Genomic DNA, 115343 nt, shown 5'->3' with positions numbered 1-115343 from the left:
GTAGAGCAAGACGATGCGGGCCAGTGGCGTTTGCTGGCTAACCGCCTGCACCATGGTAACGTGCGTGTGAGCGTGTTTGATAAAGCCTTCTTGCGTGGTTCCGACTACCTGACACTCAGCCGTGCTGGTCAAACCTTCTTGGGTCTGATTGGTAAAGGTGCGATGGTCATGCGTGGTGAAGGCGACCGTCGTAAAGAGTCGGCCATTGACGACTTCCGTGATGCTATGCACTGGCTGCGTTCCGAAGCAGAACGTGGTGTGTCAAAACAGCGCTATAAAGGTCTGGGTGAGATGAACCCCGAGCAGCTGTGGGAAACCACCATGGACCCATCTGCCCGTCGTCTGCTGCAAGTACGTATCGAAGACGCTATTGCAGCGGATCAAGTATTCACTACCTTGATGGGTGATGAAGTTGAGCCACGTCGTGCGTTTATCGAAACTCACGCCTTGCAGGCAGGCAACATTGACGTGTAATGGCATGTGGATTTCCACACCAGTGTGATCAATGAGGTTTGAAAAAACGGACTACTTTTACGTGGTCCGTTTTTTTATGTGGCTGGTATTTTTACTGGTACATAACGCTTTTATGCCGGGCCCTACTTTCCAAAACAACGGCCCCTAGTTTTACATCAAATCTGTTGTAAATGTAAATTACATCATTTATGATGTTTTCTGTTTTTACGCCTTATTTGATGTATTTGAAGAACACATCATTTATGCTGTACTTGTTTAAGTTAGCTGTGAGACATGATGATGAAATCGGTATTGTTATTAAAAGTGGAGCAGCTCTCACCGCTTATTCGCTCGCTACGAGAAGAAAAGGGGTGGAGCCAAGCGGAACTGGCTCGTAGGCTGAACACGACTCAGCAAGCGGTTTCTCGTATGGAGAAGGATGCCTCAGGGCTTGCTTTTGCGCGGGTGTATGAAGTGCTATCCGTGCTTGATACACAGCTAGCTGCTGAGCCTAGGCGGCCCTTCAAGGATTCTATTGAGGGCTGGTAATGCGTGTTCTTGATATTTGGATGAACGGCCTTTTGGTGGGGCAGTGGCATCAGCAAGGCAGGACTGCTTCTCGACTTGTGTATGCCCCATCGTGGGTGGAGCATCCACAAGGTAGGCCACTGTCTCTCTCATTGCCAATGACTGGCACAGGGGATGGACTGCGCGGTGCGGTAGTCGACAATTATTTTGATAATCTTCTGCCGGATAACGAGGCAATACGTCGTCGTATAGGTGCACGATTCAAGGCTACATCCTTGGATGCTTTTACTTTGCTACAGAGTATTGGCCGTGATTCTGCCGGAGCGGTGCAGCTACTTCCTGAGGGTACAGCGCCACAGGATGTGAAGTCCATCAAGGGTAGGGCCTTAACGGAAGCGAAGGTTGCAGAGCACCTTAGAGGCGCGATTTTGTCTACTGGGGATAGCTCAAGTGACGACTTCCGTTTTTCATTAGCGGGTGCACAAGAGAAAACGGCGCTGCTGTGGCATAAAGGCTCTTGGCATATCCCAGAGGGGGCAACGCCAACCACCCATATTCTTAAGCTACCGCTAGGCTTAGCAGGAAACGCACGTTATGACTTGCAGCACTCCATAGAGAATGAGTGGCTTTCAATGGAGCTATTGAGGGCAATGGGGTTGCCCATTGCAAAAACGCAGATAGCTCAATTCGAGGACCAGCGCGTACTCATTGTGGAGCGATTTGACCGGCACGTTCATCCAGATGGTTGGATTGTTCGTATCCCGCATGAGGATCTGCTGCAGGCGCAAGGGTTACCATCGCATCTCAAGTATGAATCGGATGGTGGGCCTGGCGTGTCAGATATCATGGGGCTTCTGCGTGGTTCTGCTAATGTTACAGACGATAGGCAGACCTTCTTCAAGGCGCTACTGTACTTTTGGTTGCTTGCTGCCGTTGATGGCCATGCTAAAAATTTCAGCATAGCGATTGCGCCGGGCGGAACCTTCAAACTTGCTCCGCTCTATGATGTACTTTCCGCTTGGCCTTGGGTGGGAAGCGGTGCCAATCACGTTCACCTTAGAAACGTCAAAATGGCGATGGCGGTGCGCACTAAAAACCCACACTATCGTATGAATGACATTTATAGAAGGCATTGGCTTACTGTGGGTGAACAGTATATTGGTGTAGAGCCTACAATGGCTATTCTTGGTGAGTTACCCAGCATCGTAGATGGCGCCATTAATGCTGTGCAAGAGCTTGTTCCCGAAGGGTTTCCAGCGCATATAGCAGATACAATCTTTGAGGGTATTAGAAGTAATCTGGCTCGCCTTGCTTTGTAGTGCAGACATGTTGCCATGTCGATCGACGTTTGTAGAGTTGCCATTGGCCAAGTCTTTCATAAACGCTGGTCTACTACTGTAAAAATCTATAGTTTCTTTGCCCTGTAGTGAGTTCATTTCGTTGTTAAGATGAACGCAGTTAAAAACAGAAAATTAGTTAACAACGCTTTGTTTGGAAATAGAATGCGCCTAGACAAGTTTCTTGGTGAGAGCACCGATCTCAGCCGCTCTGATGCACGTAAGGTGCTTAAAAGTGAGGAAATCACGGTTAACGGCGAGGTGGTCACTAAAGGCACCTACGTGGTGCAGGAAGGCGACGTCGTTAAGTGGGAAGATGACGTGCTTGAGCTGATTGGTTTGCGTTACCTGATGCTCAATAAGCCGGCGGGTTACGAGTGCAGTCTGAAAAATAGCGCTTACCCTTCAATCATGACGCTGTTGGATATAGAAAAGCGTGACCGTTTGCACACCGTAGGTAGGCTGGATGTGGATACCACCGGGCTGATTTTGATTACGGATGACGGCCAATGGACGCACCGTATTATTTCACCGCGTCACCAGTGCGATAAGGTCTATGTAGCGACCTTGGCAGAGCCGTTGCCTGATAATGCTGAAGCGCTCTTTCAAGCCGGTATTTTGTTGAACGGTGAAGACAAGCCTACGCTTCCTGCTGTGCTAGAACGCATTGATGAGCGCACGGCACGACTCACTATTCAGGAAGGCAAATACCATCAGGTTAAACGCATGTTTGCCTCGTTGGGGAACTTGGTTCTGACCTTGCATCGTGAGCGTATTGGTTCTTTAGCGTTGGATGACACGTTGGAACTCGGCGAGTCTCGCTACTTAACCCCTGCCGAAGTGCAGCAGTTTGTAGAAGAAGGCTAACGTGGTTTTCCTACTCCTACGCCACTATTTGCGTAGAGATTGGGTAAAATGACTTAGCAATCAACGGGGCCTGCGGCTCATCACGTTGAAACCACTATTTTTATCTTTTGATGGCCCATTACTAGCATGAAAAAAGTTGTCCGCGCCAAGCTGCACGGTATCACCATTACCGGAGCGGATCTGAACTACCATGGTTCCATTACCTTGGATCCGGAAGTCTGCGAACAAGCAGGTATTTTTCCGATGGAGTTCGTGGAAATCTGGAATAAGCAAAGCGGTGCGCGGATTTCTACTTACGTGATTTATGGTGAGCCAGGCTCACGCTGCTGCATTTTGAACGGTGCTGCTGCACGTACGTGCCAGAAAGGCGATCAGGTCATTATTTGCGCATCCGAGTATGTGCAAACCGCTGAGCTGTACGATCTGCGCCCTACCGTGCTGACTTTCACACCTGATAATCAGATTGATGAAGTCATGCACTACGAAGTGCGTAAAACGCCTGAGCGCGATTTTGATTTCCGCATCGTGCGTGACGACCGCCCTACTTCTGATCAGCGTACGTTGGTGGATGTAGATGTGGCTGCCCTGACTGCTGATCTTAAAGCGCGTGGGTTAAGTGATCATGCGATTGCGGATGTGCTGTCTTGCCATCTGTCGCAGTTTGCGCGTTAAGGTGTTTTAGCGGTGTCTATACTGCGGTAGAGAAACGTGTTGCGGTATAAGTTGAATAAGCCCCTGTAGAGATGCAGGGGTTTGTTTTTTGGGCTGTACAAGGTTGCTTACGATAATAGTTTGTAAGGCTGTGACGCTCTATTCATCGCACGCGCTGGGAACTGCAGGAATACTTTTTGTGATTTGTACACCAAATCAAAAAAGTTTCCTCTCCGTCCCCCGGCTGTTCTGAATGTGGAGAGGTTTACAGCCCTTTCTTGTGTGCCGTTGGCCTGTTTTTAATGAGCCAATTGAATGGCGTAATCCTCATACAAAAGCGGGACATAGAACACTGGCATGTCTATATTTGTGCTTAAGACATAGTATCTATACATGTACTACAGGCACTTTTTATAGCTTCTGATTTCTGACTGTGGATAAAGTTTGACCCTCTTGATTGCGTGTTGTTATGTAGCGTGAGCTGGCTAGAGCAAAGCCTAAGGCTACAGCCGCTAATAGAGGGAGGGCTTATCGCACACCACGCGATACATTCTCCGTTACGGTGCTTGAATGCAGCTAGGCCTCCCCTCCTTTCCCAAGAGTGGTGGCTTGTTAAAGGCGCAGTCAGAATGTGCTTTTATTTGTTGCAGAAGGACCCACTATTCTCATCAGCAACTACTCTAAAAACCGTGGCAAGCCATGAAGGGAAGGCGGAGGGAAGTATTTTTTTATTTGGTGTACAAATTAAAAAATACTTTCGCAGCCTAAGGCTACGGCAGCCCAGTGCTGGCACGTAGCAATGATGACTAGCTACCACAGATACTTAAGTACTGCCCCCGCCACCATAAAAAAAGCCCGACGCAAGCATCGGGCCTTTTCTACAGCTTGGTGAAAAACTTACACCAAACGTACCAACCAACCGTGTGGATCTGGAGCGCGACCGTACTGCAGATCGGTCAATGCTTGACGCAGTTCCATGGTGATTTTGCCTGCTGGTGCATCTGGGTTGCCAATTGCGAAGTCATGGCCTTTCAGTTGGCCAATAGGGGTCACCACAGCAGCTGTACCACACGCAAAGGCTTCTACGATATCGCCGGAAGCAACGCCTTCGCGCCATTCTTCAACGGTGATACGACGCTCCTCAACCTCGTGGCCGCGATCGCGTGCGAGTTGGATGATGCTAGCGCGGGTAATACCTTCCAAGATGCTGCCGGACAGTGCTGGGGTCAGTAGGCTGCCGTCTTTGCGTACCAAGAACAGGTTCATACCACCCAGTTCTTCCAAGTATTTGCCTTCTACGGAATCCAAGAACAGTACTTGTGAACAGCCGTTGTCGCTGGCTTCTTGTTGTGGCACTAAGGATGCCGCATAGTTACCACCACATTTGGCTGCACCGGTACCGCCACGGCCTGCGCGGTTCAGCTCTGTAGACAACCAGATAGATACGGGTGCTACGCCTTTGGCGAAGTAGGCACCGGCTGGGCTGGCAATCACGTAGTAAGCGGCGCGTTGTGCAGCGCGTACGCCTAGGAAGCTTTCGTTGGCAATGGTAAATGGGCGCAGGTACAAGCTGGTTTCTGCTGCAGAAGGCACCCAGTCAGCGTCGGTTTTGACCAGTTGTTTGATGGATTCTACGAACAAGTCTGTAGGCAACTGAGGCAAGGCCAAGCGGCTGGCAGAACGCTGCAAACGAGCGGCGTTGGCGTCGGGACGGAATGTCCAGATAGAGCCATCAGCGTGACGGTAGGCTTTTAGGCCTTCAAAGATTTCCTGACCGTAATGCAGCACCGATGACGCAGGATCCAGTTGCAGTGGGCCGTAAGGCTGAATGCGGGCATCGTGCCAACCTTGCTCGACGCTCCAATCAATGGCAGCCATGTGATCGGTGAAGTACTGACCAAAACCCGGTTTAGCCAGAATGGTGGCGCGATCTTCCGCGGAACGTGGATGAGTAGAACGGTTGATACTAAAGGCCAGCGATGGCTGAGCGGATTCGGTATTCATGTCAAAGCTCTGCTAAGAGGAAATAAACAATCCTTTAGTGTATTCCAAACTGGGCAGAATGGTGACGCCCTTGCTGGTTCTCCACGATTTTTAGGCAGGATTATGTGGTTGGTCGTGAAAACGCAAGGTAAAACATGTGCCGTGGCCGTCTGCAACAGGGGAAGTCACTTCTAATTGCCACGATTGCATCTGGCAAACCCGTTTCGCAATGGCAAGGCCTAAGCCTGCTTGGTGTTCAAGCTCGCTGCCGGTGTTCGAGGATATCGTCGCTTGCGGGTCTACGAGTTGGTCTGTGTGCCTATGGCTGAAATAGCGCTCAAAGATAGAGACCAGTTCGTCTGCGGCAATACCTGGGCCATCATCCGTAAACTGTAGGCCGTTGTCGATTGAGGTGACGGTTAAGGTTGCAGGGGCTGCGTGGGCGATGGCGTTACGCAAAATATTGCGTATGACAGTCATTAGGGCATGGTGGTTGAGGCAGGGACGCTGAGCGGTGTCCACCCTGTTTTTAATCACTAATTTAGCGTTTTCGGCATCTTGTGCTTGCCCTTCTATGGCGTCTTGCATGCAATCATAAAGGGAGATTTCAGCACGGGTCTCGGTATCACCTGCATGGCAAAGGTTGTAGGTGCTTTCCAGTGATTGTTTGATGTCATGCACGGCGTGCACGATGCGCTGTAGACGTGGGCGTTCTGACTCGTTGACCATGTGGTGGCGCAACATTAACTCGGCATCACTGCGAATAATACTCAGTGGCGTACGAATTTCATGATGCAGGTTAGCAGTGAACTCACGTTGGTTGGCAATGGTGGCGTCTACCTGATCTTGCGCACGGCTAAAAATCTCCATCAGCCTAGCTTCTTCATCTGTGTGCGGGATAGCACTTTTATAGTCACTGGGTAACCAGCGCGTGAGCCGTTCTGTGAGCGTATTGATGGGGGTGACTAACCAGCGGGCGATGGCTTTACTAAAGAATAGGGCCAGCAAGGTACATAGCAGCACAATCCCTGCTAACGCCAGCGCAAAATGGCGTGATTGCTCTACCAGCACTACCGAGTCGTACATCACGTATAGACGGCCATCCATCACGTCGGCCACTTGTACGTGCCACGCAGTGTTGCCTTTATCTATATAGTGCAGACCTGGCGGTAAGTCGCGTAGTTCTTCAGGCATGCTGGGGGATAAAAACAGATCACTCTCCCCCCATGCATACATGGACGGCCCCATGTCACGCTCAAAGGCTTGTTGCCAGTGCTCACTAAAGCGGGATACCCGAACCGCAATGCGTTTGGATTCGGTTTGTACCAGGGTATCCAGCATGTTTTCTTCTAGTGCGTTGTAGATCGCATAGGTCACCACAGCCGACAAGCTGACCGCTAGAAAGATTAACAGAGTGAGTACTAAGGTGATGCGTCCTGATAACGAACGTCGTAGTTTCATGGGGTATCCAGCGTGAGTCGCCAACCTATGCCATGCACGGTTTCTATGCCTTCGTAATGGTGTTGTTGCAGCGTTTTGCGCAAGAGGTGCAATTGACTGCGTAGGGCCTCAGAGGAAGGAGGCTCGCCTTGCCACAAATACTCTTCCAATTTTTGCCTAGGTACGATGCGACCGGAGTAGCGCATCAGCATTTCTAGAATCATCAGGCATTTGCGTGGCAGCTTAATGATTTCGCCGTTAATGCTCAGGCTTTTGTCGGCGACCGCGTAGCACAGTGGGCCGTATTGCAGCGAAAAAGCGGTATCGCACAACTGCCGTGAACGACGTATCAGCGCTTGGGCACGCACGACGACTTCTTCTAGCGCAAAGGGCTTGGTGAGGTAGTCGTCAGCACCGCTGGCAAAGCCTTGCAGTTTGTCTTCCAGTGTTGCCCTCGCCGTCAGTAAAAGTACGGGCGTAGACAGACTAAGTTTACGGCGCATTTTTTGCAGCATGCTCAAACCATCCATGCCGGGCAGACCTATATCCAGCAGCACCAGATCGTAGTTGCCTTGCTCTAAGCGATATAACGCCGATGGTGCATCTCTAGAAATGTCAGCAGTAAAGCCTTCGGCTTCTAGGGTGAGCAGAATGTTTTCGGCAATCACTGTTTCGTCTTCGACGATCAGTACGGTGTAGGGGATAGGGTTTTGTTTTTCGGTCATGAGGATGGTCTGTGGACGGCATCCTGAAAGACGCTTCAGGCAGGCGTAGACATTTAGGGTAGCAGAGTCTGCGTGAAATTATCATTGAATTATAAATAAGATTGATTATTGTTTTGTTTTATTGTTTCTCGGCGTTTTATTGACGAAAACTTCACGAGTCACTCTCTATTCTGGAATAAGAACAAGTCTCATTTGTTTTGATCGGCGGCTTTTACTAGGGGCAACACCTCGGCTGTAAAGGTTGGCCCTTTTTTATTTCAGGAGAGAGGTACGTGTTAAGTAATTACGCGTCAGCGCAGCAGCAGGACAAAGCGCTGGAGGGGACAACTGTTTTGTCCATGGACAGTTTCAAGCCGGCATTTGGTTCGGTAATGTTGGCAGGCGCCATGGTCGCTATGTCACCAGTACAAGCAGAAGAAAACAGCGCTACAGCCGCCGAAGCTACTGTTCTTAAAGAAATTCGAGTCATGGGTGGAGTACCTAACGATACTTACCAAACCCCTAACTCGCTTTCTAGCCCTAAATTTACCGCCCCCTTATTAGACACCCCCCGCACGGTGAACATCATCACCGAGCAACAAATGAAAGACCGTGGTGCCACCTCGTTGCAAGACGTGCTGCGTACTACACCTGGGGTGACCTTGGGTTCGGGTGAAGGTGGTACCCCAGTGGGTGACCGTCCATTCATTCGCGGCTACGAAGCCAGTACCGACATTTTCATTGATGGGTTGCGTGACTACGCTCGTGGTTCGCACGAAACCTTCAACTTGGAAGCAGTAGAGATCATCAAAGGGCCAAGCTCTGCCTACACAGGCCGTGGTGGTACCGGTGGTAGCATCAACTTGACCACTAAAGCGCCACGCTTGGAGCCATTTGTAGAGTTGAGCGCAGGCTTTGGTAATGCCAGCCAGTGGCGCACCACGGCGGATGCCAACATGCCTATTGGCGATACCGTTGCTATCCGTTTGAACGTGATGAAAATGGGCGGTGATGTGCCCGGTCGAGATGGCCCAGAAATTGATCGTTGGGGCGTAGCGCCATCCATTGCCTTTGGTTTGGGGACCCCTACCCGCCTGACGCTGTCGTATTCCGAGTTGAAAAACAAAGATACGCCAGACTTGGGTATTCCATTTGCCAACAAAGCGAATGACCGCGACACCCCACCTAACGTGGATAGAGAGAACTTTTATGGTCGTATGAACGCGGACTTCCGCGAGAACACCATGAAAACCTCCACGATGCTGTTTGAACATGACTTCTCGGATCAAACACACTTCCGTAATATCACGCGTCATTCTGAGGCGTTGAACCATTATTTGATGAGCCGCCCCAGCTTCGATAATTGCACGGCGACTTCTGGCCCTCCATGCTCTACCGAAGGCCCTGATGCCCAATTCAGACGCGATGACCGCGCTCGCTGGCGCTACAACACTGCTATCCAGAACCAAACGGATGTGTATGGCACCTTCAACACGGGTTCGTGGAAACACTCATACAGTGCTGGGGTAGAGTTCACGTACGAAAAAGTGTTTAGTCGGGATATGCAGGGGTTGCCAGGACGTGAAAACGGCTCATTGTGGAACCCCAATCCTAATCAGCCTTACGACTTCAACATTACCTATGGGCCTAAAACCCAAGACGGTTACATCAAAACGCGCTCTATTTACTTCATGGACACCATCGCGCTCAGCGAACAGTTCTTGTTGAACTTGGGTCTGCGTCGTGAAAGTTTCACTGTGGATAACATGAAGCTTGAGCGTAAGGACGATTTCTGGAACTACCAATTAGGTGCTGTGTACAAACCCGCTGAAAACGGCAGTATCTACGTGTCGTACGCAACGTCTTCTAACCCCGCCGGTGAAAACTTAGGCCAAGGTGGTGGTGCGGATGGTGTGGGTGGTTCAGCTACCGTGCGCGACATGAAGCCCGAGAAGAGCTACAGCTGGGAAGTTGGTACTAAGTGGGATGTGTTCGACGAACGCTTGTCACTGACTGGTGCGTACTTTGAAACCCACAAAACCGATGCGCGTTCTACAGACCCATTAACCGGTGATGTCACGCTAAACGGTAGCAACCGTGTACGCGGTATCGAACTGGGTGTATCGGGTGCCATTACCCCACGTTGGAATGTGTGGGCGGGTTACACCTACTTAGCACCTAAGATCAAAAAATACCGCAGTGGTACTAGCGTGTATGACGGCAACCAAACCAAGTTTATCGCGCGTAACAGTGCCAGCTTGTGGACAACCTACAAGATCTTGCCCGAGCTGACGTTGGGTGGTGGCGTGACCTACTTGGGCAAACGCTACGTAGACGATGCCAACACACTGGAATTGCCTAGCTACCTGCGTTACGACGCTATGTTGCAGTACGACGTAAGTAAGAGTTTGTCCCTGCAGTTCAACGCCAATAACCTGTCTAACAATGCGCTGTATGACGCATCGCACGTAGGGATATTTGCAAACGTCGCTCCCGGACGTTCTTATATGTTCAGTGCTACCTATCGCTGGGAGTAAGCCATAGGACAGCAACAGAGTCCGTTCGCGACGGCTCTGTTGCTGGCACATTAGGAGAAACAGATGATTCTGGTGATTCCCGAAGTTTTCAGTGCAGAAGAGTGCCATGCCATACGTGAACGGCTGGCACAGGCATCTTGGCAAGATGGCCGTGCCACCGCAGGTTATATCGCGGTACAGCAAAAAAGTAATGAGCAGTTGAATGTGCAAGACCCTGTGGCGATAGAACTTGCTCAAGCGGTGTTGCAACGTTTGTCCTCGTTGCCTACGTTTGTGTCCTTTGCCCTGCCCCTGAAAATACTGCCGCCTATGTTTAACCGCTACCAAGGCGGGGGCGCTTACGGGTTTCATATTGATAACGCCATACGCGTGCACCCACAAACGGGTGAGCGTATACGTACAGACATTTCCACCACCGTATTTTTGAGCGACCCAGATAGCTACGAAGGTGGTGAGCTAGAAATTCAAGACAACTACGGTACACAGCGCATCAAACTACCCGCTGGTCATGCGGTGGTGTACCCCGGCACCAGCTTGCACCGCGTCTGTCCGGTCACGCAGGGCGAGCGCCTTGCGGCCTTCTTCTGGACACAAAGCATGGTGCGCGAAGACAGTGCGCGTCATTCCTTATACGAACTGGATAACGTGGTGCAGCAATTGGCGAGCCGTGGTGATTCGGTGGATGAGGCCACACGCTTATCTGGCGTGTATCACAACCTTATACGCCAGTGGGGAGAAACATGAGCCAAGCCGAGGCATCCCTACAAGGGCTAAGCTGTTTGGCCGACTACGCACAACGTGCCAGCGAGCGACTGCCGGCAGCGACGTGGGCGTATGTGAACGCGGGGGCGGCGGATGGCATCACCCAACGTCGTAATGCGGCAGCCTTTGAGCAGCGAATGCTATGGCCGCGTGTATTGCGCCATATTACCGAGGGCAACACCGAACTAGAGTTATTCGGCAAACGTTATGCACACCCTATTTTCATCGCCCCCACGGCTTTTCATGCCTTAGCGCATGCCGATGCAGAACGCGCGACCGCTATTGCCGCGGCAGCATTGCAAGCTGTGTACGTGGTCAGTACCCAAGCCAGTGTCAGCTTAGAGGACGTAGCCGCTGCTGCGCCCGGCCCACGCTGGTTTCAGTTGTATTGGCAGGCCGATAAAGAGGTCAATTTGGCCTTATTGCGTCGTGCTGAGGCGGCCGGTTACGAAGCCATCGTGATGACAGTAGATGCCCCCATACAAGGCAGCCGTAATGCCGAGCAACGATCTGGCTTTAGCCTGCCTGCGAGCATCAAGCCCGTGAACTTGCTGCCCTATGCAGACAAGTTGCAAACGCCCGGCGTCTTAGAAGCTGGGCAGTCTTTATTTCAGCATCCCCTCGTCACTCACATGGCGAGTTGGGATGACGTGGCATGGTTAGTCAAACACACCACCCTACCCGTACTAGTAAAAGGCATCCTGCACCCGGCTGATGCGCAGCTAGCTGTGCAAGCGGGGGCGGCGGGAGTGATCGTGTCTAACCACGGTGGGCGTGTACTAGACAGCGTGCCTGCCACTTTAGATGTATTACCGCTAGTGGTAGCCGCCGTTGGTGCCCACGTACCCGTGTTGGTGGATGGCGGCATACAACGTGGCACAGACGTACTAAAAGCCTTGGCCTTAGGCGCTAAGGCCGTATTAATTGGGCGGCCCGTATTGCACGGGTTGGCGGTCGCAGGCGCTACAGGGGTAGCGCACGTATTGCACCTACTGCGCACCGAACTAGAAAGCAGCATGGTGTTAAGCAGTGTAGGTTCCTTGGAAGACATAGATTCTTCCCTACTTTGGCAAGGGAGTAAAAAATGACGAATGTACTAATGGCCCACAGCGTGGGCGCAGGCTTGTTGCGTCAAGCAGGTATACGCATGACACTGGCGCGTTTGGCGGTACTGAATGTGCTGCACGAACAGAAAGAAGCCATGACCGTAGAAGAAATCTTCAACCAACTACAGCACCACAACACACCGCTTAGTCTGGGGACGGTGTATGGCACGCTGAAGCATCTGAATGATGCTGGCGTGATCTACGCACATATGGAGCAAGGTAGGAAGCTGCTGTATTCCATGCAGGATGAACAGCCTGTGGGGAGCATGAGTTGCGTCACCTGCGGCAAAAAACAATCCATGGACGACAAACGGATATTACACGCGGTGGAGCAAGCGTGTGCAGATCAGGGCGTGAAGCTGGAGATGTATAGGCTGAACGTGTCGGTGGTGTGCGAGGAGTGTGTGGAGCAGCCTAAGGTTAGGGTTGTGGGGGGGGGATTCCACGAATGTTTTATATAGATGGCTTAGATATGCAGGGTGGCTAGAAGAGGAAATCAGAAAGACTAGTCCCTATGCAACATAGAGGCTCTTTTAATAAAGAGAATATGATTGGGAAGGGTATTGTATGCGCGTTGTGAGTTCGTCTAGGGTATAAAACGATCATAGGCTTTACTCTTTTTCAAAAGAATAAAGCTGTATTGCATGTCACTCTACATGGTTTTTTCGGAAGAGTACTACTTGATTAGGTGGACCGGACAATGGCTCATTATTCACCCTTTAATAAGAAATCTATACAGGATATTGATGTTGACGACCTGAAGGATCTGAGACAATCGGTTGAGGGTTGGTACATAGAATATAAACGTGAGACACCAAATGCAGTAGCTATCGCTAAATCTATATCTGCATTTGCTAATACGTATGGTGGATGGCTTTTTATTGGGATAGCTGAAGAGTCCAAAGAACGGTCTGTAGCGGGAGATTTTCTTGGCGTTCCTCGCTGTGACGTGGATCCGTCGCTACAACGATTACGCAAAGCAGCAACTGATCTTTTAAATCCTACCCCTCATTTTGAAACGAAAGTTCTGTGGGGGCCTAGCACAGATATTGGGCTGTCTGCGGATAATGCTGTTATTTGCGTGTGGGTTCCACAGAGTATTTCGGCCCCACATGTGCATAAGACAGGGCAGATTTATCGTCGTGTTTCTGATGCCTCAGAGCCTAAGCCGGAAAGCGATCGTTTTGTTCTGGACCAGCTATGGCGTCGAGCAGATGAGATTAAACAATATCATCGAAACTGGTATGAGCAAGATCCTGAATTATCGGAGAATGAGGAGAATAGGCCTTATATCCGTCTAATGCTTATTGCTGAACCTTGGGGAGAGCGAGATGTCTGGATTAATGCTGATAACGAAGATATATGTACAGCGCTTAGCAAAACGACTGGAGTAAGCGCAATTCCGTTTGATAATTTTTATACTTTAGGTGATGAGCTCATCGGACGACAGCTAAATGGTAATGATCCGCATAACCTCACCCTGACATGGCGGCTGCGTAGGAGTCTAGTTAGCGATGTAATCATTCCTCTCCCTTTGCTCCTACCAAACAGTCTGGATGCCTTGGAGTTAGATCTTGCAGGTTATGTCAACACACAACGTTTTATTGATGTCCTAAAGAAATATCAAACTAGTACTATTCGTATAGTTGATATTAATTATCTCTTCAATATTCTTATCGGGGTTGCCGAGATTCAGGAGAGGCTTTGTGCACTTGCAAATTGGTCTGGAAATTATTTTTTGAAGGTAAAACTATTAAATTCATGGCGAACAGTACCGTTTGTTGATGTTGTTGAGATACTGGATAGGTTTGAAAAGTACGGTCCGCCAATGTGTTTGGATTCAACTATTGCTCTTCCACGTCAAACTGGCCCGGAGAAATATTTTGAGATCTCTAGGCAGAGCGACATTGAGCAACATGAAGCAAGAATGCTGCTTCAAGCACTTAATATGTTCACGCCGTTAGCTTTGTCATATGGCATTCCAGATTGGTTGCCTCATGATCAAGATGGGCTGGAGCAACCATATTATAGCTTGTTGCAAGCAGCTGGCCGTAGAGCGCTTGAATTGCAAAAACGGAGGTGAGGAATAACAAGAGTGATGAGTAATTTCCTCTATCAGCATGTAACCCGTAAGACGCTTACTTATTTATTGTTAAGATATTACTTACTAAAGGTGATCACCAACCGCATGACAAGCCACCTGCGTCCCCCCTTCATAACTCACCAACGCCGGAGCCTCACGCTTACAGCGCTCATTCGCCAGCGGGCAGCGTGGGTGGAAGGTACAGCCTGAGGGTGGGTTCAGCGGGTTAGGCACTTCGCCCGCCACCGGCGTACGCGCTTTGCCGCTGCCACTCATATCTGGAATCGCCCCCAGCAGCATACGTGTGTACGGGTGCTGTGGCTTGTTAAACAGCGCGTCGCGCTCGGCGATTTCGACTATACGCCCTAAGTACATCACACCTACGCGATCAGCCACGTGGTGCACGACAGCCAAGTTGTGTGAGATGAAGAGGTAGCTTAGCCCCAGCTCGCGCTGTAGGTCTTTCATCAGGTTCAGCACCTGCGCTTGTACGGATACGTCCAAAGCAGATGTAGGCTCGTCACAGACGATGAAGTCTGGTTTCAATGCCAAGGCACGCGCGATAGAAATACGCTGGCGTTGCCCCCCTGAAAACTGGTGTGGATAACGATGTTGGTCGGCGGCGCTTAGGCCTACTTGTTCCAACAACTCCCCTACGCGTTTTTGTTGTTCAGCTTTGCTGAGCTGGGTATGGGTTTTGAGTGGCTCGGCAATGATGCGGCCTACGCGCCAGCGTGGGTTGAGGCTGGCGTAGGGGTCTTGGAAGATCATTTGCAGACGTTTGCGCAACGCGTGTTGTTGCGCGGCGTTCATGCTGCTGAGTTCTGCCCCTTCAAAGCTAATTGATCCACGGGTAAGCGGGTATAAGCCTGCTAATAGCCGTGCGACGGTGGATTTTCCACAGCCGGACTCGCCTACCAAGGCCAAGGTTTCTCCACGGTTTAGGGTGAAGGATACGCCGTCTACGGCGCGCAGCATGACTCTGGGTTTGCGGTAGAGGGTACGTTCCAACCACGATGGGGAGACGTCAAACCAACGTGCGGCATCACGCACTTCTACTAGTGGCGCAGTACTCATGCTACTGGCTCCTCAATTGGGGCGTGATGCAGCCAACAGGCAACTTGGCCTTGTTCGTGCTGCTGTAATTCTGGGCGTTTCTGGGTACAGACTGGCATGGCCGCGCTACAGCGCGGGTGGAAGGCACAGCCGGTAGGGATGGCGTTTAAACGCGGCATGCTACCGGGGATTTGTTCTAGCCTTTCTGTTCCGCTGTCTAGCGTGGGAATGGAGCGCATCAACCCACGGGTATAGGGGTGTGATGGTTCGCGGATAATGTCGCGCACAGGGCCTATTTCTATGATGCGGCCAGCATACATCACCGCTACACGGTCGGCGGTTTCAGCGATGACACCCATGTCGTGGGTGATCAGCATGACCGCTGTGCCTTTGGATTTACACAGGTCTTTAAGCAGGTCGATGATCTGCGCCTGAATGGAGACGTCCAAGGCGGTGGTTGGCTCGTCGGCCACGATTAGTTCTGGGTCGGCCGCCAAGGCCAGCGCAATCACTACGCGTTGACGCATACCGCCAGAGAACTGGTGGGGGTAGTGGTTAATACGTTCACGTGCTGCTGGAATGCCGGTGGATTCTAATAAGCTGATGGCGCGCTCTTGGGCGTCGTGCTTAGACAGCGGTAGGTGGGTTTGTATGGTTTCTACCAGCTGTCTGCCCACGGTGTACAAGGGGTTCAGCGAGGTGAGCGGGTCTTGGAAGATAGCGCCAATGCGGCGGCCACGTATGTTGCGCAACTGCTTTTCTGGCAAGTTATCGATGCGCTCGTCGTGCAGGTAGATAGCACCATTACTTACGCGCCCTGGGGGTTCTAGCAAGCCTATGATGGCTGCACCCGTTAGGGATTTACCGGCACCGGATTCGCCTACTACGCCCAGAATTTCGCCTTTGCTGATGTGAAACGAGACGTCATCTAAGGCTTTGAGTACGCCGCGGCGGGTAGGAAACTCTACCGCCAGCTTATCCACAGTTAATAAAGCGCTCATTAGTTCAGCCTCGGGTTCAGTGCGTCGCGCAGCCAGTCACCTAATAGGTTGACGGACAGCACCAGCAATACCAGCATCACGCCGGGGAAAATGGTGATCCACCATTCGCCAGAAAACAGGAAGTCGTTACCCACCCGTATTAAGGTGCCCAATGAGGGCGAGGTGGGCGGAACTCCTACCCCTAAGAATGACAGGGTGGCTTCGGTAATAATGGCGGTGGCTAAATGCACCGTGGCTAACACCAATACCGGGCCCATGACGTTAGGCAGTACGTGGCTAAACATGATGCGACTGCGGGAAACGCCAATGACTTTTGCAGCCTGCACGTATTCGCGGTTTTTTTCTACCATGGTGGAGCCACGCACGGTACGGGCATATTGCGGCCAACCCGCCAAGGCGATTGCGCCTACTAAGACTGGGAAGGCAATGCTTTCTAGCATGTCGGCAGGCACAGCGGCGCGTGCTACGCCATCAATCAGTAGTGCAATCAGAATGGCGGGGAAGGACAATTGAATGTCCGCAATACGCATAATCAGCGCATCCACACGGCCACCGGCGTAACCGGCAATAAGGCCCAAAATAATGCCTACCACCATCGCTAAGGCGACTGAGGCAAAGCCAATCAGCAGCGAGATGCGTGTGCCGTACAGCAGCGCGGAAAACAGGTCACGCCCTTGGCTGTCTGTACCCAGTAAGTAGGTGCTTTGGCCATCAGCTTCCCAAGCGGGAGGAAGTAGGTAATCCAGTAGGTTGATGCTGGCCAGATCAAAGGGGTCGTGTGGGGCTATCCAGTTGGCGCCCAGTGAGCCTACTAGCAGCAAAAACAAAATGATGCTGGCCACAATGGCGACGGGGGAATGACGCCATGACCACGCCAGATCGCTATCCCAAAAACGTTTTAAGCTATCCATGATTAGTGTCCCCCTGCTTTACCAAGGCCGCTGCGTAATCGGGGGTCTACCGCGAAATACAGTAAGTCCACTACCAAGTTGATGACCACAAAGACCAAGGCAATTAAGCACAGGTAGGCGGCCATCACGGGTACGTCGGCAAACTGTACAGCTTGAATGAACAACAAGCCCATGCCGGGCCATTGGAAAACGGTTTCGGTGACGATGGCAAAGGCGATGATGCCACCCAGTTGTAAGCCGGTAATGGTAATCACAGGCACTAAGGTGTTTTTCAGTGCATGCCCGAAGTGTATGGCGCGTTGGCTTAAGCCACGGGCACGGGCAAATTTGATGTAATCACTGCGCAGTACTTCCAGCATTTCTGAACGCACCAAGCGCAGTATCAAGGTGAGCTGGAACAAACAGAGTGTGATAGCGGGCAGGATCAGGTGTTTGATGCCATCCCAAGTTAGTAACCCGCTGCTCCACCAGCCGAAATACACCACCTCGCCCCGCCCATAACTGGGCAGCCAGCCTAGCTGTACCGAGAACACCAGTATCAGCAAAATACCGATCAAGAAGGTGGGCAGTGAGATACCTAGCAGCGAAAAGGCCAGAATGCTTTGAGCAATAAAACCGTTGCGGCGTAGTGCGGCATAAATGCCCAGCGGCAAGCCTATGACTAATGCCAGTACGGCAGCGACCACAGACAGTTCTACCGTGGCGGGAAGTCGGTCTTTAAGCAGTTCAGCGACGCTTTGCCCTTGGCGCAAGGACAACCCAAATTCACCGTGTACAGCGTTGGACACAAAATGCCCAAACTGCACCAAGGCAGATTGATCCAGCCCTAGGCTGTGGCGTAATGCAATGCGGTCGGCGTCGGTGGCATCTTGGCCCAGCATGGCTGTGACGGGATCACCGATATAGCGGAATAAAACAAAGGCCAGCAAGCTGACCACTAACATGACCAACACTGCCTGGATGAGGCGGCGGATAATGAATACCAGCATAATAAGCGGGTTGCGCCCGACCCTTGGTAAGAGTCAGGCGCAGTTCCTGTGATAATGGTCAGAGACCAATTATTGGATGGTGACCCATTGCGGTGTCAAACGGTTGTCGGCACGGTGGATCACGTCCACATTTTTGCCCATGGCCCAAGGGATCACTTGGTCATGCAGAGGGATATGACCGAATTCTTGAGCGTGAATTTTCAGCACTTCTTGAATTTGCGCCGTACGTTTGGCGTCGTCGGTTTCAACCTTAATGTTATCAATCAGCGCATCCACTTCAGCGTTTTTGTAGCCACCAAAGTTAAAGGAGCCATCTGCGCCCTCGCCTTTGCTGTGAATCAGACTTTGCAGTGTGTACAGCGCGTCAAAGGTAGGTACGCCCCAGCCGAACATGTAGGCGCTGGTGTCGGCGTTTTGTATTTTGGGCATGTAGGTGGCACGCGGCATGGTGTTCAAGGAGGCTTTCACACCCGCTTTGGCCCACATACCAACAATGGCTTGGCAGATTGCTTCGTCATTGATGTAACGGTTGTTTGGGCAATCCAGCGTAAAGCTGAGTTCGTTTGGCCCATAACCGGCTTCTGTCAGCAAGGTTTTGGCGCGCTCTAGGTCGTAAGGTACGCGTTCAGCCAAGGAGGCATCGTAACCGTGCACTTGTGGTGCAATCATGGTGCCGGTAGGCAGCGATGAACCACGCATAACAGCACGTTTAATCGCGTCCATATCAATGGCGACGTACAGGGCTTCACGTACGCGAGCATCGGCAAAGGGGTTCTTGCCTTTAACAGAACTGTATTTGAGTTCTGGGCTGCTTTGATCCAAACCTAGGTAGATGGTGCGGTATTCGTTACCTTCTACAATCTTGGCTTGTTGACGCAAGCGCTGCAAATCTTGTGCGGGTGGGTCCAGTACAAAGTCCACTTCGCCAGACAGCAAGGCGGCGGTACGGGTAGCGTTTTGTTTGATAGGCGTGAAGACCACACGGGTGACGTTACCCGGTTTGGTGTCTTTGCCCCACCAGTTTTCGTTTTCTACGTAGGTAGTACGAATATCCACGTCACGGCTTTCTAGTTTGTAGGGGCCGGTACCGTTCGTGTTACGCGCCGAGAAAGTTTCTTGGTTGGCGTTAAAGTCTTGCGGCTGCTGCGCATTGTTTTTCTCAGCCCACGCTTTGTTCATGATGAACAGGTTGGTTAGCTGACGCAGCAAAATAGGGTTGGGGCCGTCGGTAATGATGTCTATGGTGTAGTCATCTACCTTTTTCACTTCTTTAATGCCGTTGACATAGGCTTTGTAGTTAGAGGTGGGGGCCATGGCGCGTTCTAGCGAGAACTTCGCATCATCGGCGGTAAAGGGGGCACCATCGTGAAAGGTCACGCCCTCACGCAATTTTAGACGCCATGTTTGGTCGTCTGGCTGCTCCCAGCTTACAGCTAGGCCGGGTACCAAGTTAAAATCTTTGTCGTAGTCCACCAAAGGTTCGTACACATAGCTGCTGGCAGCAATGGTCATACCTTCGTTTTGAGCGTGTGGATCTAACGTAAGAATGTCGCCTTGGCTTGCCCAGCGCAAGGTTTTAGCATTCAACGCAACGGGGGCCAACATCAGTGCGGCCAGTGCGGAAATCAGTATTTTTTGACGCATTTTTGGTGTGTCTCCTGACAGTTTGCTGACAGATGGAATGCGGCAATAGTGCCTTAGCCTATATATCAACGTCAACGTTTATTATGGCTTAACCAAATAACCAGTTATTTGATGTACCGTAAAAGATGAGTAGCCTAAAACGCATAGCCCACCTGGATATGGATGCATTTTATGCATCCGTAGAATTGTTGCGCTATCCGGATTTGCGTGGAGAGGCGGTGGTGATTGGCGGGCGTAGTGCCGATGCTCCTATCACTCTACCATCGGGTGAGCGACGGTATGCCCGACTAGGGGATTACACCGGTAGAGGGGTAGTCACCACGTCTACTTACGAAGCACGGGCGTTTGGGGTGTTTTCGGCGATGGGCTTGATGAAAGCGGCAGAACTAGCACCGCACGCCTATTTGCTGCCCTCGGACTTCGACGCCTACCGGCGTTATTCCGCTTTATTCAAAGCGGCTGTGGCGACGGTATCAGACCGTATAGAAAACCGGGGTATAGACGAGATCTACATAGATCTGAGCCATTTGCCTGAAGACAGTGCAACCTTGGCGCAGCGCCTTAAAGATAAGGTGTGGGAAGCCACCGGTCTTACCTGTTCTATAGGCATCACACCTAATAAGCTGCTGTCTAAAATTGCCTCAGAATTAAACAAGCCTAATGGCTACACCATTCTGAGCATGGACGATGTGCAAGGTCGTATTTGGCCTTTGGCCGTTAATAAGATCAACGGGGTAGGCCCCAAAGCACATATCAAGCTACAAGAGTTAGATATACATACTATAGGTGAGCTGGCGGCGACGCCCCCTGCTCTGTTACAGCAGCACTTTGGTTTAAGTTATGCACAGTGGTTAAGTCGAGTGGCGCAAGGTCAGGATGAACGCGAGCTAGACCTTAGCCCCGAGCCTAAGTCTATTAGCCGTGAAACTACCTTTGAGCGCAATTTGCACGTGCGCCAAGATAAGCAGACCTTATCGGCGGTATTTAAGCGCTTGTGCCAACAGCTAGAAGCCGATTTACGGCGCAAAAAAGTGCGGGCACAAACCATAGGCATCAAAGTACGTTTTCATGACTTTAGTACGGTCACACGCGATCGCAGCGTAGAGATGCCGGTGGTGGATGCGGCAGAGATTCACGCGGTGGCGGGTCAGTGTTTGCGACGGGTGCCGTTTGATAAACCGGCGTTGCGTTTATTTGGAGTGAAAGCTAGCAATTTAGTCCCCGAAGACGAAGCAAGGCGCTGGGATGAAGCACCGCAACAATTGTCGTTGTTAGGCTGGGAAGACGAGCAAACTTCGTTTTAATGACCGTGGTGTGGCGCATGCGTAGCGTCTGTGTGCCACATAGGCGGCAAACACGCAGTTTCTCTTGCATTTCTGCGCTGTAGCGGTAAATTATATGCATACTTGCATGGTGCTTTTACCGTGCGCGCTAATGCCTTTGTTTACGTGAAACTAAACAAGGGCTTTTGTCCATTGTGGGTGCACGATTTCACCCACTACGTTTTTACCTTATAGGGTTTGCCGTTATGCAATTTGATCGGTCCGGTGCCAAGGCGCTTATGGATATTACAGCTCGCCCGGAGCTGGTTTTTGTTCGAGGTCAGGGTTCCTGGCTGGAAGACCATAATGGCAAACGATACCTGGATATGATTCAGGGTTGGGCAGTGAACGCGTTGGGTCACAGCCCTAAAGTGATCGTAGATGCGATGCACGAGCAAGCGCAGAAATTGATGAACCCCTCCCCTGCGTTTTACAACGAGCCTTCCATGGCGTTGGCAAAACGTTTGACCGCCGCATCGTGCTTTGATCGCGTGTTCTTTGCGAACAGCGGTGGCGAAGCTAACGAAGGCGCGATCAAATTGGCCCGTAAATGGGGCAAAGTGAACCGTAACGGTTCCTACAAAATCATTACTTTTGACCATGGTTTCCACGGCCGTACCATTGCGACTATGTCTGCATCCGGTAAAGAGGGTTGGGACACCATGTTCGCGCCTCAGGTAGACGGTTTCCCTAAAGCGATCCTGAACGATATTGACTCGGTTAAAGCACTGATCGACGACAAAACCGTGGCCGTGATGTTGGAGCCAGTACAAGGTGAAGGCGGTGTGATTGCTGCCACCAAAGAGTTCATGCAGCAGCTGCGTGCTCTGACCCGCGAAAACAATATGCTGTTGATCGTGGACGAAGTGCAAACAGGTATGGGCCGTACAGGCAAAATGTTTGCCTACCAGCATTCTGAGATCGAGCCTGACATCATGACCTTGGCTAAAGGCATTGGTGGCGGTATTCCGCTGGCAGCATTGTGTGCTACCGAGTCTGCATCGTGCTTCGCACATGGCGAGCAAGGCGGTACGTATGGTGGTAACCCTGTGATGGCGGCGGCTGGCTTGGCGGTATTTGATACCTTGGCAGCGCCTGGTTTTATGGAATCCGTACAAGCGCGTAGTAAACAACTGTCTGACGGCTTGAATGCGCTGAGCAAAAAATGGGGCATGAATGGCGAGCGCGGTATGGGCTTGCTGCGTGCGCTGAAAATGGATCGTCCTGACGGTGCAGCGATTGTGTTGGCTGCGCGTAACCGCGAACCACAAGGCATGTTGTTGAACGCGCCACGTCCAGAATTGCTGCGCTTTATGCCTGCATTGAACGTGACCGAAGACGAGTTGGCATTGGCCTTGTCTGAGCTGGATGCGATCATTACTGAAGTACGCAGTCGCTAAGCGCTAGGCCCGTTTAGGGCCTAATCCTTACTTTTTGTAGGGATAAGTGAACGCTATATAGTCAACTACATATTGAGCAGTATCAAGCTTTGCTCATTCTCATGCGTAGGCTGGCTAAGCACCCCAAAACCCTTAATACCTGATGGCTTATAGGCTTGAAAGGATTAAGGGTTTTCTATATAGGTACTTTCATCTACTAAGGTAGTGTTTAGTATCTATAGTTGGCGTAGGGGCCACCACTTACTCTGACCATAACGCACAGAACCGCACTGATTTTTACAATAAATCAAAACGTTGCGGAACGTGTACGCAATGATGTCAGGAGAGTTCTATGAGCCCTAGTCCAGAAGCCAACACCGGTGCTACACCGCGCCAGAGCATAATCCGTTTTTTCTCGCGCAAAGCCCGGGCAGAATCCCTGCAACCGGCTACTCAAGCCACTAGTGTGTCCACTTCAGGCTGCAAAGGGGCTGCGCTTTCCTGCGCGAGCCAAGCGTCGCAACCCGATGCAGGTAGACGCGCATTCTTGCGCGGTATTCCCGTGGTGACAGCCGCCGCAGTTGCCTTGCCCGCACCGGCAATGGCAGACGAGCAAAACAAACACCGTTGGGCCATGTTAGTAGACGTACGCAAGTGCATCGGCTGTCAGGCCTGTACGGTGTCCTGTATTCAGGAAAACGCCGTGCCTGAAGGCAGCTTCCGTACGGTGGTGTCCACCTATAGCGTGGCGCTAGAAGGTGAAGACCAACCTGCCGGCACCTACGTGCTGCCCCGATTGTGCAACCACTGTGATAACCCACCCTGTGTGCCGGTATGTCCGGTGGGTGCGACCTTCAAACAAGAAGATGGTTTGGTACTGGTAGACAGCGACCGCTGTGTGGGCTGTGCGTACTGTGTACAAGCCTGTCCTTACGATGCGCGTTTCATCAATCACAGCACGGGAAAGGCCGATAAATGCACCTTCTGTGCGCACCGACTCGAAGCCGGCTTGTTACCCGCCTGTGTGGAAACCTGTGTGGGCGGCGCCCGTATTTTTGGTGATCTGAATGATCCCGATGGCGAATTGAACCACTTGCTACAGGCATCCAAAGATGAACTGAAAGTGTTGAAACCTGAGGCGGGCACAGACCCACAGGTGTTTTACATAGGGCTGGATGAGAAATTCCAGGGCAAGGTAGTGGGTGAAGCTGCCTTGTGGAAACCTCGCCATACGTCCATCTAAGTTCTGGAGCCTGCTATGTATACCCAAATTGTAGAAACCATCAACGTTTCCCGCGAAGTGGCTTGGTTGCCCTGGGCGGTACAGTACTTCTTTCTGATTGGCCTGTCGTACTGCGGGTTCCTGCTGTCTTTGCCAGGAGTTATGTTCAAACGTCCCTCATGGAACGGGATTTCTAACTTAGCGTTAGCGGTGGCCGTGATCTGCGGTATTAGTGCTCCGGTAGCCTTGCTGGCGGACTTGCACCAACCCGGCCGTTTTTTGAATTTCTATCTGCACTTCAATCCTAAATCGTGGATGGCATGGGGGGCGGTATTTATCCCTGTGTATGTGGGTGGTTTGTTGCTGTATGGCTGGTTGGCATGGCGTCCGCTGTTGGCTAAAACGGGTGCGCAACCTACACGCTACGCTCCTATCGCCAGATGGTTGTCCTTAGGTGGCCATGAAAGCCGCGCCGCGCTGAAAATTGCTGCGGTGATCACGACCATCGGTGCGATCTTGGTAGCGCTGTACACCGGTGCTGAAGTGATGGTGGTAGCGTCTCGCCCACTGTGGAACACACCGTTATTGCCCGTGCAGTTTGTAGTGACCGCCATGGCTGGTGCGCTGGGTATGGTGCTGATTTTCAATCGCATGATGTCCAGACCTTCCCCCCTGATTGTGCAGAAAGCATCGCGCTGGTTGGCGGTTAGCCAGTTGTGTGCACTGTTGGTAGGTGCAGTGTGGTTGGCGATCGCGTTGAGCGGCTTGTCTCCCGTACACAGTGCGGCGTTGGCGGAAGTTGCACCCGCCGAAAACTGGCGCTTGGCGGCAGCATGGGCGGTATTGGCAACAGTGATTACCTTCTTGTTGGCATGGAAACGTCCCGGTTCTGGTTTGTTGATTGGTTTGTTGGCCCTGCACTCTACATGGATGATGCGCTGGAGTATTTTCATCGGCGGCCAAGAAGTGCCTAAAACCGGTGCAGGCTACTACAGCTACCAGTTGCCCTTGGGGCCAGAAGGATTGCTAGGCATTGTGGGTACAGCAGGTTTGTGGGTGTTTTTGTTCATCGCCCTGACCTCATTGCTGCCCTTGAATCAGTTGGGTAACACCCGTCAAGCCTGAATTGTTGGAGTACGAATATGAAAATAGAACGACGTGAACTCATTGCAGCAGGTGGCTTGGTCGCTTTTGTAGCCGGTTTTTCCCAGACTCTGGGGCGCATGGCCGATAGCGTATTGGGTAAGCCTACTGGCGAAAAACGATTGCACGGCCACTCTGCTGAGCCTGAATACATTGTTGACCAAAAAACAGGCGAAGTACGCCTGAACCCTAACCAGCAAGTGAGCTACACCGGCTGTTTGGGCTGTACTACTTTGTGTGGTGTACGGGTACGTGTAGATAAGCGCACGGGCGATGTGATTCGTGTGACTGGTAACCCGTATAACCCCTTGTCTACCGAACCTCACTTGCCTATGGATGTGAGCTTTAAAGACAGTTTGGTAGGGTTGTCACGCTTCAAAGACAAAGGTTTGGCAGGCCGCTCTACCGCCTGTGGTCGTGGTAATGCGGCGCTGGATCAGATTAACTCGCCCTTCCGCGTGCTGACCCCCATGAAACGTGTGGGGCCACGTAATAGCGGCCAGTGGGAAGCGATTTCCTTCGAGCAGTTGGTGCAAGAAGTGGTAGAAGGCGGCGATTTGTTTGGTGAAGGCCATGTGGATGGCTTGCGAGCGCTGCGCGATCTGGAAACTCCTATTGATCCTAACAACCCCGCATTGGGCGCTAAAGTTAACCAAGTTGGTCACATCGTGAGTGTGAACGATGGCCGTGACTTTTTGGCGCGCCGCTTCTGGCAGAACGCTTACGGTACTTTGAACTATGTAGGCCACGGTTCGTACTGTGGTGGTTCATGGCGTTCAGGCTCGGGGGCGTTGTTTGGTGATCACCGTGGTATGCCACACGCTAAACCTGACTTGGCGCACGCCGAGTTTGTGATCTTCATTGGTACGGCGCCGGGTAACGCGGGTAACCCGTTTAAACGTACTGGCGGGATGTTGGCACAAGGCCGTGCTGCGGGCCGCTTGGAGTACGTGGTGGTAGACCCAGTACTGAACAACTCGGACAACCGTGCTGCTGGTGATCAAGGCCGTTGGGTGCCGATTCGCCCCGGTACCGATGGTGCCTTGATATTGGGCATGATGCTCTGGTTGATGGAAAACGATAGGGTCAACAAAGCCTACTTGTCTAACCCCAGTATTGAAGTGGCAAAAGCCCATGGTGAGCCATCTTTCACGACGTCTAGTTGGCTGGTGATTACCGAGCCTAACCACCCACGTTATGGTCGCTATTTACGCGGCTCTAACATCGGTATGGATATTGGCGAGGCAGAAGCCTTTGGTGACGATGATCCGTACTTAGTGATGAATGCTGCCGGTGAACTGGTGCCAGTCAAAAACATGCAAGAGTCTGCACAGTTGGAAGTGCAAACAACGGTAGAGGCGGCTGGAAAACCGCTGCAAGTAAGTACCGCGTATGAGTTGCTGAAATCCGAGGTGTTCGCGCAGAACCTAGACACCTACGCCGAAGACTGCGGAATTGATGCTGAAGTCATCGCTGGTTTGGCAGATGAGTTTTCCAGCCATGGCCGTAAAGCCTGTGCTACGGCCCACGGTGGCATGATGTCTGGTGCGGGTTTCTACAATGCGTTCTCGGTGACTACCTTGAATGCCTTGATTGGTAACTTGAACTGGAAAGGCGGCTACGTCATGAACGGCGGCGGCTACCGCGATATGTCGCCCGGCCCGCGTTATGACTTGGTGAATTTCGACGGGAAAATCCAGCCCAAAGGTATTCCTCTGGGCCGTAATATTCCGTATGAGCGCACCGCTGAGTTCAAACGGAAAAAAGAACAAGGGCAGGCCTACCCAGCGCAAGACGGTTGGTTCCCTAGCGCCCCTGGGTTGGCTACCGAATGGTTCGCCAGTACCTTCCACGGCTACCCTTACAGCCTGAAAGCCATGATTATGTGGATGGCTAACCCGCTGTACGGTGTACCCGGTTTGCGTGAGCGTTTTGGTGACGATTTAGCTGATCCTAAAAAACTGCCTTTGATTGTGTCCATTGACGGGCTGATCAACGAAAGTAACGCCTTTGCTGACTACATCGTGCCAGACTCTATGATGTACGAAAGCTGGGGGTGGACATCGGCGTGGAACGGTGTGCCTACTAAGATGATGACGGCACGTTGGCCGGTGATAGAGCCTAAACAGGGCAAAACCGCCGATGGTCAGCCTATCTGTATGGAAAGCTTTGTGATGGCCTTGGCTAAAGCCATGGACTTGCCGGGTTTTGGCCCTGAAGGCTTGCGCGATAAAGATGGTAATGCTGTGCCACTGGAGCGTGCAGAAGACTGGTTCTTACGCGGTGCGGCCAACATTGCGTACTTGGGTGGCAAGGCTGTGGGCGATGCAACCGACGACGACATTGCGATGTCGGGCGTAGACCGTTTGATGCCAGCAATGAAAGCCTCGTTGAAAGACGATGAAATCCGCAAAGTGGCTTTGCTGTATAGCCGTGGTGGTCGATATGAGCCGCCTAGTGCCGCACAAGACACCGATAACGATGAGTGGCAGCGTCACCGCTTTAGCGACCCGTTGTGGGTGTGGAGCGAGCACGTAGGGGGTGCACGTAACGCCATCACCGGTAAGCATTTCTCGGGTTGTGCAACGTGGAAAGCACCTGCCTTCTTGGACGACACCCCAATGCGTACGGTGTACAGCGAAAGCGAATGGCCGCTGCTGTTGGTGAGCTATAAATCGGCACTGCAGAACTCCTACAGTATCGCAACACGTATCACTGGCTTGCACCCGCATAACCCTGTGGTGGTACACCCAGATGATGCCGCAAAACTGGGGCTACAAACCGGCGATAGCGCACGTTTGGAAACCCCTGGTGGGGTGATGCCTTGCACGGTGTTGGTGCATGCAGGTGTGATGCGGGGTGTAGTAGGTGTAGAGCACGGTTACGGTCACCGCGAATTGGGTGCACGTAGTCATACCATTGGTGGTGCAGCACAGCCGGATCGTTCTGATTTAGCCGCAGGGGTGAACATTAACGATTTAGGTATTGTGGACCCTACCCGTGCTAGCCGATCGCCTTGGGTAGATTCGGTATCTGGTGCCGCTGTACGTAACGGTTTACCGGGCCGACTGCTCAATGCTTAACGTTTAGCAACATGAAACGGGGTTGCAAAGCAGCCCCGTTTTGTGCGACAGTAAATTACACATGGCATCCCGATACAGGTTTACACACTAGGTTACTTGTAACACCTACCAAGGCTTGTCATGATGGTTACTCACGGACATTGATGAGGAGGTTCACATGGCACAAACCCTGAAAGCATTCTTGGCAGCGGCTGCGATTGCATTTGGACTATTCAGCCCGTACGCCATGGCACAGGGCTCACCTGCTGCAACTGGTACAGCCATCCCGGTGGTACAGCCTTCTGACGCCCAATTGCAGCGTTACGCGGACATTTACAAAGTCGTGGTTAAGGAAGCTGAGCCTTATCAATCTCGCTTTTCTGCAGCCAAGACCGATGAGGAGCGACAAGCTATCGTCATAGAGGCTGACCAACGTTTGGTCGATGTGGTGAAAGGCAAAGGCATGGAACTGGATGAGTACAACGGCATTAGCCTAGCTATCCAGCAAGATCCGGCACTACGCACTCGTGTAGAGGCCATGGTTAAGTAACCTGCGGATCTTACGTTTGCGCCTTAGTCTTCAGCGGCCGAGGGCATAATCTGATCTAATAAATCTGGGTCGGTCAGTAGCATTAAGTGGGCAAGTTCCGCTGCACTACTGACCGATGCCTTATCCATAATACGTTGACGGTGCACATGCACCGTTTTTTCACTGATACCCAAGCTGCGCGCCACCAATTTATTGGGTTGGCCTAGCGCTAGCAGTCGGGCCACTTCATATTCACGTTGCGATAAATTCGAAAGCGCCTCTTGGGCGGCCGCACGGCGTTCAGACGTACGGCGCAGATGACAGCCTTGGCGCACGGCATTTTCTACTGCATCCAGCAAGGCTTGGTCGCGGAATGGCTTTTCCATGAAATCACAGGCGCCACTTTTCATGGCTTGCACGGCGAGCTCTACGTCGCCATGCCCGGTGATAAACACAATGGGAATAGACCAACCGCGCGCATGTAAGCGTTGCTGCAAGTGCAGGCCGCTCATGACGGGCATACGTATATCCAAAACCAAACAGCCCAGATCAGTGGGCACTTCATCGTGTTCTTCCATGAAGGTGACGGCACTGTTGAAGTCGCGCACGTTCCAACCTACGGACTCCAGCAGGAACACGAGCGAGCGTCTAAACGCATCGTCATCGTCGATGAGGTAGATAGTGGATTCTTTGATGGTGGATTCTTTATCAGTCATGTGCGGGTAATAGTAACGTAAAGATCATTCCAGGCCCTTGTTCGGGTTTGGTGGCAGTGAGTTGGCCGCCGTGTGCTTCGGCAATACCAACGCAGATAGCCAAACCTAGGCCTAGCCCATTCTCTTTGGTCGTATAGAACGCGTCAAAGACATGTTGAATTGTGTCGCTTTGCAAACCATGCCCCCAGTCACGCACGGCGATGGACACCAAGTTATCGTGCAGGGTGACTTTGACCTGTAAAACGCGTTGATCAGCGGGCAAGTCTTGCATGGCATCCAGACCATTTTTCAGCAGATTCAGTAGCACTTGCTGTATTTGTAAGGGGTCGGCCTGTATGCAGGTTTCAGGGGGCAATTGGGCATCTAATACGATGGATGGTGGGGTGGACAGCATATTGCTGAACAGATCCAACGAGTCTTGTATCAGGCTGATGATAGGACGGTGTTCGCGTACAGGTGGGCGCTTACGAGCAAAAGAGCGCACGCGCCCCAAGATGCCAGCCGCTGTTTCGGCTTGGGTGACGATCTCACTGGCAGCTTGATTTAATGCATCAGGGTCTAGCCTGCCATTGGCCTGCCTACGCAGCAAACTTTGCCCGTAGTTAATGATGCCAGCTAGCGGTTGATTCAGTTCATGTGCCAAGTTGGCTGATAGCTCGCCCAAAATCGACAAGCGTGACATATGGTCGGCTTTTTCTTGGCTGGCTTGCATGCGTTCACGCATGGCCTCGCCTTCGGTGAGGGCATTTTGCAGCAATAACGTGCGCTTTTGGATGAGGTATTCCACACGCACGGTGTACACCAGCCAACCCAGTAGCACTAACAGGGCAAAGGCCAGAATGGGCCAGTAGCGCTCGGCCAAATGCTGCAGTGTGGGTTCGCGCAAGTATTGGTAGGGGCCGATTTTTAATTCTTTGAACATGTCGTGTACAGACTGGTAATCAGCCGGTACTGCCCACGATAGGCCTTGTTCATCCGTAGGCATTTGCAGCAGGGCGACGGCTACTGCACGAGCCAGTTTGGGGTTGGTATAACGTAGCGAGGCCAATGGCCAGTTGGGGTACAGCCGTGACGATACTGCACAGCCCAAAGCGGTAGTAGGCAGCGGAGACACCACACGGAATCGTTCTTGCCAGTTGGGCAGTGTTTCCAGCAAACAGCCACGTATAGCGCCTACATCGGCCTTGCCGCTTTCCACCGCCTGCCAAACCTTATCCATGGGCAAACCCGTGAACAGCAACTCCACATCAGTGTCAGGCTTCATGCCCAAGGCCTCTAGCTCGCGCCAGAGTACTTGATAGCTGGTGAAACCTTCTGGGGAGGTCGCGGCGAGTTTTTGTTTTTTGAGATCGAACAGGGTGTTTAAGTCACTGCGATCGGCGCGAGCAATGACGGTAGTCCCCAAAGAGTTTTCGGCTGAGGGGCGGCCACCTTGTTCTAGGGTAGCGATACGGCTGGCCCCTAGCAGGGTTTCCAGCGTCACATAATGACCTGGGTTGGTCAGAATAAAATCTACATCACCATTTTCAATCGCATGTTGCAGCGACTGGTGATCGCCCTGCTTTAAGATGAAATGGTATTCAGGCAGCGCTTGGTTGAGGTGATCAATGGTGGATTCCCACGTGTCTTGGGTGGCGTCTGAATCCCGGTAGGCCAGTACACCAATGCGTACATCTTGTACTGGCACAGCAAGGCTGTCGGACGCATAACCCAGTAGCAGGGTTAGGGTCAGACATAAGCCCAAAAAGCGGGACAGCAAGACAGTCATAAGACAGGGAAGCCAGTGCGCATAGGGTTTCTATGTTAGCGCATCGTGGCACCCTGCAAAACTTACGACTAACCCGAATTACAGCCTTTGGCAGATGGCTTCGCCCATTTCCGTGGTGCTAGCTGAGCCGCCTAGATCCGCTGTGCGTGGACCATTTTCCAGAGTGTGTTCAATTGCAGACAGAATCGCATCGTGCGCGGCGCGATAGTTGTCTTTACCATCCCCCAAAAAGTCCAGCATCAGCGCGCCAGACCAAATCATGCCAATGGGGTTAGCAATGTTTTGGCCATAAATATCGGGTGCGGAACCATGCACGGGTTCAAACAAGGATGGGAATTTGCGCTCGGGGTTTAGGTTGGCGGACGGGGCTAAACCGATGGTGCCAGTACATGCTGGGCCCAGGTCGGACAAAATATCGCCAAACAAGTTAGAGGCAACCACGACATCGAACTGTTCAGGCTTCAGCACGAAGCGTGCCGCCATAATGTCGATGTGGTGCTTGTCCCAACGTACATCGGGGTAGTCGGCAGCACGAGCGGCCACGCGTTCGTCCCAGTACGGCATGCTGATCGCCAAACCGTTGGATTTGGTTGCGGCGCTCAGGTGTTTAGCGGGACGGCTGCTGGCCACTTTAAAGGCGTAGTCCAGCACACGGTCTACGCCCGTACGAGTGAAGATGGATTCTTGAATCACCACTTCACGATCGGTGCCTTCAAAAATACGGCCACCTAAATTGGTGTATTCACCTTCGGTGTTTTCGCGCACGACCAAAAAGTCTATATCGCCCGGTTTTTTGTTGGCCAGAGGGCAAGGTACGCCCGGCATCAAACGCACAGGGCGCAGGTTGATGTATTGGTCAAAGCCTCTACGGAACTGCAGTAAAGAACCCCACAATGAAACATGGTCTGGCACCACATCGGGCCAGCCTACAGCACCGAAATAAATTGCATCAAAGGGCGCTAAGTGTTCAAACCAGTTCTCTGGCAACATTGTGCCGTGCTCTTGGTAATACTCGGCGCTGGACCAGTCCAAATGCTCGAACTCCAGCTCAATCCCATGTTGTCGTGCGGCGGCTTCTACCACTCGCAGCCCTTCGGGCATAACTTCTTTACCTATACCGTCTCCGGCAATGACGGCAATTTTATGAATGCGCATAGTTTGTCTCTGTAAAGGCTTTACTTGTTAGAACTGAAAGCCAGTATAGCGCCGGAAACTACACGCGGTTGCGCTGTGAACAGCGTGTCTGCTAGATGGGCAGCAAACTTGGGGAGGGCTGAGGGTATAATCGCAAATTGGGTCTTGATGTTGCGACCCTCATGGCTTTAGTGATCCTTTAAGAAGAACCTCCTGACGTGCACTATCCTGTTCCTCCTCTCACGCAACTAGACTCCTGGCAACACTTTGCAGATGCTGCTTTGCAAGCTTCTGTGCAATTGGATTCCGTACGCTGTATACGCGCGGCGGGTCTGCATGCTGACTTTAGCGGTCAAGTGCATTCGGCAGAACTAGAGGCTGCCGCCAAAGCTTTGTTGGCGGATAGACAGTTTGAGCAACAACGCGAGATTTTACTGAGTGGCGGTGTCAGTAATGTGACAGAGGATAGGGCGGCATGGCATACCGCACTGCGCGCACCTGCGGCCCCTAAAGAAGAGATCACTACCGAGCGCGAACGGCTAAATGCGTTTATTCGTACGGCAGATATTAGTCGTAAGTGGCGCAATATCGTGCACATTGGTATTGGCGGTAGCGATTGGGGTGTGCGTTTAAGCGTTAGCGCCTTTGGTTACTGTAATCAGTGGCGTACGGTACGTTTTGTGGCCAATATTGATGGTCATGCGATTGCCGGTGCGCTGTCTGACTTGAATCCTATGGATACGCTGATTGTGGTGGCGAGTAAGTCGTTTACCACGGTAGAAACCTTAGAGAACGCTTCTCGCGCATTAGAGTGGCTCAAAGCCGCCGATGTGCCTGATCCCTACAGTAATGTGGTGGCCATTACGGCCCGTCCAGACCGTGCGCATGAGTGGGGCATTCCTGAAAGTAATATTTTCAGTTTCTGGGATTGGGTAGGCGGTAGATTTTCGCTTTGGTCTGCCGTGAACTTAACCACGGCGATGGCGGTTAGCAGCGACGTGGTCGCCGGCATGCTGGCCGGTGCAGCCGCGATGGATAAGCACTTTGCTGAAGCGCCTATAGAGCAAAATATCCCCGTACAGATGGCGTTGTCAGGCGTGGTAAACCGCAGTGTGTTGGGCTATGGCTCATTGAACGTGGCACCCTACGATTTCCGCCTCGGGCACTTGGTGTCTTATATACAGCAGCTGGAAATGGAGTCGCTGGGCAAGTCGGTAGACTTGAATGGCGAACTGGTCACCGTGCCTACCGGCCCTGCTGTATGGGGTATGCCGGGTACAGATGCGCAACATACGTTCTTCCAGTGGTTACACCAAGGCAGTGATGGTGCGCCGGTAGACTTTATTGTGTGTCAGCATGCCGATCACAGTTGGCCTACCCACCATCAAACCTTATTGGCTCACTGTTTGGCACAGCGCGAGGCGATGCTGCGCGGCAAAAGTTATACACAGGCATTGCAAGAATGCGTGTCTAACGGCATGGAGGCCGAAGAAGCGGCATGGCTAGCTAAGCACCGCGTACATAAAGGCGGTAGGCCTAATACCTTGATTGTGTTGCCACATTTGACCCCGTATAGCTTGGGGGCGTTGTTAGCAGCCTACGAACACAAGGTGTTTGTGCAGGGCTTGATCTGGGGTATCAACCCCTTCGATCAGTGGGGTGTGGAGTACGGCAAGCAATTGGCCGCAGGCATCTTGGGTGAGCTGCGTCGCCCTAGTGTAGAGGCTACCCACCACGATGCTTCTACCACCTATTGGGTGCAGCAATTTAGACAGTCTGACGACCAAGATTAATCAAAATAGATAGACAGTGTGTACTGAAGGTATGTGCTCTTAGGGTTTATGCCGCTATGCGGCCTTGGTATAGTTAGGCTACCATTAAATGGTCTTACCACTTTACCAAATGTGCAGTGCCTGACATGGTGATGCGCGTCTCACTCTGATGCGCGCTCTGTTGGGCTACACATCTGATCCATTTGTACATGGATTGCGACAGGGGCCTTATGTCTGACCTTCATGAACACAATCTTTATGCGGAATATCAGTTTGACCCTGTGGACAGGGATGCACTGATCGCCGCTTTGCAAAAGGCTACATCCGTTGAAGCCGTTTTGCACACACCAGAACAACTTAAACCCTACGAATGCGACGGCTTCACGCTGATTCGCAACTTGCCGTTGTTGGTGGTGATGCCCGCTAACGAAGAGCAAGTGGTGCAAGCCATTAAAGTTTGTGCCGCCATGGGCGTACCTATTGTGGCGCGTGGTGCGGGGACGGGCTTGTCGGGTGGCGCGATGCCGCACCCACAAGGCGTACTGCTGTCTCTGGCAAAGCTGAACAAAATCCTGAAAATCGACCCCTATGCGCGCACAGCCATTGTGCAGCCGGGCGTGCGTAACCTGAAAATTTCTCAGGATGCCGCGCAGTACGGGTTGTATTACGCACCCGATCCATCCTCCCAGATTGCCTGTAGTATCGGCGGTAACGTGGCCGAAAACGCGGGGGGTGTGCACTGCTTGAAATATGGTCTGACTATCCACAACTTGTTGAAGTTGCGTGTGGTGACTATTGATGGCGATATTCTAGAAATTGGTAGCCATGCGCTGGATGTACCGGGCTTTGATCTGCTGTCGTTGATGACAGGTTCCGAAGGTATGTTGGCCGTGGTGACAGAAGTGACTGTGAAGCTCACGCCTACACCGCAATTGGCGCAGTGTATTTTGGCCAGTTTTGATGACGTTTCCAAAGCCTGTGATGCTGTCGCCAACGTGATTGCGGCCGGTATTATTCCTGCTGGCTTAGAAATGATGGACCAGCCCGCCACGGTTGCCGTGGAAGCCTTCGTGAAAGCGGGTTACCCACTGGATGCCGCCGCGATTTTACTGTGCGAATCCGACGGTACGCCTGAGGAAGTAGCTGCCGAAGTGGCGCGCATGAAAGCCGTGTTGACGGAAAGTGGCGCAACCGAAATCCGTGTGTCGCAATCTGAAGAAGAACGCGCCCTATTCTGGGCGGGTCGTAAGTCGGCCTTCCCGGCAGCGGGTCGTATCTCGCCTGACTACATTTGTATGGATGGCACCATCCCGCGCAAACGTTTGTCCGAGATGCTGGTGACCATGAAAGACCTAGAGGTTAAACACAATCTGCGTTGCCTAAACGTGTTTCACGCAGGCGATGGCAACTTGCACCCTCTGATTTTGTTTGATGGCAGTATCCCCGAAGAAAAAGACCGTGCTATGGCTTTTGGTGGTGATATTTTGGAGCTTTCCGTGAAGCTGGGTGGTTCTATCACCGGCGAACACGGTGTGGGCGTAGAAAAAATCGACCAAATGTGTGTGCAGTTTAGCGATCAAGAACGTACGCGTTTCTTTGACGTGAAAGCGGCTTTTGATCCGAATGGATTGTTGAATCCAGGTAAGCATATTCCTACCTTGAACCGCTGTGCTGAAATGGGTTTCATGCACGTGCATCATGGTGAAGTGCCTTTCCCTGATATTCCACGCTTCTAATTTGCCATCCGGAGTGATACGTAACGATGACTACAACGACATCTCTTATTCAGGACTGGCAGGAGCAACTTGCACAGGCCACAGCAAACCACACGCCTTTGCAGCTGTGTGGTTCAGGTAGTAAAAATTTCTATGGTCCACAGGCCCAAGGTCAGGTGTTAGACCTGCGTGGTAACCAAGGCGTGGTGGACTACGAACCGTCTGAGCTGGTGATGGTGGTAAAAGGCGGTACACGTTTAAGCGAAGTGGAAGCGCTGCTGGCCGAACGTAATCAGTGTTTGGCATTTGAGCCACCACACTTTGGCCCAGAGGCCACGATTGCAGGCTGTATTGCGGCCGGTTTGTCTGGCCCTCGCCGTGCGAACGCTGGTGGTCTAAAAGACTTCGTCTTGGGCGTAAAGATTATTGATGGCTTGGGTCAGCACCTAAGCTTTGGTGGTCAGGTCATGAAAAACGTGGCGGGCTACGATGTGTCGCGTGTGATCGCTGGCAGTTTCGGTAGCTTGGGCGTGATTGACGAATTGTCTATCAAAGTGCTGCCTATTCCAGAGCGCACACTCACCCTGCAATTAGCATTGCCACAAGACAAAGCCTTGGACTTGTTCAACACCTTGGGTGGTGAGCCCGTCGCGATCTCTGCGACTGCATGGATCAACGGTAAGGCATACATTCGCTTGAGTGGCGCGCCTGAAGCACTGATGGCGGGTAAAAACCGCATTGGTGGCGATGAATTGGCGGAGTCAGATGCCGCCCAGTTGTGGGCCCAGATTCGCGAACAACAGCACGAGTGGTTTCAGCGCAAAGACGCCGGTCATTTGTGGCGCTTGTCCGTGCCAAGCACAACGCCTGTTATAGACAACAATGCCGATGTGTTCGTGGAGTGGGGTGGTGCATTGCGTTGGCAGTTCAGTACCTCTAGCGAAGACGAGATGCGTGCACAAGTGAGTAAAGTGGGTGGTACGGCGAACGTGTTCCGTGCACACGGTGCAGTGACCTCGGCATTCCATCCCTTACCTGCTCCAATGCTGCGTTTGCAGCAACGCCTGAAAAAAGCGTTTGACCCAGCTGGGGTATTGAATCCTGGTCGTCTTTATACGGGAGTTCTGTAATGCAAACCGTATTGGCAGAAGAGTTTATTGGTACCCCTGAAGGGGAAAAAGCCAAAGAGGTTATCGCTAAGTGCGTACACTGCGGCTTTTGTAATGCGACTTGCCCTACTTACCAGTTGCTTGGTAACGAGCTAGATGGGCCGCGTGGGCGCATTTACATGATGAAAGAGATGTTCGAAGGTAGAACCGTTACCGGTATTACCATGGAGCACTTGGATCACTGCCTGACTTGCCGCGCCTGTGAAACCACCTGTCCATCGGGTGTGCGTTACAGCGAATTGGTAGAAGTGGGCCGACGCGTTTTGGAAACCAAAGTTGAGCGTCCAATCAAAGAAAAAGTAGTGCGTTGGGGGCTAAAAGAGCTGGCGTCTAACCCTGCCGTATTCTCTAAAGTGGCCGCAGTAGGCTACAAAGTACGCCCGCTGTTGACTGAGAGCCTGCAAGAGCTGTTGCCAGAGCGTAAAGCCGAATCGTTGCCGCTGCCTACACGCGTGCATCAGCGCAAAATGCTGCTGTTGGATGGCTGTGTACAACCTACGCTGACACCGCAAACCAATACCGCGGCTATACGCGTGTTAGATGCCATGGGCATTACGTTGGTGCGTATAGAAAAAGCAGGCTGCTGTGGCGCGATCAAGCATCACATGAACGATCTAGAAGGCGCTCAAGAGCAAGCACGACGCAATATTGATGCATGGTGGCCCATGATCGCGGGTCAGCAGGCTGATGCCATCATCAGTACAGCCAGTGGTTGTGGTGTGCAGTTAGAGCATTACGGCGATTTATTGGCCGGCGACGCTCAATATGCTGAAAAAGCCCGTACCGTATCCGGTATGGCACGCGACATTAGTCGTGTGGTGCAAGACGAGTTGGCCTTGTTGGATACCGAAGATTTGCCGCAAGCCAAGCAAGCCTTGAAGATTGCCGTGCAAGAACCATGTAGCTTCCAGCATGCCTTGCAAAACAAAGGTTCTATTTCATCCTTGTTGAAAGCCTTTGGGTTCAACCCAGTCGCCGTACGTGATGGCCACTTGTGTTGCGGCTCTGCAGGCACGTACTCGGTGCTGCAACCTGAGTTGTCCGAGCAATTGCGTACCAACAAGTTGGAATCCTTGCAGATCAACTCACCTGACATGATCGTGACGGCCAACGTGGGTTGTTATGGTCACTTGGCCGCCAAGTCGCCTATTCCTATTCAGCACTGGATAGAACTGGTAGACGAAGTGATCCGCGTGTCTGGTCGTCAGTCGTTGGTGGCAGAGGCAGTATCTGCCTGAGGGCTGTCTACCGTGGGTATATACCCAATACGCAGGCCTAAACGCAGAGTGATGTCACGCAGTATGGTGATAATCTGCTCTGCGTTGGGGCGGCGTAAACCGTCGATACGGGCAATATGCGGCACGTTAATGGCGGCATGGATTTTGCCTGCCACTCCGAATACAGGCATGGCGATATTCGTTACGCCCTGAATCTGAATACTGGGCATAGTGGCGTAGCCTTGTTGGCGTACGGTGCGCAGTATGTCTGCTAGCGCCTCGGGTTCATGCGCGATCTCACCATCAATCTTAATGTGATGATTCAACATGCGTGCGCGAGCCGTATCATCGGCAAAGGCCAATAATACGTGACCCGACGAGGTGTCGGTTAAGCCAATTTGTGCACCGGTTTTTAGGCCAAATGACCACCGTTCTGGGCTGTCATTTTGTGCCGTAATCATCACCCTACCATTCTGATACAACGCTAAGTGGCTGGACTGCATGCTGCGTTCAGACAGTTCGGCCAGCAGTGGCAGGGACTCTTTAATTAACGACTTAATGGGCTCTTGCTCATGCGCCAGTGTGAACAGTTTCAGCGTTAAGGCGTAGCGGTCTCGATCGTTGATGTGTATGTAACCCCGCTGGTGCAAAGTGCTGACCATACGGAAAATTTCATTCACGCTACGACCCAACACGTGGCTGAGTTCATTCAGCGTGTAGCCCTGCGGGGTTTTACTTAATACTTCCAGAATATCCAGGCCTTTGTCTAAGGCTGGTGCGCTATAGCGGGCGTCTGCACTGGCTGTTTTTTTGGCGGGAGTAGGTGTAGTCATGGCGATTTTTATTTTATAGGTGAGTTTTTCATTTTACATGCAAGCAAAAAAAGTGGCCTTTTGAATTGAGCATCCTGCGGATTAGGGATTTCACTAATAAGAACAGCTTTCAAATACCGTAACGTATGCCGTGAAGTATTACACAACGCATGCAATAACCCTTTGAGGATTATTGCGATTTTTCGCACAAAGGATGCGCAGTCGATGAAAGGTCGTTTAGAAAATAAAGTGGCACTAATTACCGCTGCTGGACAAGGTATTGGCCGTGCGACGGCTGAGGCCTTCCTAGCAGAGGGCGCGAAAGTGATCGCAACCGATATCAATCCAGAATTGTTGGAAAGTTTGCAAGGTGCAACCATTGCCAAACTGGATGTGACGGACGGTCAGGCAGTCGCAGCGTTCATCGCAACGCTAGGCCCTGTAGATGTGCTGTTTAATTGTGCAGGCTATGTACATCATGGCTCCATTTTGGAGTGTGATGAAGCAGCGTGGGAACGCTCCATGGACCTGAACGTGAAATCCATGTACCACACTATTCGTGCGGTATTGCCCGGTATGCTTGAGCGTGGCAACGGTTCGATCATTAACGTTGCGTCGGCAGCATCTAGCATCAAAGGTGTACCTAATCGTTGTGTGTACGGCGCTAGTAAAGCTGCAGTGATTGGGTTGACCAAATCCGTTGCGGCAGACTTCGTGACCCAAGGCGTGCGTTGCAACAGTATTTGCCCTGGCACGATTGAGTCTCCTTCACTGCGTGAGCGTATTGCTACTCAAGCTTCTAACTTGAATAGCAGCACAGATGCCGTGGAAAAAGCCTTCATTTCTCGTCAGCCAGTCGGTAGACTCGGCCGTCCAGAAGAAATCGCAGCCATGGCCATTTATTTGGCTTCTGATGAATCCCGTTTTACAACCGGCACCAATATGGTGATCGACGGTGGTTGGTCTAACTGAGTAAAGGAATAGAACAATGAAATTAGTACGTTTTGGTGCAGTGGGCCACGAGAAGCCCGGTCTGGTCGATGCACAAGGTCAAGTACGTGACTTGTCTGGTGTGGTTACCGACATTACCGCTGACATGCTGGGTGATGCGGGTTTGGCGAAACTGAAAGGCGTTGATATCAACAGCCTGCCTGTTGTGCAAAATCCTAGTCGTTACGGTGTGCCTTATGCTGGTTTGGGTAAATTCATTTGCGTGGGTTTGAACTACAGTGACCACGCTGCCGAAACTGGCCAAGAAGTCCCCGCCGAACCTGTACTGTTTAACAAATGGTCCAAACCTACTGGCGCAAACGACAACGTTGTCATGCCTAAGAACTCCGTCAAAACAGACTGGGAAGTTGAGCTGGGCGTGGTGATTGGTAAAAAAGCACGCTACGTGAGCTTGGAAGAAGCGTTGGAGTATGTAGCAGGTTATTGCGTGGTGAACGATGTGTCCGAGCGAGAGTACCAAGTTGAGCGCTGCGGTACATGGGATAAGGGCAAAGGCTGCGATACTTTTGGTCCAGTAGGTCCATGGTTGGTGACGCGTGATGAAGTGGCTGACCCACAAAACCTGAAAATGTGGTTGGACGTGAATGGCAAGCGTTACCAAGACGGTAGTACCGCTACCATGGTGTACAACGTGGCCTTCTTGGTGCATTACATCAGTCAGTTCACTACGTTGTACCCTGGCGATCTACTCTCTACCGGTACGCCTCCAGGCGTAGGTATGGGCCAGACGCCTCATGTGTACCTGAAAGCGGGTGACGTTATGAACGTCGGCATTGAAGGTCTGGGTGAGCAGCGTCAAGAAGTTCACGCATGGTCGGCTGATTTGCTGGACTAAGTTGAACACCTGACAGTGACACAAAAAAATTCAAGCCTTGCATGGTTTAACTATGCAAGGCTTGAGTCGTTTTGGGCATGAACTAGCTTAGTGCATACGTAAGCGGTGTGGATGGGCGATGCGCACCAGTGCCTGAATGATTAAATGCTCTAGTTCTAGCGGTATGTCGTGTCCCATGCCGTTAATAGGCATGAATGTGGCGTGGCTAATGTGTGCTGCAATGTCCTTGCCACATGCCAGAGGGATGAGTGGGTCATCCGTGCCATGAATCACCAGTGTAGGTGCAACAACGCGCACTAAAACGGGACGTAAATCGCCCGTCGCTACAATGGCGGCTAACTGTCTACCAAATGCGGTAGGGTCATTGGCGAGGTTGGCTTCTTCCAAAATAATGGTGCGTTGTGTTGTCTCATCAAAAGGATAGCCGGGGCTGGCAATACGTTTGGCAAATTGCAGACGATGATTCAAAAAACCTAGGGTGTCTTCTGCTAACGAGGGCGACGGTTGGGTCAGCAAGGCCATCACATCTGGGGCGGCAGAGGCTAAGGTTGGGTTGCCGGTGCTAGACATCATTGCTGTTAACGTCAGTACGCGATGGGGATAAAGGCTAGCCAGTAGTTGTGCGATCATGCCACCCATGGATCTACCTGCAACATGCGCGCGTTTTATACCCAAGGCGTCGAGTAAGCCAATCGCGTCAGCGGCCATGTCGTGCAGTGTGTAGGGCACCTTCGGTTTTTGATGTGCCGCCACGGCCTGTGCCAGTGCTGCAAAATCGGGGGCTGGGCTCTGTGTAAAGTGTGTAGAGCCTCCAGCATCTCTATTATCAAAGCGTATGACTCTGAACCCGTGGGAGGCCAAGTCCTCACAAAAGGCATCGTTCCAACGGATCATTTGAGTACCTAGCCCTGAGATTAGCAAAAAAGCCTCGGCTTGCTCCTCTCCAAAGCTATCGTAGCTAAGGGTGAGGCCGTTTGCGCTAATGTGTTGCATGATGTGTTTCCTGCGTGCTTGCCCGTGTCTTAGGGTTGGGTGGCACCAAATGCGAGTGTCATAGTGTGTGCTTGTATGTCGTCAGGCCATTGGCTGATTTGTGCTTGCAGCGCTTTGGCGTCGTTGGCAAACAAAGCCCGTGTGGCTTCTTCAAAACCAGGTAGATCACCCGCAATGGCCACCATAAAGTGATAAGCGCGTTCGTGCGCGTTACGGGTTTGGTCTTTGTCGCTGTTGGCTCGCTTGGCTTCTTCTACCAGTTTGCGTAATGTGACTGAGGCTCCGCCCGGTTGTTGAGACAACCATTCCCAATGGCGCGGTAATAGCGTGACTTCACGCGCTACTACACCAAGTTTGGGGCGTCCGCGGCCTCGTGGTGCGGCGTCGGCCTGTGTCGTTGAGCTTGCTGGTGGGGGGGCTACTCGTGCGAGTACGTCAGCCTCTGATCCCCGCATGTCTACTTCCACAGTACGGCCTGTCGCATCGTCAAACAGCAGCACGGTGTGCTTGGAGCCCTGTTCTAGGGCGCGTTTCATCGCCAGAGCATTAACCGATAGTGAGCCAGTAGCGAGACGACGATGGCCGTCAAAGCTAGTGTAAGTGGGGGTGGTAGCAACTGTCATGGTTCAGTCTATAACGGTGACGAAGTATTTATTTTTACCCTGATAAAATAATCAGTCAATATTACCCGGGTAAAATAATACAATGCAGGAACGAATACAGGCAAAATGTGGTGAGACGAGTACAAAAAAGCAGTCCTCGTTTTATCATTGGCGGTGGTATGGCCTAGGGACTTGTCTTACACTGGCTCTGTTTATGTATTTCTGTGAACTAACGTGATGACTGTGAAACCTCGCAACGTAAAACCGGCAACGAAAACGGCGGCACGCCCTAGAACTAAGCCTGCAGAGGTACGATTGGATGAGTTGATGGGCGCAGCAGAAACGCTGTTTTTATCGCAAGGTGTAGAAGGCACCACCATCAACGATATCGTGGCACATGCGCAGGTGGCTAAAGGCACGTTCTATCATTATTTTGCGTCTAAAAACGAGATGCTAGAAGCCTTGGGTAGACGTTATACCGAGCAGTTTTTGGTCACGTTGCAAGAGGCCGTAGATGCCTGTGCGAACAATGATTGGGTAGAACGGTTGCGCGTGTGGATCTACACCAATATAGAAACCTACGCTAAGACGTATCGTGTGCACGATATTGTGTACACCAATCATCACCATCACGATCGATCTAACCAAGACAAAAATGCTATTTTGGATCAGCTCACCGAGATCATCGATCAAGGTACAGCCGCAGGTGTGTGGGCGCCTGATGATTCCAGAGTGGTGGCATTATTGATTTACTCCGGTGTGCACGGCGCGACGGATGATATTATCGCGGCCGATCTTCAGGATTGCTCGGTATTTGCACGAAACGTGGCGCAGGCGTGTTTGCGTATGCTGTCACCGGTGGCGAACTAAGCGTTGCCACCATGTTGTGTTGGCAGACTACGGTGTTGCTAGCCCCAAGTTGTCTCTGAACGTCTGTCCTTCGTAGCGCTGTCGCAGTAAACCGCGTTGCTGTAACAGGGGTACTACGTGATCTACAAACTCACTGACACCACCGGGCAGGTGAGAGAATAGTATGTTGAAACCATCGGCAGCGCGTTGTGTGAACCAGTGCTCCATGTGGCCTGCGATCATGTCTGCCGTGCCTACCATTTCTAGACCCTGATAGCCGCAGATGCGTCGTGCCAACGCCAGAATGCTAAGTTGTTCGCGCTGTGCTAAAGCGACGACACGATCTCGGCCACTTTTGCTGGCATTGCTGTCGGGGATATCGGGTAATAATCCGGCCGGGTCATACTGAGAAATATCGTGCCCTAAGGCAACCGACAGCGTCGCGAGGCTGCTTTGATCATCCACTAACGCATCCAGTGTGGCGCGTTTTTCTTGTGCTTCTGCCAGCGTGTCACCCAGTACGACTAACACAGCAGGCAAAATCTTAAGCGGTGTGTGGCGGCCTGCAGCGCGTGCTCTATTTTGCATCTGTGCATAGAAGCGTTGAGCGGATGCCATATCAATTTGGTATGTGAAAACCACTTCAGCTGTTTCAGCCGCGATTTGCATACCGGCTTCAGAGGCACCGGCTTGCACAATCACTGGGCGATGTTGCACGGACCTTGCCACATTAAGCGGGCCACGTACCGAAAAATGCGTGTCGTGGTGATCTAACACATGCATTTTATCGGGGTCTACATAGACTCCACGGTCGCTGTCCATACAAAAGGCATCAGCATCCCAGCTTTGCCATAAACCATCCATAACGGTGAAAAACTCTCTGGCACGCTTATAGCGCAAGCTATGTTCCAAATGCGATTTCTCACCAAAGTTAGCGGCCTCATTGGGGTTGCTGGAGGTCACTAGATTCCACCCGGCTCTACCCTGACTAATGACGTCTAGCGAGGCCAGACGGCGCGCCAACATATAAGGTTCGTTATAGGTGGTGCTCGCGGTAGCGATTAACCCCAAATGTTGGGTGACGGCGGCGAGCGCAGGTAACAGCGTTAAGGGGTCTAGCGTCGCCACACTCGCGCTGCACATGAGTGTTTGGGGCGTGCCGGCACGTAAGGCTAAGGAGTCTGGTAAGAATAGCCCATCAAAGCAACCACGCTCTAAGGTCTGAGCGAACCATTTCATGTGTGCAAAATTGCGATGGAAATCGGGAGCGGCACCGGGGAAGCGCCATGCGCCCGCGTGTGTGCTAGGCATGCCCAGCAAGATGAGCGGTTTTTTAGCGGCTAAAGACATGGCATTACGCAAGCACTAGTGAGGAGTTTCGGGTAGAACGATCTACCACCATGATGGGGTGGCCTTGTGAGCAGTGCTCTAGCCGTGCTTCTACACCATATACCTGTTTAAGTAGCTCAGGCGTCAGTACGGTGAGCGGGTGGCCGCTGGCATGGACGTGCCCACGGTGCAGTACCACCACGTGGTCGGCAAAGCGTAGCGCATGATTGATGTCATGAATGGCCATCACGACACACATGGCGCGTTCTTTGGCGAGTCTACGCAGTAGATCTAGCACCTCAAACTGGTTTTGCAGATCCAGTGCACTGGTGGGTTCATCCAGTAGCAACATAGTGGGTTCGCGAATCAGGGCTTGGGCAATGGACACTAGCTGGCGTTGTCCACCACTTAAGGCAGCAAGCTCTCTGTCGGCGAGGGGGTGGATTTCTAAGGTGTGCAGTATGCGAGTGACGGTATCTAATTCCTCCTCCCCTACCGACCAACCGCCACCTTGTTTGTTGGCCAGCAGTACGGCTTCAAACACACGCAGCGACGAACGCATCGCAATGTCTTGGGGTACATGGGCGGGGTGGTTGGGGTGATGGTTGGGCCAGCTTTCAACGGGCTGCCCTGCCACAATGACCTCTCCTGGGCCTCGTAGTTCACCAGCAATACGTCGCAGTAAGGTGGATTTTCCTGCAGCGTTAGAGCCTAGCAAGGCGGTGACACTGCCTGCACATAATGGACCAAAACTTACGTTGTGCAGAATGGTGCGGGTATCAAAGGTCACACTGATGTTGGTGACCGTGAGCAAGTCGGTCGTCATGATCTGGCTCGCAGTATTAGGACAAAAAATAGCGGTACGCCGACAAGAGAGGTGACTATACCTATAGGTAACACTTGACCTGCCACCAGTGATTTACTGAGTACCGAGGCTGCAGACAACAAGCAAGCACCGCATAGTGCTGAAGTGGGGAGCAAGAAGCGCTGGTCTTCGCCCACTAACATGCGGGCAATGTGTGGCCCTACTAAACCTACAAAACCTATAGTGCCGACAAACGACACGCACACCGACGCCAGTAAGCTGCTGAGCAAAATGCCCTGTAAGCGTAATCGGGCAACCGGAATACCTAAGGCCGTTGCCCGTGCTTCGCCCAGTCGTAAAGCAGTCAGAGCCCAGACCTGACGGGCAAAAATGGTAAAAACGATGACAAGGACGGCTGCCATGATGCCCAGTTGCAGCCAACTGGCGCGCGCTAAGCTGCCCATGGTCCAGAAGACAACAGCGGCCAGAGCTTGATCTGGCCCTATGTATTGCAGGGCTTCCAGTAGCGCAGAAAAGGTGAAGACCAATGTGGTGCCTAACAGCACAATCATTTGAGTGGTCATGCCGCGCTTTTGGCTTAACTTATAAATGAACCACGCGGCGGCCATAGAGACTAGGAAGGCATTCACCGGAATGGCGAAGGCGATGGCAAAGTCAGGTAGCAGGGTGACACCTAAGATCAGCCCTAGTGCCGCGCCAAAACTGGCCGCAGCCGACAACCCCAAGGTGAAGGGGCTAGCCAGTGGGTTTCCTAAGATAGTTTGCATTTGCACCCCCGCTACCGACAAGCTGGCACCTACTACTAAGGCTGTGAGTGCAACGGGTAAACGGATGTCCCACACAATGACGCTGATAGGGCTAGCGCTATCATGCTGCCACAGCGAGCCTAGTATTTCTGGCAGGCTGTAGGGGGCCGTGCCTATGTAAATATCCAATACAAAACAGGCCAGCGTGAAGAGTGCAATCAGGATGACAATCCTGAGGCGACGTTGGGTGAGTTGGGTATAAAGCTGTCGTCCACTGAGGGGGCTCGCAGAGCTAGAAGTCATACTGTGTTTGGTCATGCGGTTGCTCCGTCCAAACTGAGCCAATAACCGGGTTGATAGGGTACGGGCAAGAAACGCTGGTGTAGTTCTATGAATGTCTGCTCTGGATCGAGTGAGGCAAACAGCTCAGGGTGTAGCCACTTGGCGATACGCTGCAGTGCGATGAAGTAGTAAGGGTTGTCGTAAAACGGATGCCAGATGGCATACACCTTTTTCGTTTGTACGGCAGACAGCGAACGGTAGGCGGGCCTGCGCATGAGTTTTTGCAGTCGTGCCTGGCCTTTTTCTGGGTCCGCCCCCGGGCCTAAGTTGACCCAATCACCGACTTGCGAATACATAGACCAATTGGCACCGGTGATTAAGATGATGTCGGGCTCGGCGCTGATGACTTGTTCCGGATGCAAGGTGCCAAAGGTGCCGTGCACAAAATGGCTACCTAGGTTATCGCCGCCAGCAATGGCGACCAGCTCACCAAAATTGCCATGGCCGTACGTCATGCAGCAGTCGTTATAGAGGCCTGCGGCCCGCTCTATCATGACGCTGGGGCGATTTTGTATGTGTACTAGAGCATCAGTGACACGGTTAATTTGCTCGGCTCTAAACTGCAAGAATTCAGCCGCCCTGTCTTGCTGCCCTAACAGATCCCCCAGTATTTCTATGCTGCGCACGGTGTTTGCAAACATCTGCGTGCGGAAATCCACAAACACCACGGGGATGTTGACCTGAGCCAATCTGGCCATGAGACCCGATGACTCGGCGGCGGCGCGAGAACTTAGGTTTAGGATCACCACATCAGGCGCGAGTGAAATGGCTAATTCGCTGCCTATAGAGTCTATGGTGGTTGCTGGAAACGAAGGGATGTTTCCCATGTGCGGAAAGCGCTGCAAATAGGCCTGGTAGCCATCTAGATCCGCTGCTTTGAAGTTTTCGCCCCACCCTACTACGGAATCAAACGGGGTGTCTGGAATGAGTAAGGCAAAGGCGTATGCCAGCGTGCCATCCCCTAACAACACGCGGTTAATGGGTCTATCTATAGCGACGGTGCGGTTAGCAATATCGGTAAGTTGTCGTGCGGGGCGCGCAAATACCGCATGTGGCAGGGTGCCAATAAGCATGCCGGCTGCAAGCAGCCGGCCTAACCAGGCACGTCGTGAGTGCTGGAAATCTGCCATGTGTCTTACCAGCGGTAGTTCAGCGTGGCCATGATGGTGCGGTCTTGGCCTAAGAAGCAATACATGACCGAGGTACAACTGGCGACGTACTTTTTGTTCGTTAGGTTGTTCACGTTCAACGAAACGCTCATGCCATCTAAGGCTGGGGACAGTTTCCAAAGATCGTAATTTAAGACCACATCCATGAGTGTGGTAGAGGGTACCTTGAAGGTGTTCGCCGGATCACCCCATGTACTACCCAGATAACGTACGCCACCGCCTACTTTCAGACCATCCAATGCCCCCTGAGTAATCAGATAGTCCACCCATAATGAGGCGCTGTGTTTAGGCGTTTGTGTCAGGCTATTGCCCTGAAAGGCAGCATCTTGCACCAGTTTGTTATCGAGGTAGGTGTAACCCGCGATGAGGTTCAAGTTGCGAGCCAGTTCGGTAGTCAGCGACAAATCTATACCGCGTGTACGGACTTTACCTGCTTGGGTGTTAAAGCCTAAGTGATTGGAGTCGGCCGTTTTGACGTTGGTTTGTTCTAGGTTGAACAATGCAGCGGTAAATAAGGTGCTGGAGTTATTTGGATGGAACTTAATCCCCACTTCGGTTTGTTTGCTTTCAACGGGAACAAACGCCTTGCCGTCGTAACCACTGCCCAAAATAGGGTCGAAGGACGTAGAGTGGCTGGCATAGGGGGCGATGCCATTATCAAATTGGTAGCTTAGCCCTACGCGCCATGTCCACTTACCGTCATCCATCTTGGTGTAGGTGGTGTTAGGGGAGTAGCTTTGAGTCCAGTCATCAGTTTTGGACTGGTCGTGGCGTACGCCTGCGGTTAAGCGCCAGCGATCATAGGCAATCTGGTCTTGCAGGTAAAAGCCTAAGCGGTCGAACTTTTGTTTTACTGTCCACGGCGCGGCTTTGCTGGCATCAAAGTTGGGTACAAGGTCTGGTCTGTAGTGCGAACCATAGGGGTCTACCAAATGTGGGCCATCGCTATACAGGGCATTTTTGACTGTACCTTTGGAGTAATCCACACCCGCGAGTAACTGGTGCTCAGTGGCGCCTAGTGACACTGTGCCATGTACATAGTTATCCATGGAGAAAGAGCGCACGCTAGAGGGAGACAGCTCATAGGTGTCTTTAAGGAATGGCTGACCATTGACCACCTGATAACCGTAGACGGCGGTGCGTTGCAGGTCTGAGTCAATACGCATGTAGCGCATATTGCTGGTAAAGCCCCAACCATTGCCAAAGTCGTGTTCAAAAATGGAGCTGACGGAATTTTGCTTACGCGTAGAGTCCTCAAATGCCATGTCTTGATAGTTTCTATTCCTATCGATCTCGGCATAAGGGGAGTCATTCATCCCCAACAGCGCTGCAGGCAACGAGTTGTAGTTGGGGATATCCGGTTCGTAGGAGTGTGTAGCCAGAATGGTCCATGATGTACGGTCAGTAGGCTTCCATGTCAGTGAAGGCGCCAGATAAATACGTTTATGGCGCGTGTCTTCAATTTGGCTGTTGGTATTCAGTCCAGTAGCAGTCAGCCTGTAGAGCAAGGTTTGTGAGTCATTCAGTGCGCCTGTGCTGTCTATACCAACGAATTTATGGCCGTAGTTGCCCAGTCGCAAACTCAACTCGTGCGAGGCTTCAGCTTCAGGCATACGGCTCACCTGATTAATAATGCCGCCACCAGTCCCCTGCCCGTACAGTACCGCCGATGGACCGCGCAATACCTCTACCCGTTCTAGCGTGAAGGGATCAATTTGAGGGGCCCAACTGCCGGCGTTACCAATGATACGTAGGCCATTTAAATAATAGTCAGCATCGATGCCGCGAATTCTGGTGAAGTCCAGCTGACTACCAAAAGCACCAAATTTCTCGCTAGTGGCACCGGCGGTATAGCGCAGAGACTGGCTAGTCGAACCGGATTGCTGCAGATCCATCTGTGAGCGAGTGACGACGGATACGGATTGCGGTACTTCCAGAATAGAGGTGCGGGTTTTAGTACCTACCTTAGTTTGCTCTGCTACGTAACCACGTACGGGGCCTTCGGCATTGGGTTGTGCACTATTCACCGTAATCGAAGATAGTTCTGCCACTTCTTCTTGTTGCGCCGCGTTTTGTGCGGGTGACACTGTTGCCGTTTGGGCGTGGGCAGTAGAGTACGCCAAGGATGCCGCAAGGCAAACGATGCTGGTGTAGAGACGAGTTTGACCAACGTACACAGGCCGCACAGGCGCCGGTACGCAAAATGAATGTGGGTTCATAGCGTGAGCAAGATGAGAATATAAGTGAAGGCGATCTATCAAAATCCATTAATCGACCGACCGACGGTCAATATAAATGAAATTGAGAATTGATGTCAACTAGAAGGATGGTGAGAGTGTTGTTGTGCGGTGTTTTTACGTGTTGTCGCGTATGGCCGTCATGTAGCTAGGTAAGTTCTTGGCAGGCTCGCTGGCAACAACTTGCAGACGCTCTAGGGTCTTAGTAATAGAGCGGCTAAGGTGATCGTCTAAGGCTTGAGCTACCGCATCAGGTTGGCGTTGCATTAAGGCTTGCATGATGAGCCTATGCTCTTCTAGGAATGGATCCATAGAAGGTAATTTCAGGTAGCCGCCCAGCATATGTTTGTTGTTGATGAGCAAAGCTTGGGTATGGCCCAGCAGCTTAATTAGCTCATCGTTTTGACAGTAACTTAAACAGCGAAAATGTAGGTCTTTTTCCAGATCGTCTAGCTCGGCCTCGCTCACATTGGGATAGCGTTTGCTAATCGTTTCTAAGCGTTCCCACATAAGGTTAAGCACCTCTTGTGGAATATGTTCCACACTTTTACGCAGTGCTGGCGGTTCCAGATAGCGGCGTATTTCGTACAACTGTCGTACACGTTCTGGGGTCATCGGTACGATAGACCAGCGTCCTGCAGGATCTTTTTCTACTAGCCCAACCCCTTCTAAACGCATCAGTACTTCATGGGCAACGGTACGGCTAACGTCAAAACTTTTGGCAAGTTCGGTTTCTACTATACGTACAGGGCCAAAAATAGCGTGATTACAGACTTCACGCTCTACGTCGTTGTAGACCTGAATCCATGAGTCAGGTGAGCGTAGTGCATCGCCAAAAGGTTCTAAAGCCGCTAGTTCAAAGCTGCTTAAACGGGTCACTTTTTGCTTGGCAATGAGGGGCCCCACGATTACCCCACGACCGCTGTGTTTGTAGAGCACATTTTGATCCACCAGTGCTTTTAGGGCTGCTTTAACCGGGGTGCGGCTGACGTTGAAAGCCTGAGCCACCATGCTTTCATTGATCAGGTCACCGGCTTTCAGAACTCGTTGTGCAATCGCCGTGCGTAGTGCCGTGGCGATAGCCTCGTAAAGCGGTACTGCAGCGGTTTTGTGCTCCGTATTCTGTTGCATACGTCTGAAGGTAGCCCAGTGTGGGTGTAAGGGAAAAAGTCTGCTGAACATCATGCCAGATTATGCGGTAGCTGACCATGATCGTACTGGGGTAGATGCTGCATATTCGATTTTCTGGAAAACCCCAATTCAAGCTAATGAACTTTGTGTGCAATGATCATTGTTATCAGTAAAAGCTATTTTCATACATGCATAGTTAAAAGCAGAAGGCTCGCACAAAGACGTACTGACATTCCACCAAAAAAGAGGAGACCTCTATGAGCAACACAAAGACAACTTTTTCTGTCGTTCGCAGACACGTAGTGCAATACGGTGTAGTAGCTTGTGCAATAGGTGTTGCGGGGTTGGCTAGTAGCCCCGCAATAGCTCAGGATTATCCTTCTAAGCCCATCACCATGTTGGTGCCATGGGCGGCAGGTGGCGGTACCGATGCCGTTGCTAGAGCTGTGGCAGCCGCCATGGAAAAAGATTTAGGTGTGGTGATTAACGTTGTGAATCGCCACGGGGGAAGTGGTGTCGTAGGGTTAAATGCCATTGTCTCGGCAAAGCCTGACGGGTACACCATTTCGCTGTTTGCGGGCGAGCTAACCATGATGCATTGGCAGAACCTCACCAATCTGACCTATCAGGATATTACGCCAATAGGGATGGTGAACTTTGATTATGCCGGCTTGCAAGTGTCATCAGAGTCGCCGTACCAAAGTGCTAAAGATTTATTGGCGGCTGTTGCTGCTGATCCTACTGGCACTTTTAAAGCCTCGGGTACAGGGCAAGGTGGTATTTGGCACTTGGCCCTGACAGGTTTACTGCTGAATCAGAAGATGCCTGCTGACCAGGTGACATGGATTCCTAGCCAAGGAGCAGCGCCAGCAATGGTGGAGCTGGCCTCGGGTGGCATACAGATAGTGCCGTCAGCCTTAGCCGAAGGGCGTGCCATGATCGAGGCGGGTCGTTCTCGCCCACTAGCGGTGATGGCCCCTGAACGCAATCCTGGTTTCCCTGACGTGCCTACCCTGAAAGAGCAATTGGGTACGGATTACACCATTGGTACATGGCGTGGTGTGATTGGTCCTAAAGGCATGGATCCAGCCATCGTAGCCAGATTAGAGCAAGCGGTAAAAGTGGCTTACGACAGTGAGTTTTATCAGTCATTCATCAAAAACCAAGGCTTTGGTGCGGAGTATCGCGATGCTAAGTCCTTTGGGGAGTTCTTGGTGGAAAACGATGCTTTTATGGGTGAGTTGCTGCGCGAAAGTGGTTTGGCGAAAAAATAATAACACCGCATAGGGCTACCTAAGCATAGGTAGCCCTGCCAAGAAGGGAGAAGTCCATGCGAGACATCGTAATAGGTGTGGTTTTTGCTGTATTAGGAGTGCTGATTATTTGGCATGCCAGAGAATTCCCTACGGTAGGCAGTTTAAGTTATGGCGCATCACTGTTTCCATCCGTGACTGGCGCAGGTATGACCTTGGCGGGATTAGCCTTGGTTTTTGGCAATATTAAATCGGTCTTGGCGCAGCGCCAACAGCACGAACCGGTGCCAGCCGCTGTACTGCTTGCACGTGGGGTACGGGTGGTGTGCCCCTGTTTGCTCGTGGTGCTGTACATCTACACCAGTGACAGCGTAGGGGCGATGCTCATGCTGGCAGTGGTGATGTTTGTGCTTCTGTGCTTAGGTAAGGTGTCGTTGAAGCTGTCTATTCCTACCTCGTTACTCGGTGCCGGGCTGATTTACTACGTATTTACCGAGTATTTGTTGGTGCCATTGCCAGAAGGCTTGTTGGGTTAATCACCGGAGCGAACCATGCATGAAATCTTGAGTGGTATGGCACTGGTGTTTAATGCCGAGGTGCTGTTGGTAGTGCTGGCCAGTGCGGTGTTTGGCGTATTTGTGGGAGCAGTGCCAGGTTTGACGGCGACGTTAGCGGTAGCGCTGCTAGTACCAGTCACCTTTCATATGGATGCTATTCCCGCCATTGCGGCCATTGTGACCTCGTCTGCCATGGCAATTTTCTCGGGGGATATTCCCGGGGTGTATTTGAACATTCCCGGTACGCCCTCTTCCGCAGCCTATGTGTCAGATGCCTATAAGTTAAACAAACAAGGCAAGTCGCGCCAAACCTTGGGTGTGATGTTGACGTGTTCTGTTATAGGTGGGTTGGTTGGGGCCACCATGTTGATGTTGGTAGCACCTACATTGGCCGAGTTTGCGCTGAACTTCAGTTCGTTTGAGTATTTTTGGTTAGCGGTTCTAGGCTTGAGCTGTGCGGCCTTTATTGCGTCGGGTTCACTAGCGAAATCTCTGTTGTCCATGATGCTGGGGTTGTTTGTGTCCACCATAGGTTTGGACATCATTACAGGTACGCCACGCTTCACCTTTGATGTGCCAGATTTGCTGGCGGGCGTGAACTTCATTCCTGTGATGATAGGCTTTTTCGCTATTAGTGAAGTGATGTTCTTGTACCGGAATTTGGATCGCACCAATACGATGACGACAATGCAGCGTGAAACCGGTGCGGTGTTTACTGGTGTGGGCGGCATAATTCGCAAATACTGGCATGGGCTTACGCGTGGTAGCACTATCGGTTTGGTGACGGGTGTACTACCCGGAGCGGGGGCAGATGTGGCCGCGTGGATTGCTTACGGTATTAGTAAGCGCCGCTCTAAACAGCCAGAGAAATTTGGTACGGGCCATATAGAGGGGATTGTGGATGCGGGCTCCGCCAATAATACCTCGGTGATTAGTGCCTACGTACCTGCACTGGTATTTGGGATTCCCGGCGACTCCATCACGGCCATTGTGATTGGTGTGCTGTATGTGAAAGGGATTAATCCTGGCCCTACTATCTTTAGCGGTGAGAGTGCATTGGTGTATGGCTTATTCACTATTTTCTTTATCGCTAACCTTGTGCTGCTGCCGGTGGGCTATTTAGCCATACGCTTGGCTTATGTACTGAACCGCGTTTCGATCCGCGTATTGATGCCTATTATTCTGTGTTTCTGCATTGTGGGGGCATTTGCCATCAATAATACGGTGATGGATTTGTGGATCATGTTGGTAGCCGGCATGGTGGGGTACATCATGATTTCGGCAGGTATTCCATTAGCACCCGCGATTTTGGGGCTGGTGTTGGGCAATACCTTAGAAAGTAGCTTTATGAGTTCCATGCTTAAAGCCAATGGCAACTTGTTGGACTTTGTGGCGCGACCACTGAGTGCCACCTTAGCCAGTTTGGTTGTGTTGATTTTCGTTTTTCCGTTGCTGCTGCGCTGGATCAAGCGCTACCGCAAGGTGGCCTCTACGACCCATTTAACAGCACAGAAAAGCCACCATTGAAAGAGAGGTTGATGTGAGTATCGCCATTGAAGATCTGAATCGTTTTATTCAGCAGCTGTTTGTGGCAGAGCAGGTAGACCCTGTTGTCGCTCGTGTAGTCAGTGATGTGTTGGTAGCGGGAGACCGTCTGGGGCAGCATACCCATGGGGTGAAGCTAGCAAGAGGCTATTTACGTGACATACGTAATGGGCATGCCGCTATAGACCCACAGTGTTTGACTGTACTGAAATCGTCGCCTGTTTTGCGCCTGTACGATGCCCAGTATTTGTTGGGGCCGTATGTGTTGCATGAGGCATTGCAATGGGCCAGTGCAGCGGCACGTGAGTACGGTATAGGGGTGGCAAATATCCGTCAAAGTCACCATATTGCTTGCTTGGGTGCCTACCTAAAAAGTGTGGTGGATCAAGGCTTGGTATGTGTGATTATGTCGTCTGATCCCGCTGCAGTATCGGTGGCACCGTTTGGTGGCACGCGAGCCATACAAACCCCCAACCCTTTGGCGATGGGGGTTCCTGGTGAGCCTGAGCCTATTTTGATTGATGTGAGTATGTCTAGCATCACCAATGGCATGGTGGGCAAGCAGCGACAGCTAGGCAAAAAATTAAATCACCCTGTCCTGCTCACGGCAGATGGCACACTCTCAGACGACCCAGAAACGGCTTTCGCATCGCCTCCTAGCACTATCTTGCCGTTAGGTGGGATGGAGTACGGCTATAAAGGCTTTGCCTTAGGCTTAATGGTAGAAGCGCTGACCTCTGGGATTGGAGGGTTCGGACGCAAAGATAAACCTACGGGTTGGGGGGCATCGGTTTATATACAAGTGATTGATCCTGACTACTTAGGTGGGTTGCAAGCGCTGAAAGACGAGGTGGCTTTCTTGTCTGAGCAGGTATCTACCAACCCACCTATAGATCCAGCACGCCCCCCGCGTATGCCGGGGTGGAATGGGATGGCGAATTGGCATAAAGCGGATCGCCAAGGAGTACAACTGCCAGAAGATGTGATTGCAGAGTTACGTCAGGCAGCGACGGAAACGGGGCTGAGTTATCCGTTTTAGGGCGCGGTAAAAACTGGTGCAGAGTAGCTCATACTGCCCAGTTTTTTATCGCATATATATGGTTATTGCATGCATTATTCAATATTGGTGTGACGATGAATAAACCAAATCTTTCCAAGCAGGTAGTACGCCTGAGCGAACAAGACAACGTGGCAGTGGCTTGCGTGGCACTGCCTGCCAGCACTACGGTTAGCGCCTATGGTGTAGTCACCACAGGGTCTATTCCAGTGGGGCATAAGGTGGCACTAGAGCCTATTTTGCGTGGTGATGCCATACGCAAATATGGGCAAATAATAGGCTTTGCATCATCCGATATTTTGGCGGGCGATCATGTGCATGTGCACAACGTGACGTTGCACGATTTTGATAGAGATTACGCCGTAGGACAGGACGTCAAACCCACTCAGTATGTGGATAAACCTGCCACCTTCCAAGGGTATAAACGTCCCAATGGCAAGGTAGGTACTCGTAACTATCTGGGTATTCTGACCACCGTCAATTGTTCGGCTACGGTGGCACGTCAAGTGGCCGCACAAGTAGAGCGCAGTGGCATGTTGGCTAACTACCCAAACATAGATGGCGTCGTGGCGCTGACCCACGGCACTGGTTGCGGTATGGCTGATGCAGGGGAAGGGTTTGCGCTGCTACAGCGCACGATTTGGGGTTATGCACAGCACCCGAATTTTGCTGGCATTTTAATTTTGGGTCTGGGGTGTGAAGCCAATCAAATACGTTATCTAGTGGATGCGTACAACCTAGAAGACACCGTGGATTGTCGCGTACTGAATATTCAGGATACAGGCGGTACAGCGAAAACCGTAGAAAAGTGCTGTGAGTATTTGGCAGACATGATGGCGTTTGCGAATGAGCATCAGCGCGAAACTGTGCCTGCCAGTGAGCTAATTCTGGCATTGCAGTGTGGGGGCTCAGATGGCTACTCCGGCATGACTGCTAACCCTTCTCTGGGGGTAGCGGCGGATATTTTGGTGCGCCACGGAGGTACAGCCGTGTTGTCTGAAACGCCAGAGGTGTATGGGGCCGAACACTTGTTAACGCGTCGTGCGGTAAGCGAGAAAGTGGCCGAGAAGCTCATCAAACGCATACGTTGGTGGGAAGACTACACCGCACGTAACGACGGGAAAATGGATAACAACCCTTCTCCAGGTAATAAGGCAGGCGGGCTAACCACCATTCTAGAAAAGTCGCTGGGTGCGGTGGCTAAAGGTGGCAGTACTAATTTGGTGGACGTGTATCAATACGGTGAGCCTATACGCGAACGAGGCTTTGTATTTATGGACAGCCCTGGTTATGACCCTGCCTCTGTGACGGGGCAGGTAGCCAGTGGCGCCACCATGATTTGTTTCACCACAGGGCGTGGCTCGGTGTCTGGATTTAAGCCTGTGCCGTGCATCAAAGTGGCGACGAACAACACCATGTACAACCGCTTGGAAGATGACATGGACGTGAACTGTGGCGAGATCATCGATGGCGATCAAACCGTAGATCAGTGTGGTCAAGAAATTTTTGAGTTGATCTTAAGAGTGGCTTCTGGCGAACAAACAAAGTCCGAAGCTCAAGGGTTTGGTGACTGTGAATTTGTGCCTTGGCAGATTGGAGCAGTCATGTAAGTAAGGATGTATGGCATCCAACAATAAGGAAGGAGACAACACTATGAGTACTCAACGTTTTGCAGGGCGTGTGGCAGTGGTGACTGGCGGTGCCTCTGGAATAGGTTTGGCCATTGCGCAGCGTTTGCGTCTAGAAGGTGCGCAGGTGGCCGTGTGGGATCGAGATCAGCAACGGTTAGCAGCGGTGGCCAAAAATGAAGATCTACATGTGTATGAGGTGGCACTGCAAGACTATGGCAGTGTACAAAGCACGTATGCCCAAACAAAAAAAGACTTGGGTAAAGTCGATATTTTGGTGTGTAGTGCAGGAATTACGGGGCCAAATACCACTGTCATCGATTACGGTATAGAAGACTGGAAAGAGGTGTTTGATATTAATGTGCATGCCCTCTTTCACTGCAACAAAGTGGTGATGGAAGACATGACTGCGCAGCAATACGGTCGTGTGGTGAATATTGCCTCTATTGCAGGTAAAGAAGGTAACCCGAATGCGTCGGCGTATAGTGCTTCAAAGGCGGCAGTGATCGCATTGAGCAAATCACTGGCTAAAGAAGTAGCGACCAAAGGTGTGACGGTGAACAGCATTACCCCTGCTGCGGTAGAAACGCCTATGTTTGCACAGATGACCCAAACACATATTGATTACATGCTGTCCAAAATTCCTATGCATCGCTTCGGCAAGGTAGAGGAAATAGCAGCCATTGTGTGCTGGCTAGCGTCGGAAGAAGCGTCGTTCTCTACAGGGGCAGTGTTTGATGTGTCAGGGGGGCGTGCCACGTATTAAGATGGCACGTATCCAGTGTGGGGCGGTGTGAACCGCCCTACTTTTTTACAGGTACAAATGCCCCCGCATATACACCACCGCATTACCGGAGATCAGCACACGATCGCCAGCCATTTCACAATGCAAATAGCCGCGTCGCGCACCGCCTTGTCGTGCGCTTAACTGGCTTTTACCCAAGCGTTGTGCCCAGTATGGCGTCAGTGCAGTATGCGCAGAGCCGGTAACCGGGTCTTCGTTAACGCCTACATTAGGGCCGAACCAGCGCGATACAAAATCCACATCTTTACCGGGGGCAGTTACAGCTACGCCTCGGTTGGGCAAGCCTTTAAGGCGTGACAGATCCGGGTGTAGGCGTGGGATGATGCTTTCATCTTCTACCACCACGATGTAATCGTCTGCCGATAATACCGAGGCAGCGTCAATGCCTAATGCATCCAGTAAGCCATCAGGCGTAGCACATGACTGCGGGGGACGGCAGGGGAAATCCATTTCCAAACCGTGGGCAGAGCGTTTGACGGACAAGCGGCCACTGCGGGTAGAAAAATGAATCACGTCTTTGTCGTAGTTCAGCTCGTGCATTAACACCCAAGCACTGGCTAAGGTGGCGTGGCCGCACAAATCCACTTCTACTTCAGGCGTGAACCAGCGCAACTGATAGCCGTGTTCATCCGGCACAAAGAAAGCGGTTTCAGACAAGTTGTTTTCAGCAGCAATGTGCTGCAACGTCTGGTCATCTAACCACGCGTCTAGTGGGCAAACAGCGGCAGGGTTGCCCTCGAACGGACGAGAGGCGAAAGCATCGACTTGATAGATAGAAAGTTGCATGACGGTTCCTGAGAAAAATACAGCCTACTGGATCACAGCGGACTTCATACCAGAGAACACTACGCTAGCATTGGATTGGGGGCACAGCAAGTTCGATGTAGGGCTACCCTATTACTTCAGGTTTCGGCTGGCGCGTTGGCAGATTCGCTGGGTGGCCGGTGACGCAGATGATGCTATCCATTGCGTGCAGAGGTCGCGCACCCATTCGGGTTGGTCTTTGCCCGCATCATTTAACCAGTTTGCGACTGAGTCTTGTACGTAGACAGAATCATCTGCACGTAGCGCTTCCAGTATGGGTAAGGCCTGCTGAGGTGTTTGTTTAAGTGCTTTTAGATGGGCACACCACACGCCACGTGGACGTATCGCTTCGCAGGCAAAACGTCGAATGTATTCAGAGGAAGATTGTGTCCACGGTGTGAGTAATAGGATCGCGGTATCCAAATCGTTGGCAAGGTGTGGGCGCACAGCCATCCATGCCCATTCACGCACGCCGAAGTGGGCGTCGTCCGCCAAGGGCTGTATGGCTGCGAGCCGGTCAGCTAAGGACACATCCGGTTGTGCACCAATCATGAAACATGCCCAGCCGCGCACCGTGTCAGAAGGGTGTGCCAAGCAAGTGTGTAGCGCATCTACCCCTACTTCGTTGAGCACTAACTCACCTAAGTCTGCCATGCGGCGCAAGATGCCTTGCGTGTTAAGGGCTTGGGCGGCGTCTTGTGCAGCGGGTGACAGGGTGGGAAATACCAAGCACAGCAAGCGATAGTGATCTAAGGCCAAACATTCGGTCAGTGTCGCGCTAGGGATACTGCCTGTGGATAAGGCTTCTAGAATGTCAGCGGGTATATCAGCGATGCGGTTGGCACCTTTGCGGGCGGCGGTAGCAGTCATGGCGTGACGGTAGTTAGGCAGGTAAGTTGTGGGCCACTTTGTTCAATAGCGTACTCAGCTGTTCACGTTCCGACGCACTAAGGTTGGCGTATAGATTAGCAATCCAGGTGCTGTGTTGCGTGAAGACTTGAGCAGCGATTTCCTTACCTTTGTCAGTAAGACGTATGCACAGCGCACGACGATCTACAGGGTCAGCATGGCGGGCGATGAGTGCATCACGTTCTAAGCCGTCTAGTAGTCCGGTGATGGTGGCGCGGGTAACACCTGCCTGTTCTGCTAAGGCCGCAGGAGCCAAACCATCGGGGGCGTTATCCAGCAAGAACAACACAATAAAGCGCCCTTCTGACAACCCGTAAGGGGCTAACTGTGTCGCGCAGTCTCTGTCTATAGCGGCAGTTAAAGACAGCATCTGAAAACACAGCCGTATGTTATCCACAAGGGGAAGTTGCCGTTGTTCGGCCACATTCAGTAGCGCTAGATATTTTTGTTCCATGTTAAAGCCACCATATAGTATGCCACCTAATTATAGGTGAGATGGGGCAGAAATGGGAAAAGTTACACACAGGGAATTTTGGTTGAGCGGTATTTTCTACACGGTGCTCATAGAGGTTCAGCATGGTGACGTATGGCTCACCAGCTGTGTAGGAGTGTGGATGAAAATGGTGTGTGCCGCATGCGCAGGGTCACGCAGAGCACAAAAGAAAACGGCGTGTATTTTTGCAAATACACGCCGTTTCTTCATTACGTTGCCGCTTACAAACCTAGTTCGTCTGCAATATGACGTGCAATAGGCATGGCGCCTGTTGCCGCAGGGGAAGGTGCATTCAAAATGGCAGTCAGGCCACCAGAATGTTTGATCAGGAAGTCGTCTACCAGCGTGCCGTCTGGGCGTACGGCTTGTGCGCGGTTAGCACTGCGATAGGTACGCAGATCTGACAAGGTGACAGTAGGACAATACTTGCGCACAGCGTCTAAGTACACCTGCTTAAACAACGAGCCTTTAAGTTCGTTCCAAGTGGCGCGTGGGTGTTTGGCTAACATTTTCCACAGGCCGCTGTAGCTTAAGGCAGACCACGCGTCGCGTACGTCTACGCTGAAATGGCTGTATTTTTCTCGTGCTAATGCCAAAACAGCGTTGGGGCCTACGGTGATGGTGCCATCAATCATAGGCGTGAGGTGTACCCCTAAAAATGGCAAGGTGGGGTCGGGTACGGGGTAAATCAGGCTGTGTACAACTTTGTTCAGGTGGGTAGGCAACACAAAGTATTCGCCACGGAAGGGCAAAATTCTAATGCCGGGGTCCATGCCTAACATGCGGGCAACACGGTCAGAGGCCAAGCCGCTGCAGGCAATGATGTGCCCTGCTTCGATTTGTTGATTGCCGGCTTGCACGCGGTAAGCAGAGCCTACTTGGGTGACGGATGTTACGGGTGCATTGAAGATTACGGTGCTGCCTGCATTTTCTACATCGGCCAGCAACGCACGAGTGATGCCCGCGTAATCGGTGATGGCTGTTTCAGGAATGCGCAGCGCCGCAAGCCCAGTGATCGCGGGTTCCAAGCGACCTAAATCGGCTTGGGTAAGTTGTTCGGTGTGTACCTCGTTTTCGATGGCGCGTTGCTCAAGTTTGTATAGGTTTTCTTGTTCTTGAGGGGTAGTGGCGACCAGTAGTTTGCCGCGTGCTTCGTAGCCTATTTGTCTGGCTGCACAAAAGGCTTTGATCTCGCTTAAGCCTTCGCGGCAGAAACGAGTCTTCAAGCTACCGGGTGTGTAGTACACGCCAGAGTGCACCACGCCACTGTTGCGACCGGTTTGGTGGAAAGCAGGTTGCGCTTCTTTTTCTGCGACCAATACACGGGCTTGGGGGCGACGTTTGACGATTTCGGCCGCCAACGCTGCACCAACAATGCCAGCACCAATAATGAGGTAATCGTATTTCATGGGAAAGGTGATTCCAGTGACGTTCTGTTTGCGTTAGCTCAGGCCGCGCATGGACTCCCAACGGCGTCGAGTAGGTTGCATGTGCGCGACGACGAGGTGGGCCAAGGTGGCACGGTCTTCTTGTTCAATGGCGTTAACCATGGCGGCATGTTCTGCAATCGCTTGCTCTAGCCACTGTCGGTCAGTCATACCGTAAGAACGTATGGGGTTAGAGGCTTCGGTATAAAACGCGATAGCCTTACACAGGGTTTCATTGCCGCACAGCGCAAAAACTTGGCGGTGAAATTCATCGTTAAATTGATGAATGAGGCGTGGGTCTGCCCCTACCGATGCAGCAGCGGCATATTGAATGTGCAGAGTTTTCAGCGCATCCAAGTCGGCAGCAGAGACCGGAAAAGGCATGATGCTCACCGCTTCTTTTTGCAGCAGTGCTCGCAGGTGGTACAGCTCTTCCACTTCTTGGGTGCTGAAGTCTTTGACGCGGGCTGAACGGGAACGTGGTTTAACCACAATTTGGCGGGCAACCAGTTCTTGAATGGCGGCACGTACAGCATGGCGTTTGGCATCAAAGCGTGCCATCAATGTGTCTTCAATCAATTCCTGATGCGGACGCAAGTGACCGAAAATAATATCGGCTTCTAGTTCTTGGGCAATCAGTTCGGCAGAGGAAGGGGCAAGAGTTTCTGTGCTCATCGGACAATCAGTTCCAGCGTCGAGGGTTGGTCCCAGATCCAGCCATGTGGTGTGCGATGCAGCTCAGGGAAATGCCCCGGCACGACGATGTCGGCGTTGTCGGCTATCCACTGCAGTGTGTTACTGGATTGGCGATCCGGGTCATATTCATTGGCAGCGGACAGTGTAGCGAGTTCACGGTAGGTTTTACAGGCGTCCCCTGCTAACACAACACGCTTTTTATCCGGATTGACGAAGTGCAGCAAATAGCTACCGGTGGTGTGGCCAGGCGCTTGTCTGTAGAACAGGCCAGGGGCTAATTCACCTTCTGGTGCCTGTATGAGTTGCAGGTTTTGGCGCTGTAGGTATTCGTTCATACCTTGGCTGCCAAACACGTCTTCAGACGCGGGGTGCTGCGCGTAGTCCCATTCTGCCGAGCTGACATAAATGGTGGCATTAGTGAACAGATCAATATTGTTGATGTGATCGAAATGCAGGTGCGACAGAAAAACAGTTTTGATGTCAGCAGGCGTAAGGTTGCGTTCTGCCAGCGCATTCAACAACAGCAGGCGCGTGGAGTGGTGACCGGTATCAAACAAGATAGGACCGTGCCCATCTACATTGACTAGCACTACAGCTGAAAAACCAAAAAAACCGCCTTTAAAACTTAGGCAATTTCCCTCAACGAGGATGTCATGTTGCACCGCCATGTGCGCTCCTTATTATGCAGGCTTATTAATTATTAATAATACTATCAATATAGAATTTATTGGTCGAATTTATTGTGGTTTCTTAGTTGTTCTAGGGTTTGTTCTAATATAGACATTGGATTTAAAGCACTTTACACTACGATCCATCTTATCGATACTATTATTAATAATATTGATTTTCCCCGCTGAGGAGCACACATGAACGCCTATAAAAGTATGATTGCTGGTGCAGCATTAGCACTGGCCAGCGCAACCACTTACGCCGCCACATGGCAGATGGCTACGCCGTATCCAGATGCCAACTTCCACACACAAAATATCCAGCAGTTTGCTAAAGATGTAGAAGCAGCGACCAATGGTGAGTTGAAAATTAACGTGCACCCAGCGGGTTCGTTGATCAAGCACCAAGAGATCAAAAATGCCGTGCGTTCGCAGCAGATTGAAGCGGGCGAGTTCATTATTTCCAATTTGGCCAACGAGAACCCTATGTTTGCGTTGGACTCCGTGCCATTTGTGGCTGTGTCTTTTGATGACGCCGCCAAGATGTACCACGTGTCTAAACCCGACTTGGAAAAACTGTTAGGCCGTCAAAATCTGAAAATTCTGTTCTCGGTAGCATGGCCTCCACAAGGTATGTACACCGATCGCCCTATTGAAAAGATCGAAGATCTGAAGGGCATCAAAATGCGTGCATACAGCCCGCAAACAGAGCGTTTGGCGCAATTGGCTGGTGCGGTGCCTACACAGGTAGAAGTGCCTGATTTGGCTCAAGCATTCACCACAGGACGTGTGAACGCCATGATTACCTCCACCTCTACCGGTGTGAACACTACCGCTTGGGATTACCTGACTCATTTCTACGATGTAGCGGCTTTCTTGCCTAAAAACGTGGTGGTGGTGAACCAGCGTGTGTTTGATAGCTTGGATGAAGCCACACAAAAAGCGGTATTGGATGCAGCCGCTGCAGCTGAATTGCGCGGTTGGGAAATGGCTGAAGCCGATCACATTGCACAACGTAATGTGTTGGAGCAACACGGTATCAAAGTCAGCACAGGCTCTGACGAGCTGAACGCTGCCTTGCATAAAGTGGGTGAGCAGATGGCGGCAGAGTGGGTGAAAGAAGCCGGCGACGACGGTGAAGTCGTGCTTGAGGCTTATCGCGCCAACTAATACCTAAAACTTAATTAACCAGTGCATATACCCATGCACTGGTGTTTCTGAAGTGGGCAAATGCCATGCGAAAAATCCTGGATAGCCTCTATTCGATCAGTGCAGGTTTAGCTGCAATATCGTTGGTGAGCATAGCCGTTATTGTTTTTGGTCAGGTGGTCTTTAATACGATCGACTACGTGGCTCTTCATTTGTTTGATCAGAGCTTTGGCTTGCTGATCCCCTCTTACTCGCTGTTCTCAGGTTATGCGCTAGGCTTTGCCACCTTTTTGTCGTTGGGCTTAGGTTTACGTAAGGCCGTACACATACGTGTGACGTTGGTGGAGTCCAGAATGTCGGCACCTATTCGCCGTGGTTCGCTCACCCTGATTGCGTTGGTAGGTGTAGGGATGGGTGTGCTGTTTACCTACAGTTTGGGTGTGTTGGCCTACGAGTCTTTCTTGTGGGGTGACCGTGCAAGCGGGTTAGTAAAAGTGCCTTTGTGGATTCCACAAAGCGTGCTGTGTGTGGGTGCGGCTGTATTTTTGGTCGCTGCTCTGGATACGCTGGTAGAAATTCTGCGTACGGGGCGTAGCGAGGCCTTGGTGATTGAGTCGGTTGCCGAGGAGGCGCTGTAATGTCTGATGTAACCATGTCATTGATTATGGTTGGGGTGCTGATGTGCGGCCTAGCCATGGGGTTGTGGGTGTCTATAGCACTGTTTGTGACAGGCTTGGTAGGCGTGCTGTTGTTCTCTAATGCACCGTTGATGAGTGTGTTGGCAACCAATATTTGGAGCTCTTCTGCTGAGTGGTCATTGGCGGCATTGCCACTGTTTATTTGGATGGGTGAGATTCTGTTCCGCTCACGTATGTCCAAAGACTTGTTTTCGGGCTTAGCACCGTGGATGCGTTCTTTGCCGGGAGGTCTAGGCCACGTGGGGATTATGGCGTCTGGTATCTTTGCAGCGGTGTGCGGTTCGTCTGCGGCAACGTGCGCAACAGTCGCTAAAGTTGCGGTGCCAGAGTTGAAGAAACGCGGCTACGACGAAAGCTTGGTGCTGGGTACGATTGCCGGTTCGGGAACGCTGGGGTTGCTGTTGCCACCGTCTATTATTTTGATTGTGTACGGTGTGGCGGCTGAGCTGTCTATTGCACGTCTGTTTATTGCCGGTGTGATTCCTGGTTTGTTGGTGATTGTGCTGTTTATGGCGTATGTGGCCATTTGGTCTACCACGCATAAAGACAAAGTGCCGGCCAAAGATCCACCCATGAGCTTTGCGCAAAAGATCAAAGCCACACGTACCTTGTTGCCGGTCACCTTGCTGATCATTGGGGTCATTGGTTCTATTTACTCCGGTTTGGCGAGCCCAACTGACTCGGCAGCCGTAGGTGTAGTGATTGCATTGCTGTTGAGCTGGTGGTTTGGTGATTTGACTTGGAAAAGCTTCAAAGAAGGTCTGATCGCGGCTACTTTGTCGTCGTCCATGATTGCCTTCATTTTGGCAGGCTCAGCGTTTTTGACTATTGCCATGGGCTATTCCAACTTGCCAATGAATTTGGCTCGCTGGATTGGTGATCTGGGCTTGAATAACTACGCTTTGTTGGCAGCGTTGACAGTGTTCTTCATTGTGTTGGGCTGCTTCTTGGATGGTATTTCCATCGTGGTGCTGACCAGTGCCGTGTTGTTGCCTGCGGTGAAAATTGCTGGCATTGATCCTATCTGGTTTGGTGTGTACTTGGTGTTGGTGGTGGAAATGGGTCAGTTGACCCCGCCAGTAGGGTTGAACTTGTTTGTGCTGCAAGGCATGACAGGGCGCGACATCTTGTACTTGTCTAAAGCCGCACTACCTTTCTTCCTGATGTTGCTGCTGACTATTGTATTGGTGGTAACCATGCCAGATATTGTGTTGGGCTTGCCCAAAATGATGTACGGCTAATCTGTTCGTGATGTTAGCCACCACACCGTGGTGGCGAATACCCCTGCTTTACTTTTCTGCCCGGTTATTGCGCAAGCGATAGCTGGGTTTTTTCGTGTGGGTGACTGTAGTCGCCACAGGTTATTCCTAATTGTGGGGGTAGGCTGAACTGTTTATCGTGGGATAGTGACCAATCGGTCACAGAGTCAGGGGGTAGGAATAAAAAGTAGAGCGTTTCACTCAAAAAAACAGTGAGGTAGACAACTATGAAGGTATTGCAATCCCGTGGGCTGAAGCCCGTGTTGCAGGCGGTGGTGTCCGGCGCTGCGCTGGTTGCGGCAGCACCTGTATTTGGCCAAACCATTACCGCGGTGATGCATTCTGGTTTGCGCATGATGGACCCTATACAAAGTACGGCGTTTATCACCCGAGAGCATGGCTACATGATTTATGACACCTTGGTGGGCATGGATTCCGACTTTACCGTCAAACCGCAAATGGCCGATTGGAGCGTGAGCGACGACGGTAAAACCTACACCTTTACCTTGCGTGACGGCTTGAAATGGCACGACGGCACACCCGTTACCGCAGAGGACTGCGTCGCATCGATCAAGCGTTGGCTGGACAATGACAACACTGGCCCGGTGATCAAAGATTTCTTGGTGGGCTACAACATCGTCAACGATCAGGTGTTTGAGGTACAGCTAAACGAACCCACCAGTTTGTTATTGGATAGCTTGGCCAAGATCAGTTCGCGCCCTGCTTTTATGATGCCCAAACGCATCGTAGAAGCATCTGGCGAGAAAGCCGTGGCCGAGATGATTGGCTCTGGCCCCTTTAAGTTTGTGGCCTCAGAGTTTCGCCCCGGCGTGAAGGTGGTATACGAGAAAAACACCGATTACGTGCCACGCAGTGAGCCTAACGATTGGACATCGGGCGGCAAAGTCGTGAACGTGGATAAGGTGGAATGGGTAAGTATGCCGGATGCCATGACAGCAGCGAATGCACTGCTGAATGGCGAGGTGGACTACATCGAGCACTACCCGTATGACTTGCTGCCGCTGGTGCAGAGTAATCCTGACCTAGTGACCAAAGTGATTGATCCGCTGGGTAACTGGAGTTACTACCGCATGAATCACTTGTACCCGCCTTTTGATAACAAGCTGGTTAGGCAAGCAGCCATGTATGCAGTCAGCCAAGAAGACGTTATGAAAGCGTTGGTGGGGAACCCTGATTATTACTCCACCTGCCCATCGCCATTTGGTTGCGGCACGCCTAATGCCAGCGATAGCGGCAAAGACATGATCGTGCCGGGCAATATCGAAAAAGCCAAAGCCTTACTGGCCGAAGCCAACTACGATGGCACACCAGTGGTGTTGCTGCACCCTACGGATCACGTGATGGCCTCACCGCAGCCTGTGGTGATTGCGGCGGCGTTGCGTAACGCTGGGTTTAACGTGGATATGCAATCTATGGATTGGCAGTCTGTGGTGTCCAGACGTGCGAATCGTAGTGCGCCCAAGGACGGCGGTTGGGGCATCTTTTCTACGTACGGCATTATTGCCGCAGCGGTAGACCCATTTGCGAATACCACCATTGCTGCCAACGGTGATAAAGCATGGTTTGGTTGGCCTGATGTACCTGCGATTGAAGACTTGCGCGTGCAATACGCCAAAGCCGTAAGCAAGGAAGAAAAGCAGAGTATCGCTGCCAAAATCCAAGAGATTGTGTTGGATGAAGGGGTGATTGTGCCGCTGGGGCAGTTCCGTACCCCCGCCGCGTACAGCACTGCGTTAAGTGATCTGCCTGAAGCGCCTATTACGGCATTTTGGGGCGTGAAAAAACAGTAGAAAGACAGTACATAAACAGTACAACGCCCGCCACTGTAAAGGTGGCGGGCGTTGTGTTGTGTTAGCGAGCTAGGGCTTCACGCGCTAGCACCTTACCGGGGCGAGCCGTGGTGGTTTTTCCGGCTTCCCAAACTACTTTACCGTTCACCAATACCGTTTCTATACCAATGGCTGGGGCGATGGGCCTAGCGAAACTGGAACCTTCTGCAACAGTGTCTGCATGCAGTATGACCAAATCGGCGTAGGCGCCTTCACGTATAAATCCACGATCGCGTAATCCAAATTTTTGGGCGCTTAAGCCCGTCATTTTATGAATGGCTTTTTCGAAACTGAATAAGCCTCTTTCGCGTGAGTAATGCCCCAATACACGGGGGAAACTGCCCCATAAGCGCGGGTGTGGTACAGCATCGTGTGGTAAGCCGTCAGACCCGATCATGGTGTCGTCAAAGGCCAAGATGCGTGATACGTCGGCATCGTCCATACGGTGGTAAATAGCGCCCGCTGGTTGCAGCCTTTCTACGGCTTGCTCTAAGGTGCATTGCCATTCTTTCTGTATGTCAGCCAAGTCTCGCCCGGCCATTTCTGGGCACGATCTAGACCATGTCACCAGCACCTTCAAGGCCGATGATGCATGTTTGACGGACAGCACGGTAGACGATGCGGCGTAGGGGTAGCAGTCCAAGCAAATGTCTTGCACACCCATTTGCTGGCGTATGCGTTCTAGGGTTTCGGTAGAGCGTCCGAAGTTGTTTTTGCCCGCGACTTTGTGGTGCGAGATCACGACGGGCAGATTGGCTTCACGGCCGATGCGGAAGGCTTCTTCTAAGGCTTCCATGACGTTGTCCGATTCGTCTCTCAGGTGGGTGCAATACACACCACCAAACTCAGCAGCAACTTTCGCCAGCTCAATCACTTCTTCGGTAGAGGCGGCAATGGCCGGGTCGTAGGCCAAGCCTGTGGATAAACCAATGGCACCGGCTTGCATGGCTTCGCGCAACAAGCTTTTCATGCGTTCTAGTTCATCGGCCGTGGCGGGCCTATCTAGCGCAGACATGGCCACGATACGCAGTGTGGTGTGCCCCACCAAGGGAGCGCAGTTCGTAGCGGCGGGTTGCTGCGCTAAGGCGTCTACATAGCTCTGAAAAGTGGGGTGTGTGAACCATTCCCCTTCCCCATCCAGCAAATCCAGTGGTGGGGTGATGGGGGCGTGTAAACGTTGTGGCGTAGGGGCCAGTGAAATACCGCAGTTGCCGGTGATAACGGTAGTCACGCCTTGGCTGACTTTGGGCTCCATGCTGTTACTGGACAGCAGCAGGCGGTCATCATGGGTATGGGTGTCAATAAAACCGGGGGACACCACCAACCCACTGGCATCAATGCGTTGGTCGGCTGTCCAGTGGCTGCAATCGCCTACAAAGGCAATGCGATCATCCACGATGGCAATATCGGCATCAAAGCGAGGGGTGCCGGTGCCATCTGCCACCTCGGCATGTTGAATCAGTATGTGGGCATGTTTGGCCATAGTCTTTCTCACGTAGCTCAATGGATGGCAGGTTCAAGGGGGCGAAAATGCTGGAAGTCCCAATAGCGGCCGGGGGCGGCTTCGATCAGTGAGCGTGTGTACTCATGTTGGGGGTTCACCAGCACTTGTTCGGTAGGCCCGGCTTCCACCACGGTTCCGCGTTGCATCACAATGATTTGGTCGCAGATTTGCGCTGCCACACGTAAATCGTGCGTAATAAACAGTACCGAGATACCAATGCGTTGGCGCATTTCATCCAGCAGTTTCAATACTTGTGCTTGTACGGATACGTCTAGCGCGGATACCGCTTCGTCGGCCACTAAAATGTCTGGCTCTAACACCAGAGCGCGGGCAATACACAAGCGTTGGCGTTGGCCGCCAGAAAACTGGTGTGGATAACGGCTTAGTACGCTGCGATCCATGCCTATCCATGCCAGTAGCGTATCAATGCGTTTTTCACATTCGTTGGCACTTAAGCCGTAGTTTTGCATGCCTTCTAACAAGGCGTCGTGTATATGTAAACGGGGGTTCAGTGACCTATAAGGGTCTTGGAAAACGATCTGTATGCGCTGACGCAACTGACGTAGTTCTTCACCTTTGGCGGTGGCTAAATCGGCATCACCCAAAGACACCCGGCCAGATGATGGCTTGATTAAGCGCATGATGCAGCGGGCTACCGAGGACTTCCCCGAACCGGACTCGCCCACAATGCCAATGATCTCGCCCTTGTTCAGGGTGAAAGACACATTGTTGGCAGCCACGACTTTGCGACTGGCCGAAAACAGCACGCGCTCTTCGTAGGTTTTGTTCAGCTCCTCTACTTGCAGCATAGGTGCAGGTGTAATGTCGCGTGGAGCAGGTGGAATTAAGCTAGGCACGGACGACACCAAGAGGCGCGTGTAGTCTTGCGTGGGGGCGCGTAAAATGGCGTCCCTCGTGCCGGTTTCTACCATGGCACCACGGTTCATCACCACAATACGGTCAGCAATCTCAGCCACCACACCAAAGTCATGCGTGATGAACAATACAGCGGTGTTTTGCTGTTCTTGCAGCTCACGAATCAGCGCCAGAATTTGTTTCTGGGTGGTGACGTCTAGGGCAGTAGTGGGCTCGTCAGCAATCAGCAGGCGTGGCTTCAGAATCAACGCCATGCTGATCACAATGCGCTGACGCTGGCCGCCAGACAATTGATGTGGGTAAGCGCGGTAGATTTTTTCAGGGTTGGGCAAATGCACGGACTCGAACATCGCCAATACTTGCTTCTTGCGCTCAGAGGGGTTGCGTACGCCGTGTACCTTCAGCACTTCTTCCACCTGTGGGCCAACGCGCTCTACGGGGTTGAGCGCAGTCATAGGTTCTTGGAAGATCATGGCCATTTTGGATGCACGCAGCGTTCGTATGCGGCTAGGCGAGGCCTCTAACAGGTTCTCGCCATCCAACAAGATGCGGCCTTGAGTGGCTTGTAGTTCGGCTTTGGGTAGCAAGCCCATGGTGGCAAGCGAGGTTACGGATTTACCAGAGCCAGACTCGCCCACCAAGCAGACGGTTTCGCCGGGGTGTATTTCCAGCGAAATGTTGGAAATAGCGTGCTGCCCTTCTTTGCTGTTGGCGATGCGTACCCACAGGTCTTGTACCTGCAGAACTGGCTGATCACCCTGTGTATGTGAAAACGTTTGCGTCATCGTTTGATCATCCTTGGGTCCAGTTCATCACGCAGTACATCGCCCAATACGTTGACGCTCAATAAGGTCAGCGCCAACAAAATACCGGGATACAGCACCAAGCCGGGATAGAGTTGAAAGAACATGCGGCCATCGGCCATGATGTTGCCCCACGAGGGGATTTCTGGCGGCAAACCAGCGCCCAAAAAGCTTAGGGTGGATTCGATCAAAATAGCCGAGGCGAAAATGTAGGTGCCTTGCACAATCAGTGGTGCCCATGTGTTGGGAATGATGTGCGTCACGATGATTTTGGGGATACGGGTACCCAAGGTGATCGCCGCTTCTACGTAGGGCTCGGTGCGTATAGACAGAATCACACTGCGCACCAGTCGCACCACACGTGGAATTTCCGGGATCACAATCGCTACCAACACCGTGAGCAAACTGCTGCCGGTGAGCGACACCAAGGCAATGGCCAACAAAATGCTGGGGATAGCCATAATGCCGTCCATGACGCGCATGATGATGGCGTCAAACAGCGGAAAATACCCGGCCAACACACCAATCAATAAGCCTAGGGAGAGGCTGAACAGTGCTGCGCCTAGCCCCACGATCATGGATACTTGGGCGCCGTACACCACGCGGGAATACATGTCGCGGCCAAAGGCATCGCTACCCAACCAGTGTTCCGCACTAATGGGCGATAAACGTGAAGCGGGGTTGATTTGTATAGGGTCAGTGGTGCTGATGATGGGGGCGAGTATCGCCATCGCAATCACGAGGACCACAATGCTGCAGGCTAAAAATGCCGCCGGAGACAACAGCCTAGAAAGCAGGCCACGCCAGAGAGAATAGGGTTGCATAACAGACTCCCTCAATAGGTGATGCGAGGGTCAAAGACGGTGTACAGCACGTCTATAACCAAGTTGATGACGATGTAGGTCAGGGAGAACAGCAAGATCACCCCTTGGATAATGGGGTAGTCGCGCGCTTGCACAGCTTCGACGACCAGCCTGCCCAGTCCGGGGATGTTAAATACCGATTCTGTGACCACCACCCCGCCAATCAGCGCGGCCGCCCCAATCCCCACAATGGTGACGATGGGCACGGCAGCATTGCGTAGCGCATGGCGTAAAAACACGGCGCTCTCTTTCACGCCTTTGGCGCGGGCGGTACGGATGAAGTCTTCGTTCATCACTTCGATCACGCTACTGCGGGTGATACGAGCAATCAGCGCCACATACACTGTACTGAGTGCGATGGTAGGCAGCACCAAACGCATGCTGAAGGCATAGAAACCTTGGCTGAGGTCTTTGTAGCCTTGTACTGGAAACCACCCTAACTGCAGCGAAAAGAGATAGATCAGCAGATAACCCACCACAAAAGTGGGAATGGAGAATCCTAGTACCGACAAAATCATCACCAAACGGTCGGTGGCGCGGCCATGTCGCCATGCGGCAATTAAGCCAATGGGGATAGCGATTAGCAGGGTGAAACTCATGGTGCTGATGGCTAAAGCAATGGTGGGGCCCATGCGGTCAGCAATCAGGGTGGTCACGGCTGTGCCAGACAGCAAAGACGTACCCAGATCACCGTGCAGCAATTTGCCTGCCCAATCAAAAAATTGGGTAGTGATGGGTTGATCCAACCCCATTTGTGCGCGTATGGCGGCCAACTGGGCTGGTGATGCATCGTCACCAGCAATCACAGCTGCCGGGTCGCCCGGAGTCAGCCTTAGCAAGGCGAAGATCACGATGGCTACCATGATCACCACCGGTATGGTGGTGATCAGGCGCCTAGCAATGTAGAGAAGCATGCGTGGCCTCCTAGTTGGACTTGCTCAATGACCAAAATACCGTGACGGGAGAATGCGGCACGTTGTGCAGAGTCTGGCTGTAGGCGGAAGGAATAGTGAATTGACCCAGCGGAATCACGACGCCTTGATCAATGGCCAATTCGTTGATTTTCAGAGCAATGGCTTTGCGTTCGGCATCGTCTGTGGTCAGCGCAAATTGCTTACGCAGCGCTTCGATCTCCGGCACATCTGGCCACCCTGCCCACGCTTGTTTGCCGCTGGCGTTCAGTGTGGTGTTACCAAAAGGGTCGCCGCTAGAGGCCAAGGTGGCGTAGGTGGAAAAGATGTTCCAACCGCCATTCGCGGCATCCGATTGATTGCCTTGCTGCATCACTACACTTTGCCAATCCATGGATTTCAATTGCACGTTAAAACCGGCTTTACGCAGCGCATCGGCAATCACCACAGGTTGGGGGGATACGGTTGCCATGTCGGTGGGGTGCAGGATGACTACGGGCTCGCCTTTGTAGCTGGATGATTTCAGCAAGGCCTGGGCTTTTTCCAACTGCGGTTTGACCACGTCGTCGTAACGGTAGTCGCTCTCAAACGGGTTGCCACAACCTAGTGTGGTGGCGCAGGTGCGTGAGTAGTCAGGGTTGCCGATCAGCGCGTTCAATACTTGCTGCTGATCTATAGCCAGCATGGCGGCTTCACGCACGGCAGGGTCGTTAAAGGGGGCGTGCAGGTGGTTGAAACGGAAGTAGGTCCAGTTGCCTAGCTCATCAATGGTGTCCAGTTTTACGTCGTCATTGTTTTGCAGCAATGGCAGCAGATCCAACGGGATTTGCTGCATGAAATCAATCTCACCTTGCAGCAAGGCGTTCACGCCAGTGATGGCGTCTGGCATGGTGACCCACTCTACTTTATCCACATTCACAACTTTGCCCCCTGCTGTCCAACTGGCAGGTTCAGAACGTGGTTGGTAGTCGGTGTTTTTGGCGTACACCACTTTGACGCCTGGGCGGAATTGGTCGGCGACAAACGTAAAGGGGCCAGAGCCTACAAACTCGGTAATGGCTTCAGAACCGGGCGTGACAGCAATGCGCTCTGGCATCATGAACGCTGGTCTAGAGCTGAGTTTTGCCAAGCCAGAGAGCAACAGACCAGTGGGCTCTTGCAAGCGTACAGAGAAGCTTTTTTCATCCACTGCGGACATGTCTTCCACCATGGTCTGCAAGACCTGACCGGTGCCGTCCACACCCATCCAGCGTTTGATGGAAGCGATGCAATCGGCGGGCGTCACAGGTGTGCCGTCGTGCCATTTCAAGCCGTCACGCAGAGTAAAGGTGTAGGTTTTACCGTCGTCGCTGACGCTCCAATCGGCCATCTGAGGTTGAACGTGGAATTGCTCATCCATGCCCAACAAGGTGTCGTAAATCATGTAGCCATGATCACGGGTGAGGAAAGAGGTACTGAATACGGGGTCCATTACCCGCAGGCCAGCATGCATGACGGCAGTCACCGTGGTTTCAGCATGTACAGCGAGGGGCGCAACGCAGGCGCTAGCCAGCAGCAAGCCGGCCAACGTGGTGCGCGATAGCGGGGCAAGTGTGTGACGTGCCATGTTTGTCTCCTGAGTCAGGTAGGTATTGTTGTGTTTTATGGTGCAGCAGTTGTGGCGGTATTACAGGCTGAAAAGCGGTGCTAACAACGGCTGTTTGTTACTGGGCGATTGCAGTATGTCGGTCAATAAACGGGCAGAACCAAAGGCCAAGGTGAAACCCAATGCGCCATGTCCTACGTTTAAAAACAAGTTGTTAAAGGGGCTAGCACCAATCAGCGGTGTGCTGGTGGGGCGCGAAGGGCGTTCACCGGTCCATTCCTCTATGTCACCGGTGGGCGTTAACGCCGGGAAAAAGTCGTTCACCTGCTGGCGTAAGGTGCTGAGTCGGGCAGCGATGGCAGAGGGCTTGTTGACCCCAATATCAATCATGCCCGCCACACGTAACTTGTCGCCAATGCGGGCGTACACCACTTTGTTGCGTATGTCGCTCACACTGGCCTGTGGTGCGCCACTGTGTTCGTCTACGGGGATGGTGAGTGAGTAACCGCGTAGGGGGTAAATACCCAAATTCAGCCCTAAGGGGCGCGCTAGTTTTTGTGCACCCGTGCCATTGGCCAAAATTATGGTGTGGGCATCCAGAGCACCTTGTGCAGTAAATGCGGTGACGCTGTCGCCGTGGCGCTCTAAGCGTGTAATGGGGGTGTTGAAGTGAAACACCACACCCATTTGTTGCAGGCGCTCTTGCAAGGCTAAGCACAGTTGTTCACAGTCGCCAGCTTCCTCGCTGGGGGTAAATAAACCACCCTGTATGCGGTGTGCGATGGGCGCTAAGCTAGGTTCTTGTTCTACGGTTTGTGCAGGGGTGAGTACGCGTTGTTCTACACCGTGACGACCTAGAAAGCTGCCTTGTGCATCACGAGCGGCAGCGAAGCTGTGCGAGTTTTCAAATACCTGCAATTTGCCGTGATGGTTATGGGCAAATTCCAGGGGTTGTGCGCGTTGCAGTTGGTCTAAGACTTGGCGACTTAGCTTGCCCAGTTGCAGCAAATTTTCTGCACCGCGTCGGCTTTGGCTGGCCGAGCAGGCTTTTAAGAAAGAGAGCAACCAACTGCATTGCGAAAGGCTAAATGTGGGGTGCAAACGTAATGCACCATTTCTATCCAACAATAATTTGTGCAGGGAGCGCAGCACATCGGGGGTGGCCAAGGGGGTGACGAAGCTGTAGCTCAGCTGTGCGCCATTGGCTTTGCTGGTGCCTTGACCGGGCTTGGCGTCGGCATCGTACACGCTGACGTCCAAGCCATGACGGCGCAGTTCGTACGCCGTGGCTAACCCTACAATACCAGCACCGATAACAGCGATTTTTTTCATGCTGGGCTCCCAGATTGCTGCAGCGCAGCAATTGTGGCGTTGGGAGAGATGTAATCCAGACTGGTACGCACCACAATGACGCTTAATTGCTTGCTTTGCAGCGCAGCATTTAACGCAGGAGCAAACTCATCGCTATGTCGCACGTTAAAGGTTTGTGCACCGCATGCAGCGGCGAGTTGGGCGAAGTTGGGGTTGTGCAAGGCGGTGGCACTAGGACGATGCGGAAAGTGTTTTTCCTGATGCATGCGTATGGTGCCGTAGCAGGCGTTATCCGAAATGATGATGATGGGGGTTGCGCCATATTGTGCGGAGGTTGCTAACTCGTTGCCGGTCATCATGAAGCCGCCATCGCCCACAAAACACACCACGGGGCGTGTGGGCTGCGCGAGTGAACACGCCACAGCAGAGGGCACGCCATAGCCCATCGCACCCGACGAAGGGCCTATCAGTTGGCGTGTAGGGCTAAAGCGCAGTTGACGTTGTACCCAGCCACCAAAGTTACCGGCGTCCAGACAGATAATGGCATCGTCAGGCAATAAGGTATCGGCTTGAGCCACGATATTGCCGAACACCACACCATTGGCTTGGTCTGCAACCGGCGTCCAGTCGCGCAGTTCTACGGTTGTGCGGTGCAACGAGGCAATCCAGTCTTGCCGTGCTGCGGATACGGCAGGTGCAGTGGCTTGATTCAGTGTGCGCAAGCTAGCAACAGGGTCGGCTGCAACGGCGATGTCGGTTTGACGATAGCGGCTGACGACGGTGCTGTCTGGCCAAATGTGTATGAGGGTTTGGGCAGCTTTGGGGGCGGCAGGGAAATGGAAGGATTGGCTGGTCACATCGCCCAAGCGGGTGCCAATGGCCAAAATCAAATCGCTGCGTGTGACGGATTCTTTAAGCGCGGCAGGTAAGCCGTACACCAAGTGTCCTGCAAATAGAGGATGATCGTTAGGAATCAAATCGGCATGACGTACCGAGGTGGCGACCGGCAGAGAAAAGCGTTCTGCAAATTCCAATAAAGCCTGTTTGCCTGCATCACTTTTAAGCAGCCCACCGGCAATGATTAAGGGGCGTTCGGCTTGGCTTACCGCCTGCACAATAGCGTCGGTATCTAAGGCGCTGAGTGTGCTAGGTTGACTGTGACGGGGGAAGACGCCAGTGTGTGGGCAATGGTCTTCCAGCATGTCTTCAGGCAAGGAAATAATGACCGGGCCGGGTGTGCCGCTTTGTGCCAAATAAAAGGCAGTGCACAAGATATCCGCCAGTTGATCGGCGTGTTCTACTTCCACCACCCATTTCGCCATGTCACTAAACATGCGCTCGTAATGTATGTGTTGGAAGGCCTCGCGCTGCAAATTCTCGCGCTCTGCCTGACCTACTAACACCACCAATGGGCAGGCATCTTGTTGAGCTGAGTGAATAGCGATGGCCGCATTCATGCAACCTGGGCCACGGCTTACCATCAGTACGCCGGGGGTGCCGGTGAGTCTGGCGTGCCCCAGTGCCATGAAACCTGCGCCACCTTCATGGCGGCAGGTCACTACCTCTACGGCAGGCTGGTCATGCAAGCTGTCCAGCACGCTGAGATAGCTTTCACCGGGTACGCAATACACGCGTTTGACGTGATGCGCTAATAAGCACTCCACCAACAAATCGGCAGCACGAATGGTCATGTTTTTGTCTCGTTTCGTTATGAATTATGTATAAGGGCTGCTCTGGCTAAGACGGGTCTGTAGACTGCTTCCGTAAGCTTTCCAGAGATTGTTCTTTCAACGGTTCGGGCAGGCTGGCGCTCAACTGAATAAGCGCTTTTTGAATGCGATCCCAGCCCTCTTCGGTGCGCAGTGGCACCCCCAAGAAATGGGTCTCTGTCTTGGAACGTAACGACAGGTACAGCACGCCTGCCAGCATGATGCCTACCATGGCAGCAAGGTCGGCATCTTCGTCATCGTTCACCGAAGTCAGCGCATCAATAAAGGTACGAGCGGCTTTCTCACGGCGGGTTGCCAACTGTGCGCTCACATCGTTGCGCTCAATCAGCTCCCAACGACGAATTTCTTTCAAAGCATCGTTACTGGCCAGTGCCGTAATCTGCGCGTTCAACATGGTGAGAATCAATTGCTGCGGGCTGCGTGTTTCAGCTTTGTCGTCCAGCAGCATGGACGATTTCCCCGTCCAGAAATCCTGCGTTTGCATCCATTGCAACATCAGGCCAGGTAAGCCGTTGAAGTAGCGGTAGATCAGTTCTTTGCTGACGCCTGCGCGTTTTGCAATAGCATTGACGCCTACGCCCATCATGCCGGTTTCGCAGATTTGGTCTTCCAGCGCTTGCATGATTTTTTGTTCGGTCTGTTGACGACGAGTTAGGGTCATACGTGTGCTCCTATGATCAAAGACAAAGGGGGGTGATGCGGCAGCAGGCGCTGCAGGTGGTCACCGTGTTTGTGTCCTAGCAGGTCGTGTAAACAGGTGCCCAGTACATGGCCATCGGTAGTCACCGCTGTACAACCACCTTGAATGGCAACACAGCGGCCTTCAGCGTGCTGCACGAAGGGATCTGCAGTGTAAATGCATTGCACGGTGGCGGTAATGGGGTCCACTACTATTTGGTCATGCGGGGCTGGCAAAAGTGGGCAGAGATCAGGCACCGTCAGCAGCATGGCACCCGTTTGGTTGGCAGGTGCGGGTTCTTGCCACGCCACGTCGCACAGCAAGGTGGCGATGTGTGATGTCAGGTGCGGCGCAAAAAAGATGGAATTCAGCATCACCGCCACCTTTTTGTCTTGGTATTGCTGCGCGCCATGATGTTGATCGGGGCGGCGTGCTACCCGTTGTGTATTGGCATAGGCGATGTGCCCATCTGCCGTCACAGTCATTAGGCCCGCATCGTATTCGGGGTAGGCGGCGACAGTATTCTGTATGACTTGTTCGGGTGAGCAACCTTGTTGCAGTGCTTGCAACGCCAATTGGTTTAAGGGCAAGCCTGTAGGGGTGGGCCTATTGGGTAATCGGTGCCCTGTCATCAACGCAATACCGGGCAGGCTGGGCAGAAATTGCTGCAGGGGTTCAGGTCTCTGTGGGCCGCTGGAAATCAGGGCAGCACGTTGGTAGTTTAGCCACGCAGGATCAAGCTCCAACGCATGACTGCCGCCGTCTTGGGTTTGGCTATAGTGCACGGCACCGTCTTCGGCCATAACCGCCAACACAGCAAAGCCACCAATGGAGCCACTGCCCAAAATTTCGGCACACCGCAGCACACGCAATGCGTGCACTACGGCATGTTTACCAGTGACTGCAATACCAATCGTCATGCTTAGCTCCAAACATAGTGACCATCTGGTCACATTCAAATGCTAGCACTGCTTGGATTAGCTGAAAAGCGTGTCGTGGTAGAGAAAAACCCTTAAACGGTGAGTGTGTGTTCCGGGCGTTTCCAGCCGGTTTGATCGACAATTCGTCGGTAGTATTCAGGGCGACGATGCGCGCTAAAGTTGAAGGTTGAGGCTCTATTAACGTGACATAAGCGAAGATCGCAATCAGCTACCAGTAGTTCATCTGACCACGTAGAGGCTTGGGCGATGATTTCGCCAAAGGGGTTCACAATAATAGAATTACCGAACATGGCGTGACCATCTTCTACCCCTGCTTTGGCGACGGACACGGCAAAACAGTTGTTTTGATAGCAACCTGCCTGTACCACCAAGTTGGAATGCAGCACTTTAAGGTGCGGTGGCTGTTCGTGTTTCACATCTAAGTTGGCAACGGGGGTGTTGTAGCCAATCATCACCAGATCCACTTCTTGCAGACCCAATTCGCGCCATGCCTCTGGCCAACGGCGGTCATTGCACAGCAACATGCCAGCGTTAAAGGTGGCGACGCCCTCAAAGTCTAAACGGCGTACTGGAAAGCCTAAATTACCCACTTCAAAATAGCGCTTTTCCAAGTGCTGTAATGGGCGTTCAGCGATGTATTCGGCATGACCGGGTAAATGAATTTTGCGGTATTTCAGCACTTCTTCGCCGTGCCTGGAGACCAAACTAGCTGTGTTGAAGTGGTGGTTGTCGGGTGTTTTTTCTGCGTATGAAAACTGCAGCATCACACCTTTTTGCCGTGCCAGGTCCAGCACGGCTTGCATGCCAGCGGGTGGCCATTGGGTATCAAACCATTGATCAGCCTCTTCCATGGTTTCGTAGTACCACCGCGGGAAAAACGGGGTTAAACATAGCTCTGGAAACACGACGATATGGGCGCCACGGTGTGCGGCACCTTCCACCAATTTGAGCATGCGTGCGATCACATCATCGCGGGAATCCGTGCGTTGTATGGGCCCCATTTGGGCCGCCGCGACGGTCAGAATGTGCGACATATAAGGTCTCCGTTTGTGGTTGTAATTATGGCGTGCTGAGGTTCAGCACCGCTTCATAGTGCCACCGCATTCTGACGGTGTACAAGACGGATTCTGGAAAACCTTAGTGCGAAAAAACGGCAAAAACCGCTAAGCGTTTAGTGGATTAACGTTTTATACAGCACCGGCGCAGTGCCAAAGTCGGTGCGTATGTTGGTGCGAAATTGATAACCTTGCTTGATGTAGAACTGATGGGCTTTGGGATTAGAAACCAATTGCAATTCGGTTGCGCCCAATCGGGAAGCGCGTTCTTCAGCGGCGCGTAGCAACGCGGTACCTATACCTTGGTGCCAGCAATCAGGTTCTACAAACAAGTCATCCAATTGGGCTTGCGACAAGGCTAGGCGTGGCTCTACCGATGCAAAGCCTACTAGGCGTTTCTGTCGTTCTGCCACGATCAGTTGAGGCAACAAATCAGGGGGCACATGGTCTATATCAGGCAGTTGTCGCAGTTGTTCGGTGTGCTCCCCCCAGGCTAACGAGGCGCGTAACTTAATTTGCCCTAACAGGGCTAAGTCACTGGCATGGGCAGCACGTAGGTATAGCGTGGGTGTAGTCATGGTTTGGTGGCTATCTATAAGGTCCACCTATCCATTTCTGTAATGGGGGGTGGAAGGGCTCAGTGGTTGGTTTCTAGGTAGCATCATTGGTAGAAAACGTGTGCTACTACGCGACCCTACGTGCTTATAGCTTGCCATAACGAGGTAAAGGGTCATTCAGATTGCCGTTGTAGTCGGCAAGAACACCATTCTTGCGCGATGCAAAGGCAATTTCGCAAAGCGTGACATAAGTTATGGCGCCTGTATAGCGTGTTATCAAGGGTAAAGAAGGCTGGTATGGGGGTTGGTTTTGAGGCATTGCACTGCTGCATGAGTGGTGTTGCAGGACGTTGAAGGTGATAGGTACGTTTGCAGACCTTAACCTTATGTCATGGTTCAGTGGTGGCGTCGCCACAGGTCTGCTGTGTCTAGCCTATGCACAGTATGGCGTTGGTATATGCCATGTCGGTCGCGCGTACATTGATGGAGAATGATTACATCGCGTCATAACAAAATGGTGTACTCCACAATCCGTACACAATCCCTCGACAGTCATTCCACCTTGATGGCGCACACTGTGTACAGCATCACGTTAATTTGGAGATATGCGTCCATGTCCATCGACACTGCCAGCCTGTTGGCTGACGAAGCCCGGTATTGTTCATTCGGTGATACCGTTCACTATGTTAATCCGCCAAAGATCTTTACAGGCTGCGAAGGCAGTTACATGTTTGATGACGCGGGCACCCCTTATTTAGACTTGCAGATGTGGTATTCAGCGGTGAACTTCGGTTACCGCAACCGTCGTCTGGAAGACGCAATGACTAAGCAGCTGAACACGCTGCCGCAAATTGCTAGCCAATACCTGCACCCCACAAAAATTGAATTGGCCCGTGTGATTGCACAGGACGCCGAGAAAAAATGGGGCAGCCAAGGCCGTGTGCACTTCAACGTAGGTGGTGCACAAGCCGTTGAAGATTCCCTGAAAATTGTACGTAACGCCAGCGGTGGTAAAAGCCTGATGTTTGCGTTCGAGGGTGGCTATCACGGCCGTACCTTGGGTGCATCCAGCATTACTTCCAGCTACCGTTACCGTCGTCGTTACGGCCACTTTGGTGACCGTGCGCAGTTTATTCCTTTCCCCTACCCTTTCCGTCGCCCTAAAGGCATGACTGCGGAAGAGTACGCCGACTCCATCGTGCGCGATTTCGAACGTAAGTTTGAAAACGAATACCACGCGATTTGGGATCCTAAAACTAACCAGTGTGAATACGCGGCGTTCTACATCGAACCTATTCAAGGTACCGGTGGTTACGTGATTCCTCCTGCGAACTTCTTCACAGGCTTGAAACGCGTATTGGATGACCACGGTGTATTGCTGGTCGTAGACGAAATTCAAATGGGTTTCTGGCGTACCGGTAAGTTGTGGTCTGTGGAAAACTTTGGCATCAAACCAGACGTATTGGTATTTGCTAAAGCACTGACTAACGGTTTGAACCCATTGTCCGGTTTGTGGGCTCGTGAAGAGTTGATCAACCCAACGGTGTTCCCTCCAGGTTCTACACACTCCACCTTTGCGTCTAACCCATTGGGTACCGCAATTGGTCTGGAAGTGATGAAAATGACTCACGAAATAGACTTCGGTAAACAAGTTTGTGACGCGGGTGCTTACTTCCTGGATGGCCTGCGCGACCTGCAAAAACGTCACCGTGAAATCGGCGATGTGGATGGTTTGGGCTTGGCATTGCGTGCAGAGATTTGTACCGAAGACGGCTTCACCCCCAACAAAGCGCTGTTGGACAAAATGGTGGATATCGGTCTGGAAGGCAATCTGGACTACCAAGGCAGCAAACGTGGTTTGGTGCTGGATGTGGGCGGGTACTACAAAAACGTCATTACCTTTGCGCCTTCACTGATGATTACGCGTGCAGAAATTGACGAAGCAATGGCCTTGCTGGATCAGTTGATCACACGTGCAAAACAGGCCTAATGCCAGATTTGCCGTTATTACGTAACGCGTTAGAACCGGCCGCCTTGCATGCATGTTTCCTCCGGCACCCGCCGGAGGGGTTTCATGTATTGGAAGGCGTGCCGGTTCCGGCGTTTGTAGCGCCCTTTGATTTGCTCACCACCGCCGATGACGAGTTCAAAGCTCGCATCACTGGTTTTGTGGGCTACAGCATGTGGTCGCGTTGGCTTACCATCCGTACTGCCTTTGTAGGGACGACGGTGAGTGAGTACGCGGTGTGGCCGCCACAGTTGGGTGTCAACGAAGCCGTACAAGCGTTATTGAGTGGGCCCTGTAAAGCGCAAAAGCTCACCATCATCAAAGATCTGCCACAGCAATCGCCGTTGTTGTCTGATGACGATAATGCGTACGCAGATGCCGTGGTCGCCGCTTGCCAACAAGCGGGTTTTGTACCGATTGAAGGCCAAGCCCTGGCGTACGTACCCATTACCTTTGCCAGCACCCAAGATTATTTGGACAAGCTGACCAAGGATTCACGTCGCTATTTGCGTCGTAAGTTGCGTACCCGCGAGCAGATAGACGTCACCCGTGTGTACACCGGTGCGGCGTTTGGCGATGACCAAAAAGTGGATGAATACTATGCGTTGTACCAAGGGGTATATGCGCAAAGCGACGTGCACTTCGATAAACTGACCAAAGCATTTTTCACGCAATTACTGCGCGACCAAAGCAATGGCGGCATCGTATTTGAGTACCGCCATGCCGAAACTCATGAGTTTCTGGGTTGGAATTTGTGCTTTGAGCACCAAGGCAAATTGGTGGATAAATACATAGGGCTGTCGTATCCCTTGTCACGGGAAATGAACCTGTATTTTGTGAGCTGGTTTGTGAATCTGGAATACGCTCTGGAAAAAGGCTTAAGCCATTATGTGGCTGGCTGGACGGACCCCGGAGTGAAGGCTTTGTTGGGCGCGACGTTTACGCCCACGCGTCATATGGTGTATGTGCGTAACCCAATTTTGCGTGCGTTGGCCAGACGTTTTGCCAACCGTTTTGAAAGTGATAGCCAATGGATTACGTCCTAACCCCTTCTGAACCGCTGTTCCCTGTCGTGCTCAATACCGATGACTCTATCGGTACTTTAGACAATGAGCAGCGTATTACCCTCTCGTACGACTGGCGCGAAGCAGTACGTTTTGGGTGCCGCCGTTCGGTGTGGACAAAGCGCATTGCCGAAATGGAAGCGCTGATGCCTGCTTTTAACGAGCATGGCACGGTGTTTATGGGCAGTGGCGACTTTCACCATTTGAGTTTTTCGCTGATACAGCGTTGTATTGCAGCGGGTGGGTACGATATGCTGCGCCCGTTGCAAGTGGTGATTTTGGATAATCACCCCGATAACATGCGCTTTCCGTGGGGGATTCACTGCGGTTCGTGGGTACAGCGCGTGGCCTTGTTGCCTGCTGTCGCTAAGGTGCATGTGGTGGGTATTACGTCCTCCGATTTGGGTGCTGCTCACGCGTGGGAACACCGTTTGGCTGCACTGTGTGCCGGCAAGCTGACCTACTGGAGCACCAAGGTAGATACCGGTTGGGCGAAGCTGTTGGGACTGGGCAGTTTCTTCCGGTCATTCGACACCGAAGACGCGATGGTACAAGCGCTGTGCGACACCTTGGCTGAGGGCGATACAGACACTTATTTAAGTGTGGATAAAGACGCTTTTTCGCCAGAAGTGGTACGTACCAATTGGGATCAAGGTGAGTTGCGTACACGGCATATGCAAGAAATCGTGCACGCGCTGCGTGGTCGTATCGCAGGTAGCGATGTGACGGGTGAGGTCTCGGTGTGGAATTACACCACGCCGTGGAAGCGCTGGTTAAGCGCTGCTGACGGCCAAGACACCACGCAAGAAGATGCCGAATTGCCGCAATGGCAGGCACACCAGACTCGCTTCAATCAACAGTTGTTGCAGATGCTGCAGGCGGCCCGCTCGTAATACGGTGTGACTATTCTGGCTGTTTAGCGGCCAATCGGGTTTCGCTAATCGCCAGACACACAATACCGGCCAGGATAAAAATCGTACCGGTGATTTGTGGCCATCCTATGGACTCACCAAACAGCAGCGCTGACACTACTAGCACCGCCACAATCTCTAAGTGCGATGCCGCAAAGGCAGGTCCAATGGGGGCATGTTTTAGCAGGGTCATCCACGCAAAAAACGTGCCTATGTACCCGAGCAATGCACCGTAAATCCAAGGCTGACCAAACACACGGCCAAACCAACTGGCGGTAAATTCCAGTGGCAGCGCACTGTTGCCGGCCATTTTAAAACTGACTTGTGCGAAGGTGTCCAAGGCCATTAGGACGAGGAAGCCAACCAAATAAAAACGTTTCATGTTGAGTTCCTTACGCTTGCAAGCCCACAATGGCGACGCCAATGGAAATTAATACAATGCCCGTCACGCGTAAGGGGGTGAGTTGTTCGTTAAAAAACATACGCCCTAAGATCATGATGACAACTGTATTGATAGAGCCTAGCAGCACACCATTGGATAACGGTACTAGCGATAAGAAGGCTAACCACATCACAAATTCGATGATGTAGCAGCTGATGCCCACCCACAGCCATGGGCGTTTACACATCCAACGCCAACGATCTAAGCCATCGCCTGCCCTAGGATCAGCCGCAGCAGCTTTAAGGGCTAATTGCCCGCCGCTATCCAAGATAATATTTGTTGTCCACAACAGCAGCACCAACGGTGTGATTGACTCCATCAGTGCGTGCCTCCGGCGCGTAGTGGTTGGCCATCGGTGAGCGAGGCAATGAAATCAGCCGCTTTAGCGATCACGGTGCGGCGATCTCTATCGATAGTGATCATGTGGTAGCTGTTATCCAGCAATAGCAGTTCTACAGGGGCATTACGTACGCCTTTGACGATGGCATAGGCGTTGGATACCGATGCAATGTCGTCGTGACGTGCATGCATCACCAAGCATGGCGCTTGAATGGTAGACAGGTTTTTCAGTACTGAGCGCGATAACGCCTGCATTTCTATGACGCACCACCATGGGTTGCCAGGTAGGCCGGCTTCAGAGCTGTCGCCAGAGTTCATTTGGTCTACGACACGTGCACGCAGGGCTTCGTCTTTGATGCCATAGGGTGGTTGCTCTAAGAACATGCGGTTGCGGCCAATCCCCAGTGCTCTAAATACCGGCAAGATAAAGGCTAAGCGGGTGTGCGGAGGCATGCTCCAACCGTCGTGACGGAAGGTAGTAGACAGTGCCAATACACCTGAAATCAGATCAGGACGACGCTGTGCCAAGGCCAGTGACAGTACAGCACCCATAGACAGACCACCCACAACAATGCGATCAACTCGGGCTGCCAAACGGTCTGCGCCGGCAATCACGCTGGCTAACCAGTCTTGCCATCCTGTATCTACCAAGTCGTCTTGGGTACCGCAGTGCCCTGCCAATTGCACGGCGTATACCGTGAAGCCTTGGCGGTTCAGCCCGCGCGCTAATACGCGCATTTCATTAGGTGTGCCTGTTAGGCCGTGTATCAGCAGCACGCCAGTGCGTGCGCGCTCGCCTTTGCCTTCCAGTAAAAACTCGTGCGGGGTGATGGTGCACGATGACGAGGAAGGGGTAATGCTTACATCGGGGCGCTCAGACGCCACCAAGGTAGAAGGAAAAGTAGGTGCTAAGTTGCTCATACAGCAGGTTCCAGTGCCGTACCGGAAAGTATGCCGGGCAGCAGTGCTAATGCTTCACGGAAATCGGTAAACGGTACGTGAGGAATGCCTTGTTCGCGGCAATAGTTAATCAGTTTGGCTTTGGCAAGCACCACATCGGCTTTGCCGGACACACAGAAATCAGAGCTGCCATCACCGATGTACAGAACTTTACGTCCGACCTGATGGGAGCTTTGTGCATGTTGGCATTTGCAGTTGGCGCTGGCACAGGTGGGTAGATTCCACGGGGTTTCCAACGACCAGCGATTGCCTTGTTGGTACACCAGATGGTTAGCCAGAATAGGTAAGTTATGCACACCCTCACGGCTCAAAATGGTGTTGATGGCGTAATCTAGCCCGTCGCTCACCACAAAGAATGGAATGCCCTGCTGTTGTGCGGCACTCAGAAAGGCTGGGAATGCCGCATCCATACCTATTTGTTGCAGGCTGGCATCCAGTTGCTCAGGGCTCATGTCTAGCAGAGCTACCTGTTTTTGCATGCATTCTTTGGAGCCTATTTCGCCCTGCTCCCATGCGTCTTCTAGGGCTTCCCAGCCGGGCAGGCCGTAGCTGTTTAGCAGACTGTCGGTGGTGTCGCGCAGGCTAATGGTACCGTCAAAATCACACTGTATTACCCATTCCGAAGCGGATTGGCTGCAAGACAGGTCAGCAACGGACAGTTGGGGGCGATTACTCATGAAAGCTTACTCTTACATTCTGGCCAACGCGCACGCTCGCTGGCTCGTCAAATTCTAGGATGCACTCCACCACGCGTACGGGGCCACGTTGAGCCTCTTCTTGCAACCTGCCTTGGCGGTACACCGGGCTGACACGAATCACGTGAGCTTTGGGCAGTACATTGCCATCAGAAGCGCTGTCCATGTCGGAGGTGATGGTGGCTACCATGCCGGGGCTAATGTTGCCCACATAGGCCGCATTCAGCTCGGCACGTACGATTAAGGGGCGTGCGGGCAATAGGCTCATCGCGGGAGTATTGGCGCTTACCGTGGCACCGGGTTGGGCGCTAATGCTGATAATTTCACCGGCTTCTGGCGCGGTTAAGGTGCGCTCGGCTAGCAAGGCTTTGGCTTGGTTCAAGCGTTGCAGTGCAACGTCTACTTCGGCTTGGGCAATGCGGGCGTCGGCATCGGCATCTTTGAGCTGCTGTTGGGCGGTGTCGGATTGCTGTACTTGTATCGCTCCAGCGCGTGCTGCTTGTTCTAATCTGGAGGCGGCACGACGCAATTCGGGCAGCTTGGCAAGACTAGCTTGTCTACGCTCTTGAGCCAGTTTCCATTCTGATTCAGCCACGGCAACGGCAGCCGTTTCAGTGGTGTTGGCTAGTGTCAGCAAGGTTTGGCCTTTCTCGACGGCCTCACCTTCGCGTACGGCCAAATTGCGCACCACACCATCGGTGCTGGAAGACAGGTGGATCAAGCCACCTTCTACATCCACTGTGCCTCTGGCTACCGCAATTTTGCGGGAGGAATCTTGTGTGGGCGTGGCGGTGTTGCTTGTGGTGGTGGGGGGGGTGTTATCGGAACACGCACCCAACATCAACGTAGCGGCAGTAAGCATCACGCAGCAACGCGCGCGCGTAAAAACAATCATGCACTGACTCCTTCTGTGCGGGCATGGAGGCGCCGGTCACTGCGTATCATGCCGTCTTCCATGCCAATCACGCGGTCAGCGTGGCGCACGAGACGGGGGTCATGGCTGACACACAGAACCGTAGCGTTGTGTGTGCTGGCAAAACGTTGCAGTATGTCCGCCACGCGCTGGCCGTTCTCGGCATCTAGCGCACTGGTGGGCTCATCGGCAAATAAAAATTTGGGTTCTTTAGCAATGGCGCGGGCAATGGCCACACGCTGTTTTTCACCGCCAGATAATTGGGCAGGACGCATGTGCGAGCGGTGCGATAAGCCTACGCTTTCTAGGGCTTGCAGTGCGCGTTTGGCACTTTCCTTGTCGGAAATACCTAAGTAACCCAGCGGCAGTTGTACTTGTTCTTGAGCCGTTAAGGCGGGAAACAGATTAAAGCCCTGAAACACAAAACCCGTGTGGTGCAATCTGAAGGTATCTAACTCGCTGCGCTTCATTTTGCTAAGGTCTTGCCCTAAGGCATGGGCCTCACCGGCATCAGGGTGCTGCAAGCCGGATAACAGCGACAGTAGGGTACTTTTACCGCAGCCTGAGGGGCCGGAAATCAAGGTCAGCTCGCCTGCATACACTGACAGCGATAACGAGCGCAGTACTTGCACTTGCACCATGCCTGACAAAAAGGCTTTGCTGATGCGAATGGCTTCTAGCGTAGGGGTAGTGTGTGGGGTATGGATAGTAGACATTCAATATCCCCTTAGCGCAGTAGTAATGATGGATCGGTGCGCATCAGGCTACGTATAGCCATCACACTGGAAAATAGCGCCATCAAACTGACCAATGCAGCACAACCCAGCGCTACCAGCGGTGTCATCGCAATAGGGACGTGATAGACCGCTGCCAAGCTCAGTAATGCGAGGCTTACCAGCGCGGCTAAGCACATCCCTAGGCCGCCAATCAAACATGATTGCTCAATCACGACGCGAGCAAGTGCGCCACGGCTGGCTCCTAGGGCGTTCAACGTGGCGTATTCACGGGCAGAGCCGGCGACAACGGCAGCAAAGGATTGGTTGGTGATGATGGCACCGACCAAACATACAATAATGGCCATAAACAGCACGGCCATACCCGCACCTGTGTCTAGCAACCAGTACAACTGTGATTTGTAGGCGAATTGCGGTGCTGTCCAGATTTCTACGGGGCCAAAACTGGCGGCTTCGTTTTGCAAACGCGCGCGTACAGCCTCGGCATCTACGGTACTAGGGGTTTTGGCAACGTAATAAGTACTGCCGTACTGCGAGCTGTTGCCCGCGATAGTGCGTGCGGTATCTAACGAGCTCAGTACGTTCACACCGCCTAGCCCTCGCAAGCCAGGTAAAACGCCCACAATTTGTACCGGATGGGTGTTGATCCAGGCACGGTCACCTTCGTGTGCCCCTAGGGAGTCTAGGTCAGCAGGGTCCACAATGACGGCACCCGGTTCACGCAGACGGGCACGCATGCCTTTAGATAGCAGGGATGAGAACATCATGGCATCTTCACGCGTGGCGATGCCGGAGAGGTAAATAGAGACGCTACCCGCATCGCTATGTTCGGCACTCCACTCGCCATCCACCCAGAGGTAGGGCTCTACGTCAGTGACGTCTGGGTCCATGCGCATCAGCATTTCTACGTCTTGGTCTACGAGCTGACCAAAGTTCACGCTTTGTGTGCCGGGATAGCCCGCCCATAAGGTGGCAGATGAGCTTTTCACATACAGGGCAGAGGCACCAAAAATACCCAATACCAAGGCGGCTTGTACTACCAGCAACACGCCGGAGAAGCAGACCGCCAAAATGACAGGGACAAAGCGTCGCCATTCGTAGACCAGAGTTTTACGCGCTAATGGAATCATGGCGTAACGTCCTTGGTTGCTGCTGCTTCAGGTAAAGGCGCACCGCCCAGTGCTTTGTAGAGGGCGATGAACGACAGCGTGTGTGAGGCGCGCGCGCGCAGCAATTCGGATTGTGTTTCTAACAGCGCTCGTTGTTGTAGCAATTGATCGTAGCGGCTGGATAGCCCCAACGATAGTAATGTGCGTTGTGATTGCTGTTGTTGTTGCAGTGCGTGCTCTGAGCTTTGCAGTGCGTTTACACGTTCTTTCTGGTGGGTTAGGCCGCTCAGGGCATTTTCCACTTCGCTCACCCCATCTAGCACCGCTTTACGGTAGCCCAATAACGCGGCGTCCAGAAGTTCTTCGTTGGCTTCCATGCGGGTACGGCGCATGCCCCAATCCCACAACGGGATGTCTAGGTAGATACCGACAGACGGAGACGAGTCGGTACTTGTACGCATGTTTTGCGTGGTGTTGTAGGCATACAGAAATGAGCCACCCAGACTTAAGCGCGGGTACAGCGCGGCATGGGCCAAACCCACTTGGGCAGCAGCTTGCAACACCTCGGCTTCGGCGATGTGTATATCGGGGCGTGTACGCAGTAAATCTGCAGGTAGTTCTTCCAGCGAAAAGGCCGGTACCTGTAAGGGGCGTTGAATGTTGGCCCACGCGGCGTCGGGTTGATCGCGGCCCAGCAGTACAGCCAGCGCGCGTGCAGAGCGTGAAGCGGCTTCGCGCTCCATGGCGAGCGCCGCACGGGTTTGAGCCAGTCGTACATGTGCTTGAGTGCTTTCTTCGGGGTTACCAACGTGTGCACGTTGGCGGGTTTGAGCCAGTGCCAGCGCTTCTTCATCTACAGTTAGTTGGGTATACAGCAATTTTTGTTGTTGTTGGCTGAGCCCCAAATCTAGGTAATGACGCACCACATCAGCGACCACCATGACGCGCACGCCCTGCTCGGTAGCTTGGGCTTGGAAGGTACGGGCACGGGCAGACAGCTTGGAGTTATCCAGTGCGCCAAATAAGCCCAGCTCCCACATCATGTCTAAGCTGGCGTGGTAGTACATGTCGGTGGCGGCAACGTCTTGGGTAGGCCGCACACTGCCTGTGATGGTGGGTAGATACGGTGCTTGCCAACGGCCTGTCAGTAAACGCTCGCTTTCTAGGCGTTTAGCGGCTTGGGCAATATCCAGATTGGCGGCTAGCGCCTCGTCTATCAACGTGTTCAGCGTAGGATCTTGCAACGATTGCCACCAGCTGTGCAAGGCAATAGCTGGCGCCGTCTTGGATGTGGTTTCAGACCAAGAGTTGGGCGTATGGGTTGGCAGTTCAGGCGTATTGAGAGTCACACACCCTGCAAGTAACAGGCTGAGTACTGCAGAAACGCTGAAGCGGGTAGCAAAATAAGGCAAACTGAACACGTACAAAGGAGATGAAAGTAGGTGTGGCAGCCAGAGTCACACTAAGGCTACCTTAATAGTAAAAGACCAACGTTGCGCGGTGATGCATGTTTTATGGAGAAATGATGGAGCGACTATCTGGCTGCAATGTGGGTCGTGAAAGGCAGAAATCCTGCTTAGGCTACGGAGTCCGTGTCGTAGTGTTGACGCGGGAAATGGATGCTAAAGCGTGCCCCACCCCGTTGCGATGTACCACCTTGGGCTTCTCCTCCTTGGCGCTCTACTAAGGCCTGCACAATAGATAGCCCCAAGCCCGACCCATCTTTGTGCGTACCGCTAGGGTGTGGAAAACGTTTAAAAGGGTTATCACGCAATGCATCAGGCAGACCTGGGCCCGCATCACTGACGTGTAGGCTGACGCGCTCATCATCGCTGGTGACAGCCACTTCTACCCAGTGACCAGAGTGTGCGTAGCGCAGGGAATTTTCCAGCAAATTAGACAAAATCTGGCGTATACGATCAGGGTCTACCATGACCAGCGCATCGTCGAGCGAGTCGGGGATGCGGCGCTCAAGTTCCATGCCCTGCTCTTCAAGTCTGGCTGAATAGTTATTCAGTTCTGCGTCAATAAACTGGGCTAAATCCAGAGGCTCTTCGTGCAGCGACAGCCTATTGGCAAAGGCCATAGAAATGGTATGTAGGTCGTCTACCAAACGGCCCAAATGTAGGGATTGATCTAAGAGCCCACGCAGCTCTTCCGGAGAGACAGGGATCACATCGTCACAGATGGCGTGCAGACGTGTGCTAAGAATGGTGAGTGGCGTACGTAACTCGTGCGACAGCGAGGCAATGGTGGCGCTGCGTTCGCGCTCTAGTGTTTCTAGCGAGTCGATCATGCGGTTAAAGTCGCGCACCATGTCGGCCATTTCGCCACGGGCTTGGCCAGGCAACGCCCGTACCGTGAAGTCGCCCACGGCAACGCGTTTGGCCGTCTCAGCCATAGAGCCTAGGGGTTGTGTGACCAGTTTAGATACCCAGAAGCTGGCGGCTAGCCCTAAGGGCAAACTGGCAATTAAGGTGAGTAATAGCGAAAACTGCTCACCTTTGATAGGGTCACCCACCCAGTACTCGGCGTAAATCTGCATGGCGCGAGGGCTTTCTGATAGCCCTCGGTTGTTCAGGTCTTCAAATTCAGTGCGTACATCTTGCGGCAGTCGGTCGTAGAAGTCGCGGTACTCGGCACGCCAGAACAGTAACAGACTGCTGGTAAGTACCGTGATCATAAAAAAAATGATCGCGGCAGTGGCCAAGCCAAAACGTACCCAGATGCGGTCTATCTTTCTTGCCATAGACGGTATCCGATGCCACGCACAGCTTCAATCAAATCGTCTTGTCCGGCTTGTTGCAATTTACGACGTAGCTTGGAAATATGGGAGTCGATCACGCGTTCTAGCGCATCGCTTTCTGGCAAGCATTGCTCAATAAGGTAGCTGCGGGAAAAACAGCGACGTGGTTGGGCGGCCAAACAGGCTAACAGCCTAAACTCGGTGAGCGTGAGGGGCAGTGGTATGGCTTTATTTTGCACGTGCACCAGTGCAACGTGGTCTTGTTCGTCTATTTCTAAGTCGCCCACCCGAATGGGGGCGCTTACGGTATGTACGTTAGCCGCGCGGCGTAATACGGCTTTCACCCGGGCAACCACTTCGGCGGGGTTAAAGGGTTTAATCACGTAGTCGTCAGCACCCAAACGCAACCCCAATAACTTATCCACATCGTCCGCTAAGGCGGTGACGAGAATGACGGGGGTTTGGTCTTCCGCACGTATATGGCGCAGTACATCTAGCCCATCTACACCCGGTAAGTTGATGTCTAGCAGCACCATATCAGGGCGCATGTCTCTGAACAATTGCAGCGCCTCTATACCGTCGGCAGCCATGCAAGTGCGCATGCCATCACGTCGTAGATAGGCCTCTAACACGCTGGCAATAGCCGGCTCATCCTCAACAATAAGGACCAGATGACTAGAGGTGGAAAGCGGTGTGGGTGTAATGCTCATACACAAAAATAGAAGCTATTTATGGCGCTACCAAAGCGGGGAGTAGCGGTGTTTGTCAGTTTAGCATGCCCGTTTTTTGCTACATATTATCCAAAAAAACCGATAAGTGTTGCCTATAAAAGGCCTCACTTATCGGTAGTGGTGTAGCACCTAGCCCTTGCTATCAGCAAGGGCTGGCAGGTTTAGCGTACGGGGGCTACGTCGCTGGCGGTGACAGCAGACGCTTTGTTGTTCCAGCCTTGGCGAATAAAGGTCGCCAATTCTGCAACTTCTTCGTCGCTTAAACGCCATGCGTAACTTTGCATACGTAAACGCGCAGGACGAGACTCAGTAGAAGGCAGTTCTGCACCGTGCAAAATGGTGTAGATCAGGCCTTTAGGCGAGTCGGCTGTAACCATCAGGTTGTCATCCAGTGCGGGGAAAATTTCTGGAGCACCGCGACCATCCACAAAGTGACAGCCGGAACAGTTATCCAGATACAGTCTTGGGCCCAAGGGCATAGAAGGATCAGCAGACGCCAGCAGCTTTTCTGTTGCAGTGACTGTACGGTTCGCTGCATCAGGCGCTTCAGGTGTTTTGCCACCGCTGATGTGCTTCAGGTAGGCCGCGATAGCCATATTGTCTTCGGAAGTCAGGTATTGCAGTGAATCCCCTACTACCAATGACATTTCACCTACCGCTGTCGCGTAGTCGTTTCTACCTGTCGCCAAGTAGTGTGCCATTTGCTCTTTGCTCCACTGGCCAGCCACGCTGTCAGGGCCATGCAAGCTTGGGGCACTCCAACCGTCTACTTCACCGCCAGACAAGAAAGCAGGATCGTCACCGTTCGCGCCTTTTTGAGACATGAACATTGTGCGTGGGCTGTGGCAGGCGGCACAGTGAGCTGCACCTTGTACCAAGTACGCACCGCGATTGATCATTTGATCATCGGTTGGTGCGTGGAAGCCAACGGGGTTCAGAGCTACCCAGTTCCATGCACGCAATCCCCAACGTTGGTTGAATGGGAAAGCCAAGTCGGTTTCAGGCACTTTGTTGTTCACAGCGGGTACTGCTTCCATGAAGTACTTGTACAGAGACTGCACATCCGCTTCACTGATGACGCGGTAGTTTTCATAGGGCATTGCTGGGTACAGGTGTGCGCCTTGTTTGTTCAGGCCGTCGTACAGCGCTGCACGGAAGTCGTCCAGTGTGTAGTTACCAATACCAGTCTCTTTATCGGGAGTGATGTTGGTAGACCAGATCACACCAAACGGGCTTTGAATAGCACGGCCACCGGCGAAGGTTTTGCCTTCTGGTGCGGTGTGGCAGGCGATACAGTCAGCAGCACGCATCATGTATTCACCACGCGCTACGCTAACTTCGCTATCGGGAGCCAAAGCTTGTGCAGGTGTGCGCTCAGAAGGAATCCAGATCATGCCTGCGATCACCAAAATGGCGATCACAATCAGCGCAAGGATAATACGTACAAACGTTTTCATGATGCGTCCTCCTTAGGCCAGAATGCGTGGATTACGCAGGTAGTCGTTACGTAAAGCGTGCGCAGCCCAGTATGCCAAACCGCCTACTAGCCCAGTTGGGTTGTATTGCAGGTTTTGTGGGAAGGCACCCGCACCCATGACGAACAAGTTATGTACATCATGCGCTTGCAAGTAACGGTTCACTACGGAGGAATTAGGATCATTACCCATCACAGCACCACCCACGTTGTGTGTGGTTTGGTAAGGGCGTACGTCGTACATTGCGCCATCGGCTTTGTACCCGGACTGCATGATATCGGGGTTCATGGTTTTGGCAATGTCTTCAATTTTGCCGCGCATGAATTGCGTCATGCGAATGTCATTGGCTTTCCAGTTGAAGGTCATGCGCATCAAGGGGCGGCCAAACTGGTCTTTGTACGTAGGGTCCAGATCCAAGTAGTTATCTTGGTAGGACATACAGGAACCGTGCGAACCGATGCTCATGGCGTGGCCGTACCATTCACCAATGGATTTTTTCCATTCGCTACCCCATGACGGCGTACCGGCTGGTAACGGCATAGAACGAATAGGCTGACCGTTGTAGGTACCTGCAGTGATGTAGCTACCGCCTACGAAGCCTTCTTTAGCAAAGTCAATTTGGTTCACACCAAAGTCATCAATCACCATGCTGTTGGAGCCGGTACCGATGAAGGGGTTGAACTCTTTGTCTTTGAAGAACAAGGTGGTGCCACCAGTCATCTGGTACGCATAGCCACGACCTGTAGCGCCTTCGCCTGTAGTGGGGTTGTAGGGCTTACCAATGCCAGACAACAGCAACAGGTGTACGTTGTGCAACTGGTAGGCACACAACAAGACCAAATCAGCAGGTTGGAACACTTCTTCGCCAGCAGCGTGGTCGAAATAGGTCACACCGGTGGCGGTTTTGCCATCGGGAGCCAACTCTACGCGCAGCACTTCGGAGTGGGTTTTGTAGCTGAAATTGGATTTGCGTTTTAGCGCATCCAAAATACAGGTTTGTGGTGAGCCTTTGGAGTAGTTGTAGCAACCAAAGCGCTCACAGAAACCACAGAAGTTACAGGGGCCCATTTGCATGCCGTATTCGTTCACGTACGATTTAGACGCGATAGAACCGGGCAGCGGGAATGGGTGGTAACCCATGGCTTTAGTCGCTTGGGTAAACAGGTCGGCATCGTAGGTGTGAGGCATTGCTGGCATAGGGTAGTTGCCAGAACGAGGGCCTTCAAACGGGTTACCGCCGGGGATCAGCTTGCCATTGATGTTACCGGCTTGACCGGAAATACCGGCTACACCTTCAAAGCGCGCCAAGAACGGTTCCAGTTCTTCGTAGCTCAGAGGGTAGTCGGCCAGTTGCATGCCATCAGGGATGACATTACGACCAAAACGCTCAAGCGTGTAAGAGCGCAGGCGCATTTCTTCAGGCTGTGGGCGCCATGTGTGGCCGTTCCAGTGCATACCTGCACCGCCTACACCATTACCAGGCAAGAATGAGCCCAGAATACGGTATGGTAAGGCGTTTTCGCCGGGTGCGTGACGCACGGTGACGGTGGATTGCGATGGACGCTGCATGAAACCGTAACGTACGCCGTACTTCAGCTCGTCAATCACGTTGGGGTATTCAAAGCCGGGTACAGTGTCGCGGTCTTCACCACGTTCCAAGGCTAGAACTTCCAAGCCTTCTTGTGCCAATTCCATAGACAGAATGGCACCGGTCCAGCCCAGACCAACGACTACTACATCTTTTTTGGGTGCTGTGCGTGCCATGGTTATGCCCTCTCTCCAGAAATTGAAACCGGTCCCAGTGGGTAACGAACGTTGTACTGGTCAGCCCATTCTTTGAAGCTGGCGCGAGCACCTGGGAAGCCGATGTAGCTCCATGCCTGCATGCCATAGTTGCCGCCGTACATGGGGTCAGCAAAATAGCCTTCTTTGGTGTTACCCAGCAGCAAGGTGAAGAAATCGCGCAGTTCAGGCTCTAGACCCATTTTGTTGTCTTGCAGAGCCAGTAACGCAGCGTCTTGCTGTTCGGTAGTGAGCTTGGCAAACAGTGCGCCATGCTCGGTTACACACCATGCATCAAAGGCTTTAATACCTTCGCGGTAGAGTTGTGCAGGGTTGTAGGGGGTTTGGTAACCCAATTGTGGTGCGGCGGCTGGGTCGTGAGGACCTTCCATGTACCAGTCCACGGCCTTACCGTAATCGCCAGCCAATTGCTGGTCTAAGAACAGTGGAACACGCGTTTCTATCGCGCCTGGACCGTCGCCGTCTGAAGGAATCAGGCGGGCAGTAGCAGCCAAGATGAATGCCCACTCTTCAGGCGTGAAATAGACGGGTGTGTACTGATCTAGCGGCGGAAAGTCGGCAGGTTTGGCGTGCAATGACATAGGCACATTTGCCAGACCAGCTGTAGCGGCGGACACCATCAAGAAACGGCGGCGCGTCAGACTTCCTTTTTGGGAATGGTCGTGCATAGGAAACTCCTTTTCTAAGTACCCAGATGAAGATCTGAATGACAGGAGAAATAAAAACAAATGGGTTTGAAGGTTTTACTGCAGTAATCCACACATTAATATCATTAAGTGCAGTGAGTTACCGCAAACAGTTACATGAATAACAAGACCAAATCAATCTGGTTACATCTGTAAAGCTTTGGAACGAATAATGGGTTGGTCTGGTGTAGTAGCTGAACAGCTTTTTTACAGATGGCCAACGGAATGATTACTGGGATTGTATAGCAATCCACAGCAGGGTGCGAGTCTGTAGGAGCTAGTCTTTATGCCATCAGTTGCATAAGAATAGTGAATGGCACGGGTTGTGTAAGCTTTTTTTGCGGTAAATTTATTCTATTATTTATTAGAATATGGACGAATATAAAGTCATTAATAATTGAATTTTATTTTTAATAATAATTAATGAATTTATTTATTAATTGGTAATGATTAATGTAAATAAAATAAATAATTTTAAAGATTAATTAAATAAAAAATTTAAAACAATAAATCTTTAAGCTATTTTTAAGTTTTGGGTAATTCTTTTGATATTTCAACGGTTTTGCACGAGGGAGCGCAACGTTGTGGCTGTGGATAAGTGTGGCAATGAGGGGCCAACTTGGCATTGTGTATGCGTAATGCGATATGACGCTTATCACACACTTAAAATGCATTACAACAGTCATCAATAGACGTACTTAAATACGTCCAAGCGATCGTTTTGTGTTTTACATAACCGTTACCTCTACCACTTTTTGCTAATTTACTATTTTGAGTAGTAATGCTAGCTAATACATTAAGGCGTAGGTGTTGCCCTATGGGTACGCAACGGCCTACCTAGCCGGTTAGTCCCAACCTGTGTATCCGCTTCTGAAAACCATGCACTACACAAAAATTGGCCCCCGAAAATTGGAGACTGCTCCAAACTTTCCGGGGGCGTTGCACAGGGTTTAGCTCAGTTTACGAGGCTGTTTGGCGGTTGCTCACCAAGCTCATGAAAATCGCTGCAAGCAAGGCAGGGATCGCAAAGCTAAAGAAGTTTTGTTGCAGAGTGAGGTTAAGGTCAAACAGTAGGCCTACCGCAAAGGGGCCGATGATGGCTCCCAGACGCCCCACTCCCAGTGCCCAGCCCATGCCGGTAGAGCTCATGGTCATGGGGTAGAAACGCACAATAAAGGCGTATAAACCTATCTGTGTACCAATGGTGGTTGCTCCAGTAATGATCAAGAGGGTATAGAGCACCACACTGTTGGTGGCAAAGCCGAGCGCAGCAATAGCTGCAGCGGCAATAAATAGATAAACCACCAACACATTACGGCCGCTGAAGTGATCCATGAGCCAACTGCAGCTTAGTGCGCCGAGTATCGTGCCGAAGTGCACGGTGAATAAAAAGCTTAGGCTGGAACCCAAGGGGTAGCCTGCTTGCAGCATCAGGCGTGGTAGCCATGAGGTCATGCCGTACACCACATACAGCGCCATGAAACACATGGCCCACAGCATCAAGGTACTCAGCGTGCGTCCCTCTAAGAACAGGTCGCGAATGACTATACGTGCTTTGCTGTTGTTCGCGGTGATGTTGGGGTTGCTAAACTGCGTGCCTGCTTCGTATTGGTAACCTGGGCTGACTTTGCGAAGGGTCGCACCTATCTTTTCCCATTGCTGGGTTTGCACCATGTATGCCGCCGATTCCGGCAATTGTCTGAGCATCAAGGGCAGAAGTAGAACAGGGAAGATGGCAATGTAAAACATGGCTTGCCATCCAAAGGCGGGGATCACCCAAATACCCAGCACGGCGGCCAACATGCCCCCTACGGAATAGCCACTAAACATCAAGCCAACCGTTAGGCTGCGTCTACGTCTGGGTGAGTATTCGCTGGTGAGGCTGGTGACGACAGGCATCACACCGCCTAACCCTACGCCACCAATAAACCTATACCAGCCGAACTGGGTAGGGCTAGTCGCAAAGGCGCATAAGAACGTAAACACACTGAAAACCAGCACGCAAATAGTGATGACTTTTTTCTTGCCCAGCTTATCTGACAGGGCGCTCAGGGATAAGGCTCCTACCATCATCCCTATCAAGGTGTAGCTGCCGAGCAGCCCGGCAGCGGCACCGCTCAAGTTCCATTCATTCATGATGGAAGGCAAAATTACCCCCAGTACTGCTAGGTCATAGCCATCAAAAATAATGATGTAGGCACACCAGAAAATAGTGAGCCAATGAAACTTCTGAAATTTTGCCTCATTAATAATGGGGCATACGTTTACCACCCCAGGCTCTATAGCCTTGGGATTTATTGCTTGTGTCATCTCCCTACTCCTTTTTTCTACGACTACTTGTTTGTTGTGATACGTATCGTGGATTGAGTGTGCAACGGTGTTACAGGGTCGCTAGCCTGCGCCGGCAGCTCTCTGTGTAGCTGTCAGGGCAGAATTTGAATACTTGGTTTTAGTGTCAGGCGATCAGGAATGCGGCATGGCCGTAGGCTGCCTACCGCGTTGCGTGGCGGTGGAAAATTTCAGGGTTTGGATTTGGCCCTGTGCGTCGCTAACGGCACCACGTCAGAGGCCGGGTTGCGTGGCCGCTGTGCCTCTACCTCGGTCAACGGCGTGCAAGGACGTAGGCTTTGCTGGCTTTCTATCACCAGCTGTTGGTAGCGACCGGTAGCCTTATGTTTCCATGCCATTTCGTCTTCAGTCAGGTCGCGCATGACTTTGGCGGGCATACCCGCCACCAGTACTTTGTCGGGAATAATCATGCCTGTTTTGACGAAGGCACTGGCGGCAATGATGCTGAATTCGCCCACCACGGCGTTATCCATAACGACAGCATTCATGCCTACCAGCGCATGCGCTTTGATACGACATCCGTGCAAGATCGCGCCATGACCTATATGGCCGTTGGTTTCTACTACGGTGTCCCCTCCCGGAAAGCCGTGCATCACACAGCAGTCTTGTATGTTGCTGCCTTCTTCTAAAATCAACCGGCCAAAATCCCCTCGCAAACTGGCTAAGGGGGCGACATAGCAGTTGGGCCCCACGATGACATCACCGATGAGTACCGCATCGGGATGCACATAGGCTGTGGGGTGTACAACTGGCCGTATTCCGTTGATTTCATAAAAGGGCATGGTGGTGGGCTCACAAGTAAAGGATTAGGCCGTACCCGTACGACGTAGCGGGGTGGATTCGTCGGGTTGCTTCAGCTCTTGTTCCATATGATCGCGAATACGGAATTTCTGCACTTTACCGGTCACCGTCAGCGGGAACTCGTCTACAAAGCGTATGTAGCGGGGAATCTTATGGTGTGAGATCTGCCCACGGCAAAAGTTACGTATGTCGTCTTCAGTGGTAGCAACGTTGTCTTGTAAGATCACCCACGCGCACAGTTCTTCACCAAATTTCTGATCCGATACACCCACTACCTGCACATCTTTGATTTCAGGGTGGCGGTACAGGAATTCTTCGATTTCGCGGGGGTACAGGTTCTCGCCGCCACGGATAATCATGTCTTTGATACGACCAACGATGTTGCAGTAGCCTTCCTCATCAAGGGTGGCCAAGTCGCCGGTATGCATCCAACCTTCGTCATCAATGACTTCCAGTGTTTTGTCTTCATCGCCCCAATAGCCCAGCATCACGGAGTAACCGCGTGTGCATAGCTCGCCAGTGTGGCCACGTGGTACGGTGTGGCCGTCGGAGTCCACAATTTTGACTTCGCAATGTGGATGTATAGTGCCCACAGTCGAGACGCGACGATCGACGGGGGCGTCGGTATGGCTTTGGAAGGACACCGGAGAAGTTTCTGTCATGCCATAGCAAATGGTGACTTCACTCATGTGCATTTTTTCTATCACACGCTTCATGATTTCGGCAGGGCATGGGCTACCAGCCATAATGCCGGTGCGCAAACTGCTGAAATCTGAACGACTGAAGTGAGGGTGATCTAGCAAGGCAATGAACATGGTGGGCACACCGTAGAGGGCCGTACAGCGCTCTTGGGTGACGGCATCCAGCACGCTTTCTGCATCAAAGGCTTCAGACGGATACACCATCGTCGAGCCGTGTGTCATGCAACCAATGTTCCCCATCACCATGCCAAAGCAGTGGTACAGCGGTACCGGAATACACACGCGATCATGGTGGGTGAGCTTAATGGTTTCACCCACAAAGAAACCATTGTTCAAGATATTGCTATGACACAGCGTGGCGCCCTTGGCCGCACCGGTAGTCCCCGAGGTGAACTGGATATTCACCGGGTCACGAGGGCTAAAGGTAGCGCCCAGTTCGTGCAAATGCTCTAGTTCAGATGCGGTGGGTGGCACCATCAGGCTGCCAAAGTTCATCATGCCGTTGGTGGTCTCAGAACCCAAACGCACAATGAACTCCAAGCTAGGCACTCTATCTTGCGCATCCAGCTTGCCCTGCAAGGCAGGTTTAAGCTCTGACAAAATCTGCAGGTAGTTACTGGATTTAAAACCGGGAGCCATGACCAAGGCACGGCATCCTACTTTGTTGATGGCATATTCCAACTCAGCCTGTTGATAGGCTTGGTTGATGTTCACCAGGATTAGCCCCGCTTTCGCGGTAGCAAACTGCATGAGTAACCATTCCAGATTGTTAGGTGACCAAATACCCACGCGGTCACCGGGTAACAGTCCGAGGCGCAACAGCGAACACGCCAGTGTGTTGACCTGCTCCTGTAGTTCTTTATAGGTCAGCCTCACCTTGTCTTGGTGTATGACGATGGCTTCGTTATCGGCAAAGCGGGTACAGCTTTGGTCAAAGAATTGCCCTATGGTTGAGGTAATCAGAGGGGTGTCAGTCCTGCCTATTACATGACTCATGGTGTTGTCTCCTGGGTTGTTTTATGCCTGTTCAGCTTATGTTTTGTTATGCTGCTGACGGTTCGAATTCGATCAGATCTGCTCCATCATCGACTTGGTCTCCTACTGCGCACAGTAGTTTGCGAATCACGCCATCACTGGGGGCGCTGATGGTGTATTCCATCTTCATGGCGCTCAGTGTGAGTAAAGGGGTGTTGCGGGTGACATGGCTACCAGCTTCGGCTAGCAACGCCACCACAATGCCTGGCATGGGCGCTTGTAGGCCCTTGTCGTCTTGCTCTTGCGCCACTTGTGGTGGCAAATCATGGGTGCACTGCACCAGCCAGCTTTGGCCGTCGTAGAACACATGGCGTTGATGCTCAGTGCTGACCACGGTCAGGTCTTGGCAACGCCCATCTAGGCAGACACGGAATTTCTGGTCGCCCAAGGCATTACCATCGGCGGTAAAGCGCTGTCCGTTGACGTCAATACTCCAACCTTGTGGGGTGGCGAGTGCACGCACGGTGACGTTGTGGTCGTCGTGCTGGAAGGCAAACAAGCGAGTAGCATCCAGATTCGAGCGCCAGTTATCGTTGATGGCCCACGGTGAGGTCTCAGCGTTGTGCTGTGATGCCTCGCGCAGCAATTCGCTCACGGCTAGGGCGGCAAAGGCAGTATCCGGTACAGGTGTAGGTGGCACGAATAGGTGATCGTGCTGACGGATAATCAAGGCGGTGTCCAGATCGGCCTGCATAAAGGCGGGGCAGCCCACTAAGCGCGATAAGAACTGGATATTGGTTTGTACACCAGCCACTTCATAGTGCTTCAAGGCCTGCAGCATTCTAGCTAAGGCGTTGTCGCGGTCTTCGTCCCAGACAATCAGTTTGGCGATCATCGGGTCGTAGAACGGAGTAATGGCATCGCCCTCTTCCACGCCGCTGTCCACGCGCACATAGCGGGTGTTTGCTGGTGGTTGGTAGTGCAGCAATTTACCGGTTGCGGGCATGAAATCTTTATCGGGTGACTCGGCATAAATACGGGCTTCAATCGCGTGACCAGTAACGTGCAGTTGGTCTTGGCTAAGCGGCAGAGGTTGGCCTGCGGCGACACGCAACTGCCATTCCACCAAGTCTTGGCCCGTAATCATTTCTGTCACCGGGTGCTCTACTTGCAGACGAGTATTCATCTCCATAAAGTAGAAGTTACCGGCTGGCCCCATGATGAATTCCACGGTACCTGCACCCACATAGCCCGTCGCTTGTGCGGCTTTAACAGCAGCTTCGCCCATGGTGTTACGCAGTTCAGCAGATAAGCCGGGGGCGGGAGCCTCTTCCAGAATTTTCTGGTGACGACGCTGCACGGAACAGTCACGCTCAAACAGGTGTACACAGTTACCGTGTTGGTCAGCAAAAATCTGTATTTCTACGTGGCGAGGCTGGGTGATGTATTTCTCAATTAACACCAAGTCGTCGCCAAAGCTGGCACTGGCTTCTTGTTTGCACGATACCAGCGAGGCCGCGAAATCTTCAGTGCGCTCAACCAAGCGCATCCCTTTGCCGCCACCACCTGCCGCGGCCTTAATCAGTACAGGGTAGCCAATTTGGTCAGCTTGCTGCTTTAGGAAATCTGCATCTTGGTTATCGCCGTGGTAGCCGGGGGTAAGCGGCACGTTGGCCGTTTCCATCAGTTTTTTAGCGGCGGATTTAGAACCCATGGCTTTAATAGCCGCAGTAGGTGGGCCAATAAACACGATATCTGCATCGTCGCATGCTTGTCTAAATGCTGTGTTTTCAGACAAAAAGCCATAGCCAGGGTGAATGGCTTCAGCGCCACTGGTTTTGGCGGCGGCGATGATCTTCTCGATGCTGAGGTAGCTTTGTGCTGACGCGGCTGGGCCAATCAGTATGGCTTGGTCAGCCAAGCGCACGTGACGGCTATTGCGGTCTGCTTCGGAATAAACCGCGACGGTTTCTATGCCTAAGCGTCTAGCGGTTTTGATAATGCGGCAAGCAATCTCGCCACGGTTAGCAATCAGAATACGATTGAACATATTAGGACTCCTTGCTGTGCAGCCATTGAGGCGCACGTCTGGCAAGGAAGGCAGCCATGCCTTCCTGTGCTTCGCTGCCGGTACGCAGTTCAGCAATGTTACGGGCGCAGAGCTCAAGCAGGCTCTGGTCTATGGGTCTGTAGCTCACCGACTGAATCAGCACTTTGGACGCTGCTTGCGCCTCGGGGCCACCAGCTTGCAGCGCAGCAAGTAGCGTGTTGATTTTGTCATCCAGTTGGTCGGCGGGTACTACCTCATGGGCAAGCCCAATCGCCAGTGCGGTAGTAGCAGGAATCATCTCTGCTGTCAGGAAATAGCGGTGGGCTTGGCGAGGCCCAATTGCACGAATTACATAGGGGCTAATAACGCTAGGAATCAGCCCTAGTTTGACTTCAGACGTGGCAAATTTAGCGGTATCAGCGGCAACGCAGATGTCGCAAGCGCTGACTAGGCCCATGCCACCACCAATCGCCGCGCCTTGTACACGGGCAATGGTAGGTTTACGTAGCGTCGCCAACGTGTGCAGCATGTTAGACAGTGCCAACGCATCGTTGTGATTGTCTTGCTGGCTGGCATTGACGGCACTTTTCATCCAGTTCAAATCCGCACCGGCGGAAAAGCTTTTGCCTCTGGCGGCTAACACCACGGCACGTACGTCAGCATCACCATCTAGCTGCTGAAAAGCGGTGTACAGCTCATGGATGAGCTGGGCATTAAACGCATTGTGCAGCTCCGGTCTATTCATCCAGACGGTCGCGACACCAGCGTGTTGGGTAATCTCAAGAAAGCTAAACATCATTACACCTCTTGATAGTGGCGCGTTTACATTCTGAACAGACCAAATTTGGTGGGTTCTATGGGGGCGTTTAGGGAAGCAGAGAGTGACAACCCCAAAATACGGCGGCTTTGTGCAGGGTCTACAATGCCGTCGTCCCATAGGCGGGCGCTGGAATAATAGGGGTGGCCTTGGTGCTCGTATTGCTGCAACAAGGGGGCTTTGAATTGCGCCTCGTCGTCAGTGCTCCAGTTCTCGCCTTTGGCTTCCAACTGATCACGGCGGATGGTAGACAGCACACTGGCTGCTTGCTCGCCGCCCATCACCGAGATACGGCTGTTTGGCCACATCCACAAGAAGCGTGGGTCATAAGCGCGACCGCACATGCCGTAGTTACCGGCACCAAACGAGCCACCAATCAGCATGGTGATTTTGGGTACAGCGACTGTACTCACGGCCGTCACCATCTTGGCACCGTCTTTGGCAATACCGCCGCTTTCGTATTTGCGCCCTACCATAAAGCCGCTGATATTCTGCAGGAACACCAGAGGGATATTGCGTTGACCGCATAGCTCAATGAAGTGCGCACCCTTTTGTGCAGATTCACTGAACAAGATTCCGTTGTTGGCAATAATGCCTACGGGTTGGCCGTATAAGTGCGCAAAACCAGTGACTAAGGTGTTGCCGTAGCGCGCCTTAAATTCGTCAAAGCGCGAGCCATCTACAATGCGCGCAATCACTTCGCGTACATCGTAGGGTTTGCGGTTATCGGTAGGCAAAATGCCGTAGATTTCTTCAGGGTCGTACAGTGGCTCTTCGCTAGGTTGTAGTACTAGCGACTGCGGTTTTTGACGATTCAAATTCTGCACAATGCGGCGCGCGAGATATAAGGCGTGCGCATCGTCTTCGGCGTAATGGTCGGCCACGCCAGAAATGCGTGTGTGCACATCAGCACCACCCAAATCTTCGGCGCTTACCACTTCACCGGTAGCCGCTTTAACCAGCGGCGGGCCTGCCAAAAAGATGGTGCCCTGATTTTTTACGATAATGGTTTCGTCAGACATCGCAGGCACATAAGCACCACCAGCGGTACACGAACCCATGACCACCGCAATCTGTGGAATGCCTTTGGCTGACATTTGGGCTTGGTTGTAGAAAATACGACCAAAGTGATCCCGATCGGGGAACACTTCATCTTGCATAGGCAAGAATGCGCCGCCAGAATCCACCAAGTAAATGCATGGCAGATGGTTTTTCTCGGCAATTTCTTGTGCGCGTAGGTGCTTTTTCACCGTCATGGGGAAATACGTTCCCCCTTTCACCGTGGCGTCATTCGCAATCACCATGCACTCGGTGCCATGGATGCGGCCAATGCCAGCAATAATGCCTGCAGAGGGCACTTCGTCGCCGTACAAACCGTAGGCGGCTAGCTGCCCTATTTCCAAAAAGGCCGAGCCTTTGTCTAGCAGATGATCAATGCGATCACGCGGTAGCAGCTTGTTGCGTGCCAAGTGTTTTTCACGCGCTTTGGGTGATGAACCGTCAGCCACCAGTTTGGCTTTGGCACGTAAGTCATCCACCAGCGTGCGCATGGTTTCAGCATTAGTTTTGAACTCGTCAGAGCGGGTGTTCAACGTGGAGGTAAGTTTGGTCATACAACCCCCTTCTTAACGGGTTTCTTCAAACAATTCGCGGCCAATCAGCATGCGTCGGATTTCACTGGTGCCTGCGCCAATTTCATACAGCTTGGCATCGCGCCAGAGGCGACCTGTAGGGAATTCGTTGATGTAACCGTTACCGCCCAAGACTTGGATCGCTTCGCCTGCCATCCAGGTGGCTTTTTCAGCGCTGTACAAAATAGCGCCTGCAGCATCTTTACGTAGGGTGCGGCTATGGTTGCTTAAGTCACAGGCACGACCTAATGCGTAGACATAGGCACGGTTTGCTTGCCATGTGCTGTACATGTCAGCAATCTTGCCCTGCATCAGTTGGAACTGACCTATAGGTTGATCGAACTGTTTGCGCTCGTGAATGTAGGGCACGACCACATCCATGCAGGCGGCCATGATGCCCAGTGGGCCACCGCACAGTACGGCGCGTTCGTAGTCCAAACCGCTCATCAACACTTTGACGCCATTGCCCACACCACCCAGCACGTTTTCTTCGGGAATTTCGCAATCATCAAAGAACAGTGGGTAGGTGTTAGAGCCGCGCATGCCCAGCTTGTCCAGATGCGTACCGTGAGAAAAACCTTTAAAGCTTTTTTCTACGATAAAAGCAGTAATACCTTTAGCGCCGGCAGCAGGATCAGTTTTGGCGTACACCACCAAGGTATCGGCATCGCCACCGTTAGTGATCCACATTTTGCTACCGTTCAGTACGAACTTATCGCCCTTCTTCTCGGCACGCAGCTTCATGGACACGACGTCAGAACCTGCGTTAGGTTCTGACATGGCCAGAGCGCCTATATGCTCACCAGAAATAAGACCTGGCAGATATTTGGCTTTTTGTTCAGTAGTGCCGTGGCGAGTGATTTGGTTTACACACAAGTTAGAGTGCGCGCCGTATGATAGAGCTACCGAGGCCGAGGCACGTGAAAGCTCTTCCATCACAATAATATGGGCCAAGTAACCGGCATCGGTGCCGCCGTACTCTTCAGAACTGGTGATGCCCAATAGGCCTAGATCACCCATTTTCTGCCAGAGGTCGGCGGGAAATTCGTTATCCCTATCAATGTCAGCAGCGCGAGGGGCGATCTCTTTAGCCGCGAAAGACCGTACAGTCTCTTGCAGCATTTCAATGGTGTCGCCAAGAAAGAAATTAAGGCCTGAAATACTCATGGCTTTTCATGCACACCTTTGCAGGTGTCATGCTCCTGTTGGTGATTGGTGTCAGCACAGGAGGGTAAGCCTGTGCTGAGCTGTCTCTGTTGCCTCACTGTATGAGTAGTGAGTGCAATACGTATAGTTGATCTTGAATGGGTATGGTGATGAATTGATAATAAGGTGGCCGGTGGGTCTGGTCATGCCAAAAAGGTTGCAAATACTGCCACTCTATATAGTGGTTTACGCCGTGGTGTAGAGGAGGCACCTATGACAGTTATACACAGTTTGCCGTTATTGTTTGGAAAGAAGGCCACTACGCCTATAGCATTCATTCAGGCTATGGTGCTGGCGTATCAAAAATATGGCATGGATCCTGCCAGTGCCTTACGTAAAGCGCAGATTCCACCCAAGTTGTTGTTGGATGCTAAAGCGCGGGTCACCGCCACCCAAATGGAACAAATGTCGGCACTTGCCATGCAAGAACTGGACGACGAAGCCTTGGGGTGGTTTTCTAGGAAGTTGCCGTGGGGTAGCTACGGCATGCTGTGTAGAGCGTCATTGAGCTCACCCGATTTGGGCATTGCCCTGAAACGTTGGTGTAGGCATCACCGTCTACTGACTGACGATGTGATCTTAAGCCTAGATGTGTCCAGCAACGTGGCAACCATTAGCCTGCAAGAAAACCGCGACCTAGGTGAGATGCGCGAGTTCTGCCATGTCACCTTGTTCCGATACATGTTGGGCTATGCCTGTTGGCTTATTGATTCACGTATACAGCTACAAGACGTGATGTTTGCCTTTGATAAGCCCGATCACGCTGAAATCTATCCGCGGTTGTTCTCTGGTCAAACCAGTTTTAACGCTGGTCAGTCGGCTATGCATTTCGACGCTCGCTACTTACAACTGCCGTTGTTACGCGATGAAGCTATGCTGCAAAGCATGCTGCGCCAAGCCATCTTATTAACCGTGCTGCCTTACCGGCGCGACAAGTTATTGGTGCAAGGCATACGTAAACAGCTGCATAACGATTTGGGTTTAACCGCTGAAGAACTGGCCGAGAAACTGCACATGTCGGTGCGCACACTGTATCGCCATCTACAAGAAGAAGGTTTTTCCATACAGCAGTTGAAAAACGATGTGCGTCAGAAAAAGGCGATGGAGTGCTTGGCCAGAACCAGCAAGCCCATCAAGCAGATTGCGTTTGAGACCGGCTTTAAGAACGAGAAAAGCTTTTCTCGTGCATTTAAAAACTGGGTAGGGGCTACGCCGCAGAGCTATAGACTACAAGCAAGGGAAGAGGCAGGTTTGACGGGGTGAATGCCTTCCTCCAATGCTTCTAGGCACTTTTCGACCATTTTCTCTGCTTGATGGAGTTTATTGGTTACACAGTAAAGTCTCAATAAATAAACTCTGCAGGCTAGCAATGCATCCATAGGGTTTACAGCGGCTAGCTCAGGCCGCTGATCTTGGGTTTTCCGTAATGCCGTTGTTAGAGTCTCTAAGGATGTATGAGAAGGCCAGCCAGCACCAACCGGCCCCCATTCCCAACGACTCCAGTTCGCTAGCCACAACTGTGCAGTCCCTACTTTTGCCATACGCCGGTGTAGCAAACTAGGAAGTATCAGTTGTGCAGGCAGTCTAGATAAACGGGTAGAAATAGTTTCTTTATGGGTCTCTAGTATCCGTACCTGTTCTTGTGCCTTAGCACTGGTAGAAACAAGCAGAAGAGTATCCCACTTTACATCGCTAACCCAACATTCATGTAATGGAGCATGTGCCCGATAATAACGTTCCTCCACATCATGAGTGATGCAGCATGACAAGATTTGTGTACGTAAGTTGATGTTAGATTTTCTTTTCTCGGTAACCGATAACCACTGAGCTCCCACACTCCACGACCATAGCAGTGCCTGTACCTTACGGTCTTTATAGTGTGCTAAATAAGTAGAGGTAGGCCAGTGTGGGTGTACATGCTGCATTAACAAGGCTTCATGTTCAGCTAATGCAAAGCGAGCCGTATCGTATAGTTTTAACAAATAGGCAGTCTCACCTTGCCGTGTTTTTGCGATCAGTGTGACATATGCTACGTGGCCATTCTCCACCAGTGAGCAACTTATTTCTGTAATTTGTGCGTTTACCTTCATTTGATGCAATAGTTTTGTGAGCACAGGAAAAGGCGGTTGCTGCTCGTATAAATAGGTTTGCAGGGAAAAATGCGTGTGAGCTTGTACTGCTGTACCAACACGATGAGCCAAAAACAGCAAAAATACTTGTTCCTGATCTCTCCATAACACTTGTAAGCGTACAAGTGACGTGAACACCTGAATCAACATTTGCCTAGTTGCAATGACGCACACTATTATCCAAAGCACTGGGGGGGTATTCACGTAGGGATAGCTAAAAACGATCCACGTTAAAATAAAGATGAACCCAACAAGCCAACCAAACTTGACGAGATTTGTAGGCTTAATGAAAACCTGTAGACAACTGTGGCGCAGCGACAAAAGGCCAATAATCAGCCACAAACTTAGATACAGTACAACCCCGAGTGCTAAAAAGGGATACACCACACAAAGCAATAGCACTACAGCAAAAAACAAGATGCTAGATGACAGTAACTTAGCCAAGAGCGTAAAGTATTTTCGCGTTTTATGTTGGTAACCACTAGGCAACCCAACTTTTGCGTGCCGTTTTAATAGGCGCTCAGCTCCTAACTTACCCGCTACTCCAATTGCCCACTCACACAGTAGATGCGCAATAAATGCACCTAAAATCGTCATGCCTATCCACATCATTGCATGATCTGTTCCTAGCCATTGCCATCGTGTGGCTTTCCCTGCATCCATAAGCGCCAATAGCTGCCACGGTAATATCAGACTGATGAGTAGGGTTGCTAATGAGCACAGTACCAGTAAAACAATAGCAATCAGCCAACCAGCTACATGATGAAATAGGGTCTTATAAACCTCTATAAAATATTTACCAGACCGCATTACTCACCTAGCCAGGTTTTAGAATATGGTTTCTAGGGCATCACACATAGAGCTATCAAAATCATTTGCTCCTTGGACTCGTGTAGGCCAGCGATAACGAGGAAGCCCTAAGCGTTGGGAGGTTATTTCACTTAAGTGTTCTAACTCTTCTAGCGCTTTTAGTATGATCTCGCCATGCATGAATTCATGGCCTGAAAAGACTGGGACACCATTGCTATACCGTAAGCTTCTCAGGGAGGTAGGTACAACAATACGTGTCTTTTCGTGGCGATTAGCAAGTCCCCACCAATAACGCACCGCTGAATAGCTCTCTTCCATTACAGCGTCACATGGCACAGACTCATCCAGTGAATGCATATATCGCCCTAGCCGGTTAGGCCCAGCAAAGGCTGTTTCCACTAGCCGTGCCATGCCTTCCAAATACCAACTGCGTTTGAACATCACATAGCCATATTGATAAAGATGGAATAGCTCATGGGCAGGGGTGAGATTACGACTAGCATCCAATTGATTATTGATATAAATGCGTAGCCCGCAGGGTTCAGGCGCTTCCAGCCTAGACGGACGAAGTTGCACCGCCTCATGGAAGGCCAGCCCATTGCCTTTTTTCATGGAGAGAACAAAAATATGAATAGTCTCTGCAGAGTCGTAACGGGCTTGTTGTAATGGATGCACTAAGTGCAACACGTTCGAATAAAAATTCTTTGCTGCTATAAGTTGCAGTAGCAGGTCATCTATTCTATCTGGGATGCCATTGGAATTAAGATCCTCTATTTTGGTTAATGCGTGTTCCCCTTGTGTTGCATACCAGACGGTGAACCCATCCTGGACTACAGAATGAGAAAGCTGTTGCATACTTTTAAACACCTGTTGCGCACAGCTTTCGCTCTCGGCATAACTGCGGCCCATTGCTAGAAGAGCAACACACACCACCATACAAACCTTCTTGAGTAAATCGTGCATCATGCCTTCCCTACGCACGTTCTACTGTTCTGTCCTCGGTAATTTCGAAACCGGTCATCGTTAAGGGTTGTACACACTCGTCAAATACATCGACTGAGGTGACTTGCGCCTGCGTGGGGCCGACTTTGCTTTTATCTATCAGTTGCTCTATCGCACGTGGGTGGCCTTGTATTATTGCTTCAACCCTCCCATCCGAACGATTTGCTACCCATCCCCAAATACCATGCAAATGTGCGTGCCTCCAGAACCATTTCCTGAACCCTACGCCTTGTACTTTCCCTGTTATCAGCACACGTTTTACTATCGTATGGCTATTTTCTACCACCTTAAAAACTTGCTCTAAAATCGCGCCAGCGACGTCTCTGGCTTGGCTCGTTGGCCAGAAAGACTGTCCCCACTCAATACGGTTGTTTGCTCCTACTAACACCCAGTTTTGTTGCTTAGGTGACAGTGTTATATTGTCGGCGCGTAGCTGTATGCCTAGATGAATAGGGTCATATAATGCGAAACGAGCCTGAACGGCGACGTCAGCCCACTCTGGATGCGCCAATGTGGTCACATCGTACATTTTTTCAGCGTGCCCATTACTATGTGGCTGATTATCACCAGTAATGGGCAGGTCCAGCGTTTCCTCCACAGCGCACAGTCTGTTGCCGATCACAAGAAGTCTATAACTTTTGCCTTTGTGCCACTGCTCGCATAGGATGGTTTTAGTGTTTTTGACTCGAAATCTATTCCAGGCTATTTCAAACTGCGCGCGTTCATTTGAAGACACGCACACAGTTCCCTCATCACTTATAGATTTAAGTACAACAGGGGTGCTTAAGGTTGACACAAACTGCCATGCCTTCTCTACGTCTTCCACTGCAAAGCTTTGTCCAGCAGCCGTGTTTAACCCTGCTTCAGACCATAATTCTTTCATCCACTGCTTATTTTTAAGAGCCTGTGCCGTAGCAGAACGAGTAAGACCACATATCCCATTCACAAAAGTGATTTCACGTTCAGCATCACGGATTATCGTTACTGAGTTGTCCACAATACTCACATCTAAACCACGTACATACGCAGCGTGGCGTAACAGATGGGTTTGTCTTGCCGCAGGACTTAGCGCTAAGAACGTTTCTCCTTGGCAGGTAGGCATGTATGGCGCTGCTGCTTTTAGAATAGGTGTATTGAGTTTCTTTTGATGGCCTCGTGCTTTGACGGCATAGGTAATAAGCGCTTTGGGCAGATCTAAGAAATCCTCACCGTATGCAGAAAATGCCGGTGTAGCTACGGCAGGATCAGCATTGATTTCTATTACGTATGCATTGTTCTGTGCAGGTGCTTGGAAGTCCTTTGCTATGACGTCTAAACCTAGCTGCGTGGCATGTGGTATAGCCTTCCATACTTTCTCTGCCATATTGAGAATAGATGGGTGTAGGAATTTCAAGACGCTAACGCTTTCCCCACCCAATGCGACATTTGAAACCATCGCCAAACGTATGTACTCGCCTGCTTTTGGGATGAAGCGAGTATCTTTTTTTAATACATGTGTTAAATAGTCATAGTTCGCGATTGGATAGACTTTCAGCAGAGGATTACGTTTGCGTTCCTCATTTTTCTTGGCCACCAACGCTGCAATGCTGCTATGTCCATCTCCAATGACATAGGCAGGAATTCTGCATACGGCAGCAGTTACTTTGCCGCCTAGAACAAATATCCTGACCTCATCACCTACAACAAAATCTTCAACAATAATATCACCCGACGTTCTTGCTTTAGCATTGAGCCATGCTTGTTTCAATAAGGTACTGTCAGTGACATGAGCTGTAACACCTTTCCCGCCGGTGCCCGTTCTGGGTTTAACCACCTGAGGAGATGTTCTAGTTTTAAAGTACAGTTGAGCTGCCTTGAATGTTCTGAAGACGCGGCCTTCTGGAACAGCGATACCTGCACGTTGCAAGAAAAACTTGCTGAGTTCTTTATTATTGGCAATACGGCGAGTGGCCAAAGATAGATTTGGGGAGTTAGGAGAAAATATGGCAACAACAGCATGTGCTTCGTGAATTTCTAAGCAGCTATTTTTACGTAGCTTTGCTATAAGCCCTTGTTTTCTGGCCTCGTAGGAAAGCATATGATAAATCGGATTTGCAATACCTTTACGTAGGTAACGAGAGGAGGCGTAGTCATTTTCTCCAGCCAACATGATTTTTCTTAATAATGATTGGTTTTCTGTGGTCGCCGCCTCAATTTTTATTTCGATTCTTTTATTGGTGTTTTGTTGTAAAACATATTGATAGAAATCTGTCTTCAACATTACAGCACTTTCTAGACATCCCTTTAATCCGGGATAGGAATTTACTTCAAACAGGAACAGTTCACCATTTTGAATACCAAAATCGCAACCTAATGCATCAATATCAAATTGATAGTTTTGTTGAAGTACGTTAACGATATCTATAGCAGCTTGAGTCATTTTCTGATCAATGACCAAAGCCTCTTGTTCACTATAGGTTTCCTGTAGAAAGTCCAATGCCTCATGGGAAGAGCCACCTGTAGCTAGGTTTGAGGTCAGTGAACCTAGTCCCACACGAGCATACTTTCTGGCTACTACCCACTCACCTAATTTAGCTCTAAAAACAGGAACACGAATATCAAAGGGTTTGTTTTGAATAGATCTACTGGATACGTAACGCTGTATCATCCAAGAGTGACTGGGCTTTCCTTTGCAAAAATTCTCTAGTCCTTCTAAAGAGCATGATTCAATACCTGTATCACTCTCTAACGTATACTGATTAGTATTTTGCTTTGAAAACTTATAGACCTGTTTACCTCTGTTGGATCTATACGGTTTAATCACGACACTGCCATAAGTATCCAGCATATGGCTTAATGTATTAAGCGTTAGATTTTCGGACTCAATTACGAATTTTGCCGTCCGTGGATGTTTTTTTAAGATCTCTAATGTGATGGCCTTACCACCAAGACGATGACATAGTAGTCTGGCTCGGTTGCTTAAGCTTGTTGCTATGTGTTGTTGTGCACGTGTGTTGGCTGGAGCGTTGTCTATAACACGAGGTACTTTTCCATAACCCTCTTGCCAGGAATTTCCATCAAATAAGTAGCCCTTTATTAGCCCATTACGTTCATCAAAATCTTGATAGGATATATAAAAGATAGCTACACCTTTGCTCCATGCTTGAGAAGCTAATGCCTTTACTTCCATGAAGCGTCTTGGGCTTTTGGGATAGCTTAATAAGCCTATAATTGATACACGTGTTGCTGCATTAATAGAGGGTGGTTCAACTAGTGATTGGTTTTTGAGTTTTTTTTTGACTGTATCAGTAGCTATTTGCAAATACTTTTTGTACGCTACATACCCAGATAAGTAATGTTCTACGTCATCAATACGGACTCTAAAGCTATGATGCCTGATGAAGAAACTATCAAGAATTCGAGCTGGATTTTTAAAATACATCGCCAACTCTGGCCAAAAGAAACCATCAAGCAAACTACGCGCTCTTGATTCTAACGCCAGATAAAATTTTTCTAATGGGAACCCATTTAGCAATGCTCTGACTTCTGGGTTTTTGTCTGTTTGCATACGCACGATCATGC

General features: G+C 51.8%; 97 protein-coding genes (2 of these 97 cut by a window edge). 37 read left to right on the top strand and 60 right to left on the bottom strand.

Annotation, left to right across the window (positions count from 1 at the left end; translation table 11 throughout):
- The 5 genes from gyrB to panD all read left to right on the top strand — a co-directional run.
- Positions 1–474 carry the 3' portion of a DNA topoisomerase (ATP-hydrolyzing) subunit B gene (gene gyrB / locus ACLPHM_RS14575; RefSeq protein ID WP_430221946.1) on the top strand. Its footprint begins 1968 nt before the window's first position, so 474 of the gene's 2442 nt are visible here — the last part of the coding sequence; its start codon lies off the left edge, out of view; the stop codon is at positions 472–474.
- Positions 475–747: 273 nt separating this feature from the next.
- The gene (locus ACLPHM_RS14570; protein WP_430221945.1) at positions 748–1002 is read left to right on the top strand and encodes a helix-turn-helix domain-containing protein; all 255 of its coding nucleotides are present in this window, start codon (positions 748–750) and stop codon (positions 1000–1002) included.
- Positions 1002–2300, top strand: coding sequence for a type II toxin-antitoxin system HipA family toxin (locus ACLPHM_RS14565; protein ID WP_430221944.1), 1299 nt, complete (start codon positions 1002–1004; stop codon positions 2298–2300). Before ACLPHM_RS14570 ends, ACLPHM_RS14565 begins: the two co-directional genes overlap by 1 nt.
- Positions 2301–2483: 183 nt before the next feature.
- Positions 2484–3185, top strand: coding sequence for a pseudouridine synthase (locus tag ACLPHM_RS14560; protein WP_430221943.1), 702 nt, complete (start codon positions 2484–2486; stop codon positions 3183–3185).
- 126 nt (positions 3186–3311) lie between these two features.
- Positions 3312–3857, top strand: a complete 546-nt coding sequence (gene panD / locus ACLPHM_RS14555; protein ID WP_430221942.1) for an aspartate 1-decarboxylase — start codon at positions 3312–3314, stop codon at positions 3855–3857.
- An 876-nt stretch (positions 3858–4733) separates the two neighbouring features.
- On the opposite strand, the gene ACLPHM_RS14550 is transcribed toward panD, so the two are convergent.
- The 3 genes from ACLPHM_RS14550 to ACLPHM_RS14540 all read right to left on the bottom strand — a co-directional run bounded on the left by ACLPHM_RS14550 (position 4734) and on the right by ACLPHM_RS14540 (position 7984).
- A complete protein-coding gene (locus tag ACLPHM_RS14550; RefSeq protein ID WP_430221941.1) occupies positions 4734–5840 on the bottom strand; it encodes a branched-chain amino acid aminotransferase in 1107 nt (368 codons plus the stop codon).
- Between the two features lie 90 nt (positions 5841–5930).
- Complete coding sequence (locus ACLPHM_RS14545; protein ID WP_430221940.1) at positions 5931–7280, bottom strand: sensor histidine kinase; 1350 nt, start codon at positions 7278–7280, stop codon at positions 5931–5933.
- Entirely contained in the window at positions 7277–7984 is a 708-nt protein-coding gene (locus ACLPHM_RS14540; protein ID WP_430221939.1) for a response regulator transcription factor, read from the bottom strand. The genes ACLPHM_RS14545 and ACLPHM_RS14540 overlap by 4 nt, the downstream gene beginning before the upstream one ends.
- Before the next feature lie 272 nt (positions 7985–8256).
- On the opposite strand from ACLPHM_RS14540, the gene ACLPHM_RS14535 reads away from it, so the two are divergent.
- From ACLPHM_RS14535 to ACLPHM_RS14515, 5 genes are all read left to right on the top strand, one after another.
- Complete coding sequence (locus tag ACLPHM_RS14535; RefSeq protein WP_430221938.1) at positions 8257–10500, top strand: TonB-dependent receptor; 2244 nt, start codon at positions 8257–8259, stop codon at positions 10498–10500.
- Positions 10501–10563: 63 nt separating this feature from the next.
- Complete coding sequence (locus ACLPHM_RS14530) at positions 10564–11244, top strand: Fe2+-dependent dioxygenase (protein ID WP_430221937.1); 681 nt, start codon at positions 10564–10566, stop codon at positions 11242–11244.
- Positions 11241–12350 carry an alpha-hydroxy acid oxidase gene (locus ACLPHM_RS14525; protein WP_430221936.1) on the top strand — a complete coding sequence of 370 codons (1110 nt, stop codon included), beginning with the start codon at positions 11241–11243 and terminating at the stop codon, positions 12348–12350. Before ACLPHM_RS14530 ends, ACLPHM_RS14525 begins: the two co-directional genes overlap by 4 nt.
- Positions 12347–12829 (top strand): Fur family transcriptional regulator, encoded by a 483-nt coding sequence (locus tag ACLPHM_RS14520; protein WP_430221935.1) that lies wholly within the window; start codon positions 12347–12349, stop codon positions 12827–12829. Before ACLPHM_RS14525 ends, ACLPHM_RS14520 begins: the two co-directional genes overlap by 4 nt.
- 239 nt (positions 12830–13068) lie before the next feature.
- A complete protein-coding gene (locus ACLPHM_RS14515; RefSeq protein ID WP_430221934.1) occupies positions 13069–14451 on the top strand; it encodes an AlbA family DNA-binding domain-containing protein in 1383 nt (460 codons plus the stop codon).
- Positions 14452–14535: 84 nt separating this feature from the next.
- On the opposite strand, the gene ACLPHM_RS14510 is transcribed toward ACLPHM_RS14515, so the two are convergent.
- The 5 genes from ACLPHM_RS14510 to ACLPHM_RS14490 form a co-directional block, all read right to left on the bottom strand.
- Positions 14536–15528 (bottom strand): ABC transporter ATP-binding protein, encoded by a 993-nt coding sequence (locus tag ACLPHM_RS14510; RefSeq protein ID WP_430221933.1) that lies wholly within the window; start codon positions 15526–15528, stop codon positions 14536–14538.
- Positions 15525–16508: an ABC transporter ATP-binding protein gene (locus ACLPHM_RS14505; RefSeq protein WP_430221932.1), complete on the bottom strand. Its 984-nt coding sequence runs from the start codon at positions 16506–16508 to the stop codon at positions 15525–15527. Before ACLPHM_RS14505 ends, ACLPHM_RS14510 begins: the two co-directional genes overlap by 4 nt.
- The gene (locus ACLPHM_RS14500) at positions 16508–17419 is read right to left on the bottom strand and encodes an ABC transporter permease (RefSeq protein ID WP_430221931.1); all 912 of its coding nucleotides are present in this window, start codon (positions 17417–17419) and stop codon (positions 16508–16510) included. Before ACLPHM_RS14500 ends, ACLPHM_RS14505 begins: the two co-directional genes overlap by 1 nt.
- 2 nt (positions 17420–17421) lie before the next feature.
- Positions 17422–18408 carry an ABC transporter permease gene (locus ACLPHM_RS14495; RefSeq protein ID WP_430221930.1) on the bottom strand — a complete coding sequence of 329 codons (987 nt, stop codon included), beginning with the start codon at positions 18406–18408 and terminating at the stop codon, positions 17422–17424.
- A 69-nt stretch (positions 18409–18477) separates the two neighbouring features.
- Positions 18478–20052, bottom strand: a complete 1575-nt coding sequence (locus tag ACLPHM_RS14490; protein WP_430221929.1) for an ABC transporter substrate-binding protein — start codon at positions 20050–20052, stop codon at positions 18478–18480.
- Between the two features lie 125 nt (positions 20053–20177).
- Here ACLPHM_RS14490 and dinB point away from each other — a divergent pair, with 125 nt between their 5' ends.
- The 6 genes from dinB (at position 20178) to ACLPHM_RS14460 (ending at position 28730) form a co-directional block, all read left to right on the top strand.
- Complete coding sequence (gene dinB, locus ACLPHM_RS14485; RefSeq protein WP_430221928.1) at positions 20178–21356, top strand: DNA polymerase IV; 1179 nt, start codon at positions 20178–20180, stop codon at positions 21354–21356.
- A 224-nt stretch (positions 21357–21580) separates the two neighbouring features.
- Positions 21581–22774 (top strand): acetylornithine transaminase, encoded by a 1194-nt coding sequence (locus ACLPHM_RS14480; protein ID WP_430221927.1) that lies wholly within the window; start codon positions 21581–21583, stop codon positions 22772–22774.
- A gap of 331 nt (positions 22775–23105) precedes the next feature.
- Positions 23106–23996: a sulfate reduction electron transfer complex DsrMKJOP subunit DsrO gene (gene dsrO, locus ACLPHM_RS14475; protein WP_430221926.1), complete on the top strand. Its 891-nt coding sequence runs from the start codon at positions 23106–23108 to the stop codon at positions 23994–23996.
- Between the two features lie 15 nt (positions 23997–24011).
- Positions 24012–25100 carry an NrfD/PsrC family molybdoenzyme membrane anchor subunit gene (gene nrfD / locus ACLPHM_RS14470; protein ID WP_430221925.1) on the top strand — a complete coding sequence of 363 codons (1089 nt, stop codon included), beginning with the start codon at positions 24012–24014 and terminating at the stop codon, positions 25098–25100.
- Positions 25101–25117: 17 nt separating this feature from the next.
- The gene (locus ACLPHM_RS14465; protein WP_430221924.1) at positions 25118–28201 is read left to right on the top strand and encodes a molybdopterin dinucleotide binding domain-containing protein; all 3084 of its coding nucleotides are present in this window, start codon (positions 25118–25120) and stop codon (positions 28199–28201) included.
- Between the two features lie 157 nt (positions 28202–28358).
- Entirely contained in the window at positions 28359–28730 is a 372-nt protein-coding gene (locus ACLPHM_RS14460) for a DUF4168 domain-containing protein (protein ID WP_430221923.1), read from the top strand.
- Between the two features lie 23 nt (positions 28731–28753).
- On the opposite strand, the gene ACLPHM_RS14455 is transcribed toward ACLPHM_RS14460, so the two are convergent.
- From ACLPHM_RS14455 to ACLPHM_RS14445, 3 genes are all read right to left on the bottom strand, one after another.
- Positions 28754–29425, bottom strand: a complete 672-nt coding sequence (locus ACLPHM_RS14455; RefSeq protein WP_430221922.1) for a response regulator transcription factor — start codon at positions 29423–29425, stop codon at positions 28754–28756.
- On the bottom strand, positions 29418–31193 hold the full coding sequence (locus ACLPHM_RS14450) for a sensor histidine kinase (protein WP_430221921.1): 1776 nt from the start codon (positions 31191–31193) through the stop codon (positions 29418–29420). Before ACLPHM_RS14450 ends, ACLPHM_RS14455 begins: the two co-directional genes overlap by 8 nt.
- Before the next feature lie 78 nt (positions 31194–31271).
- Entirely contained in the window at positions 31272–32348 is a 1077-nt protein-coding gene (locus ACLPHM_RS14445; protein ID WP_430221920.1) for a tartrate dehydrogenase, read from the bottom strand.
- A 260-nt stretch (positions 32349–32608) separates the two neighbouring features.
- Here ACLPHM_RS14445 and pgi point away from each other — a divergent pair, with 260 nt between their 5' ends.
- The 4 genes from pgi to glcF all read left to right on the top strand — a co-directional run bounded on the left by pgi (position 32609) and on the right by glcF (position 38221).
- Positions 32609–34120, top strand: a complete 1512-nt coding sequence (gene pgi / locus ACLPHM_RS14440; protein WP_430221919.1) for a glucose-6-phosphate isomerase — start codon at positions 32609–32611, stop codon at positions 34118–34120.
- A 209-nt stretch (positions 34121–34329) separates the two neighbouring features.
- Positions 34330–35835, top strand: coding sequence for an FAD-linked oxidase C-terminal domain-containing protein (locus ACLPHM_RS14435; protein WP_430221918.1), 1506 nt, complete (start codon positions 34330–34332; stop codon positions 35833–35835).
- A 26-nt stretch (positions 35836–35861) separates the two neighbouring features.
- Positions 35862–36944, top strand: coding sequence for a glycolate oxidase subunit GlcE (gene glcE, locus ACLPHM_RS14430; RefSeq protein ID WP_430221917.1), 1083 nt, complete (start codon positions 35862–35864; stop codon positions 36942–36944).
- A complete protein-coding gene (gene glcF / locus ACLPHM_RS14425; protein ID WP_430221916.1) occupies positions 36944–38221 on the top strand; it encodes a glycolate oxidase subunit GlcF in 1278 nt (425 codons plus the stop codon). The genes glcE and glcF overlap by 1 nt, the downstream gene beginning before the upstream one ends.
- Here glcF and ACLPHM_RS14420 read toward each other — a convergent pair.
- Entirely contained in the window at positions 38188–39033 is an 846-nt protein-coding gene (locus ACLPHM_RS14420) for an IclR family transcriptional regulator (RefSeq protein ID WP_430221915.1), read from the bottom strand. The genes glcF and ACLPHM_RS14420 overlap by 34 nt on opposite strands.
- Before the next feature lie 204 nt (positions 39034–39237).
- On the opposite strand from ACLPHM_RS14420, the gene ACLPHM_RS14415 reads away from it, so the two are divergent.
- Positions 39238–39984, top strand: coding sequence for an SDR family oxidoreductase (locus tag ACLPHM_RS14415; protein ID WP_430221914.1), 747 nt, complete (start codon positions 39238–39240; stop codon positions 39982–39984).
- 16 nt (positions 39985–40000) lie between these two features.
- On the top strand, positions 40001–40858 hold the full coding sequence (locus ACLPHM_RS14410) for a fumarylacetoacetate hydrolase family protein (protein ID WP_430221913.1): 858 nt from the start codon (positions 40001–40003) through the stop codon (positions 40856–40858).
- A gap of 87 nt (positions 40859–40945) precedes the next feature.
- On the opposite strand, the gene ACLPHM_RS14405 is transcribed toward ACLPHM_RS14410, so the two are convergent.
- Together ACLPHM_RS14405 and ACLPHM_RS14400 are read right to left on the bottom strand one after the other, a co-directional pair.
- On the bottom strand, positions 40946–41851 hold the full coding sequence (locus tag ACLPHM_RS14405; RefSeq protein WP_430221912.1) for an alpha/beta fold hydrolase: 906 nt from the start codon (positions 41849–41851) through the stop codon (positions 40946–40948).
- Positions 41852–41880: 29 nt separating this feature from the next.
- On the bottom strand, positions 41881–42474 hold the full coding sequence (locus tag ACLPHM_RS14400; protein WP_430221911.1) for a DUF2239 family protein: 594 nt from the start codon (positions 42472–42474) through the stop codon (positions 41881–41883).
- A gap of 216 nt (positions 42475–42690) precedes the next feature.
- Between ACLPHM_RS14400 and ACLPHM_RS14395 the strand changes: the two genes are divergently transcribed.
- Positions 42691–43323: a TetR/AcrR family transcriptional regulator gene (locus ACLPHM_RS14395; RefSeq protein ID WP_430221910.1), complete on the top strand. Its 633-nt coding sequence runs from the start codon at positions 42691–42693 to the stop codon at positions 43321–43323.
- Between the two features lie 27 nt (positions 43324–43350).
- Here ACLPHM_RS14395 and ACLPHM_RS14390 read toward each other — a convergent pair whose 3' ends face one another.
- The 6 genes from ACLPHM_RS14390 to ACLPHM_RS14365 form a co-directional block, all read right to left on the bottom strand.
- On the bottom strand, positions 43351–44652 hold the full coding sequence (locus tag ACLPHM_RS14390) for an LLM class flavin-dependent oxidoreductase (protein WP_430221909.1): 1302 nt from the start codon (positions 44650–44652) through the stop codon (positions 43351–43353).
- Between the two features lie 4 nt (positions 44653–44656).
- On the bottom strand, positions 44657–45457 hold the full coding sequence (locus ACLPHM_RS14385) for an ABC transporter ATP-binding protein (RefSeq protein WP_430221908.1): 801 nt from the start codon (positions 45455–45457) through the stop codon (positions 44657–44659).
- Positions 45454–46521: a FecCD family ABC transporter permease gene (locus tag ACLPHM_RS14380; protein ID WP_430221907.1), complete on the bottom strand. Its 1068-nt coding sequence runs from the start codon at positions 46519–46521 to the stop codon at positions 45454–45456. Before ACLPHM_RS14380 ends, ACLPHM_RS14385 begins: the two co-directional genes overlap by 4 nt.
- The gene (locus ACLPHM_RS14375; RefSeq protein ID WP_430221906.1) at positions 46518–47675 is read right to left on the bottom strand and encodes an ABC transporter substrate-binding protein; all 1158 of its coding nucleotides are present in this window, start codon (positions 47673–47675) and stop codon (positions 46518–46520) included. Before ACLPHM_RS14375 ends, ACLPHM_RS14380 begins: the two co-directional genes overlap by 4 nt.
- 5 nt (positions 47676–47680) lie before the next feature.
- Positions 47681–49933 (bottom strand): TonB-dependent siderophore receptor, encoded by a 2253-nt coding sequence (locus ACLPHM_RS14370; RefSeq protein WP_430221905.1) that lies wholly within the window; start codon positions 49931–49933, stop codon positions 47681–47683.
- Between the two features lie 135 nt (positions 49934–50068).
- On the bottom strand, positions 50069–51082 hold the full coding sequence (locus ACLPHM_RS14365) for a GntR family transcriptional regulator (protein ID WP_430221904.1): 1014 nt from the start codon (positions 51080–51082) through the stop codon (positions 50069–50071).
- A 257-nt stretch (positions 51083–51339) separates the two neighbouring features.
- On the opposite strand from ACLPHM_RS14365, the gene ACLPHM_RS14360 reads away from it, so the two are divergent.
- From ACLPHM_RS14360 to ACLPHM_RS14335, 6 genes are all read left to right on the top strand, one after another.
- On the top strand, positions 51340–52356 hold the full coding sequence (locus tag ACLPHM_RS14360; protein WP_430221903.1) for a tripartite tricarboxylate transporter substrate binding protein: 1017 nt from the start codon (positions 51340–51342) through the stop codon (positions 52354–52356).
- A gap of 56 nt (positions 52357–52412) precedes the next feature.
- A complete protein-coding gene (locus tag ACLPHM_RS14355; RefSeq protein WP_430221902.1) occupies positions 52413–52871 on the top strand; it encodes a tripartite tricarboxylate transporter TctB family protein in 459 nt (152 codons plus the stop codon).
- 15 nt (positions 52872–52886) lie between these two features.
- Positions 52887–54419 carry a tripartite tricarboxylate transporter permease gene (locus ACLPHM_RS14350; protein WP_430221901.1) on the top strand — a complete coding sequence of 511 codons (1533 nt, stop codon included), beginning with the start codon at positions 52887–52889 and terminating at the stop codon, positions 54417–54419.
- Positions 54420–54432: 13 nt separating this feature from the next.
- Positions 54433–55476: an Ldh family oxidoreductase gene (locus ACLPHM_RS14345; RefSeq protein ID WP_430221900.1), complete on the top strand. Its 1044-nt coding sequence runs from the start codon at positions 54433–54435 to the stop codon at positions 55474–55476.
- A 95-nt stretch (positions 55477–55571) separates the two neighbouring features.
- Positions 55572–57104, top strand: coding sequence for a UxaA family hydrolase (locus tag ACLPHM_RS14340; protein ID WP_430221899.1), 1533 nt, complete (start codon positions 55572–55574; stop codon positions 57102–57104).
- Between the two features lie 43 nt (positions 57105–57147).
- Positions 57148–57888, top strand: coding sequence for an SDR family NAD(P)-dependent oxidoreductase (locus tag ACLPHM_RS14335; RefSeq protein WP_430221898.1), 741 nt, complete (start codon positions 57148–57150; stop codon positions 57886–57888).
- Positions 57889–57933: 45 nt separating this feature from the next.
- Here the strand turns inward: ACLPHM_RS14335 and ACLPHM_RS14330 are convergent, their stop codons facing one another.
- From ACLPHM_RS14330 to ACLPHM_RS14305, 6 genes are all read right to left on the bottom strand, one after another.
- Positions 57934–58713: a PhzF family phenazine biosynthesis protein gene (locus tag ACLPHM_RS14330; RefSeq protein ID WP_430221897.1), complete on the bottom strand. Its 780-nt coding sequence runs from the start codon at positions 58711–58713 to the stop codon at positions 57934–57936.
- A 111-nt stretch (positions 58714–58824) separates the two neighbouring features.
- Positions 58825–59601, bottom strand: coding sequence for a DNA alkylation repair protein (locus tag ACLPHM_RS14325; RefSeq protein WP_430221896.1), 777 nt, complete (start codon positions 59599–59601; stop codon positions 58825–58827).
- 13 nt (positions 59602–59614) lie between these two features.
- Positions 59615–60094 (bottom strand): MarR family winged helix-turn-helix transcriptional regulator, encoded by a 480-nt coding sequence (locus tag ACLPHM_RS14320; RefSeq protein WP_430221895.1) that lies wholly within the window; start codon positions 60092–60094, stop codon positions 59615–59617.
- 260 nt (positions 60095–60354) lie between these two features.
- Positions 60355–61542 (bottom strand): L-2-hydroxyglutarate oxidase, encoded by a 1188-nt coding sequence (lhgO, locus tag ACLPHM_RS14315; RefSeq protein WP_430221894.1) that lies wholly within the window; start codon positions 61540–61542, stop codon positions 60355–60357.
- Between the two features lie 33 nt (positions 61543–61575).
- The gene (locus ACLPHM_RS14310; RefSeq protein ID WP_430221893.1) at positions 61576–62235 is read right to left on the bottom strand and encodes a GntR family transcriptional regulator; all 660 of its coding nucleotides are present in this window, start codon (positions 62233–62235) and stop codon (positions 61576–61578) included.
- Positions 62232–62924 (bottom strand): MBL fold metallo-hydrolase, encoded by a 693-nt coding sequence (locus tag ACLPHM_RS14305; protein WP_135866918.1) that lies wholly within the window; start codon positions 62922–62924, stop codon positions 62232–62234. The genes ACLPHM_RS14310 and ACLPHM_RS14305 overlap by 4 nt, the downstream gene beginning before the upstream one ends.
- Before the next feature lie 198 nt (positions 62925–63122).
- On the opposite strand from ACLPHM_RS14305, the gene ACLPHM_RS14300 reads away from it, so the two are divergent.
- The 4 genes from ACLPHM_RS14300 to ACLPHM_RS14285 all read left to right on the top strand — a co-directional run bounded on the left by ACLPHM_RS14300 (position 63123) and on the right by ACLPHM_RS14285 (position 67841).
- A complete protein-coding gene (locus ACLPHM_RS14300; protein ID WP_430221892.1) occupies positions 63123–64094 on the top strand; it encodes a TRAP transporter substrate-binding protein in 972 nt (323 codons plus the stop codon).
- 65 nt (positions 64095–64159) lie between these two features.
- Positions 64160–64711: a TRAP transporter small permease gene (locus tag ACLPHM_RS14295; protein ID WP_430221891.1), complete on the top strand. Its 552-nt coding sequence runs from the start codon at positions 64160–64162 to the stop codon at positions 64709–64711.
- Positions 64711–66012: a TRAP transporter large permease gene (locus tag ACLPHM_RS14290; RefSeq protein ID WP_430221890.1), complete on the top strand. Its 1302-nt coding sequence runs from the start codon at positions 64711–64713 to the stop codon at positions 66010–66012. The genes ACLPHM_RS14295 and ACLPHM_RS14290 overlap by 1 nt, the downstream gene beginning before the upstream one ends.
- Before the next feature lie 245 nt (positions 66013–66257).
- Positions 66258–67841 carry an ABC transporter substrate-binding protein gene (locus ACLPHM_RS14285; protein ID WP_430221889.1) on the top strand — a complete coding sequence of 528 codons (1584 nt, stop codon included), beginning with the start codon at positions 66258–66260 and terminating at the stop codon, positions 67839–67841.
- Positions 67842–67902: 61 nt separating this feature from the next.
- Here ACLPHM_RS14285 and ACLPHM_RS14280 read toward each other — a convergent pair whose 3' ends face one another.
- The 11 genes from ACLPHM_RS14280 to ACLPHM_RS14230 form a co-directional block, all read right to left on the bottom strand.
- The gene (locus ACLPHM_RS14280) at positions 67903–69363 is read right to left on the bottom strand and encodes an N-acyl-D-amino-acid deacylase family protein (protein ID WP_430221888.1); all 1461 of its coding nucleotides are present in this window, start codon (positions 69361–69363) and stop codon (positions 67903–67905) included.
- 17 nt (positions 69364–69380) lie between these two features.
- Positions 69381–71045 (bottom strand): ABC transporter ATP-binding protein, encoded by a 1665-nt coding sequence (locus ACLPHM_RS14275; RefSeq protein WP_430221887.1) that lies wholly within the window; start codon positions 71043–71045, stop codon positions 69381–69383.
- The gene (locus ACLPHM_RS14270; RefSeq protein WP_430221886.1) at positions 71042–71887 is read right to left on the bottom strand and encodes an ABC transporter permease; all 846 of its coding nucleotides are present in this window, start codon (positions 71885–71887) and stop codon (positions 71042–71044) included. Before ACLPHM_RS14270 ends, ACLPHM_RS14275 begins: the two co-directional genes overlap by 4 nt.
- Before the next feature lie 11 nt (positions 71888–71898).
- Positions 71899–72840, bottom strand: coding sequence for an ABC transporter permease (locus tag ACLPHM_RS14265; RefSeq protein ID WP_430221885.1), 942 nt, complete (start codon positions 72838–72840; stop codon positions 71899–71901).
- A 10-nt stretch (positions 72841–72850) separates the two neighbouring features.
- Positions 72851–74443, bottom strand: coding sequence for an ABC transporter substrate-binding protein (locus ACLPHM_RS14260; protein WP_430221884.1), 1593 nt, complete (start codon positions 74441–74443; stop codon positions 72851–72853).
- A gap of 60 nt (positions 74444–74503) precedes the next feature.
- Positions 74504–75754, bottom strand: a complete 1251-nt coding sequence (locus ACLPHM_RS14255; RefSeq protein WP_430221883.1) for a D-amino acid dehydrogenase — start codon at positions 75752–75754, stop codon at positions 74504–74506.
- Positions 75751–77424, bottom strand: a complete 1674-nt coding sequence (locus tag ACLPHM_RS14250; RefSeq protein ID WP_430221882.1) for a thiamine pyrophosphate-dependent enzyme — start codon at positions 77422–77424, stop codon at positions 75751–75753. Before ACLPHM_RS14250 ends, ACLPHM_RS14255 begins: the two co-directional genes overlap by 4 nt.
- A gap of 46 nt (positions 77425–77470) precedes the next feature.
- Positions 77471–78124: a TetR/AcrR family transcriptional regulator gene (locus ACLPHM_RS14245; protein WP_430221881.1), complete on the bottom strand. Its 654-nt coding sequence runs from the start codon at positions 78122–78124 to the stop codon at positions 77471–77473.
- Positions 78121–79062: a DUF6963 family protein gene (locus tag ACLPHM_RS14240; RefSeq protein ID WP_430221880.1), complete on the bottom strand. Its 942-nt coding sequence runs from the start codon at positions 79060–79062 to the stop codon at positions 78121–78123. Before ACLPHM_RS14240 ends, ACLPHM_RS14245 begins: the two co-directional genes overlap by 4 nt.
- 92 nt (positions 79063–79154) lie before the next feature.
- Positions 79155–80117, bottom strand: a complete 963-nt coding sequence (locus ACLPHM_RS14235) for a nitrilase-related carbon-nitrogen hydrolase (RefSeq protein WP_430221879.1) — start codon at positions 80115–80117, stop codon at positions 79155–79157.
- Between the two features lie 137 nt (positions 80118–80254).
- Positions 80255–80716 carry a GNAT family N-acetyltransferase gene (locus tag ACLPHM_RS14230; RefSeq protein ID WP_430221878.1) on the bottom strand — a complete coding sequence of 154 codons (462 nt, stop codon included), beginning with the start codon at positions 80714–80716 and terminating at the stop codon, positions 80255–80257.
- Positions 80717–81308: 592 nt separating this feature from the next.
- Here ACLPHM_RS14230 and ACLPHM_RS14225 point away from each other — a divergent pair.
- Genes ACLPHM_RS14225 through ACLPHM_RS14215 form a run of 3 tightly spaced genes read left to right on the top strand, consistent with a single transcriptional unit; the run spans position 81309 to position 84660 of the window.
- Positions 81309–82685: an aspartate aminotransferase family protein gene (locus tag ACLPHM_RS14225; protein ID WP_430221877.1), complete on the top strand. Its 1377-nt coding sequence runs from the start codon at positions 81309–81311 to the stop codon at positions 82683–82685.
- Positions 82685–83749: a peptidogalycan biosysnthesis protein gene (locus tag ACLPHM_RS14220; RefSeq protein ID WP_430221876.1), complete on the top strand. Its 1065-nt coding sequence runs from the start codon at positions 82685–82687 to the stop codon at positions 83747–83749. Before ACLPHM_RS14225 ends, ACLPHM_RS14220 begins: the two co-directional genes overlap by 1 nt.
- Positions 83734–84660, top strand: a complete 927-nt coding sequence (locus tag ACLPHM_RS14215) for a hypothetical protein (protein WP_430221875.1) — start codon at positions 83734–83736, stop codon at positions 84658–84660. The genes ACLPHM_RS14220 and ACLPHM_RS14215 overlap by 16 nt, the downstream gene beginning before the upstream one ends.
- Positions 84661–84670: 10 nt before the next feature.
- Here the strand turns inward: ACLPHM_RS14215 and ACLPHM_RS14210 are convergent, their stop codons facing one another.
- From ACLPHM_RS14210 to ACLPHM_RS14115, 20 genes are all read right to left on the bottom strand, one after another.
- The gene (locus ACLPHM_RS14210) at positions 84671–85060 is read right to left on the bottom strand and encodes a DMT family transporter (protein WP_430221874.1); all 390 of its coding nucleotides are present in this window, start codon (positions 85058–85060) and stop codon (positions 84671–84673) included.
- Between the two features lie 10 nt (positions 85061–85070).
- Positions 85071–85439, bottom strand: coding sequence for an EamA family transporter (locus ACLPHM_RS14205; RefSeq protein WP_430221873.1), 369 nt, complete (start codon positions 85437–85439; stop codon positions 85071–85073).
- Complete coding sequence (locus ACLPHM_RS14200; RefSeq protein ID WP_430221872.1) at positions 85439–86380, bottom strand: alpha/beta hydrolase; 942 nt, start codon at positions 86378–86380, stop codon at positions 85439–85441. The genes ACLPHM_RS14205 and ACLPHM_RS14200 overlap by 1 nt, the downstream gene beginning before the upstream one ends.
- Positions 86377–87096, bottom strand: a complete 720-nt coding sequence (locus ACLPHM_RS14195; RefSeq protein WP_430221871.1) for an MtnX-like HAD-IB family phosphatase — start codon at positions 87094–87096, stop codon at positions 86377–86379. The genes ACLPHM_RS14200 and ACLPHM_RS14195 overlap by 4 nt, the downstream gene beginning before the upstream one ends.
- Positions 87089–88009, bottom strand: coding sequence for an HlyD family secretion protein (locus ACLPHM_RS14190; RefSeq protein ID WP_430221870.1), 921 nt, complete (start codon positions 88007–88009; stop codon positions 87089–87091). Before ACLPHM_RS14190 ends, ACLPHM_RS14195 begins: the two co-directional genes overlap by 8 nt.
- Positions 88006–88743 carry an ABC transporter ATP-binding protein gene (locus tag ACLPHM_RS14185; protein WP_430221869.1) on the bottom strand — a complete coding sequence of 246 codons (738 nt, stop codon included), beginning with the start codon at positions 88741–88743 and terminating at the stop codon, positions 88006–88008. The genes ACLPHM_RS14190 and ACLPHM_RS14185 overlap by 4 nt, the downstream gene beginning before the upstream one ends.
- A gap of 11 nt (positions 88744–88754) precedes the next feature.
- On the bottom strand, positions 88755–89891 hold the full coding sequence (locus ACLPHM_RS14180) for an ABC transporter permease (protein WP_430221868.1): 1137 nt from the start codon (positions 89889–89891) through the stop codon (positions 88755–88757).
- A complete protein-coding gene (locus ACLPHM_RS14175; RefSeq protein ID WP_430221867.1) occupies positions 89888–91291 on the bottom strand; it encodes a TolC family protein in 1404 nt (467 codons plus the stop codon). Before ACLPHM_RS14175 ends, ACLPHM_RS14180 begins: the two co-directional genes overlap by 4 nt.
- Positions 91292–91446: 155 nt before the next feature.
- Positions 91447–92619, bottom strand: a complete 1173-nt coding sequence (locus tag ACLPHM_RS14170) for a sensor histidine kinase (RefSeq protein ID WP_430221866.1) — start codon at positions 92617–92619, stop codon at positions 91447–91449.
- Complete coding sequence (locus ACLPHM_RS14165; protein WP_430221865.1) at positions 92604–93326, bottom strand: response regulator; 723 nt, start codon at positions 93324–93326, stop codon at positions 92604–92606. The genes ACLPHM_RS14170 and ACLPHM_RS14165 overlap by 16 nt, the downstream gene beginning before the upstream one ends.
- Before the next feature lie 182 nt (positions 93327–93508).
- Positions 93509–94804, bottom strand: coding sequence for a c-type cytochrome (locus tag ACLPHM_RS14160; RefSeq protein ID WP_430221864.1), 1296 nt, complete (start codon positions 94802–94804; stop codon positions 93509–93511).
- Positions 94805–94816: 12 nt separating this feature from the next.
- Positions 94817–96586 (bottom strand): GMC family oxidoreductase, encoded by a 1770-nt coding sequence (locus ACLPHM_RS14155; RefSeq protein WP_430221863.1) that lies wholly within the window; start codon positions 96584–96586, stop codon positions 94817–94819.
- 2 nt (positions 96587–96588) lie between these two features.
- The gene (locus tag ACLPHM_RS14150) at positions 96589–97293 is read right to left on the bottom strand and encodes a gluconate 2-dehydrogenase subunit 3 family protein (protein WP_430221862.1); all 705 of its coding nucleotides are present in this window, start codon (positions 97291–97293) and stop codon (positions 96589–96591) included.
- Between the two features lie 978 nt (positions 97294–98271).
- Positions 98272–99621 (bottom strand): MFS transporter, encoded by a 1350-nt coding sequence (locus ACLPHM_RS14145; protein ID WP_430221861.1) that lies wholly within the window; start codon positions 99619–99621, stop codon positions 98272–98274.
- Between the two features lie 209 nt (positions 99622–99830).
- Complete coding sequence (locus ACLPHM_RS14140; RefSeq protein WP_135861441.1) at positions 99831–100442, bottom strand: phenylacetic acid degradation protein PaaY; 612 nt, start codon at positions 100440–100442, stop codon at positions 99831–99833.
- A gap of 24 nt (positions 100443–100466) precedes the next feature.
- On the bottom strand, positions 100467–102158 hold the full coding sequence (locus ACLPHM_RS14135; protein WP_430221860.1) for an AMP-binding protein: 1692 nt from the start codon (positions 102156–102158) through the stop codon (positions 100467–100469).
- 46 nt (positions 102159–102204) lie between these two features.
- Positions 102205–104187: an acetyl-CoA carboxylase biotin carboxylase subunit gene (locus tag ACLPHM_RS14130; RefSeq protein WP_430221859.1), complete on the bottom strand. Its 1983-nt coding sequence runs from the start codon at positions 104185–104187 to the stop codon at positions 102205–102207.
- Position 104188: 1 nt separating this feature from the next.
- Complete coding sequence (locus ACLPHM_RS14125) at positions 104189–104986, bottom strand: enoyl-CoA hydratase/isomerase family protein (RefSeq protein ID WP_430221858.1); 798 nt, start codon at positions 104984–104986, stop codon at positions 104189–104191.
- 23 nt (positions 104987–105009) lie between these two features.
- A complete protein-coding gene (locus tag ACLPHM_RS14120; RefSeq protein ID WP_430221857.1) occupies positions 105010–106617 on the bottom strand; it encodes a carboxyl transferase domain-containing protein in 1608 nt (535 codons plus the stop codon).
- A 12-nt stretch (positions 106618–106629) separates the two neighbouring features.
- Positions 106630–107802 carry an isovaleryl-CoA dehydrogenase gene (locus ACLPHM_RS14115; protein WP_430221856.1) on the bottom strand — a complete coding sequence of 391 codons (1173 nt, stop codon included), beginning with the start codon at positions 107800–107802 and terminating at the stop codon, positions 106630–106632.
- A 252-nt stretch (positions 107803–108054) separates the two neighbouring features.
- Between ACLPHM_RS14115 and ACLPHM_RS14110 the strand changes: the two genes are divergently transcribed.
- On the top strand, positions 108055–109104 hold the full coding sequence (locus tag ACLPHM_RS14110) for an AraC family transcriptional regulator (protein ID WP_430221855.1): 1050 nt from the start codon (positions 108055–108057) through the stop codon (positions 109102–109104).
- Here the strand turns inward: ACLPHM_RS14110 and ACLPHM_RS14105 are convergent.
- The 3 genes in view from ACLPHM_RS14105 to ACLPHM_RS14095 are tightly spaced (at most 18 nt apart) and all read right to left on the bottom strand, a layout consistent with a single transcriptional unit that may run on beyond the window.
- Positions 109062–110780: a hypothetical protein gene (locus ACLPHM_RS14105; protein ID WP_430221854.1), complete on the bottom strand. Its 1719-nt coding sequence runs from the start codon at positions 110778–110780 to the stop codon at positions 109062–109064. The genes ACLPHM_RS14110 and ACLPHM_RS14105 overlap by 43 nt on opposite strands.
- Positions 110781–110798: 18 nt before the next feature.
- Positions 110799–111746 carry a hypothetical protein gene (locus tag ACLPHM_RS14100; protein ID WP_430221853.1) on the bottom strand — a complete coding sequence of 316 codons (948 nt, stop codon included), beginning with the start codon at positions 111744–111746 and terminating at the stop codon, positions 110799–110801.
- 7 nt (positions 111747–111753) lie between these two features.
- Positions 111754–115343: the 3' portion of a YheC/YheD family protein gene (locus ACLPHM_RS14095; RefSeq protein WP_430221852.1), read on the bottom strand. Its footprint extends 1396 nt past the window's final position; 3590 of the gene's 4986 nt are visible here — the last part of the coding sequence; its start codon lies off the right edge, out of view; the stop codon is at positions 111754–111756.

Origin of the sequence: Paenalcaligenes sp. Me131 (assembly GCF_050487225.1) — a bacterium.
GTDB lineage: Bacteria > Pseudomonadota > Gammaproteobacteria > Burkholderiales > Burkholderiaceae_B > Paenalcaligenes.
This window is presented reverse-complemented; position numbering and strand designations above follow the sequence as displayed.

Bases quoted from the DNA above. Each gene is read 5' to 3' on its own strand.
- ACLPHM_RS14320 (WP_430221895.1), bottom strand. From the start codon at position 60,094: ATGGAACAAAAATATCTAGCGCTACTGAATGTGGCCGAACAACGGCAA.
- ACLPHM_RS14385 (WP_430221908.1), bottom strand. From the start codon at position 45,457: ATGACGACCGACTTGCTCACGGTCACCAACATCAGTGTGACCTTTGAT.
- ACLPHM_RS14155 (WP_430221863.1), bottom strand. From the start codon at position 96,586: ATGGCACGCACAGCACCCAAAAAAGATGTAGTAGTCGTTGGTCTGGGC.
- ACLPHM_RS14330 (WP_430221897.1), bottom strand. From the start codon at position 58,713: ATGCAACTTTCTATCTATCAAGTCGATGCTTTCGCCTCTCGTCCGTTC.
- ACLPHM_RS14480 (WP_430221927.1), top strand. From the start codon at position 21,581: ATGCAATTTGATCGGTCCGGTGCCAAGGCGCTTATGGATATTACAGCT.
- ACLPHM_RS14110 (WP_430221855.1), top strand. From the start codon at position 108,055: ATGACAGTTATACACAGTTTGCCGTTATTGTTTGGAAAGAAGGCCACT.
- ACLPHM_RS14375 (WP_430221906.1), bottom strand. From the start codon at position 47,675: ATGGCAGATTTCCAGCACTCACGACGTGCCTGGTTAGGCCGGCTGCTT.
- ACLPHM_RS14215 (WP_430221875.1), top strand. From the start codon at position 83,734: ATGGATTACGTCCTAACCCCTTCTGAACCGCTGTTCCCTGTCGTGCTC.
- ACLPHM_RS14125 (WP_430221858.1), bottom strand. From the start codon at position 104,986: ATGATGTTTAGCTTTCTTGAGATTACCCAACACGCTGGTGTCGCGACC.
- dinB (WP_430221928.1), top strand. From the start codon at position 20,178: ATGAGTAGCCTAAAACGCATAGCCCACCTGGATATGGATGCATTTTAT.
- ACLPHM_RS14350 (WP_430221901.1), top strand. From the start codon at position 52,887: ATGCATGAAATCTTGAGTGGTATGGCACTGGTGTTTAATGCCGAGGTG.
- ACLPHM_RS14495 (WP_430221930.1), bottom strand. From the start codon at position 18,408: ATGCTGGTATTCATTATCCGCCGCCTCATCCAGGCAGTGTTGGTCATG.
- ACLPHM_RS14500 (WP_430221931.1), bottom strand. From the start codon at position 17,419: ATGGATAGCTTAAAACGTTTTTGGGATAGCGATCTGGCGTGGTCATGG.
- ACLPHM_RS14410 (WP_430221913.1), top strand. From the start codon at position 40,001: ATGAAATTAGTACGTTTTGGTGCAGTGGGCCACGAGAAGCCCGGTCTG.
- ACLPHM_RS14400 (WP_430221911.1), bottom strand. From the start codon at position 42,474: ATGACAGTTGCTACCACCCCCACTTACACTAGCTTTGACGGCCATCGT.
- ACLPHM_RS14275 (WP_430221887.1), bottom strand. From the start codon at position 71,045: ATGACGCAAACGTTTTCACATACACAGGGTGATCAGCCAGTTCTGCAG.
- ACLPHM_RS14285 (WP_430221889.1), top strand. From the start codon at position 66,258: ATGAAGGTATTGCAATCCCGTGGGCTGAAGCCCGTGTTGCAGGCGGTG.
- glcE (WP_430221917.1), top strand. From the start codon at position 35,862: ATGACTACAACGACATCTCTTATTCAGGACTGGCAGGAGCAACTTGCA.
- ACLPHM_RS14370 (WP_430221905.1), bottom strand. From the start codon at position 49,933: ATGAACCCACATTCATTTTGCGTACCGGCGCCTGTGCGGCCTGTGTAC.
- ACLPHM_RS14290 (WP_430221890.1), top strand. From the start codon at position 64,711: ATGTCTGATGTAACCATGTCATTGATTATGGTTGGGGTGCTGATGTGC.
- ACLPHM_RS14540 (WP_430221939.1), bottom strand. From the start codon at position 7,984: ATGACCGAAAAACAAAACCCTATCCCCTACACCGTACTGATCGTCGAA.
- ACLPHM_RS14380 (WP_430221907.1), bottom strand. From the start codon at position 46,521: ATGACCAAACACAGTATGACTTCTAGCTCTGCGAGCCCCCTCAGTGGA.
- ACLPHM_RS14570 (WP_430221945.1), top strand. From the start codon at position 748: ATGATGATGAAATCGGTATTGTTATTAAAAGTGGAGCAGCTCTCACCG.
- ACLPHM_RS14235 (WP_430221879.1), bottom strand. From the start codon at position 80,117: ATGTCGCACATTCTGACCGTCGCGGCGGCCCAAATGGGGCCCATACAA.
- ACLPHM_RS14265 (WP_430221885.1), bottom strand. From the start codon at position 72,840: ATGCTTCTCTACATTGCTAGGCGCCTGATCACCACCATACCGGTGGTG.
- glcF (WP_430221916.1), top strand. From the start codon at position 36,944: ATGCAAACCGTATTGGCAGAAGAGTTTATTGGTACCCCTGAAGGGGAA.
- ACLPHM_RS14510 (WP_430221933.1), bottom strand. From the start codon at position 15,528: ATGAGTACTGCGCCACTAGTAGAAGTGCGTGATGCCGCACGTTGGTTT.
- ACLPHM_RS14130 (WP_430221859.1), bottom strand. From the start codon at position 104,187: ATGTTCAATCGTATTCTGATTGCTAACCGTGGCGAGATTGCTTGCCGC.
- ACLPHM_RS14530 (WP_430221937.1), top strand. From the start codon at position 10,564: ATGATTCTGGTGATTCCCGAAGTTTTCAGTGCAGAAGAGTGCCATGCC.
- ACLPHM_RS14270 (WP_430221886.1), bottom strand. From the start codon at position 71,887: ATGCAACCCTATTCTCTCTGGCGTGGCCTGCTTTCTAGGCTGTTGTCT.
- ACLPHM_RS14225 (WP_430221877.1), top strand. From the start codon at position 81,309: ATGTCCATCGACACTGCCAGCCTGTTGGCTGACGAAGCCCGGTATTGT.
- ACLPHM_RS14395 (WP_430221910.1), top strand. From the start codon at position 42,691: ATGACTGTGAAACCTCGCAACGTAAAACCGGCAACGAAAACGGCGGCA.
- ACLPHM_RS14300 (WP_430221892.1), top strand. From the start codon at position 63,123: ATGAACGCCTATAAAAGTATGATTGCTGGTGCAGCATTAGCACTGGCC.
- ACLPHM_RS14525 (WP_430221936.1), top strand. From the start codon at position 11,241: ATGAGCCAAGCCGAGGCATCCCTACAAGGGCTAAGCTGTTTGGCCGAC.
- ACLPHM_RS14305 (WP_135866918.1), bottom strand. From the start codon at position 62,924: ATGGCGGTGCAACATGACATCCTCGTTGAGGGAAATTGCCTAAGTTTT.
- ACLPHM_RS14415 (WP_430221914.1), top strand. From the start codon at position 39,238: ATGAAAGGTCGTTTAGAAAATAAAGTGGCACTAATTACCGCTGCTGGA.
- ACLPHM_RS14230 (WP_430221878.1), bottom strand. From the start codon at position 80,716: ATGACTACACCCACGCTATACCTACGTGCTGCCCATGCCAGTGACTTA.
- ACLPHM_RS14340 (WP_430221899.1), top strand. From the start codon at position 55,572: ATGAATAAACCAAATCTTTCCAAGCAGGTAGTACGCCTGAGCGAACAA.
- ACLPHM_RS14405 (WP_430221912.1), bottom strand. From the start codon at position 41,851: ATGCAACACATTAGCGCAAACGGCCTCACCCTTAGCTACGATAGCTTT.
- ACLPHM_RS14115 (WP_430221856.1), bottom strand. From the start codon at position 107,802: ATGAGTATTTCAGGCCTTAATTTCTTTCTTGGCGACACCATTGAAATG.
- ACLPHM_RS14280 (WP_430221888.1), bottom strand. From the start codon at position 69,363: ATGGCCAAACATGCCCACATACTGATTCAACATGCCGAGGTGGCAGAT.
- ACLPHM_RS14335 (WP_430221898.1), top strand. From the start codon at position 57,148: ATGAGTACTCAACGTTTTGCAGGGCGTGTGGCAGTGGTGACTGGCGGT.
- ACLPHM_RS14465 (WP_430221924.1), top strand. From the start codon at position 25,118: ATGAAAATAGAACGACGTGAACTCATTGCAGCAGGTGGCTTGGTCGCT.
- ACLPHM_RS14100 (WP_430221853.1), bottom strand. From the start codon at position 111,746: ATGATGCACGATTTACTCAAGAAGGTTTGTATGGTGGTGTGTGTTGCT.
- ACLPHM_RS14255 (WP_430221883.1), bottom strand. From the start codon at position 75,754: ATGAAAAAAATCGCTGTTATCGGTGCTGGTATTGTAGGGTTAGCCACG.
- lhgO (WP_430221894.1), bottom strand. From the start codon at position 61,542: ATGAAATACGATTACCTCATTATTGGTGCTGGCATTGTTGGTGCAGCG.
- ACLPHM_RS14520 (WP_430221935.1), top strand. From the start codon at position 12,347: ATGACGAATGTACTAATGGCCCACAGCGTGGGCGCAGGCTTGTTGCGT.
- ACLPHM_RS14560 (WP_430221943.1), top strand. From the start codon at position 2,484: ATGCGCCTAGACAAGTTTCTTGGTGAGAGCACCGATCTCAGCCGCTCT.
- ACLPHM_RS14170 (WP_430221866.1), bottom strand. From the start codon at position 92,619: ATGGCAAGAAAGATAGACCGCATCTGGGTACGTTTTGGCTTGGCCACT.
- ACLPHM_RS14365 (WP_430221904.1), bottom strand. From the start codon at position 51,082: ATGCAACAGAATACGGAGCACAAAACCGCTGCAGTACCGCTTTACGAG.
- ACLPHM_RS14450 (WP_430221921.1), bottom strand. From the start codon at position 31,193: ATGACTGTCTTGCTGTCCCGCTTTTTGGGCTTATGTCTGACCCTAACC.
- ACLPHM_RS14390 (WP_430221909.1), bottom strand. From the start codon at position 44,652: ATGTCTTTAGCCGCTAAAAAACCGCTCATCTTGCTGGGCATGCCTAGC.
- ACLPHM_RS14185 (WP_430221869.1), bottom strand. From the start codon at position 88,743: ATGTCTACTATCCATACCCCACACACTACCCCTACGCTAGAAGCCATT.
- ACLPHM_RS14245 (WP_430221881.1), bottom strand. From the start codon at position 78,124: ATGACCCTAACTCGTCGTCAACAGACCGAACAAAAAATCATGCAAGCG.
- ACLPHM_RS14420 (WP_430221915.1), bottom strand. From the start codon at position 39,033: ATGACTACACCTACTCCCGCCAAAAAAACAGCCAGTGCAGACGCCCGC.
- ACLPHM_RS14460 (WP_430221923.1), top strand. From the start codon at position 28,359: ATGGCACAAACCCTGAAAGCATTCTTGGCAGCGGCTGCGATTGCATTT.
- ACLPHM_RS14455 (WP_430221922.1), bottom strand. From the start codon at position 29,425: ATGACTGATAAAGAATCCACCATCAAAGAATCCACTATCTACCTCATC.
- ACLPHM_RS14195 (WP_430221871.1), bottom strand. From the start codon at position 87,096: ATGAGTAATCGCCCCCAACTGTCCGTTGCTGACCTGTCTTGCAGCCAA.
- ACLPHM_RS14505 (WP_430221932.1), bottom strand. From the start codon at position 16,508: ATGAGCGCTTTATTAACTGTGGATAAGCTGGCGGTAGAGTTTCCTACC.
- ACLPHM_RS14515 (WP_430221934.1), top strand. From the start codon at position 13,069: ATGGCTCATTATTCACCCTTTAATAAGAAATCTATACAGGATATTGAT.
- ACLPHM_RS14325 (WP_430221896.1), bottom strand. From the start codon at position 59,601: ATGACTGCTACCGCCGCCCGCAAAGGTGCCAACCGCATCGCTGATATA.
- ACLPHM_RS14205 (WP_430221873.1), bottom strand. From the start codon at position 85,439: ATGGAGTCAATCACACCGTTGGTGCTGCTGTTGTGGACAACAAATATT.
- ACLPHM_RS14105 (WP_430221854.1), bottom strand. From the start codon at position 110,780: ATGCGGTCTGGTAAATATTTTATAGAGGTTTATAAGACCCTATTTCAT.
- ACLPHM_RS14295 (WP_430221891.1), top strand. From the start codon at position 64,160: ATGCGAAAAATCCTGGATAGCCTCTATTCGATCAGTGCAGGTTTAGCT.
- ACLPHM_RS14150 (WP_430221862.1), bottom strand. From the start codon at position 97,293: ATGCACGACCATTCCCAAAAAGGAAGTCTGACGCGCCGCCGTTTCTTG.
- ACLPHM_RS14355 (WP_430221902.1), top strand. From the start codon at position 52,413: ATGCGAGACATCGTAATAGGTGTGGTTTTTGCTGTATTAGGAGTGCTG.
- ACLPHM_RS14180 (WP_430221868.1), bottom strand. From the start codon at position 89,891: ATGATTCCATTAGCGCGTAAAACTCTGGTCTACGAATGGCGACGCTTT.
- ACLPHM_RS14545 (WP_430221940.1), bottom strand. From the start codon at position 7,280: ATGAAACTACGACGTTCGTTATCAGGACGCATCACCTTAGTACTCACT.
- ACLPHM_RS14310 (WP_430221893.1), bottom strand. From the start codon at position 62,235: ATGAGCACAGAAACTCTTGCCCCTTCCTCTGCCGAACTGATTGCCCAA.
- ACLPHM_RS14565 (WP_430221944.1), top strand. From the start codon at position 1,002: ATGCGTGTTCTTGATATTTGGATGAACGGCCTTTTGGTGGGGCAGTGG.
- panD (WP_430221942.1), top strand. From the start codon at position 3,312: ATGAAAAAAGTTGTCCGCGCCAAGCTGCACGGTATCACCATTACCGGA.
- ACLPHM_RS14190 (WP_430221870.1), bottom strand. From the start codon at position 88,009: ATGATTGTTTTTACGCGCGCGCGTTGCTGCGTGATGCTTACTGCCGCT.
- ACLPHM_RS14160 (WP_430221864.1), bottom strand. From the start codon at position 94,804: ATGAAAACGTTTGTACGTATTATCCTTGCGCTGATTGTGATCGCCATT.
- ACLPHM_RS14445 (WP_430221920.1), bottom strand. From the start codon at position 32,348: ATGCGCATTCATAAAATTGCCGTCATTGCCGGAGACGGTATAGGTAAA.
- ACLPHM_RS14260 (WP_430221884.1), bottom strand. From the start codon at position 74,443: ATGGCACGTCACACACTTGCCCCGCTATCGCGCACCACGTTGGCCGGC.
- ACLPHM_RS14250 (WP_430221882.1), bottom strand. From the start codon at position 77,424: ATGACCATTCGTGCTGCCGATTTGTTGGTGGAGTGCTTATTAGCGCAT.
- ACLPHM_RS14220 (WP_430221876.1), top strand. From the start codon at position 82,685: ATGCCAGATTTGCCGTTATTACGTAACGCGTTAGAACCGGCCGCCTTG.
- ACLPHM_RS14435 (WP_430221918.1), top strand. From the start codon at position 34,330: ATGTCTGACCTTCATGAACACAATCTTTATGCGGAATATCAGTTTGAC.
- ACLPHM_RS14145 (WP_430221861.1), bottom strand. From the start codon at position 99,621: ATGACACAAGCAATAAATCCCAAGGCTATAGAGCCTGGGGTGGTAAAC.
- ACLPHM_RS14210 (WP_430221874.1), bottom strand. From the start codon at position 85,060: ATGAAACGTTTTTATTTGGTTGGCTTCCTCGTCCTAATGGCCTTGGAC.
- ACLPHM_RS14140 (WP_135861441.1), bottom strand. From the start codon at position 100,442: ATGCCCTTTTATGAAATCAACGGAATACGGCCAGTTGTACACCCCACA.
- ACLPHM_RS14240 (WP_430221880.1), bottom strand. From the start codon at position 79,062: ATGACGATTGGTATTGCAGTCACTGGTAAACATGCCGTAGTGCACGCA.
- ACLPHM_RS14200 (WP_430221872.1), bottom strand. From the start codon at position 86,380: ATGAGCAACTTAGCACCTACTTTTCCTTCTACCTTGGTGGCGTCTGAG.
- ACLPHM_RS14360 (WP_430221903.1), top strand. From the start codon at position 51,340: ATGAGCAACACAAAGACAACTTTTTCTGTCGTTCGCAGACACGTAGTG.
- ACLPHM_RS14120 (WP_430221857.1), bottom strand. From the start codon at position 106,617: ATGACCAAACTTACCTCCACGTTGAACACCCGCTCTGACGAGTTCAAA.
- ACLPHM_RS14550 (WP_430221941.1), bottom strand. From the start codon at position 5,840: ATGAATACCGAATCCGCTCAGCCATCGCTGGCCTTTAGTATCAACCGT.
- dsrO (WP_430221926.1), top strand. From the start codon at position 23,106: ATGAGCCCTAGTCCAGAAGCCAACACCGGTGCTACACCGCGCCAGAGC.
- ACLPHM_RS14135 (WP_430221860.1), bottom strand. From the start codon at position 102,158: ATGAGTCATGTAATAGGCAGGACTGACACCCCTCTGATTACCTCAACC.
- nrfD (WP_430221925.1), top strand. From the start codon at position 24,012: ATGTATACCCAAATTGTAGAAACCATCAACGTTTCCCGCGAAGTGGCT.
- ACLPHM_RS14165 (WP_430221865.1), bottom strand. From the start codon at position 93,326: ATGAGCATTACACCCACACCGCTTTCCACCTCTAGTCATCTGGTCCTT.
- ACLPHM_RS14490 (WP_430221929.1), bottom strand. From the start codon at position 20,052: ATGCGTCAAAAAATACTGATTTCCGCACTGGCCGCACTGATGTTGGCC.